The organism is Streptomyces sp. NPDC097129 (assembly GCF_055668065.1).
On the sequence record NZ_JBVOQE010000007.1, the window covers coordinates 338,615 to 429,402 of the forward strand.

The 90,788-nt window shown below is 72.2% G+C and carries 87 protein-coding genes and 1 riboswitch (1 of these 88 cut by a window edge); of the genes, 48 read left to right on the forward strand and 39 right to left on the reverse strand.

Features of this window, described 5'->3' with window-relative positions:
• Nucleotides 1–915, forward strand: partial view of a malate dehydrogenase gene (locus tag AC0B9F_RS22205; protein ID WP_472005159.1) — the 3' portion only. It extends 75 nt beyond the left edge of the window; only the last 915 of its 990 coding nucleotides appear in the window; its start codon lies beyond the left edge, outside the window; its stop codon occupies nt 913–915.
• Between the two features lie 271 nt (nt 916–1,186).
• On the opposite strand, the gene AC0B9F_RS22210 is transcribed toward AC0B9F_RS22205, so the two are convergent.
• Nucleotides 1,187–2,089, reverse strand: a complete 903-nt coding sequence (locus tag AC0B9F_RS22210) for a GNAT family N-acetyltransferase (protein ID WP_472005161.1) — start codon at nt 2,087–2,089, stop codon at nt 1,187–1,189.
• Nucleotides 2,090–2,310: 221 nt separating this feature from the next.
• Here AC0B9F_RS22210 and AC0B9F_RS22215 point away from each other — a divergent pair, with 221 nt between their 5' ends.
• The 5 genes from AC0B9F_RS22215 to AC0B9F_RS22235 are packed head-to-tail and all read left to right on the forward strand — an operon-like array spanning nt 2,311 to nt 9,613.
• Nucleotides 2,311–3,837: an aldehyde dehydrogenase family protein gene (locus AC0B9F_RS22215; protein ID WP_472005163.1), complete on the forward strand. Its 1,527-nt coding sequence runs from the start codon at nt 2,311–2,313 to the stop codon at nt 3,835–3,837.
• A 41-nt stretch (nt 3,838–3,878) separates the two neighbouring features.
• The gene (locus tag AC0B9F_RS22220) at nt 3,879–5,420 is read left to right on the forward strand and encodes a GMC family oxidoreductase (protein ID WP_472005164.1); all 1,542 of its coding nucleotides are present in this window, start codon (nt 3,879–3,881) and stop codon (nt 5,418–5,420) included.
• Nucleotides 5,417–6,721 (forward strand): quaternary amine ABC transporter ATP-binding protein, encoded by a 1,305-nt coding sequence (locus AC0B9F_RS22225; RefSeq protein WP_472005166.1) that lies wholly within the window; start codon nt 5,417–5,419, stop codon nt 6,719–6,721. Before AC0B9F_RS22220 ends, AC0B9F_RS22225 begins: the two co-directional genes overlap by 4 nt.
• Nucleotides 6,721–8,655, forward strand: a complete 1,935-nt coding sequence (locus tag AC0B9F_RS22230) for an ABC transporter permease (RefSeq protein WP_472005168.1) — start codon at nt 6,721–6,723, stop codon at nt 8,653–8,655. The genes AC0B9F_RS22225 and AC0B9F_RS22230 overlap by 1 nt, the downstream gene beginning before the upstream one ends.
• A 1-nt stretch (nt 8,656) precedes the next feature.
• On the forward strand, nt 8,657–9,613 hold the full coding sequence (locus AC0B9F_RS22235) for an ABC transporter substrate-binding protein (RefSeq protein ID WP_472005171.1): 957 nt from the start codon (nt 8,657–8,659) through the stop codon (nt 9,611–9,613).
• Nucleotides 9,614–9,632: 19 nt separating this feature from the next.
• Here AC0B9F_RS22235 and AC0B9F_RS22240 read toward each other — a convergent pair whose 3' ends face one another.
• The 3 genes from AC0B9F_RS22240 to AC0B9F_RS22250 are packed head-to-tail and all read right to left on the reverse strand — an operon-like array spanning nt 9,633 to nt 11,328.
• Nucleotides 9,633–10,346, reverse strand: a complete 714-nt coding sequence (locus tag AC0B9F_RS22240) for an isocitrate lyase/PEP mutase family protein (protein WP_472005173.1) — start codon at nt 10,344–10,346, stop codon at nt 9,633–9,635.
• Between the two features lie 14 nt (nt 10,347–10,360).
• Nucleotides 10,361–10,807 carry a carboxymuconolactone decarboxylase family protein gene (locus tag AC0B9F_RS22245; RefSeq protein ID WP_472005176.1) on the reverse strand — a complete coding sequence of 149 codons (447 nt, stop codon included), beginning with the start codon at nt 10,805–10,807 and terminating at the stop codon, nt 10,361–10,363.
• Complete coding sequence (locus AC0B9F_RS22250) at nt 10,804–11,328, reverse strand: carboxymuconolactone decarboxylase family protein (RefSeq protein WP_472005177.1); 525 nt, start codon at nt 11,326–11,328, stop codon at nt 10,804–10,806. The genes AC0B9F_RS22245 and AC0B9F_RS22250 overlap by 4 nt, the downstream gene beginning before the upstream one ends.
• 47 nt (nt 11,329–11,375) lie before the next feature.
• On the opposite strand from AC0B9F_RS22250, the gene pdxR reads away from it, so the two are divergent.
• On the forward strand, nt 11,376–12,764 hold the full coding sequence (gene pdxR, locus AC0B9F_RS22255) for a MocR-like pyridoxine biosynthesis transcription factor PdxR (protein ID WP_472005179.1): 1,389 nt from the start codon (nt 11,376–11,378) through the stop codon (nt 12,762–12,764).
• A gap of 78 nt (nt 12,765–12,842) precedes the next feature.
• Here the strand turns inward: pdxR and AC0B9F_RS22260 are convergent, their stop codons facing one another.
• On the reverse strand, nt 12,843–13,676 hold the full coding sequence (locus AC0B9F_RS22260; RefSeq protein WP_472005337.1) for a hypothetical protein: 834 nt from the start codon (nt 13,674–13,676) through the stop codon (nt 12,843–12,845).
• Nucleotides 13,677–13,810: 134 nt separating this feature from the next.
• Here AC0B9F_RS22260 and AC0B9F_RS22265 point away from each other — a divergent pair, with 134 nt between their 5' ends.
• From AC0B9F_RS22265 to AC0B9F_RS22285, 5 genes are all read left to right on the forward strand, one after another.
• Complete coding sequence (locus tag AC0B9F_RS22265) at nt 13,811–14,161, forward strand: hypothetical protein (protein WP_472005180.1); 351 nt, start codon at nt 13,811–13,813, stop codon at nt 14,159–14,161.
• Nucleotides 14,162–14,164: 3 nt separating this feature from the next.
• Complete coding sequence (locus tag AC0B9F_RS22270) at nt 14,165–15,349, forward strand: glutathionylspermidine synthase family protein (RefSeq protein ID WP_472005184.1); 1,185 nt, start codon at nt 14,165–14,167, stop codon at nt 15,347–15,349.
• A gap of 49 nt (nt 15,350–15,398) precedes the next feature.
• A riboswitch (ZMP/ZTP riboswitch) is annotated at nt 15,399–15,487 on the forward strand.
• A 32-nt stretch (nt 15,488–15,519) separates the two neighbouring features.
• Nucleotides 15,520–16,968 carry a glycine hydroxymethyltransferase gene (locus AC0B9F_RS22275; protein ID WP_472005187.1) on the forward strand — a complete coding sequence of 483 codons (1,449 nt, stop codon included), beginning with the start codon at nt 15,520–15,522 and terminating at the stop codon, nt 16,966–16,968.
• Nucleotides 16,969–17,348: 380 nt separating this feature from the next.
• The gene (trpS, locus tag AC0B9F_RS22280; RefSeq protein WP_472005190.1) at nt 17,349–18,362 is read left to right on the forward strand and encodes a tryptophan--tRNA ligase; all 1,014 of its coding nucleotides are present in this window, start codon (nt 17,349–17,351) and stop codon (nt 18,360–18,362) included.
• A gap of 182 nt (nt 18,363–18,544) precedes the next feature.
• Nucleotides 18,545–19,117 (forward strand): 2'-5' RNA ligase family protein, encoded by a 573-nt coding sequence (locus tag AC0B9F_RS22285; RefSeq protein ID WP_472005192.1) that lies wholly within the window; start codon nt 18,545–18,547, stop codon nt 19,115–19,117.
• A gap of 25 nt (nt 19,118–19,142) precedes the next feature.
• Here AC0B9F_RS22285 and AC0B9F_RS22290 read toward each other — a convergent pair whose 3' ends face one another.
• Nucleotides 19,143–19,898 carry a decaprenylphospho-beta-D-erythro-pentofuranosid-2-ulose 2-reductase gene (locus tag AC0B9F_RS22290; protein ID WP_472005339.1) on the reverse strand — a complete coding sequence of 252 codons (756 nt, stop codon included), beginning with the start codon at nt 19,896–19,898 and terminating at the stop codon, nt 19,143–19,145.
• 71 nt (nt 19,899–19,969) lie between these two features.
• Nucleotides 19,970–21,322, reverse strand: coding sequence for an FAD-binding oxidoreductase (locus AC0B9F_RS22295; protein WP_472005194.1), 1,353 nt, complete (start codon nt 21,320–21,322; stop codon nt 19,970–19,972).
• A 123-nt stretch (nt 21,323–21,445) separates the two neighbouring features.
• Between AC0B9F_RS22295 and AC0B9F_RS22300 the strand changes: the two genes are divergently transcribed.
• Nucleotides 21,446–22,432 carry a YihY/virulence factor BrkB family protein gene (locus tag AC0B9F_RS22300; protein WP_472005197.1) on the forward strand — a complete coding sequence of 329 codons (987 nt, stop codon included), beginning with the start codon at nt 21,446–21,448 and terminating at the stop codon, nt 22,430–22,432.
• Here the strand turns inward: AC0B9F_RS22300 and AC0B9F_RS22305 are convergent.
• A complete protein-coding gene (locus tag AC0B9F_RS22305) occupies nt 22,398–23,666 on the reverse strand; it encodes a D-alanyl-D-alanine carboxypeptidase family protein (RefSeq protein ID WP_472005199.1) in 1,269 nt (422 codons plus the stop codon). The two genes, AC0B9F_RS22300 and AC0B9F_RS22305, sit on opposite strands and share 35 nt — an antisense overlap.
• Nucleotides 23,667–23,838: 172 nt before the next feature.
• Between AC0B9F_RS22305 and AC0B9F_RS22310 the strand changes: the two genes are divergently transcribed.
• From AC0B9F_RS22310 to AC0B9F_RS22320, 3 genes are all read left to right on the forward strand, one after another.
• Nucleotides 23,839–24,078, forward strand: a complete 240-nt coding sequence (locus AC0B9F_RS22310; RefSeq protein WP_472005201.1) for an SCO4848 family membrane protein — start codon at nt 23,839–23,841, stop codon at nt 24,076–24,078.
• A 41-nt stretch (nt 24,079–24,119) separates the two neighbouring features.
• A complete protein-coding gene (locus AC0B9F_RS22315) occupies nt 24,120–25,391 on the forward strand; it encodes a metallophosphoesterase (protein WP_472005202.1) in 1,272 nt (423 codons plus the stop codon).
• Nucleotides 25,392–25,559: 168 nt separating this feature from the next.
• Nucleotides 25,560–27,101, forward strand: coding sequence for an ABC transporter substrate-binding protein (locus tag AC0B9F_RS22320; RefSeq protein WP_472005204.1), 1,542 nt, complete (start codon nt 25,560–25,562; stop codon nt 27,099–27,101).
• A 37-nt stretch (nt 27,102–27,138) separates the two neighbouring features.
• Here the strand turns inward: AC0B9F_RS22320 and AC0B9F_RS22325 are convergent, their stop codons facing one another.
• The 9 genes from AC0B9F_RS22325 to AC0B9F_RS22365 form a co-directional block, all read right to left on the reverse strand.
• Nucleotides 27,139–27,891 carry a TetR family transcriptional regulator gene (locus AC0B9F_RS22325; RefSeq protein WP_472005205.1) on the reverse strand — a complete coding sequence of 251 codons (753 nt, stop codon included), beginning with the start codon at nt 27,889–27,891 and terminating at the stop codon, nt 27,139–27,141.
• Nucleotides 27,892–27,902: 11 nt separating this feature from the next.
• Nucleotides 27,903–28,382: a thiol-disulfide oxidoreductase DCC family protein gene (locus tag AC0B9F_RS22330; protein WP_472005206.1), complete on the reverse strand. Its 480-nt coding sequence runs from the start codon at nt 28,380–28,382 to the stop codon at nt 27,903–27,905.
• Between the two features lie 5 nt (nt 28,383–28,387).
• Nucleotides 28,388–28,795 (reverse strand): hypothetical protein, encoded by a 408-nt coding sequence (locus tag AC0B9F_RS22335; RefSeq protein ID WP_472005207.1) that lies wholly within the window; start codon nt 28,793–28,795, stop codon nt 28,388–28,390.
• Between the two features lie 85 nt (nt 28,796–28,880).
• On the reverse strand, nt 28,881–29,291 hold the full coding sequence (locus AC0B9F_RS22340) for a VOC family protein (RefSeq protein ID WP_472005209.1): 411 nt from the start codon (nt 29,289–29,291) through the stop codon (nt 28,881–28,883).
• A 125-nt stretch (nt 29,292–29,416) separates the two neighbouring features.
• Nucleotides 29,417–30,196 carry a succinate dehydrogenase iron-sulfur subunit gene (locus AC0B9F_RS22345; RefSeq protein WP_472005211.1) on the reverse strand — a complete coding sequence of 260 codons (780 nt, stop codon included), beginning with the start codon at nt 30,194–30,196 and terminating at the stop codon, nt 29,417–29,419.
• Nucleotides 30,196–31,950, reverse strand: coding sequence for a succinate dehydrogenase flavoprotein subunit (gene sdhA, locus AC0B9F_RS22350; protein WP_472005212.1), 1,755 nt, complete (start codon nt 31,948–31,950; stop codon nt 30,196–30,198). The genes AC0B9F_RS22345 and sdhA overlap by 1 nt, the downstream gene beginning before the upstream one ends.
• A gap of 19 nt (nt 31,951–31,969) precedes the next feature.
• Entirely contained in the window at nt 31,970–32,452 is a 483-nt protein-coding gene (locus AC0B9F_RS22355; protein ID WP_472005213.1) for a succinate dehydrogenase hydrophobic membrane anchor subunit, read from the reverse strand.
• A 5-nt stretch (nt 32,453–32,457) separates the two neighbouring features.
• The gene (gene sdhC, locus AC0B9F_RS22360) at nt 32,458–32,838 is read right to left on the reverse strand and encodes a succinate dehydrogenase, cytochrome b556 subunit (protein WP_472005215.1); all 381 of its coding nucleotides are present in this window, start codon (nt 32,836–32,838) and stop codon (nt 32,458–32,460) included.
• 220 nt (nt 32,839–33,058) lie between these two features.
• Nucleotides 33,059–33,667 carry a 2-oxo-4-hydroxy-4-carboxy-5-ureidoimidazoline decarboxylase gene (locus tag AC0B9F_RS22365; protein WP_472005217.1) on the reverse strand — a complete coding sequence of 203 codons (609 nt, stop codon included), beginning with the start codon at nt 33,665–33,667 and terminating at the stop codon, nt 33,059–33,061.
• A gap of 341 nt (nt 33,668–34,008) precedes the next feature.
• On the opposite strand from AC0B9F_RS22365, the gene AC0B9F_RS22370 reads away from it, so the two are divergent.
• The 8 genes from AC0B9F_RS22370 to AC0B9F_RS22405 all read left to right on the forward strand — a co-directional run bounded on the left by AC0B9F_RS22370 (nt 34,009) and on the right by AC0B9F_RS22405 (nt 41,452).
• Nucleotides 34,009–35,676 carry a beta-N-acetylhexosaminidase gene (locus AC0B9F_RS22370; protein WP_472005219.1) on the forward strand — a complete coding sequence of 556 codons (1,668 nt, stop codon included), beginning with the start codon at nt 34,009–34,011 and terminating at the stop codon, nt 35,674–35,676.
• Between the two features lie 177 nt (nt 35,677–35,853).
• Nucleotides 35,854–36,444, forward strand: coding sequence for a hypothetical protein (locus AC0B9F_RS22375; protein ID WP_472005221.1), 591 nt, complete (start codon nt 35,854–35,856; stop codon nt 36,442–36,444).
• Between the two features lie 143 nt (nt 36,445–36,587).
• A complete protein-coding gene (locus tag AC0B9F_RS22380) occupies nt 36,588–37,040 on the forward strand; it encodes a hypothetical protein (protein WP_472005223.1) in 453 nt (150 codons plus the stop codon).
• A 187-nt stretch (nt 37,041–37,227) separates the two neighbouring features.
• Complete coding sequence (locus AC0B9F_RS22385; RefSeq protein ID WP_472005224.1) at nt 37,228–37,620, forward strand: hypothetical protein; 393 nt, start codon at nt 37,228–37,230, stop codon at nt 37,618–37,620.
• Nucleotides 37,621–37,690: 70 nt separating this feature from the next.
• Entirely contained in the window at nt 37,691–38,320 is a 630-nt protein-coding gene (locus AC0B9F_RS22390) for an RNA polymerase sigma factor (protein ID WP_472005226.1), read from the forward strand.
• Nucleotides 38,321–38,398: 78 nt separating this feature from the next.
• The gene (locus tag AC0B9F_RS22395; protein ID WP_472005228.1) at nt 38,399–39,262 is read left to right on the forward strand and encodes a hypothetical protein; all 864 of its coding nucleotides are present in this window, start codon (nt 38,399–38,401) and stop codon (nt 39,260–39,262) included.
• 328 nt (nt 39,263–39,590) lie between these two features.
• Complete coding sequence (locus AC0B9F_RS22400) at nt 39,591–40,265, forward strand: RNA polymerase sigma factor (RefSeq protein WP_472005230.1); 675 nt, start codon at nt 39,591–39,593, stop codon at nt 40,263–40,265.
• Nucleotides 40,265–41,452, forward strand: coding sequence for a hypothetical protein (locus AC0B9F_RS22405; protein WP_472005231.1), 1,188 nt, complete (start codon nt 40,265–40,267; stop codon nt 41,450–41,452). Before AC0B9F_RS22400 ends, AC0B9F_RS22405 begins: the two co-directional genes overlap by 1 nt.
• 207 nt (nt 41,453–41,659) lie before the next feature.
• Here AC0B9F_RS22405 and AC0B9F_RS22410 read toward each other — a convergent pair whose 3' ends face one another.
• Nucleotides 41,660–42,526: a L,D-transpeptidase family protein gene (locus AC0B9F_RS22410; RefSeq protein ID WP_472005233.1), complete on the reverse strand. Its 867-nt coding sequence runs from the start codon at nt 42,524–42,526 to the stop codon at nt 41,660–41,662.
• A 213-nt stretch (nt 42,527–42,739) separates the two neighbouring features.
• Between AC0B9F_RS22410 and AC0B9F_RS22415 the strand changes: the two genes are divergently transcribed.
• Nucleotides 42,740–44,320, forward strand: coding sequence for an acyl-CoA mutase large subunit family protein (locus AC0B9F_RS22415; RefSeq protein WP_472005234.1), 1,581 nt, complete (start codon nt 42,740–42,742; stop codon nt 44,318–44,320).
• 57 nt (nt 44,321–44,377) lie between these two features.
• Nucleotides 44,378–45,037 carry a leucine efflux protein LeuE gene (leuE, locus tag AC0B9F_RS22420; RefSeq protein ID WP_472005236.1) on the forward strand — a complete coding sequence of 220 codons (660 nt, stop codon included), beginning with the start codon at nt 44,378–44,380 and terminating at the stop codon, nt 45,035–45,037.
• Nucleotides 45,038–45,084: 47 nt separating this feature from the next.
• Here leuE and AC0B9F_RS22425 read toward each other — a convergent pair whose 3' ends face one another.
• The 3 genes from AC0B9F_RS22425 to AC0B9F_RS22435 all read right to left on the reverse strand — a co-directional run bounded on the left by AC0B9F_RS22425 (nt 45,085) and on the right by AC0B9F_RS22435 (nt 48,781).
• Complete coding sequence (locus AC0B9F_RS22425; protein WP_472005341.1) at nt 45,085–46,185, reverse strand: acyltransferase family protein; 1,101 nt, start codon at nt 46,183–46,185, stop codon at nt 45,085–45,087.
• A gap of 263 nt (nt 46,186–46,448) precedes the next feature.
• Entirely contained in the window at nt 46,449–47,807 is a 1,359-nt protein-coding gene (locus AC0B9F_RS22430; RefSeq protein WP_472005237.1) for a polysialyltransferase family glycosyltransferase, read from the reverse strand.
• Complete coding sequence (locus tag AC0B9F_RS22435; protein WP_472005238.1) at nt 47,804–48,781, reverse strand: glycosyltransferase family 2 protein; 978 nt, start codon at nt 48,779–48,781, stop codon at nt 47,804–47,806. Before AC0B9F_RS22435 ends, AC0B9F_RS22430 begins: the two co-directional genes overlap by 4 nt.
• A 199-nt stretch (nt 48,782–48,980) precedes the next feature.
• On the opposite strand from AC0B9F_RS22435, the gene AC0B9F_RS22440 reads away from it, so the two are divergent.
• The 4 genes from AC0B9F_RS22440 to AC0B9F_RS22455 are packed head-to-tail and all read left to right on the forward strand — an operon-like array spanning nt 48,981 to nt 53,765.
• Entirely contained in the window at nt 48,981–50,315 is a 1,335-nt protein-coding gene (locus AC0B9F_RS22440; protein WP_472005239.1) for a DUF6716 putative glycosyltransferase, read from the forward strand.
• A 32-nt stretch (nt 50,316–50,347) separates the two neighbouring features.
• Nucleotides 50,348–51,688: a cytidylyltransferase domain-containing protein gene (locus tag AC0B9F_RS22445; RefSeq protein WP_472005241.1), complete on the forward strand. Its 1,341-nt coding sequence runs from the start codon at nt 50,348–50,350 to the stop codon at nt 51,686–51,688.
• A 14-nt stretch (nt 51,689–51,702) separates the two neighbouring features.
• Nucleotides 51,703–52,641: an N-acetylneuraminate synthase family protein gene (locus AC0B9F_RS22450; RefSeq protein ID WP_472005244.1), complete on the forward strand. Its 939-nt coding sequence runs from the start codon at nt 51,703–51,705 to the stop codon at nt 52,639–52,641.
• Nucleotides 52,642–52,688: 47 nt separating this feature from the next.
• The gene (locus AC0B9F_RS22455; RefSeq protein ID WP_472005343.1) at nt 52,689–53,765 is read left to right on the forward strand and encodes a hypothetical protein; all 1,077 of its coding nucleotides are present in this window, start codon (nt 52,689–52,691) and stop codon (nt 53,763–53,765) included.
• A gap of 42 nt (nt 53,766–53,807) precedes the next feature.
• Here the strand turns inward: AC0B9F_RS22455 and AC0B9F_RS22460 are convergent, their stop codons facing one another.
• Nucleotides 53,808–54,356, reverse strand: coding sequence for a class I SAM-dependent methyltransferase (locus AC0B9F_RS22460; protein WP_472005246.1), 549 nt, complete (start codon nt 54,354–54,356; stop codon nt 53,808–53,810).
• 307 nt (nt 54,357–54,663) lie between these two features.
• Here AC0B9F_RS22460 and AC0B9F_RS22465 point away from each other — a divergent pair, with 307 nt between their 5' ends.
• From AC0B9F_RS22465 to AC0B9F_RS22505, 9 genes are all read left to right on the forward strand, one after another.
• Nucleotides 54,664–55,905 carry a M20 family metallopeptidase gene (locus AC0B9F_RS22465; protein ID WP_472005345.1) on the forward strand — a complete coding sequence of 414 codons (1,242 nt, stop codon included), beginning with the start codon at nt 54,664–54,666 and terminating at the stop codon, nt 55,903–55,905.
• A gap of 499 nt (nt 55,906–56,404) precedes the next feature.
• A complete protein-coding gene (locus AC0B9F_RS22470) occupies nt 56,405–57,430 on the forward strand; it encodes a BMP family lipoprotein (RefSeq protein ID WP_472005248.1) in 1,026 nt (341 codons plus the stop codon).
• A 196-nt stretch (nt 57,431–57,626) separates the two neighbouring features.
• Nucleotides 57,627–58,670: a BMP family lipoprotein gene (locus AC0B9F_RS22475; RefSeq protein ID WP_472005249.1), complete on the forward strand. Its 1,044-nt coding sequence runs from the start codon at nt 57,627–57,629 to the stop codon at nt 58,668–58,670.
• A gap of 257 nt (nt 58,671–58,927) precedes the next feature.
• On the forward strand, nt 58,928–60,541 hold the full coding sequence (locus tag AC0B9F_RS22480) for an ABC transporter ATP-binding protein (protein ID WP_472005346.1): 1,614 nt from the start codon (nt 58,928–58,930) through the stop codon (nt 60,539–60,541).
• Nucleotides 60,538–61,659 carry an ABC transporter permease gene (locus tag AC0B9F_RS22485; RefSeq protein WP_472005251.1) on the forward strand — a complete coding sequence of 374 codons (1,122 nt, stop codon included), beginning with the start codon at nt 60,538–60,540 and terminating at the stop codon, nt 61,657–61,659. The genes AC0B9F_RS22480 and AC0B9F_RS22485 overlap by 4 nt, the downstream gene beginning before the upstream one ends.
• Nucleotides 61,659–62,921 carry an ABC transporter permease gene (locus AC0B9F_RS22490; protein ID WP_472005253.1) on the forward strand — a complete coding sequence of 421 codons (1,263 nt, stop codon included), beginning with the start codon at nt 61,659–61,661 and terminating at the stop codon, nt 62,919–62,921. The genes AC0B9F_RS22485 and AC0B9F_RS22490 overlap by 1 nt, the downstream gene beginning before the upstream one ends.
• On the forward strand, nt 62,918–63,325 hold the full coding sequence (locus tag AC0B9F_RS22495) for a cytidine deaminase (protein WP_472005255.1): 408 nt from the start codon (nt 62,918–62,920) through the stop codon (nt 63,323–63,325). Before AC0B9F_RS22490 ends, AC0B9F_RS22495 begins: the two co-directional genes overlap by 4 nt.
• Nucleotides 63,326–63,400: 75 nt before the next feature.
• On the forward strand, nt 63,401–64,678 hold the full coding sequence (locus tag AC0B9F_RS22500) for a thymidine phosphorylase (protein WP_472005257.1): 1,278 nt from the start codon (nt 63,401–63,403) through the stop codon (nt 64,676–64,678).
• 93 nt (nt 64,679–64,771) lie between these two features.
• Nucleotides 64,772–65,365, forward strand: a complete 594-nt coding sequence (locus AC0B9F_RS22505; RefSeq protein ID WP_472005259.1) for a Uma2 family endonuclease — start codon at nt 64,772–64,774, stop codon at nt 65,363–65,365.
• A gap of 6 nt (nt 65,366–65,371) precedes the next feature.
• On the opposite strand, the gene AC0B9F_RS22510 is transcribed toward AC0B9F_RS22505, so the two are convergent.
• Nucleotides 65,372–66,292, reverse strand: a complete 921-nt coding sequence (locus AC0B9F_RS22510; protein ID WP_472005261.1) for an AEC family transporter — start codon at nt 66,290–66,292, stop codon at nt 65,372–65,374.
• Nucleotides 66,293–66,427: 135 nt separating this feature from the next.
• On the opposite strand from AC0B9F_RS22510, the gene AC0B9F_RS22515 reads away from it, so the two are divergent.
• Nucleotides 66,428–66,814, forward strand: a complete 387-nt coding sequence (locus AC0B9F_RS22515; protein WP_472005263.1) for an STAS domain-containing protein — start codon at nt 66,428–66,430, stop codon at nt 66,812–66,814.
• On the opposite strand, the gene AC0B9F_RS22520 is transcribed toward AC0B9F_RS22515, so the two are convergent.
• Together AC0B9F_RS22520 and AC0B9F_RS22525 are read right to left on the reverse strand one after the other, a co-directional pair.
• Nucleotides 66,698–67,708 (reverse strand): sigma-70 family RNA polymerase sigma factor, encoded by a 1,011-nt coding sequence (locus AC0B9F_RS22520; RefSeq protein ID WP_472005265.1) that lies wholly within the window; start codon nt 67,706–67,708, stop codon nt 66,698–66,700. The genes AC0B9F_RS22515 and AC0B9F_RS22520 overlap by 117 nt on opposite strands.
• Nucleotides 67,709–67,837: 129 nt before the next feature.
• Complete coding sequence (locus AC0B9F_RS22525; protein WP_472005267.1) at nt 67,838–69,124, reverse strand: MFS transporter; 1,287 nt, start codon at nt 69,122–69,124, stop codon at nt 67,838–67,840.
• Between the two features lie 63 nt (nt 69,125–69,187).
• Here AC0B9F_RS22525 and AC0B9F_RS22530 point away from each other — a divergent pair, with 63 nt between their 5' ends.
• The gene (locus tag AC0B9F_RS22530; protein ID WP_472005268.1) at nt 69,188–70,138 is read left to right on the forward strand and encodes a LysR family transcriptional regulator; all 951 of its coding nucleotides are present in this window, start codon (nt 69,188–69,190) and stop codon (nt 70,136–70,138) included.
• A gap of 9 nt (nt 70,139–70,147) precedes the next feature.
• Here the strand turns inward: AC0B9F_RS22530 and AC0B9F_RS22535 are convergent, their stop codons facing one another.
• Nucleotides 70,148–70,909: a prolyl oligopeptidase family serine peptidase gene (locus tag AC0B9F_RS22535; RefSeq protein WP_472005270.1), complete on the reverse strand. Its 762-nt coding sequence runs from the start codon at nt 70,907–70,909 to the stop codon at nt 70,148–70,150.
• 113 nt (nt 70,910–71,022) lie between these two features.
• Here AC0B9F_RS22535 and AC0B9F_RS22540 point away from each other — a divergent pair, with 113 nt between their 5' ends.
• Together AC0B9F_RS22540 and AC0B9F_RS22545 are read left to right on the forward strand one after the other, a co-directional pair.
• Complete coding sequence (locus AC0B9F_RS22540) at nt 71,023–72,186, forward strand: adenosine deaminase (RefSeq protein WP_472005272.1); 1,164 nt, start codon at nt 71,023–71,025, stop codon at nt 72,184–72,186.
• Between the two features lie 136 nt (nt 72,187–72,322).
• Complete coding sequence (locus tag AC0B9F_RS22545) at nt 72,323–72,670, forward strand: ATP-binding protein (protein WP_472005274.1); 348 nt, start codon at nt 72,323–72,325, stop codon at nt 72,668–72,670.
• Between the two features lie 63 nt (nt 72,671–72,733).
• Here the strand turns inward: AC0B9F_RS22545 and AC0B9F_RS22550 are convergent, their stop codons facing one another.
• From AC0B9F_RS22550 to afsQ1, 5 genes are all read right to left on the reverse strand, one after another.
• Entirely contained in the window at nt 72,734–72,937 is a 204-nt protein-coding gene (locus tag AC0B9F_RS22550) for a PspC domain-containing protein (RefSeq protein ID WP_472005276.1), read from the reverse strand.
• Nucleotides 72,938–73,002: 65 nt separating this feature from the next.
• On the reverse strand, nt 73,003–73,575 hold the full coding sequence (locus AC0B9F_RS22555; RefSeq protein ID WP_472005278.1) for a VanZ family protein: 573 nt from the start codon (nt 73,573–73,575) through the stop codon (nt 73,003–73,005).
• Between the two features lie 116 nt (nt 73,576–73,691).
• Complete coding sequence (locus AC0B9F_RS22560) at nt 73,692–74,297, reverse strand: hypothetical protein (RefSeq protein WP_472005280.1); 606 nt, start codon at nt 74,295–74,297, stop codon at nt 73,692–73,694.
• Nucleotides 74,294–75,886 (reverse strand): ATP-binding protein, encoded by a 1,593-nt coding sequence (locus AC0B9F_RS22565; RefSeq protein ID WP_472005281.1) that lies wholly within the window; start codon nt 75,884–75,886, stop codon nt 74,294–74,296. Before AC0B9F_RS22565 ends, AC0B9F_RS22560 begins: the two co-directional genes overlap by 4 nt.
• Nucleotides 75,883–76,560: a two-component system response regulator AfsQ1 gene (gene afsQ1, locus AC0B9F_RS22570; RefSeq protein ID WP_472005283.1), complete on the reverse strand. Its 678-nt coding sequence runs from the start codon at nt 76,558–76,560 to the stop codon at nt 75,883–75,885. The genes AC0B9F_RS22565 and afsQ1 overlap by 4 nt, the downstream gene beginning before the upstream one ends.
• A gap of 238 nt (nt 76,561–76,798) precedes the next feature.
• Between afsQ1 and AC0B9F_RS22575 the strand changes: the two genes are divergently transcribed.
• Nucleotides 76,799–77,536, forward strand: a complete 738-nt coding sequence (locus AC0B9F_RS22575; protein ID WP_472005285.1) for a SigE family RNA polymerase sigma factor — start codon at nt 76,799–76,801, stop codon at nt 77,534–77,536.
• Between the two features lie 213 nt (nt 77,537–77,749).
• Here AC0B9F_RS22575 and AC0B9F_RS22580 read toward each other — a convergent pair whose 3' ends face one another.
• The gene (locus tag AC0B9F_RS22580; protein ID WP_472005287.1) at nt 77,750–78,385 is read right to left on the reverse strand and encodes a uridine kinase family protein; all 636 of its coding nucleotides are present in this window, start codon (nt 78,383–78,385) and stop codon (nt 77,750–77,752) included.
• Nucleotides 78,386–78,567: 182 nt separating this feature from the next.
• Here AC0B9F_RS22580 and AC0B9F_RS22585 point away from each other — a divergent pair, with 182 nt between their 5' ends.
• Nucleotides 78,568–79,014, forward strand: coding sequence for a hypothetical protein (locus AC0B9F_RS22585; protein WP_472005289.1), 447 nt, complete (start codon nt 78,568–78,570; stop codon nt 79,012–79,014).
• Between the two features lie 80 nt (nt 79,015–79,094).
• On the opposite strand, the gene AC0B9F_RS22590 is transcribed toward AC0B9F_RS22585, so the two are convergent.
• The 3 genes from AC0B9F_RS22590 to deoC are packed head-to-tail and all read right to left on the reverse strand — an operon-like array spanning nt 79,095 to nt 82,409.
• Nucleotides 79,095–79,985 carry an aldehyde dehydrogenase family protein gene (locus tag AC0B9F_RS22590; RefSeq protein ID WP_472005290.1) on the reverse strand — a complete coding sequence of 297 codons (891 nt, stop codon included), beginning with the start codon at nt 79,983–79,985 and terminating at the stop codon, nt 79,095–79,097.
• Nucleotides 79,978–81,414, reverse strand: coding sequence for an aldehyde dehydrogenase family protein (locus AC0B9F_RS22595; protein ID WP_472005291.1), 1,437 nt, complete (start codon nt 81,412–81,414; stop codon nt 79,978–79,980). The genes AC0B9F_RS22590 and AC0B9F_RS22595 overlap by 8 nt, the downstream gene beginning before the upstream one ends.
• 5 nt (nt 81,415–81,419) lie before the next feature.
• Nucleotides 81,420–82,409 carry a deoxyribose-phosphate aldolase gene (deoC, locus tag AC0B9F_RS22600; protein WP_472005347.1) on the reverse strand — a complete coding sequence of 330 codons (990 nt, stop codon included), beginning with the start codon at nt 82,407–82,409 and terminating at the stop codon, nt 81,420–81,422.
• A gap of 158 nt (nt 82,410–82,567) precedes the next feature.
• On the opposite strand from deoC, the gene AC0B9F_RS22605 reads away from it, so the two are divergent.
• The gene (locus AC0B9F_RS22605; protein ID WP_472005293.1) at nt 82,568–83,227 is read left to right on the forward strand and encodes a PH domain-containing protein; all 660 of its coding nucleotides are present in this window, start codon (nt 82,568–82,570) and stop codon (nt 83,225–83,227) included.
• A 986-nt stretch (nt 83,228–84,213) separates the two neighbouring features.
• Here AC0B9F_RS22605 and AC0B9F_RS22610 read toward each other — a convergent pair.
• The 3 genes from AC0B9F_RS22610 to AC0B9F_RS22620 form a co-directional block, all read right to left on the reverse strand.
• Nucleotides 84,214–85,845: a phospho-sugar mutase gene (locus tag AC0B9F_RS22610; protein ID WP_472005295.1), complete on the reverse strand. Its 1,632-nt coding sequence runs from the start codon at nt 85,843–85,845 to the stop codon at nt 84,214–84,216.
• A 33-nt stretch (nt 85,846–85,878) separates the two neighbouring features.
• A complete protein-coding gene (locus tag AC0B9F_RS22615) occupies nt 85,879–86,703 on the reverse strand; it encodes a purine-nucleoside phosphorylase (RefSeq protein WP_472005297.1) in 825 nt (274 codons plus the stop codon).
• Nucleotides 86,704–87,145: 442 nt separating this feature from the next.
• Nucleotides 87,146–87,583 carry a gamma-glutamylcyclotransferase family protein gene (locus AC0B9F_RS22620; protein WP_472005299.1) on the reverse strand — a complete coding sequence of 146 codons (438 nt, stop codon included), beginning with the start codon at nt 87,581–87,583 and terminating at the stop codon, nt 87,146–87,148.
• A gap of 84 nt (nt 87,584–87,667) precedes the next feature.
• Between AC0B9F_RS22620 and AC0B9F_RS22625 the strand changes: the two genes are divergently transcribed.
• On the forward strand, nt 87,668–89,134 hold the full coding sequence (locus AC0B9F_RS22625; RefSeq protein ID WP_472005301.1) for an NAD(P)H-quinone dehydrogenase: 1,467 nt from the start codon (nt 87,668–87,670) through the stop codon (nt 89,132–89,134).
• A gap of 237 nt (nt 89,135–89,371) precedes the next feature.
• A complete protein-coding gene (locus AC0B9F_RS22630) occupies nt 89,372–90,295 on the forward strand; it encodes a DeoR/GlpR family DNA-binding transcription regulator (RefSeq protein WP_472005303.1) in 924 nt (307 codons plus the stop codon).
• A 127-nt stretch (nt 90,296–90,422) separates the two neighbouring features.
• Here the strand turns inward: AC0B9F_RS22630 and AC0B9F_RS22635 are convergent.
• Nucleotides 90,423–90,788, reverse strand: a 366-nt coding sequence (locus AC0B9F_RS22635) for an acyl-CoA carboxylase biotin carboxyl carrier protein subunit (RefSeq protein ID WP_472005305.1), incomplete at its 5' end; no start/stop codon positions are given.

Genomic DNA, 90,788 nt, shown 5'->3' on the forward strand with positions numbered 1-90,788 from the left:
GCCTCCGGCCAGCTGCTCGGCGCGGACGTGCCGGTCAAGCTGCGTCTGCTGGAGATCACCCCGGCCCTGAAGGCCGCCGAGGGCACGGCCATGGAGCTGGACGACTGCGCGTTCCCGCTGCTGCAGGGCATCGACATCACCGACGACCCGAACGTCGCCTTCGACGGCACCAACGTCGCCCTCCTGGTCGGCGCCCGCCCCCGCACCAAGGGCATGGAGCGCGGCGACCTGCTGGAGGCCAACGGCGGCATCTTCAAGCCGCAGGGCCAGGCCATCAACGCCCACGCCGCGGACGACGTCAAGGTCCTGGTCGTCGGCAACCCGGCGAACACCAACGCGCTCATCGCGCAGGCCGCCGCCCCGGACGTCCCCGCCGAGCGTTTCACCGCGATGACCCGTCTGGACCACAACCGCGCGCTGACCCAGCTCGCGAAGAAGACCGGCACCACGGTCGCTGACATCAAGCGCCTGACCATCTGGGGCAACCACTCCGCCACCCAGTACCCGGACATCTTCCACGCCACGGTCGCCGGCAAGAACGCCGGCGAGGTCGTGAACGACGAGAAGTGGCTGGCCGAGGACTTCATCCCGACCGTCGCCAAGCGCGGCGCCGCCATCATCGAGGCCCGCGGCGCCTCCTCCGCGGCCTCCGCCGCCAACGCCGCCATCGACCACGTCCACTCCTGGGTCAACGGCACCGCCGAGGGCGACTGGGTCTCCATGGGCATCCCGTCGGACGGCTCCTACGGCGTCCCGGAGGGCCTGATCTCCTCCTTCCCGGTCACCTGCAAGGACGGCAAGTACGAGATCGTGCAGGGCCTGGAGATCAACGAGTTCTCCCGCGCCCGTATCGACGCCTCCGTCCAGGAGCTGGTGGAGGAGCGCGAGGCCGTCCGCGGTCTCGGCCTCATCTGAGCCCGGCCCGCCCGAGTAGATCTTCGGCGGCCGGTGCGCTACAGTTGATCACACACCGGCCGCCGGGGAATCCGGCGCCAGGCTGTGCGTTGGTGGTCCAAGGAAAGACGCCCCGCTTCCTGCGGGGAGATGCAGGTGCAAGGCCTGCCCGGCGCTCCGAATACGAGGCCCGTCCCGCGTGACGCGGGGCGGGCCTCGTCGCGTTGCCGGCGGCCTGCGTCGCTCGCTGCCCGCTGGCCGCCGCCCGCTCAGCCGGCCGTCCGCCGGTTCCTCAGCCGCTGTCCGTCAGCCGCTTCTCGAACCAGTGCCCGGCGTACACGTGCTCCGAGTACGCCGGGATCTCCCGGTAGCCGCCGGCCCGGTACATCGCCTGCGCCTCGCTGAGCACGGAGTGCGTGTCCAGTCGTACGACGGCGCAGCCGCGCCGCAGCGCCTCGGTCTCCAGGGTGTGCAGCAGCCGGCGGGCCAGACCCAGGCGGCGGGCGTCCGGGTGCACCCATACGTGCTTGATCTCCGCCACGCCCGGCTCCAGCCGCCGCAGCGCCCCGCAGCCGACGGGCCGCCCCTCCTCGTACGCCACGAAGAACGCGCCCGCCTCCCCGGAAACCTCCTCGGGGGTGACCAGGTCCGAGGCGTCGAAGCCCTCCGGGAAGCGCGCGTTGAGGTCGGCGGCGTAGGCGTCCAGGCACGCCCGGGCATCCGGCGAGGCGCCGTCGACCCGCTCCACGGTGAGCGCGGCCAGCCGCAGCAGGCGGTGGGCAGTGCCCAGAGCTTCGGTGAGCCGGTCGCGCTGCCCGGCCGTCAGCCCGTCCAGCAGGCCGGCCGCGAGGGCGTCCGCGCGGCGGTTCTGCTCCTTGATCTCCACGCGCCCTGCGGAGGTCAGCTCCACCGTGCGCACCCGGCTGTCGTCCGGGTGGGTGCGCAGCCGGACCAGTCCCTGGGCCTGGAGTGCTTTGACCATCCGGCTCAGATAACCCGCGTCGAGGCCGAGCCGCGCCCGCAGTTCCCGCAGTGGAACGCCGGCCCCCGCCTCGCCCACCTCGAACAGCAGGCGCGCCTGGCCGAGCGGGCGGTCCTGCCCGAGGTAGTGGTCGTCGAGGGCCCCGATCCGCCGGGTGTACACGCGGTTGAACCCGCGCAGGGCCGAGACGTGCTGCACCGACACTGGCTCCATGTCTTTGACTCTAGTCAAAGAATGGCCGGATGTCCCGGGTCGGCCCGAGATCGTTCCTTAAGCCTTTTGTCTGTTTATGTCCCTTACTTCCGTGAGGCAGCGCACTTTCGGCGATGGATTCCGCATGGGCGTCAGGGGTACGGGCATGCGCTCCCGGTCCCCGTGGGTGACACGGATGTGACTTACGGGCACCGAACAGGAACGGAAGGCAAGTACCGATCATGGCGGACCACATACAGCAGAACGCGGGGCGGACCCATCACGTGGGAGGGGAATGGCGGGGTTCCGTCTCGGGAGCCACGCGCGAGATTCTCGACCCCGCGGACGGCCGGCCGTTCGCCGTGGTCGCCGAGGGGGACGAGAAGGACGCCGACCTGGCCGTCGCCGCCGCCCGTGACGCCTTCGCCGGCGGACAGGGCGCCTGGCCGCGCACCCCCGTCGCCGAGCGCGCCGCGGTGCTGCGCCGCGTCGCCGACCTGCTCGTGCGCGACCGGGACCGGATCGGGCTGCTGGAGAGCCGGGACGCGGGCAAGACCGTCGAGGAGGGCCGTGTCGACGTCGACTGCGTCGCCGACGCCTTCCGCTACTTCGCCGACCTGGTGGCCGGGGAGGCGCCCGGCCGGGTCGTGGACGCCGGTACGCCCGACGTCCACAGCGTCGTCGTGCACGAGCCGGTCGGCGTGTGCGCGCTGATCACTCCCTGGAACTACCCTCTGCTCCAGGCCAGTTGGAAGATCGCGCCCGCCCTCGCGGCCGGCAACACCTTCGTGATCAAGCCCAGCGAGATCACCCCGCTCACCACGATCGCGCTCATGGACCTGCTCGCGGAGGCCGGACTGCCCGCCGGCGTGGCGAACCTCGTCACCGGCCCCGGCCACACCGTCGGCGCCCGCCTCGCCGAGCACCCCGACGTCGACCTGGTCTCCTTCACCGGCGGCCTCGCCAGCGGCACCAAGGTCGCCCAGGCCGCCGCCCCTGGCGTGAAGAAGGTCGCCCTCGAACTCGGCGGCAAGAACCCCAACGTCGTCTTCGCCGACGCCTGCGCCACCGACGAGGGCTTCGACACCGCCGTCGACCAGGCCCTGAACGCCGCGTTCATCCACAGCGGCCAGGTCTGCTCGGCCGGCGCCCGGCTGATCGTCGAGGAGTCCGTCGGGGACCGCTTCGTCACCGAACTCGTCCGGCGCGCCCAGCGGATCCGTCTCGGCCGGGGCACCGCCGACGGCGTCGAGTGCGGGCCCCTCGTCTCCGAGCAGCACCGCGCCAAGGTCGAGGCGTACGTCGCCTCCGCGCTCGAGGAGGGCGCCGTGCTGCGCTGCGGCGGCAAGCGGCCCGAACCGTGCGACACACGGCCCGCGTCGGGTTACTTCTACGAGCCGACCGTCCTCGACGCCTGCCACCGCGAGATGCGCGTCGTGCGCGAGGAGGTCTTCGGCCCGGTCCTCACCGTCGAGACCTTCCGCACCGAGGAGGAGGCCGTGGCGCTGGCCAACGACACCGAGTACGGCCTCGCCGGCGCCGTGTGGACCGCCGACGCCGGACGCGCCCGCCGGGTCGCCGGCCTGCTGCGCCACGGCACCGTCTGGATCAACGACTTCCACCCCTACCTGCCGCAGGCGGAGTGGGGCGGCTTCGGCAAGAGCGGCGTGGGCCGCGAACTCGGACCCGCCGGTCTCGCCGAGTACCGCGAGACCAAGCACGTCTACCAGAACCTCGCGCCGAAGCCCGTCCGCTGGTTCGCCGGCTGAGCCCCGCTTCTTCCCCGACAGCTTCCTGGAGCAGCACCCCCATGTCTGAGAACACCCCCCACGAACACGTCTACGACTACGTCGTCGTCGGCGGCGGCACCGCCGGCTCCGTCATCGCCTCCCGGCTGACCGAGAACCCCGGCACCACCGTCGCCGTCATCGAGGGCGGCCCCAGCGACGTCGGCCGCGACGACGTGCTCACCCTGCGCCGCTGGATGGGCCTGCTCGGCGGCGAACTCGACTACGACTACCCGACGGTGGAGCAGCCCCGCGGCAACTCCCACATCCGGCACAGCCGCGCCCGCGTGCTCGGCGGCTGCTCCTCGCACAACACCCTCATCTCCTTCAAGCCGCTGCCCTCCGACTGGGACGAGTGGGAGGACGCCGGCGCCAAGGGCTGGGGCGCGGTGCCGATGGAGGCGTACTACGCACGGCTGCTGAACAACATCGTCTCCGTCGACGAGAAGGACCGCAACGCGATCGCCCGCGACTTCGTCGACGCGGCGCAGAAGGCGCTGGACGTACCGCGCGTCGAGGGCTTCAACCGCAAGCCGTTCACCGACGGCGTCGGCTTCTTCGACCTCGCCTACCACCCCGAGAACAACAAGCGTTCCTCGGCGTCGGTGGCGTATCTGCACCCGGTGATGGACTCCCGGCCCAACCTGACGATCCTTCTGGAGACCTGGGCGCACAAGCTCCGGATCACCGACGGCCGCGCCGAGGGCGTGCACGTGCGCACCAAGGACGGCGAGGAGCTGCTGATCCGGGCCCGCGACGAGGTCGTGCTGTGCGCGGGCGCCGTCGACTCGCCGCGGCTGCTGCTGCACTCCGGCATCGGGCCCCGCAAGGACCTCGAAGCGCTCGGCATCCCCGTGGTGCGGGACCTGCCGGGCGTCGGCGAGAACCTGCTCGACCACCCCGAGTCGGTCATCGTCTGGGAGACCCACGGCCCCATCCCGGAGAACTCGGCGATGGACTCCGACGCCGGCCTGTTCGTGCGCCGCGACCCCGACCACGCGGGACCCGACCTGATGTTCCACTTCTACCAGATCCCGTTCACCGACAACCCGGAGCGACTGGGCTACCGGCGGCCGGAGTTCGGGGTGTCGATGACGCCGAACATCCCCAAGCCGAAGTCCCGCGGCCGGCTGTACCTGACCAGCCCCGACCCGGCTGTCAAGCCCGCCCTGGACTTCCGTTACTTCACCGACAAGGACGACTACGACGCCCGCACCCTCGTCGACGGCATCCGCATCGCCCGTGAGATCGCCGGGACCGAGCCGCTGGCCGGCTGGCTCAAGCGCGAGGTGTGCCCCGGCCCGGAGATCACCTCGGACGAGGAGCTGAGCGAGTACGCCCGCAAGGTCGCGCACACCGTCTACCACCCGGCCGGCACCTGCAAGATGGGCGCCGCCGACGACGAACTCGCCGTCGTCGACCCGGAGCTGAGGCTCCGCGGTGTGGACGGCATACGGATCGCCGACGCGTCCGTCTTCCCGACCATGACGGCCGTCAACCCGATGATCGGAGTGCTCATGGTCGGGGAGAAGGCCGCCGACCTGATCGGAGGTGAGGTGCGATGACCATGACCGTACCCACACGCAAGCCGCCCACCACGACCACCGGAGCCGACGCCCCCGTCTTCTCCGTCGACGGCCTGTGGAAGGTCTTCGGCCCCAAGGCCGACCGCGTCCCCGGCGATGCGGAACTGGCCGCGCTGGACGCCGCCGAGCTGCGCGAGCGCACCGGCTGCACCGCCGCCGTCCGGGACGTCTCCTTCGACGTGCGCAAGGGCGAGGTCTTCGTCGTCATGGGCCTGTCCGGCTCCGGCAAGTCCACGCTGGTGCGCTGTCTGACCCGGCTCATCGAGCCCACCGCCGGGACCATCGCCATTGACGGCGAGGACGTGCGCGCCATGGACCGCTCCCGGCTGCGCGAACTGCGCCGCCACCGCGCCGCGATGGTCTTCCAGCACTTCGGCCTGCTCCCGCACCGCACGGTCCTCGACAACGTGGCGTACGGCCTTCAGATCCAGGGCCTCGGCAGGTCCGAGCGCCGCGAGAAGGCCGCCGAGATCGTCGCCAAGGTCGGCCTGGAGGGCATGGAGCAGCGCCGCCCCGGCCAGCTCTCCGGCGGCCAGCGTCAGCGCGTGGGCCTGGCCCGGGCCCTCGCGGTCGACCCCGAGGTCCTGCTGTTCGACGAGCCGTTCAGCGCGCTCGACCCGCTGATCCGGCGGGACATGCAGGAGGAGGTCGTCCGGCTGCACCGCGACGAGGGCCGCACGATGGTCTTCATCACGCACGACCTCAGCGAGGCACTCAAGCTCGGCGACCGCATCGCCCTGATGCGTGACGGCCGTGTCGTCCAGCTCGGCACCCCCGAGGAGATCGTCGCCACCCCGGCCGACGACTATGTCCGCGAGTTCGTCCGCGACGTGCCGCGCGAGCAGGTCGTGACGGTGCGCAAGGCCATGCGGCCCGCGTCGGCCGACGAGGCCGGCAGCGGCCCGGCGGTCCGCCCGGACGCCACCGTCTCGGAGGCGATCGAGGCGGTGGCCCGGGCGGGCACCCCCGCCCGCGTGGTGGACCACGGCCGCTGCCTCGGAGTCGTCGACGCCGACGCCCTGCTCGGCGTGGTCGCGGGCGCCTCCCACACCGCCGCAGCCGGGGACGCCTCCGGCACGGCCGGGGATGCCTCCGGCACCGCCGCAGCCGCGGACGCCTCCGCCGGCGGAGACGCCTCCGTAGCCGCGGACGCCTCCGGCACCGTCGTAGACGGGGAAGCCGCCGTAGCCGCGGACGCTTCCATAGCGGAGGGCGCCGCCGCACCCGCCCAGCCCCGGACCGCGACCCCGCCCGCGGCCACCGGCACGGAGGGCGTCTGATGGCAACGGTCACCGCCACGCGCCCCCGCACCGCGCCCGCGTTCCTCACGCACCCCGCGGTCCGCAAGCTCGCCGTGCTCGCCGTTCTCGCGGCCGTCCTCGTCCCGCTGGCGACCAGCCACTGGCCCGGCACCGCCTGGCCGAGCGCGCTCACCGTCGACCTCACCCAGCCGCTCACCAAGGTCAGCGACTGGATCATCGACCACCGCGACAGCCACCCGCTGTTCCTGTACTTCTTCGGCTACGTCAGCAACGCGGTCGTCGTCTCCGTACGCGCCGTCTACCTGCTGCTCCTCGGGCTCGGCTGGGCCGGCGTGACCGCGCTGGGCGCGCTGGTGGCCTGGCGGGCCGCCGGGGCGCGGCTCGCGCTCGGCACGGCGGTGGCGTTCCTCGCCTGCGGGCTGCTCGGCATGTGGGTGCCGACCATGCAGACACTCGCCCTCATGGTCGTGGCCGTCGTCGCGTCCGTGCTGGTGGGCTCCCTGCTGGGGCTGGCCTCCGGGCTGTCGGACCGGCTGGACCGGGCGCTGCGTCCGGTGCTGGACACCATGCAGGTGCTGCCCGCCTTCGCCTACCTGCTGCCCGTCGTCCTGGTCTTCGGCATCGGCGTGCCCGCGGCCGTCCTCGCCACCGTCGTCTACGCCGCCCCGCCCATGGCCCGGCTGACCGCGCTCGGACTGCGCGGCGCCGACAAGGAGGTGCTGGAGGCCGTCGACTCGCTCGGCGCGAACGCCCGGCAGCGGCTGCTGACCGCGCGCATCCCGCTGGCCCGCAAGGAACTCCTGCTCGGCCTCAACCAGACGATCATGATGGCGCTGTCCATGGCCGTCATCGCGTCCGTGATCGGCGCCGGCGGTCTCGGTGACCGCGTCTACCAGGCGCTGGCCTCCGTCGACGTGGGCGCCGCCCTCGCCGCCGGCATCCCCATCGTGCTGCTCGCCGTCGTCCTGGACCGGGTGACCGGCGCGGCCGGCGCGGGCATGCCGCAGGTACGCCGCGTCGTGGCCGGCGGCGCGCTCGCCGCCGCGGTCGTCGTCGCGCTCGCCGGACGGCTGGCCGGCCGCCTCGACTGGCCCACGGGGTGGACCGTCGGCATCGCCGAGCCCGTCAACCGCGTCGTCGACTGGATGACCTCCCACCTGTACTCCGGCGTGCCCGTCGTCGGCGGCACCGCCGAGTGGGCCGCCCACTTCACCACCTGGGTGCTGGACCCGGTCCGCTCCACGCTGCTGTGGCTGCCGTGGTGGTCGGTGCTGCTGATCGTCGCCGCGCTGGCCTGGCTGATCGGCACCTGGCGCACCGCGCTGACCGCCGCCCTCGCCATGGCCGCGATCGGCGTGCTCGGCGTGTGGAAGCCGTCCATGGACACCCTGTCGCAGGTCCTCGCCGCTGTCGCGGTCACCCTCGTCATCGGCTTCGCCACCGCTGTCGCGGCCGCCCGCAGCGACCGCTTCGAGAAGCTGCTGCGCCCGGTGCTGGACGTCTTCCAGACGATGCCGCAGTTCGTGTACCTGATCCCGGTCGTCGCCCTGTTCGGCGTCGGCCGCGCCCCGGCCGTCGCCGCGGCCGTCGTCTACGCGCTGCCCGCCGTCGTCCGCATCACCACGCAGGGCCTGCGCCAGGTCGACCCGGCCGCACTGGAGTCGGCGCGCTCGCTCGGAGCCACCCCCGGCCAGCAGCTGCGCCAGGTGCAGCTGCCGCTCGCCCGGCCCGCGCTGCTGCTCGCCCTCAACCAGGGCGTGGTCCTGGTCCTCGCCGTCGTCATCATCGGCGGTCTGGTCGGCAGCGGCGCCCTCGGCTACAGCGTCGTCTTCGGTCTCGCCCAGGGCGATCTCGCCACCGGTCTGGTCGCCGGTCTCGCGATCGTCTGCCTCGGCCTGATGCTCGACCGGGTGACCCAGCCGACGGACCGCCGCGCGAGGAAGGGAGCCTGACATGCGACTCCGTACGACAGCCGCCGTCGCCGCGGCGGGTTCGCTGCTGCTGCTCACCGGCTGCGGCGCCGCCGACATGACCAAGCAGGCCTCGCCGTTCGCGAACGCCCGGGGCGCCAAGACCGTCACCCTGTCCGTGCAGTCCTGGGTGGGCGCGCAGTCCAACGTGGCCGTCGCCCAGTACCTGCTGGAGCACAAGCTCGGCTACCGCGTCGACACCGTCCAGGTCGACGAGGTGCCCGCCTGGGACGCGCTCAGCCAGGGCCGCGTCGACGCGATCCTGGAGGACTGGGGCCACCCCGACCAGGAGAAGCGCTACGTCGACGACAAGCACACCATCGCCCGCGCCGGCGGACTCGGCGTCACCGGGCACATCGGCTGGTTCGTGCCGACGTACCTCGCCGAGCAGCACCCCGACATCACCGACTGGCGCAACCTCAACAAGTACGCCTCGCTCTTCAAGACCGCCGAGAGCGGCGGCAAGGGCCAGCTGATGGACGGCTCCCCGTCGTACGTCACCAACGACAAGGCGCTGGTGAGCAACCTGAAGCTGAACTACCAGGTGGTGTTCGCCGGTTCCGAGGCGGCGCAGATCACCCAGATGAAGCAGTTCGCCAAGGAGAAGAAGCCGTTCCTGACCTACTGGTACGCCCCCCAGTGGCTGTTCAAGAGGGTGCCGATGACCGAGGTGAAGCTGCCGCCGTACAAGGAGGGCTGCGACGCGGACGCGGCGAAGGTCGCCTGCGCCTACCCGCACACCCCGCTGCAGAAGTACCTCAACGCGGACTTCGCGCACCGCGGCGGCAAGGCGGCGGCCTTCCTGAAGAAGTTCCGCTGGACGACCGAGGACCAGAACGAGGTCGCCCTGATGATCGCCGAGCAGAAGCTGTCGCCGGAGCAGGCGGCGAAGAAGTGGGTGGACAGCCACCCCTCCACGTGGAAGGCGTGGCTGTCCTGACGGCTGCGGCCCCCGAGGGCTAGAGCCCCTCGGCGATCTCCCGCAGCGCCTGCGCGGAGCGCCGCTGGAGCCCCGGCCCGAAGGTGATCCGGGTGGCCCCGCGCTCGCCCAGTTCGGCGGGCGCGGGGCCCTCGCCGGTCCGGGCGAGCATGTTGAGCGGTCCCTCGATCCCGGCCCGCAGCAGCGGCAGTACGCCGGCGGGGGCGAGGATCGGGTACACGCAGTCGGCGCCCGCGGCGACGTACAACGCGGCCCGCTCGACGGCTCGTTCGGGGTCGCGGTCGCCGTGGACGAAGGTGTCGATCCGGGCGTTGAGGAAGAGCCGCTCCCCCGCGGCGGCCCGTACCTCGGCCAGGAACCCGGCGTGCTCGTGCGGGTCCTTGAGCCGGCCGTCCGTGGAGTCCTCCAGGTTGCAGCCCACGGCGCCCGCCTCCAGCAGCCGCTCCACCAGTTCCTTCGGCGCGAGGCCGTAGCCGTCCTCGATGTCCGCCGACACCGGCACGTCCACCGCCCGCGCGATCCGGGCGACGGCCGCGAACATCTCGTCGGCCGGGGTGGCGCCGTCGTCGTACCCGAGGGACGCGGCGACGCCGGCGCTCGGGGTGGCGAGCGCCGGGAAGCCGGCCTCGGCGAGGACCCGCGCGCTCGCGGCGTCCCACGGGCCCGGCAGGACGAGCGGGTCGCCGGGGGTGCGGTGGTGGTGCAGGGCGCGGAAGGCGCCGGCCTTGTCCATGAGGGGCTCCTCGGTCACCATGCGGGGCCTTTCGGCGGGATACGGCGGCTGACCATCAGCCGGTTCCAGCTGTTGATGACCGCGATCAGGCCCAGCAGATGGGCGAGTTCGCGCTCGTCGAAGTGGGCGGCGGCCCGCTCGTACACCGCGTCCGGCACGAAGCCGTCGGTGAGCGCGGTCACCGCCTCGGTCAGCTCCAGCGCCGCCCGCTCACGGGCGCTGTACCGCTCGTCCGCCTCCCGCCAGGCGTTCAGCAGCTGGATCCGCTCGTCCGACTCGCCGTTCTTGCGGGCGAGCGTCAGATGCATGTCCAGGCAGAACGCGCACTGGTTGAGCTGCGAGGCGCGGATCATCACCAGCTCGGCGAGGACCGGGTCGCCCAGCCCCTGCTTGGCGGCGGCGCCGGCCTGCTGCAACGCGTCGCGGACCCCGGCGTCCAGCAGGGTCGTGCGGGCCGTCACGCGTGCTGCCCCGGGCGGTAGTGGCCCGGCGCCATCCGGCAGGTCACGCCGAACCGGTTCCAGGCGTTGATCACCGTGATCGCGGCGATCAGCTGCGCCAGCTCGGCCTCCTGGAAGAGCTTCGCGGCCCGCTCGTACACCTCGTCCGGCACGAAACCGTCGGTCAGCAGGGTGATCGCCTCGGTCAGCTCCAGCGCCGCCAGCTCCCTCTCGGTGTAGAAGTGCCGGGACTCCTCCCAGGCGCTGAGCTGCACGATCCGCTCCACACTCTCGCCGGCCGCGAGCGCGTCCTTGGTGTGCATGTCCAGACAGAAGGCGCAGTGGTTGAGCTGCGAGGTGCGGATCTTCACCAGCTCGGCCAGCTTGGGATCCAGGCCCTTACGGGCGGCGACATCCAGGCGGATCATGGCCTTGTACACGTCGGGCGCGTGCTCGGACCAGTTCAGCCGGGCCGGGGCCTCGGGGGCGTACACGGCCTTCTCGGTGGCGGTGGCTGCGGGCGTGGCGTTCTCAGTGTTCATGATCTCGACCCTAGGCGCGAAGCAGCCCAGGGGTATGGTCCATTCCCATGGCGGAATCCTGGGCCACTTTCGGCGTCGACCTGCATCTGGAACCGTCGGGTCCCGGCGTGCGCCGCGGCCTGACCGACGCGCTGCGCGAGGCCGTACGGGGCGGACGCCTCGCGCCCGGCACCCGGCTGCCGTCCTCCCGCTCGCTCGCCGCCGACCTCGGCATCGCCCGCAACACCGTCGCCGACGCCTACGCCGACCTCGTCGCCGAGGGCTGGCTCACCGCCCGGCAGGGCTCCGGCACCCACGTCGCCGAGCACGCCGCCGTGCCCCGCCCGCACGAGCACCCGGCGCCGCGCCACCGCGAGCCCGGCCGGCCCGCGCACAGCCTCATCCCCGGCGTGCCCGACCTCTCCACCTTCCCGCGCGCCGAGTGGCTCAAGGCGGCCCGCCGCGCCCTGGCCGCCGCACCCGACGACGTCCTCGGCTACGGCGACCCGCGCGGCCGCGTCGAACTGCGCACCGCGCTCGCCGGCTACCTCGCCCGCGCCCGCGGCGTTCGGGCCGACCCCGGCCGCATCGTCGTCTGCAACGGCTTCGCCGCCGGCCTGAAACTCCTCGCCGAGGTCCTGCACGGCCGCGGCCTGCCCAGCCTCACCGTCGAGTCGTACGGCCTCGACGCGCACTGGGACCTGCTGCACCGCACCGGCCTGCGCACCGTCCCGCTGCCCCACGACGACGCCGGCCCCCGCACCGACGCCCTCGGCGACAGCTCAGCGGTGCTGCTGAACCCCACCCACCAGTTCCCGCTCGGCGGGGCCCTGCCGCCCGAGCGCCGCGCCGCCGCCGTGGAGTGGGCGCGGCGCACCGGCGGACTGATCCTGGAGGACGACTACGACGGCGAGTTCCGCTACGACCGCCAGCCCGTCGGCGCGCTCCAGGACCTCGGCCCCGACCACGTCGTCTACCTCGGCACCGCCAGCAAGTCCCTCGCGCCCGGACTGCGCCTGGGCTGGATGGTGCTGCCCGAGTCCCTCCTGCCCGAGGTCCTCGACCACGGCGGCGGACGCTCGGTCGGCGTCCTCGACCAGCTCGCCCTGGCCGAGTTCATCACCTCCGGCGCCTACGACCGGCACATCCGCGCCGCCCGGCTGCGCTACCGGCGCCGCCGCGACGCCCTGGTCGCCGCGCTCGCCGCCCGCGCGCCGCAGGTCCGCGTCACCGGCATCGCGGCCGGTCTGCACGCCGTGCTGCGCCTGCCGCCCGGCACCGAACAGGCGGTGGTCCAGGCCGCGGCCTGGCAGGGCCTGGCCGTCACCGGCCTCGACTACTTCCGCCACCCGGCCACCGCCACCGCCCCCTTCGACGCCCTGGTCGTCGGCTACGGCACCCCCTCCGACCACACCTGGCCCCACACCCTGGACGCCCTGTGCCGGGCCATGCCCTGACCAGGACCGGCGCCCACTTCCGGGCACTCGTCGGACCACCGTGTAAGCCCCGTCGGCGAGCCGGAGGCAGGGCCTCGTTCACGTCTCCTCGGCGACGGTCTGCGGGGCCTCTCCGAAGCGGGCCAGGGCCAGCGCTCCGGCGACCGCCACCGCGAAGCCGAGGATGGCCAGCCATGCCAGGCCCTCGCGGGTGCGGTCGCCCAGCCAGACCACGCCGATGAGGGCCGGGCCGACCGTCTCGCCGATCACCATGCCGGCCGTGCTCGTCGTCACCGAACCCCGCTGCAGGGCCGACGTCAGCAGCAGGAACGCGGCGCCACCGCCGAGCAGCAGGGCATACGCCGCCGGATTCCGCAGCAGGTCGTACGGGGCGACCGAGTCGATCAGCCGTACCGTCACCTCCACCACACCGAAGCCGAAACCCGCCCCGAGCCCCAGCAGCAGCGCCCGCGTCCGCCCGGTCAGCCGGCCGCCCGCGAAACCCAGCAGCAGCACCGCGGCCGCCGTCGCGAGCATCGCCCAGTCCAGCCCCGCCGGTCCGCTGTCGTCGCCCTCCGTGCCCGAGGCCAGCCCCAGCATCGCCAGGCCCGCGCACACGACCCCCACCGCGGCCCACTCCACGCCGCTCAGCCGCGTCCCCAGCAGCCGCGCCGCGGCCACCGCCGTCACCGCCAGCGACGCGGCGAGGGCCGCGCCGACCGCGTAGATCGGCACCGAGCGCAGCGCCGCGATCTGCAGCAGGAAACCGACGCCGTCCAGCCCGAGGCCCGCCAGGTACCGCCACTGCCGCACCGCCCGCAGCAGCAGCGCCGCGTCCCCGCCGCGCCCCGGAGCGGCGGCCGCCCGCGCCGCGACCGCCTGCAACACCGTCGCCGTACCGAAGCAGACCGCCGCACCGAGCGCGCACACCATTCCAAAGAGCATTAAGCGACTGTAGGGGAGCGGGCAGGGGCCCTTGGACGCCGCCTCTCACCGGTCTCTAGGCTGACAGCCGGAAACGAGACATCCTTTCGACGGAGAAACAACCGCAACCACGGGGGAAAGACATGGCCGACGCACGGCGGCAACTGCGCTCCGGCACGGTGGTCCTCGGCGGGATGGGGCTGCTCGCGGCCGCCCTCACCGCCTGCTCCTCGGACCCGGACAAACGCTGCGTGGACCGCGACAGTTACAACGCCCTCAAGGGCTACAAGGTCGTCTCCGACAAGAACTGCAAGTCCGGCACGGGGACCGGCACTTGGTACTACGGCGGCAAGAAGAGCAGCGGCTGGGTCGACGGCGGCTCCTTCACCAAGCCCCGCAAGGGCGGCGGCGGTTCGGGCGGCAGCGGCGGCAGCCACGGCGACGGCGTCGACCGAGGCGGCTTCGGCGGCGGCAAGGGCAGCGGCGGCGGCTGACCCATGGAACGCCGTACCGTCGCACCCCGCCCCGGCTGGCAGCAGACCGTGGAGGCGCAGGGCCTGATCTACCCGCTCACCCGCTACCCCGACGACTCGCTGCGCCCCTACTGGGACGAGAGCGCCTACTACGTCTTCTCCCTCGACGAGGTCGAGGCACTGGAGGAGACCGTCGAGGAACTGCACCGCATGTGCCTGGCCGCCGCCGGCCACATCGTCGAGGAGGACCGCCTCGCCGACCTCGGCATCACCGACCCGCGCGTCGCCGATGCGGTCACCGAGGCCTGGCGCCGCCGCGCCGAACTGCCCTCCGTCTACGGCCGCTTCGACCTGCGCTACGACGGCACCGGCCCCGCCAAGCTGCTGGAGTACAACGCGGACACGCCCACCTCCCTGGTGGAGGCCGCGTCCCCGCAATGGTTCTGGATGCAGGACCGCTTCCCCGGCGCCGACCAGTGGAACTCCCTGCACGAACGTCTCGTCGCCGCCTGGCGCAAGCAGGCGAAGCTGCTGCCGCCGGGCAGCCCCCTGTACTTCGCGCACTCCGCCGCCGACGAACTCGGCGAGGACCTGATGACGGTCGCCTACCTCAAGGAGACCGCCGAGCAGGCCGGCCTGGACACCGACTGGATCTCCATGGAGGAGATCGGCTGGGACCCGCTGTCGGGCCGCTTCGTCGACAACCGGCTCCGTTTCATCCGCAGCGTCTTCAAGCTCTACCCCTGGGAGTGGCTCACCACCGACCGCTTCGCCGACCACGTCCTCGCCACCCTCGACAACGGCGGCGGCACCGGCTCCACCCTGTGGATCGAGCCCGCGTGGAAGATGCTGCTGAGCAACAAGGCGCTGCTGGCGATCCTGTGGGAGCTGTACCCCGGCCACCCCCACCTGCTCCCCGCCCACCTCGACGGCCCCCGCGAACTAGCCGACGGCCCCGGCTGGGTCGCCAAGCCGCTGCTCGGCCGCGAGGGCGACGGCGTCACGGTCCACGAACCGGGCACCGCACCCGCCCTGCGCGACGAACCCTGCTGCTACCAGCAGCTCGCCCCGCTCCCCGCCTTCGACGGCAACCACGTCGTCCTCGGCGCCTGGGTCGTCGAGGACGAGGCGGCCGGCCTCGGCATCCGCGAGTCCTCGGGCCTGATCACCGACGAGTACGCCCGCTTCCTGCCGCACGTGATCCTCTAGCCCGCATGGTGGACGGCCCGCAGGAGCGCCCGACGCGCCCGGTAGGCTGACAGCGGGCCGTGACTGGCGCGCTGGGATGGGACGGACCATCGGGGAGCGGCCCGGAATGACACAGTGCCGTGCGCCTGGGCCGTACCGTGAACGCTGAACGCCGACGTCCGGAGGTCCCCATGCCAGCCGAGCCTGTGTCCACCGAGTCCACCGCCTACCGCGCCGCCCTCGACGTGATCCGCGCCGTCGAGCCGCGCGTCGCCGACGCCATCGGCCAGGAAGTCGCCGACCAGCGCGAGATGCTCAAGCTGATCGCCTCCGAGAACTACGCCTCCCCGGCCACCCTGCTGGCGATGGGCAACTGGTTCAGCGACAAGTACGCCGAGGGCACCGTCGGCCGCCGCTTCTACGCCGGCTGCCGCAACGTCGACACCGTCGAGTCCCTCGCCGCCGAGCACGCCCGCGAACTGTTCGGCGCCCGGCACGCCTACGTCCAGCCGCACTCCGGCATCGACGCCAACCTGGTCGCCTTCTGGGCCGTCCTCGCCGACCGCGTCGAGGCGCCCTTCCTCCAGAAGACCGGCGCCCGCCAGGTCAACGACCTCAGCGACGCCGACTGGGCCGAGCTGCGCCAGGCCTTCGGCAACCAGCGCATGCTCGGCATGTCCCTGGACGCGGGCGGCCACCTCACGCACGGCTTCCGCCCGAACATCTCCGGAAAGATGTTCGACCAGCGTTCCTACGGCACCGACCCGGCCACCGGTCTCATCGACTACGAGGCCCTGCGCGCCCAGGCCCGCGAGTTCAAGCCGCTGATCATCGTCGCCGGCTACTCCGCGTACCCCCGCCTGGTGAACTTCCGGATCATGCGCGAGATCGCCGACGAGGTCGGCGCGACCCTCATGGTCGACATGGCGCACTTCGCCGGCCTGGTCGCGGGCAAGGTCCTCACCGGCGACTTCGACCCGGTCCCGCACGCCCAGATCGTCACCACCACCACGCACAAGTCGCTGCGCGGCCCGCGCGGCGGCATGGTCCTGTGCGACGACTCCCTCAAGGACCAGGTCGACCGCGGCTGCCCGATGGTCCTCGGCGGCCCGCTGCCGCACGTCATGGCCGCCAAGGCCGTCGCCCTCGCCGAGGCCCGGCAGCCCGCGTTCCAGGACTATGCCCAGCGGATCGTCGACAACTCCCGCGCGCTCGCCGAGGGCCTGATGCGCCGCGGCGCCACCCTGGTCACGGGCGGCACGGACAACCACCTCAACCTGATCGACGTCGCCGGCTCCTACGGCCTCACCGGCCGCCAGGCCGAGCAGGCCCTGCTCGACTCCGGCATCGTCACCAACCGCAACGCGATCCCGGCCGACCCCAACGGCGCCTGGTACACCTCCGGCATCCGCATCGGCACCCCGGCGCTGACCACCCGCGGCCTCGGCACCGCGGAGATGGACGAGGTGGCCGCCCTGATCGACCGCGTCCTGACGGCCACCGAGCCCGGCACCACCAAGTCCGGCGCCCCCTCCAAGGCGGCCCACGTCCTGGACGCGAAGATCTCCGAAGAAATCGCCCACCGCGCCACCGACCTCGTGTCCGGCTTCCCCCTCTACCCGGAAATCGACCTGGGCTGACCCTCCGGCCCCCTCCCCGACGCCGTTGCACCCGCGCGCGGCGGGGAGGGGACGGGGTGGGGGGTGTCCGCCCGCAGCGTCCGGCACCGGGCAACGGCACAGGCCCGGAAACGGGCGGCCGGACCGAGGACGGACACCCCCCCCCACCCCGGCCCCGCCTCATAGACAGGCCGTAGGCGCGACAGCAACCGGCCACCGGAGGGCAACGGGCCGCCGCAGGCATATAAGGGGCGCGGGGCTGTGTCGATATGCGGCTCCGCCGCGTGGGCGCGACCAGCCACAACGAAAGCCGCAGACGAACCACGACCCAGCGCCGCAGGCAAACGCACTCCCACCCAGCCCGTTCCCCTCCGCCCCGCCCGCTCTGCGAGAATAGGACCATGGCCTCTGATCGACCCCGCGTGCTGTCCGGCATCCAGCCCACCGCCGGCTCGTTCCACCTCGGCAACTACCTCGGCGCCGTGCGCCAGTGGGTGGCCCTCCAGGAGTCCCACGACGCGTTCTACATGGTCGTGGACCTGCACGCGATCACGGTCCCGCAGGACCCGGCGGACCTGCGCGCCAACACCCGCCTCGCCGCCGCCCAGCTCCTCGCCGCCGGCCTGGACCCGGACCGCTGCACCCTCTTCGTGCAGAGCCACGTGCCCGAGCACGCCCAGCTCGCCTGGGTCATGAACTGCCTCACCGGCTTCGGCGAGGCCTCCCGCATGACCCAGTTCAAGGACAAGTCCGCCAAGCAGGGCGCCGACCGCGCCTCCGTCGGCCTGTTCACGTACCCGGTCCTCCAGGTCGCGGACATCCTGCTGTACCAGGCGAACGAGGTGCCGGTCGGTGAGGACCAGCGCCAGCACATCGAGCTGACCCGCGACCTCGCCGAGCGCTTCAACGGCCGCTTCGGCGAGACCTTCACCGTGCCGACGCCGTACATCCTCAAGGAGACGGCGAAGATCTACGACCTCCAGGACCCGTCGATCAAGATGAGCAAGTCGGCGTCCACGCCGAAGGGCCTCATCAACCTCCTCGACGAGCCGAAGACGACGGCGAAGAAGGTCAAGAGCGCGGTCACCGACACCGACACCGTCATCCGCTTCGACCCGGAGAACAAGCCGGGCGTCAGCAATCTCCTCAGCATCTATTCGACCCTCACCGGCGCGGGTGTCACCGAGCTGGAGGAGAAGTACGACGGCAAGGGCTACGGCGCGCTCAAGACGGACCTCGCCGAGGTCATGGTCGAGTTCGTGACGCCGTTCCGGGAGCGCACCCGGAGTTACCTCGACGACCCGGAGACGCTGGACTCGATCCTCGCCAAGGGCGCGGAGAAGGCGCGCGCCGTGGCCGCGGAGACGCTGGCCCAGGCGTACGACAAGGTCGGATTCCTGCCGGCCAAGCACTGACCCGGCCGGCGCGGACACCACAGCGGAGACGGTACGGCGGCTCACCCTGCGCGGTGAGCCGTACAGCACACGTCCGCACCCGCCCAAACCGCGGCGGCAGCCGTAGAGTCGATAACCGATGGCTGCCGCGGCAGCCACCCCTGCCCCGGACCCGCCGGGGCGGCACGACGACAGGAGACGACGTGGGGACCGTAACGATCGGCGTGTCGATCGCGGTCCCGGAGCCTCACGGCAGCCTGCTCCAACAGCTGCGCACGGGCTTCGGTGACGCCGCCGCCCACGGCATCCCCACGCACGTCACCCTGCTGCCGCCGACCGAGGTCGACGAGGCCGCCCTGCCGGACGTCACGGCCCATCTGACCCGGGTCGCCGCGGCCGGCCGCCCCTTCCCGATGCGCCTGAGGGGCACCGGCACCTTCCGTCCGCTGTCCCCGGTCGTGTACGTCAAGGTCGTCGAGGGCGCCCAGGAGTGCACCCGGCTCCAGCAGCAGGTCCGGGACTCCTCCGGTCCCGTCGAGCGGGAGCTGCAGTTCCCCTACCACCCCCACGTCACGGTGGCGCACGGCATCGACGACGCCGCCATGGACCGCGCCTACGCGGAACTCGGCGACTACGCGGCCGACTGGTCCTGCACCGGCTTCGCCCTGTACGAGCAGGGCGCCGACGGCGTGTGGCGCAAGCTGCGCGAGTTCACCTTCGGCGGCGCGGTGGTCCCGCCCCAGGCGGGCAGCGTCGAACAGGGCTCCCTGCGCTAGAGGGCGTCCGCCGAGGCAGCGTCTCCTAGAGCGGCAGCCTGCGGAACACCCCCCGCGGCAGGTGCCGCAGCGCCGCCATCACCACGCGTAGCGCGCCCGGCACCCACACCGTCTCCGAGCGGCGGCGCAGGCCCAGTTCGATGGCGGCGGCGACCGCCTCCGGCGTCGTCACGAGCGGTGTCTCCTCCCGCCCGTCCGTCTCCGGCGTCCGCACACTTCCCGGGCGTACGACCATGACGTGCACGCCGGTGCCGTGCAGCGCGTCGCCGAGGCCCTGCGCGAAGGCGTCCAGGCCGGCCTTGCTGGAGCCGTAGATGAAGTCGGAGCGGCGGGCCCGCTCGCCGGCGACGGAGGACAGCACGACGAGCGAGCCGTGGCCCTGGGTCTGCAGGGCGCGGGCGCTGACCAGGCCCGCGCTGAGGGCGCCGGTGTAGTTGGTCTGCGCGACGCGCACCGCGGCGGACGGCTCACGTTCGTCGCGTGCCTGGTCACCGGGCACCCCGAAGGCGAGCAGCACCACATCGATGTCGCCCTCCGCGAACACCTTGCCGAGGGCGGTCTCGTGGGCCTCGGGGTCGAGCGCGTCGAAGGCGACGGTGCGCACGTCGGCGCCGAGGGCGCGCAGGCTCTCGGCGGCCCGCTCCAGGCCGGGGGAGGGGCGGCCGGCCAGCCACACCGTGCGGGTGCGGCGGGCGATCAGCCGGCGCGCGGTGGCCAGCGCGATCTCGGACGTGCCGCCGAGGACGAGCAGGGACTGGGGAAGACCGAAGGCGTCCTTCACGAATGACTCCTGGGTGTCACGGGCGGCGTCCCGGATGTCACGGGTGGCCTCCCGGGTGGCGCGGGCGGTGGTCACAGGCCGAGGCGGCGGGCGAGGTCCGACGTGAAGACCCCGTCCGGGTCCAGCTCCGCGCGCAGCCGGCGGAAGCCGGCCAGGTGCGGGTACATCGTGGTGAGCAGGTCCGGGCGCAGCCGGGCGTCCTTGGCGAGGCAGACCCGGCCGCCCGCCGCGGCGACCTCCTCGTCCAGGCCGTCGAGGAGGGCGGCGAGGCCGGGCAGGTGCGCCGGGAGGTCCAGGGCGAGGCTCCAGCCGGGCGCCGGGAAGGACAGCCAGCCGGGGCCGGCCTCGCCGAAGCGCTTCAGCACGGCCGGGAAGGACGGGCAGCGGTGCTCGCCGAGGCGGCGCACGATACGGCGCAGGGCGTCCTCCGCGCCGTACCCGATGACGCACTGGTACTGCACGAGCCCGCCGCGGCCGTAGAGGCGGTTCCAGTGCGGCATGCCGTCCAGGGGGTGGAAGAAGGCGGGGAGCGGTCGCAGTTCGGTACGCGTGCGTGGCGCCGTGCGGTGCCGGAGTTCGCCGGCCAGCGCGGCGGTGGTGCGGCCGAGCAGTCCCGTGGGGAGGACTTCGGGCGGGGCGGGCAGCCGGCGGGGGCGCAGGGCCAGCGGTTCGCGCCACGCGCGCGTGCCCGGGCGCAGGGCGGCCGCCGGCGCGTGGTCGGCGTGGGTGACGACGCCCCGGCCGGCGGCCGCGCCACGGGCGAGCAGGTCGATCCGGGCGGAGGCGTGGCGGTGGCGCCGGGCGGCGTTCGCCAGGCGGGCCATCACGTCGTCGAGGTCACGCGCGCGTTCGGTGCCGACCGACATCAGCGCCGTCTCGACCGGGAGCAGCCGGAGCGTGGCGGTGAGGATCACGCCGGTCAGGCCGAGGCCGCCGGTGGTCGCGTCGAACAGCGGCGTGCCGTGGCCGACGGTGTGCACCGAGCCGTCGGCGGTGAGGAGTTCGAAGGACAGCACATGCTGGGAGAAGGCGCCCGCCACGGGATGGTCGCTGCCGTGCACGTCGCCGGCGATCGCCCCGCCGACCGTCACCTGACGGGTGCCGGGGACCACCGGGACGAACCAGCCGAGCGGCAGCAGCACCTGCGTCAGCCGGTGCAGGGAGACGCCCGCGTCGCACAGCACGGTCCCGTCGTCGGCGTCCACGACATGGATGCGGTCCAGGCCCGTCATGTCGAACACGCAGCCGCCGGCGTTCTGCGCCGCGTCCCCGTACGCCCGGCCCAGCCCGCGCGCGATGCCGCCGCGCGCCCCGCAGTCCTGGACGGCGGCCACGGCCTCCGCGTAGTCGCGGGGGCGGATCAGCCGGGCGGCGGTGGGGGCGGTGCGGCCCCACCCGGTGACGGACACGGTGTCGGTTGCCATGAAAAGACGCTATCGACACGATATGCGGCATTGGTTTACTAACATTCCGACTCTGCACGAAACGGGTGATAAGTGAGACAACGGTCGTGCATCACCGGGCCTCAGCGCGGGGAGATCACGACCATGGACTGGCTGACTGGACTCCCCGTCATCGGACCGCCCCTCAAGCGGCTGATGATGACGCACGCATGGCGCTCGTACGAGCGGCTGGACCACGTGAAGTGGACCCGGCTGGCCGCCGCGATGACCTTCGTCAGCTTCGTCTCGCTCTTCCCGCTGCTCACCGTCGCCGCCGCGGTCGCCGCCGCCACCCTCGGCGCCGACCAGCAGAAGACCCTCGAGGACAAGATCGCCCAGCAGGTCCCCGGCATCTCCGACCAGCTCGACATCAAGGGCCTGGTGGACAACGCCGGCACCGTCGGTCTCATCGCCGGCGCCGTGCTGCTGTTCACCGGCATCAACTGGGTCGGTCAGATGCGGGACTGTCTGCGGGCGGTGTGGGAGCTGCCGGACAGCGAGGAGAACCCGCTGCTGAGCAAGGCGAAGGACGCCGGCATCCTGCTCGGTTTCGGCGGCGCGGTGCTCGTCACGCTCGCCGCGTCCACCGTCGCCTCCGCCGCCGTCGGCTGGACCGCCCACCAGGCCGGCCTCGACGAGCACGGCTGGGGCAGCGCCCTGCTGCGCGTCGCCGCGTTCGCCGTCGCCGTCCTCGCCGACTTCCTCCTGCTGCTGTACGTGCTGACCCTGCTGCCCGGCGTGGAGCCCACGCGCCACCGTCTGGTGGTCGCCGCCCTGCTCGGCGCGGTCGGCTTCGAACTGCTCAAGCTGCTGCTCAGCGGCTATATCCAGGGCGTCGCCGCGAAGAGCATGTACGGCGCGTTCGGCGTCCCCGTCGCCCTGCTGCTGTGGATCAACTTCACCTGCAAGCTGCTGCTGTACTGCGCCGCCTGGACGGCGACGGGCAGCAAGGAGGAGGAGGGCATCGACGCCGACGACGAGGGCGTGGGCGTGGGCGTCGACGAGGAGGGTGTCGGCGCCGACGGCGAGGAGGACGTCAGCGCCGATGAGCGGGACGTCAGCGCCGACGCCCCACCGGCCAACGGCGGTTGACGACGAACGCGCCGCCGCCCAGCAGCACCAGCACCCCGCCGGCGATGCCGAGCGCGATCCCCATGCCGCCGGAGCCGCTCGCGGTCGCGGCGCTCGCCGCCACCTTGCCGCCCGCGACCCCGCCCGACGCGGTGCCGCCCGCCGTACCGGAGGAGGCCGTCGCGCCGGGCTGGGCGTCGCCGCCCACGCTCCTGGGCGCCACCAGCTCACCCACCGGCCGCACCTTGCCGGCCGCCTGGAAGCCCCAGTCGAACAGCCGCGCGGTCTCCTTGTAGACCTCGTTGTGCTCGCTCTTGTCCGGGTGCATCACCGTGACGAGCAGCACATGCCCGCCCCGCTCGGCGACGCCGGTGAAGGTGGCGCCCGCGTTGGTGGTGTTGCCGTTCTTCACGCCCGCGATGCCCTGGTAGACGGGGACATCGTGGTCGGTGCCGCTCAGCAGGCGGTTGGTGTTCTGGATCTCGAAGGGCTGACGGACCGTTTTGCCCGACTTGTCCTTCTTTGTCTCGCCGGGGAACTCGGCCCTCACCGTCGAGCAGTACTCGCGGAAGTCCTTCTTCTGCAGTCCGGAACGGGCGAACAGCGTCAGGTCGTAGGCCGAGGAGACCTGCCCGGGCGCGTCGTAGCCGTCCGGGCTGACCACGTGCGTGTCGAGCGCCTGGAGTTCCTCGGCGTGCTGGTTCATCTCCTTCACGGTGGTCTCCACGCCGCCGTTCATCGACGACAGTACGTGCACCGCGTCGTTGCCGGAGCGCAGGAAGACGCCGAGCCACAGGTCGTGGACCGTGTAGGTCTCGTTCTCCTTTATCCCGACCAGGCTGGAGCCGGCGCCCATGCCCGCCAGGTCGGCCGCCACCACCTTGTGCTGCGTGGAGGCGGGGAACTTCGGCAGCACCGTGTCCGCGAACAGCATCTTCATCGTGCTCGCCGGCGCCAGCCGCCAGTGCGCGTTGTGCGCGGCCAGCACCTCACCGGACTCGGCGTCGGCGACGACCCAGGAGCGCGCGGTGACGTCCTTGGGCAGCACCGGCACCCCGGCGGCCAGGTTGACCTGGGTCCCTGGCCGGCCGAGTTGCGCGCCGCCCACCTGGGACATGGACGCGGGGGGCGTGGCCGACGGGCTGGGCGGGGGAGCCGGGGCCGCGAGGGCCGCCGGCGCGGTCAGCGCGAGGGACAACAGGGTCGCGGAGGTGACCAGCAGGGATCGCCTGCCGGTCCTGCGGGGAGCGGGCACGACGCAGAACGTACCTCCCGCACCCGCCGAAGTCCCGCCCCGCCCCCCACCCCGGACGCGGAACCGGACAGCCGGCGGCGATACTGAGTCCATGCAGTGCCCTTCCGGGGGACAGTCCCCGGACCCCCGGCCGACCGCGGGCACCCGGCGCTGAGAGGAAAGGTCCGTCGCTGTGAAGCTCAGCCGCCCGGTCTCCTGGTTCCTGCTCGCCTTCGGGGTGTGGAGCTGGGTCATCTGGGTCACTTTCGTCAAAAATCTCATCCAGGACAGCAGCGGGCTCGCCTTCGACGGCGGTCGTCCCACGGCGTACTTCTGGGTGCACCTGCTGCTCGCGGTCGTTTCCTCCGTATTGGGGACGGCCATCGGGGTCATCGGGTTGCGTGGAGTGCGCGCACTGCGCCGCACGTCATAGCCGGCCGGCCGGAACCGGACACCAACGGGGGACACGACACGGTGGTCATCGTCTTCGCGCTCGTGGCGCTGCTCGCGCTGGCCGTCGTCGTGTCGGCCAACTGGTACGTGTGGCGGCGCCTGGTCCGCGACACGACCGCGGGCCCCGGCCGCACCCGCCGCGTCGGCGCGGCGCTGATCGGGGCCGGCTGGGCGCTGGCCGTCGGCGCGCTCGTCGCCGAACGCGCGGGCACCCCCTTCTGGCTCCAGCGCGTCCTCGCCTGGCCGGGCTTCCTGTGGCTGGCCCTGTCGGTCTACCTGCTGCTGGCCGTCCTCGCGGGCGAGCTGCTGCGGCCGCTGCTCCTGCGGCTGCCGCGGCGCCACCGGCGCGCCGGGGCAGCCGCAGCGCGACCGGAACACGTCCCCGCGGGCGCGCCCCCCGAGCCCCCCGCGCCCGCTGAGCCCCCCGCGCCCGCTGAGCCGCCGCAGCGGCCCGCGCCCGCCGCCGGCCCCTCCCGCCGCCTTCTCGTCTCCCGCGCCGTCGCCGGAGCGGCGGCCGCCGCGGCCGTCGGCACCGTCGGATACGGCACCTACGGCGTGCTGCGCGGCCCGAGCGTGAAGCGCGTCACGGTGCCGCTCGCCAAACTGCCGCGCGCCGCGCACGGTTACCGGATCGCCGTGGTCAGCGACATCCACCTCGGCCCGATCCTGGGCCGCGGCTTCGCCCAGAAGGTCGTCGACACGGTCAACGCCACCCAGCCCGACCTGATCGCGGTCGTCGGCGACCTCGTCGACGGCAGCGTCAAGGACCTCGGCCCGGCCGCGGCGCCGCTCGCCCGGTTCAGGGCCCGGCACGGCGCGTACTTCGTCACCGGCAACCACGAGTACTTCTCCGGCGCCGAGAGCTGGATCGAGGAGGTCCGGCGGCTCGGCATGCACCCCCTGGAGAACGCCCGCACCGAGATGCCGTGGTTCGACCTCGCCGGCGTCAACGACGTGCAGGGCGAGAGCGAGGGGCACGGCCCGGACTTCACCCGCGCGCTCGGCGGCCGGGACACCACGCGCGCGTGCGTGCTGCTCGCCCACCAGCCGGTGCAGATCCACGAGGCCGTCCGGCACGGCGTCGACCTCCAGCTCTCCGGCCACACCCACGGCGGCCAGCTCTGGCCCGGCAACCTCATCGCGGCCGCCGCCAACCCGACGGTGGCCGGCCTGGAGCGCTACGGCGACACCCAGCTGTACGTCAGCCGCGGCGCCGGCGCCTGGGGCCCGCCGACCCGCGTCGGCGCCCCCTCGGACATCACGGTGATCGAACTGGCCTCACGGCAGGCCTGAGCGAACCTTCACGAGTCAACCAAATCCTCTTCCCCTGCATGAAACTCCTGTGATTAATTGAGCCGCGCGCCACTAATAGGGGAGTGGCCGCCACTTGGGGGAGTGGCACTGCACAGGGGGCCCGGATCGGGCCCGTGGGAGGGCAACACGACCATGCGGTCACCTCGCATGCGCGTTCTGGCGGTCGTACTCGTCCTGGCGGCCGTCGGTGTGGTCGGCTGGCAGCTGCTGCCGTCACAGGGCAACAAGAACAAGACGATCGTGGTCGGCACGACGGACACCATCACGTCGCTCGACCCGGCCGGCGCCTACGACGCCGGCTCCTGGGCTCTGTTCAGCAACGTCTTCCAGTCGTTGCTGACCTATGAGCCCGGCGGTACGCAGCCCGTGCCGGACGCGGCCAGGAGCTGCGCCTTCGTCGCGGGCAGCCTGCGCACCTACCGCTGCGAACTGCGGGACGACCTGACGTTCCCCAGCGGCCGCGAGGTCAGTGCGAAGGACGTGAAGTTCTCCTTCGACCGCATCAAGAAGATCAACTCCGATGTCGGTCCGGGGTCCTTGCTGTCCACGCTCGCCTCGGTGGACGCACAGGGCCGCACGGTCACCTTCCATCTGTCCACCCCGGACGCCACGTTCCCGTTCAAGGTGGCCACCGGCGCCGGTTCCATCGTCGACGCCGAGCAGTACCCGGCCGACGCGCTGCGCGAAGGCACCGCCGCCGACGGCACGGGGCCGTACCAGCTGGCGTCGTACACCAAGGGCGGCAAGGCCGTCCTGAAGCCCAACTCCCGCTACCGGGGCGCCATCAAGAGCACCGGTGCGCCCATCGAGCTGCGCTACTACAAGGACCCGACGGCGCTGCAGGGCGCCTGGAAGGCCAAGCAGGTCGACGTGGCCACCCGCCAGCTGCCGCCGGACGTCCTCGCCGGGCTCAACGCCAGCGACCCCGGCCAGCGCGTCTTCGAGGCCGACAGCTCCGAGACCCGCAACCTGTACTTCAACACCCACAAGGGCTCCCCGCTGCACGACGCGCGCGTGCGGCGGGCCGTGGCCTGGCTGGTCGACCGCGAGCAGCTCGCCGGCGACGTCTACGACGGCACGGTCGAGCCGCTGTACTCGATGATCCCGACCGGCATCATCGGCCACACCGCGTCGTTCTTCGACACCTATCCCAAGCAGAACACCGCCCGGGCGCGGGAGCTGCTCACCGAGGCCGGCGTCAGCCTGCCGGTCCGCTTCACCTACGGCTACGGCATCGGCAGCGGCGCCGCCGAGCAGGAGGCGAAGGAGCTCAAGCGGCAACTGGAGGCGAGCGGCCTGTTCCAGGTCGACGTCAAGGGCTATGAGTGGACCGACTTCCAGAAGCACTGGGCGACCGGCAAGCTCGACGCGTACGCCGTCGGCTGGGTCGCCGACTACCCCGACCCGGACACCTTCACGGGCCCGCTCGTCGGCACCGACTCCACGATGAACACGGGCTACAGCGACAAGACGGTCGACGCGCTGATCCGTTCCTCGCAGCAGTACGCCGACCGCAGCCGCTCCGCCGTGGACTTCCGCCGGCTCCAGGGCCGCATCGCCGACGACGTCCCGGTGATCCCGCTGTGGCAGAGCAAGGAGTACGTGGTCACGAAGGTGGACGTCAGCGGCGGCCAGTACCTCTCCGACGGCAACGGCGTGTTCCGGCTGTGGCAGCTGACCTGGATCTGACGGGAATCCGACGAGAGGCCGGCGAGGGCCGGGCCGGTCACCGGGCCCGGTCCTCGCCTCCCGGCGCCGGCAGCATCTTCGTCATGCCCGGCAGGAAGTCCGTGAACAGCTCGTGGACCTCGCGCACCAGCGGTCGCAGCACCCGGAAACGGGCCAGTGAGACGCCCCGCGCGGTGATGCGCGCGCCCCGCTCGGCGAGCCGGTAGCTGCGCTCGCGGCCCGGGGTCCGGTCGAAGATCCAGTACAGGACGAGCCCCATCTGCGCGAGCCACATCAACTCGGGCAGGGCGTCCTGCAGTTCCTCGGGCACCTTGGTCTTCTTCGCCCCGCGCAGCACCTCCCGGTGGACGCTGATCGCCTCCTCGCGCGCGTGCTCCGACTCCTGCGAGAAGGGGCTGAGCGGGCTGTCCGGGTCGGCGGCGTTCTTGAAGAACTGCACCGCGAACTCGTGGTACGGCGCCGCCACGTCCAGCCAGGTCCTCAGCACGCCCGCGAGCCGCGCCTCGAAGTCGCTCTCGCGCTCCAGGACGCCGCGGACCGCCGCCTGGTGCTCGGCGGCGATCCGGTCGTAGAAGCCCTGGATCAGGTGCTCCTTGCCGGCGAAGTAGTAGTAGGCGTTGCCGACGGAGACACCGGCCTCCTGGGCGATGGCCCGCATGGTGGTCTTGTCGTAGCCCCGCTCCTGGAACAGCCGCATCGCCGTCTCCAGGATCAGCGCACGGGTCTGTTCCGATTTCTCGGACTTCGGGGTCGCGGGGCCCTCATGCGGGCTGTCGTTCTTGGCGGGCACGACACCAGAGCCTAGTCAGTGGCGCAGGCGCCGTCGTCACAGCCGGGTGGGTTGCGGGGCCGGCCGGTCCCGGACGCGTACGACCATCCGTCGCGCCCGGGGTGCACCCGCCCACCCCGTCCGTCCTGCCGGCCCCGCCACTTGGCGGCGGCGAGCACGGCGCCCCGGGCGAGTCTCGCGCCCGCCGGGGTGCTGAGCCGGTGGGCGAGGGGGCGGTGCTCGCTCAGGGCCCACAGGACGACGATCCAGGCGGCGGTGTCCCGGTAGACCTGGCCGCCGTCGCCGACGACGGTGACCTCCTCCAGGGTGGCCCGGTGGTCGAGGTCCGGGAAGCGCCGCCGGGCCTCGTCCGACCCGGCGGGGACCAGCTCCAGCGGCACCAGCTGCGGCTGCCGCGCCAGCCAGTCCCGCAGGAAGGTGCACAGGGCGCACTGGGCGTCGTACAGGACGGTGAGCCCGCACACGGCCGGCGCGCCTGGCGTGGCGCTCATGACGCTCATGCCCCCGTGCTCGGCGCCACCCAGCCCTGCGGCTGCACCGGCGGCACCTGCTCGCGCTCCAGCACGCCGCGGCGGCGGATCCGGTTGAGGACGTACACGTTGCCCAGGTGCATCACGCCGAGCACGAGCAGGACCACGCCGAGCTTGGTGGACAGGGCCTCGAAGATGCCGCGGGTGTCCTCGATGGTGTCGTCGCCGCTCAGATAGAGGGCGACGAAGCCGAGGTTGACGAGGTAGAAGCCGACGACCAGGAGGTGGTTGACGGCGTCGGCGAGCTTGTCGTTGCCGTGCAGGACGTCGGCCAGGAAGACCCTCCCGTTGCGGCTGAGGGTCCGGGCCACCCAGACGGTCAGCCCGATGCTGACGACCAGGTAGATGACGTAGGCGATGACGGTGCGGTCCATGCCCCACCCCTTCTTGAACGCGTTCAAAACGCTGGCGGGACTGACTGTAGACCTGTTTTTGAACGTGTTCAACTTCGGGTCGGACTCAGTCCCGGCGCGCCAGCTCCGGCCGCTTGGAGTAGTCCGTGAACCCGATGACGTTGCCCCAGGGGTCGGCGATCTCGACGGTCCACCCGGTGGCCACGGCGAAGGGCATCTCCAGCGGCGCGATCCCGGCCGCGACGAGCCGCAGCGCGGCGAGCCGGGCGTCGGGCACCTCCACCCACACCCGCGGGGTGGGCCACGCGGGCGAGCGGTAGCCCAGCGCGTCCTCCTGCCGCAGCAGGACGCCCGGCGTCTCCCCGCCGACCTTCAGCACCGCGATCCCCGCCTCGTCCAGCCGGAACCCGACGACGAACCCGGCCCGCTCGTAGAACCCCACGGCCTCACCGAGATCCCCGACGGGCAACAGCACGTTGTCGAACCCGAGCAGCTCGTACGACTCGTCGTCTGACATACGGTCAGAATAGGTGCAGATCGGTACGTACCGGGTGATTGGCGGCGCGATGTCTCACCCACACGAAAGGGCCCCGCCCCCGGTGGTGACACCGGACGCGGGGCCCTTCTCGCGGGTTCGCAGGCTCAGAAGCGGCGCGTGATCAGCGCCCTCTTCACTTCCTGGATCGCCTTGGTGACCTCGATGCCTCGCGGGCAGGCGTCCGTGCAGTTGAACGTCGTACGGCAACGCCAGACGCCGTCCTTGTCGTTCAGGATCTCCAGGCGCTGCTCGCCGGCCTCGTCACGCGAGTCGAAGATGAAGCGGTGCGCGTTGACGATGGCCGCCGGGCCGAAGTACTGGCCGTCGTTCCAGAAGACCGGGCAGGACGACGTGCACGCGGCGCACAGGATGCACTTCGTGGTGTCGTCGAAGCGCTCGCGGTCCTCGGCGGACTGCAGACGCTCACGCGTCGGCTCGTTGGTGTCCTTCGTGATCAGGAAGGGCATCACGTCCCGGTACGCCTGGAAGAACGGCTCCATGTCGACCACGAGGTCCTTCAGGACCGTCAGGCCCTTGATGGGCTCGACCGTGATCGGCTTCTGCGGGTTGATGTCCTTGATCAGCGTCTTGCACGCGAGGCGGTTCTTGCCGTTGATCCGCATCGCGTCGGAGCCGCAGATGCCGTGGGCGCAGGAGCGGCGGAAGGTCAGCGTGCCGTCCAGGTCCCACTTGATCTTGTGGAGGGCGTCGAGGACACGCTCCTTGGGGTCGATCTCCAGCTGGAAATCTTCCCAGGCCGCCTCGGCCGAGACCTCCGGGTTGAACCGGCGGACCCGGAGGGTGACCGTGATGTAGGGGGAGTCGGCGAAACCGGGCTCGGGTCGGCCGGCCGCTTCGTCCTTGTCCAGAACAGGGGTAGCCATCAGTACTTACGCTCCATCGGCTGGTAGCGGGTCTGGACGACCGGCTTGTAGTCGAGACGGATGGACTCGGTCCCGTCGGCGCCGACCTCGCGGTACGCCATGGTGTGGCGCATGAAGTTGACGTCGTCGCGGTTCGGGTAGTCCTCGCGGTAGTGACCACCGCGGGACTCCTTGCGGGCCAGCGCGGACACGGCCATGACCTCGGCCAGGTCGAGCAGGTTGCCCAGCTCGACGGCCTCCAGCAGGTCCGTGTTGAACCGCTTGCCCTTGTCCTGGATCGCCACGTTCTTGTAGCGCTCACGCAGCTCGGCGATCTTCTCGACGGCCGTCTTGATCGTCTGCTCGGTGCGGAACACCATGACGTTGGCGTCCATGGTCTCCTGCAGCTCGCGCCGCAGCTCCGCCACCCGCTCGGTCCCCGTCGAGCTGCGCAGACGCTCGATCTGCTCCACGACGAGGGTCTCCGGGGCCTCGGGCAGCTCGACGAAGTCCGCCTTCTGCGCGTACTCCGCGGCGGCGATGCCCGCGCGCTTGCCGAAGACGTTGATGTCCAGCAGGGAGTTCGTGCCCAGACGGTTCGCGCCGTGCACGGACACGCAGGCCACCTCGCCGGCGGCGTACAGGCCGGGGACGACGGTGGTGTTGTCCGCCAGGACCTCACCCTCGACGTTCGTCGGGATGCCGCCCATGGCGTAGTGCGCGGTCGGCTGGATCGGGATCGGGTCCGTGTACGGCTCGATACCGAGGTAGGTGCGCGCGAACTCCGTGATGTCGGGCAGCTTCGCGTCCAGCTGCTCCGGCGGGAGGTGCGTCAGGTCCAGGTAGACGTGGTCGCCCTCGGGACCGCAGCCGCGGCCCTCACGGATCTCCGTGTAGATCGAGCGCGAGACGACGTCACGGGAGGCGAGGTCCTTCATGACGGGCGCGTACTTCTCCATGAAGCGCTCGCCGTCCTTGTTGCGCAGGATGCCGCCCTCACCGCGGGCACCCTCGGTGAGCAGGATGCCCATGCGCCAGATGCCGGTCGGGTGGAACTGGAAGAACTCCATGTCCTCCAGCGGGATGCCCCGGCGGTACACCGCGGCCTGGCCGTCGCCGGTCAGGGTGTGCGCGTTGGACGTCACCTTGAAGAACTTGCCGCAGCCGCCGGAGGCGTAGATCACGGACTTCGCCTGGAAGATGTGGATCTCACCGGTGGCCAGCTCGTACGCCACGACACCGGCCGAGCGCTTGACGCCGTCGACCTCGGTGATCAGCTGGTCCAGGACGTAGAACTCGTTGAAGAACTCCACGCCCTCCTTGACGCAGTTCTGGTACAGCGTCTGGAGGATCATGTGGCCGGTGCGGTCGGCCGCGTAGCAGGAGCGGCGGACCGGCGCCTCGCCGTGGTTACGGCTGTGACCGCCGAAGCGGCGCTGGTCGATGGTGCCGTTCGGGGTCCGGTTGAACGGCAGGCCCATCTTCTCCAGGTCGAGGACGGAGTCGATGGCCTCCTTCGCCAGGATCTCGGCGGCGTCCTGGTCGACCAGGTAGTCACCGCCCTTGACCGTGTCGAAGGTGTGCCACTCCCAGTTGTCCTCCTCCACGTTCGCCAGCGCGGCGGCCATGCCGCCCTGCGCGGCGCCCGTGTGGGAGCGGGTCGGGTAGAGCTTCGTCAGGACGGCCGTGCGGCTGCGCTTGGTCGCCTCGATGGCGGCCCGCATACCGGCGCCACCGGCGCCGACGATGACGGTGTCGTACTTGTGGATCTTCATGATTCTCGCAGCCCCGTGCCTAGCGGATGTTCGGGTCGAAGGTGAAGATCACCAGCGTGCCCAGCAGGATGGTGAACACCGTGGCGGTGTAGAGCAGGCCCTTGAGCCACAGACGGGTGTTCGCGCGCTCCGCGTAGTCGTTGATGACCGTGCGCAGGCCGTTCGCGCCGTGGAGCATCGCCAGCCACAGCATCAGCAGGTCCCAGACCTGCCAGAACGGCGAGGCCCAGCGGCCGGCCACGAAGGCGAAACCGATCTTGGACACGCCGCCGTCCAGCACGAGCTGGATCAGCAGGTGGCCGAGGACCAGGACGACCAGCACGACGCCGGACAGGCGCATGAAGAGCCAGGCCGCCATCTCGAAGTTGCCCCGGGTCGACTTCGGGGTCTTCTTGGTGCGCTTGCGCGGGGCTTCGATGAAGGGCGCCGGGTTGTCGACGGAGTAGACGGCTCCGCCCTCGACCGGGCCGATACCCGAAGCGGTGGATTCAGTGGTGGACATGCGCGTCAGCTCCCGAACACAACACGAGCGGCGTGGCCGAGGACGGGGTAGATCGCCCCGAGCATCAGCACGACCCAGATGCCCACGACGGTCCAGAGCATCTGCTTCTGGTAGCGCGGGCCCTTGGACCAGAAGTCGACGGCGATGACGCGGAGGCCGTTGAGCGCGTGGAAGAGGATGGCCGCGACGAGGCCGTACTCAAGGCAGGCGACGATCGGCGTCTTGTAGGTGGATACGACCTTGTCGTAGTCCTCAGGAGAGACACGGACGAGAGCGGTGTCCAGCACATGAACGAACAGGAAGAAGAAGATGAGGACGCCGGTGACTCGATGAGCCACCCAGGACCACATTCCTTCCCGGCCGCGGTACAGCGTTCCAGCCGGCACGGAAATTTCCTCCGGGAGCGGGGGTTGGGGCCGCGCCGGCTTCGGTGTCGGTCGGGCCCGGCCGGGTACGGTCCACCGGCCCCCAGCATCGTAGCGACGCGCTGGCGCTGGGCCTCGCCGGGGTCCCTCGGTGTGATCAAAGTGGCACTCAAAGAGGTACGGGTGGGCTAGTGAGGCCACTGAGGTGGGCGGTTTATGCCCATTTGCCGGGTGCGGGTCGTCAGTGGCTGCTCGCGCAGTTCCCCGCGCCCCTGAGGGTGTCGCGCAAACGTTCCCTTGCCAGGCGCCGGAGCTCCTCTGCCGCCACCACCCGCTCCTCCTCCGGGTCGTTCGCCAATCGTGACCGGATGGCTTCCAGAACGTGATCCAGCGTCTCCTGCGGCGGGACCCCGTCCAGACAGATGGCGAACGTGTGTCCGAATCTGGCCTCGTAGGCCGCGTGCGCCGCGGTCAGGGCCGTATGGGCCGCTCCATAGGTGTCGTCCGGGAGCGGCGGCAGGGTCTCCGCGGTCAGCGCCTCCGCCAGATCGGCGGGAGCGAGGTCGTAGGCGGCCTCGTCGGACGCGGCCAGCAGCGCGTCCAGCGTGGGATACGGGCGGTGGTCGGCGATCCGGCGCGCCCAGCGCAGGCTGCGCAGGCAGCCCAGCAGGGCGCGCACCGCCTGGTCGGCGGGCGCGTCGTTGAAGTCCTCCAGACCGGCTGGCGGCCGCGGGACGCGCGGCTGCTCGGGCAGTGTCGGTATGGCGACTCGGCCGGGGAGACGGGGAAGACGGTGCGCGGGCAGCGTGAGTCCTCGGCGTGGGTGATGTGTGGGTCGGCAGGGGATCATGTGAGAGATGTGACACCACGTTATCCAGAGCGGTCACGCCGTGTCCGACGGATGCCCGGATTTCACCCGCACGGGAGAGTTTCGGGCTCTGTGGTGGACACACCGGGAGGCCTAGGGTCTGTCGTTTGGATCACGCTGGCTGTGAGGTGCGGTGCCTTTCAGCCGACCCGAGCGGGGTCTGGCGTGCAGCTGCAAGGCGGAGGAGGGCGCCAACGCGGTGGGGGTCCCCCCTGCTCGAAGAGCTTGGGGGAGTGCGTGCCAGACCCCGCGACGCCGGCGTGATCCAAACGACAGGGCCTAGTGGACAGGACGAGCGGCGCGCCGAGTCGTACGTTGGCCGAGTGAGCCAGCACAAGCGAAAGCACAGCAGGCACATCAGGCACAGGCGGCTCGTCGTCGCGGCGGCGATCGCCGGGACCGTCGCGCTCGGCGTGGGCGTCGGCGTGTGGGCCTCGGCGGGCGGCGGCGGTTCCTCCGGCGCCGGGACGGCCCAGCCGCGGCCCTCCGAGGCCGGGGCCGTCGCGTCACCCGGGCGGACGACGCCCGGCACACCGTCCGCCGCACCCAGCCCCACGCGCTCCTATCCGCTGTCCACCGCCCCGCGCACCATCCCCGCGGTGCGGGCGCACACCCCGGCGCACGGCCCCGGCTGGCGCCCCGCGCACGGCGCCCGGGTCGTGGTCAGCGACCCGGAGCTGACCGACGAGGGCAAGCTGATCGCCGGCGAGCTGGGGCTCGCCTACGCCGGACAGCGCGACGACGTGCGCGCCGGGGACGTACGCCTGGCCCTCAGCGGCGGCGAGGGCGGCAACCCGGAGTCGTACACCATGACCGTGCGCGGCGGGCGGGTGGTGATCAGCGGGCCCGGTGAGGCGGGCGTGTTCTACGGCACCCGGACGCTGAAGCAGGAGGTGCGCGGCGCCGGCGGCGCACCGGAGGGCGTGGTGCGGGACGAGCCGGCGAAGCCGGTGCGCGGGTTCATGCTGGACATCGCGCGCAAGCCGTACACCGCCGGCTGGATCGAGGACCGCATCCGCGAACTCGGCGATCTGAAGTTCAACGAGCTGGGGCTGCACTTCTCCGACGACCAGGGCTTCCGGATCGAGTCCAGCAGCCACCCGGAGATCGTCTCCAAGGACCACCTCACCAAGGCGCAGGTCAAGGACATCGTCCGGCTCGCCGACAGCCGGCACATCACGATCGTGCCGGAGATCGACTCGCCGGGGCACCTCGGGGCCGTCATCGCCGCCCACCCCGACCTGAAGCTGGTCAGCGCGCGCGGCACCGTGGCGCGCGGCGCCGTCGACATCTCCAAGGACGCGGCCGCCCGGATCGTCGACGACCTGCTCGACGAGTTCGCCGGCGTCTTCCCCGGTGACAAGTGGAACCTCGGCGGCGACGAGTACCAGGCGCTGATGGCGTCGAACCCCGCGGCGAGCTACCCGCAGCTCGCGGCCGCCGCCCGCCAGGCCTTCGGGCCCTCCGGCACCATCGCCGACCTCGCCACCGGCTGGCTCAACGACCGCGCCGACACCGTCCGCGCCCACGACCGCACCCTGCGCGCGTGGAACGACGGCTTCTACCAGGGCACGTCCGTCAAGCCCGCCGCGGATCTGCAGGTGGCGTACTGGACCGGCAAGGAGATCGGCGCCCGGCAGCCGGTGGACTATCTCAGCGCCGGCCGCAAGATGATCAACTACAACGACGCGTTCCTCTACTACGTCCTCGGGCAGCCGAACCAGTTCTTCTACCCGACCGGGCAGCGGATCTACGAGCAGTGGACCCCGCGGGTGCTGCGCGACACCCAGGCGGTGCCCGCCCGCTACGACGGGCAGATCCTCGGCGGCTCCTTCGCGGTCTGGGGCGACTTCCCGAACGCCCAGACCCAGAACCAGGTCGCGGCGGGCATCCGGATGCCGCTGCGGGCGACGGTGCAGAAGCTCTGGGACCCGGGCAAGCCGGCTCTTTCCTGGACGGAGTTCAAGTCCCTCGCCGCCAAGCTCGGCTGACCCGTTCCCCGTACCGGGCCCGGTGGGCCGCAGCCCTCGGAGGTAATGGCCGAAAACCTCTTCTCCCCCTCCTCGACCGGCCCGGTGTGGTACCCCTGTGACACTGCGCGGCCGTCGCACGCAGTAAGGGGAAGTACGGGCTCCGTAAGGGATGGCGCCCCGTCGAGGGAGGCGTGGATGAGCCTGGTGGACCTCATCTCACAGGCTGACGAACGCGGACTCGCCGCGAGCGGATTGGCTTGTTTGGACCGGTGCCTGCCCCTGCTGGGCGGCGACGACGAGACGCTGCGGCCGCTGTGGGGCAATCTCGCGGACCCCGCTGCCGACGCCGGCGGCGCCTGGGGCGATCTGCTCGACGCGGCACGCGGCAAGCTCGCGCTGCCCGCCGGTGACTCGGGCGGCACCGGTGACTCGGGTGAATCCGGTGACGAGGCGACCCTGCTGGCCCAGCGGATGCTGGCCGCCGCCCCCGACGAGCGGTTCGCCCCGCAGGTGCGGGTGTGGGCGGACGCCTGCTCGGTCGCGTCGCTGCAGATCCACCGGCTGCTCGACCCCGCCGAGGACGCCTCCGGCGTCGACGCGCGCCGCCGGGGCCGTACCGACGGCATCTCCCCGCTGGTCGCCGCCGAGCTGCGCCGCCAGGTCACCGTCCTCGAAGTCCTCGCCGAACACGGCACGTCCGGGCTGCGCCGGGCCCTGGACGTCTCCACCGAGGGACGCCGGGTGCTGCGCGCGGTGGTCTCACGCCGCTCCCGCGGACGGATCTGAACCCCGCCGCGGCGCCTTGAAACCCGCATCGCTGCGCGGGTCCTGTGACCGTCGTGCGGGGGCGCTGGGGCGGACTCGCACCGGTTCGCCGAACACCCCGGAAACCCCGTGACACCGCGGCGGCCCGGCGCGCTCTTGGGTACGTGACGACTGTTACCTCGCAGTACACGACCTGGCACCAGCGGACGCCCGGGCAGAACGGCAGACCGCAGGCCGCCGCCAAACCCGCGCGCTGGGCGGCCGACGTGGTGGCCACCATGCGCGAGGGCGCCCGCCTCCACCTCGACTACTCGGCGCAGAGCCTGTGGCGCGTCGACCGGGTGATCGAGGAGATACGGCGCGAGGGCGCCCCCGAAGCCGCCGTGGCGACCGTGCTGCGCGGCTTCGGCGCCTACGCCGGTGAGGTGATCGTCCGCCAGACGGGCGCCGAGTGGTGGGCGAGCGGCGGCGACCACTGGGTGCGCACCCCCAGCGGCAAGCTGTGGGACCCGGTCGACGAAGCCCACCGCGTCTACGCCGGCCACGGCTCCCTGCGCCTGCTGTGCCGGGACGCGACGGCTGCCGACCAGCCCCCACCGCGGCAGACGGAGGGATGACGCGCGAGCGGCCCTGAGGTCGTACGCGCGTGCCCGGCTCCGCTGTGGTGACGGACACCCGTGAGGCCTGTGATGCCGAAGGCCCCGCATCCGCTGGGTAGTCGGGGGAGCCGTGGGGTTCCTCCCGGGACCGAGCGAGGGGGAACCCATGGACGCCGCCGCCGAAGGCAGGCCGTGCGCACGACAGATGCGACCGCACGCGGCGGCCTTCGTCGCCCGCGCGGGCGCCCGCCACCGGCTGCCGCTCGACTACTCCGTGCGCAGCCTGCGCGTCGCCGACTTCATCGTCGACGGCCTGCGCAAGGGCGGCGCGGAACGCGAGCGGGTGGCCGGCACGCTGTTCGGGCTCGGCGCCTATGTCGGCGAGGTCCTCGTGCGCCGGGCGGGCGCCGCGTGGGTGGATCTCGACGCAGACCAGCGCGGCTGCTTCGGGCAGACGGTCGGGGTGCGCATGCCCGACGGCCGGGTCTGGAACCCGCTCGGCAAGGTCCTCAACCGCTTCTCGGCGGGCGCCCCCGAGGACTCGCTGCAGACCTTCTACCTCACCCTGCACGGCAGGGCCCGGCGGGCACCGGTCTGACGTGCTGTGACACTTCTGTGAGCCGCGACGCTGATCACCGTGGAGACGTGGACGACGAACGAGGGCGGTCTTGGGCCACGGAGGTAAACCCCGGCGCGCGCAGGCGTACGACGGGGAGCTGGGCGCGGCGGTCGCGCGGGCCCAGGACGGTGACGAGGCTGCCTTCGCCGTCGCGTACCGGATCGTGCAGCCCGGTCTGCTCGGCTATCTGCGCGGCCTGGTGGGGGAGGAGGCCGAGGACGTCGCCTCCGACGCCTGGCTGGAGATAGCCCGCGATCTCGGGCGGTTCCAGGGCGACGGTGCGGGCTTTCGCGGCTGGACGGCCACCATCGCCCGGCACCGGGCGCTGGACCATCTGCGCCGCCGGCGCTCCCGGCCCCGGCCGGCGGGGCTGGAGGCGGAGGTCCTCGAGCTGCCCGGGCCGCACAGCACGCACGACGAGGCGCTGGAGTCGCTGTCCACCGAGCAGACCCTCGCCCTGGTGCGCGGACTGCCCCCCGACCAGGCCGAGGCGGTGCTGCTGCGGGTCGTCGTCGGGCTCGACGGCCCCGCGACGGCGCGGGTCCTCGGCAAGCGCCCCGGCGCGGTCCGCACGGCCGCCCACCGGGGGCTGCGGAGGCTCGCCCGGCAGCTCGGCGTGGCGGCCGGCGACGAAGGTGTGACGGATGAGGCTCCCCGGACGCTGGGGGAGTCGAAATGAACGGTGGCGGCGGCAGGCCGTCCACCCCACAGCACGGGCCCGGCCCAGCGGGCCGGCCGGAGAGGGACGGACACGGACATGGGTGACACGCACAGGGGCGGCGAGCCGCACACTCGCCGGCACACCCACCCTGGCGCCCCCGCGTCCGCCCCCCACGCCTTCGACGACTTCCCGGCAGCGGCCGGTGACATCGCGCCGCCGGCCGGCGAGCGCCCCGCCGGCCCCGGGGACCGCCTCGCGCTGGAGGACCTGCTGGCCGCCGCGATCCTGGGCGGCGAGGTGGATCCCGACGCCGAGCAGCGTGCCGTGGCCGCGTTCCGTGCCGCTCGGGACTCCGGGGTCCACCGGGCCCCTGCCCGGCGGCGTGACGACTGGCGCCCCCGCGCCCGGCGGTCCCGGCGCTCGCTGAAGGCCGCTCTGTCCGTGCTGGCGGCCAGTCTCACCCTCGGCGGTGTCGCCTTCGCGGCGATCGGCACCCCCGGTTCCTCCTCCGGCGGCCCCGACCGCCCGGACGCCGACCGGCCCGTCTCCCGGCCCGCGACCAGCGCCCACGGCGGCCACACGGCGGACACGTCTGCCGGTACGGCGCCCGGGGCCTCCGCCGGCCCGCCCCGCACCGGACCACCCGGACGCCCCGGCCGGCCCGGGACGGCCCAGGACACCGAGGCCCACTGCCGCGCCTGGGAACACGTCCGCGGCAACGGCAAGGCCCTCGACGCCACCGCCTGGCAGCGGCTCGTCGCGGCCGCGGGCGGCGCGGACCGGGTCGAGGCGTACTGCGCCGGGCAGCGCGCGCACCCGGGCGCGAGCCCGGCCGCCCGCCCCACCACCTCGGGCCGGCCCGCCCAGCCAGGCCACGGCGCGCGGCACAGCGGTCAGCCGGACGCGCACGGCACCCAGCCGCACGACGGGGCCGGGAAGACGCAGGAAGCGAAGAAATAGGCCACGCGGGAGCAGGCGGACGCCCGCCGTCACCGGTGTGCCGTGTGCCGCCAAGGCAACGGCCGGGGCCGCCACCCCCCACAGGAGAGGCCCCGGCCGTCGCGCGGCACGGGCCGCGCGGCGGCCCGTACTTTCTACAGCGCCGAGCGTGCGTTTTCTGTCACACCCCGTCGGCATCCGTGCGCGTCACGAGATGGTTGCATCCCGGACCGACGTGGACGAGCAGTGGTTTAACGCCGTAACGTGCCTTTCGCGCCGGACCGCGGGGGGCCCGGACCACCGCAACCACCTGCGGTCTTGAACCGCGACCATCGATCGAGGAACCAGGGTGCTGGGGGACGACGCGGAGCTGACGGCCGCGGTGCGGGCGGCGCAGGGCGGGGACGAGACCGCGTTCCGAACCGTGTACCGCACCGTGCATCCGCGGCTGCTCGGATACGTCAGGACGCTCGTCGGCGACCTGGAAGCGGAAGACGTCGCCTCCGAGGCGTGGCTGCAGATCGCCCGCGACCTGGAGCGGTTCGAGGGGGACGCCGACCGCTTCCGAGGCTGGGCCGCGCGGATCGCGCGCAACCGGGCGCTGGACCACATCCGCATGCGGGGCCGCCGCCCCGCCGTCGGCGGTGACGAGACCGAGCTGACCGGCCGCCCCGCGGAGTCCGACACCGCCGGTGAGGCCATGGAGGCGCTGGCCACCAACCGCACCCTGTCCCTCATCGCCCGGCTGCCGCAGGACCAGGCCGAGGCGGTCGTGCTGCGCGTGGTCGTCGGCCTCGACGCCAAGACCGCGGCCCAGACCCTCGGCAAGCGGCCGGGGGCCGTGCGCACCGCCGCACACCGCGGCCTGAAGAAGCTCGCCGAACTCCTCGGGGAGCGCCCGGACGCCGATCCGGAATCGGCGGGCGCGCTCGACGCACTGCCGCACCAGAGAGAACCGCGCGCCCGCGCGGTGACGTCCGCCGGTGTGACGCAACGATGGGCGCGGACGCAGAAGGACATGTGATGGCCGACGAGCAGTACAGGTGGCTGGACCGCGAGACGGCGGAGCGTCTGCTGCGCGGCGAGCCGCTGGAGGCCGTCGCCGCCGACGCCCGCGAGCAGGCCGAACGGCTCACCCGGGCCCTCGGCGCGCTGTCCGCCGTACCGGAGAAGGCCGACACCGAACTCTCGGGTGAGACCGCGGCCCTGGCCGCCTTCCGCGCGGCGCGCACCGCGCACACCGGCGCCGGTGCGCGCGCCGCCCGCGCCCCGGACAACGGTGTCGTCCGGATCGGCGCCGGTGGCCCGGCCGGCGGCCGCTCCCGCTGGGGACGCCCGCTGCGGCTGGCGCTGTGCGCCGTCGTGGCCGCCGGGACGGTCGGCGGCGTCGCGGTCGCGGCCGGCACCGGGGTGCTCCCGGCGTTCGGCGGAGCCGAGCCCGAACCCCGCGTGTCGGTGTCGGCCGACGCCACCGGCGAACGCCCGCTGGACCCGCCGTCGCCGGACGGGCCCGGGACGGCCTCCTCCGGCGGCACCTCGGGCGGCGGCGACCGTGACGCCGCGGGCCGCCACGACTCCGCCGACGCCGGCGGCGCGGACACCTTGCGTCAACGGATCACCGAGGCCTGCCAGGACCTGCGGGGCGGCCGCGACCTGGACGGCGACCGGCGGCGCGCCCTGGAGACGGCGGCGGGCGGCGCCCCGCGCGTGGGCACGTACTGCAGGACGGTCCTCGCCGCTCCCGGCGCCGGGCAGGACGGGGCGGGCAGGACGCAGGGCGGCGGCACCCGCGGCACCACCGGTGCGGGCAAGGGCGCGGCTTCCGGCAAGAGCGGCAAGAACGGCAAGAGCGACAAAGACGGCAAGGGCGGCAAGAACGGCGGCGGTGGCGCCGCGGCGGGCGGCACGGGCAGCGCCGACAAGGGCGGCAAGGGTGCCGGGGGTCAGAACGGCGGCCAGAGCGGGGACCAGGGCGGCGGCAAGGGTGGCGGCAAGGGTGCCGGCAAGGGCGGTGACGACGACGGCCACGGCAGATCCGGCGGTCATGGTCACGGTCACGGCCCGTCGGGCGGTCACGGCCAGGGGCACGGAGGCTCCGGCAACCCGAAAGGCTCCGGCGGCTCCGCCGGCTCGAAGGGCGGCTCGACGGGCGGCTCGAAGGGCTCCGGCCGCTCCGCCGGTGCGAAAGTGACCTCGCCACACACCCCCTGACCTGCGGTTATGTAAACAGCAGAAAATTTCTCGCGCAGGGTGTGACGTTTTTGACCGCAGCGGCGCAGTAATGAGTGAGCCGACTGGTCATCGGCCGTCGCACTGAGCCGGGGTTCCCCCCGTACCCACGGCTCGTGCACCTGGCGCGGGCGGGGCACGTTCCCCCGGTCCCGCCCGCGCCCCATCTCTCTCCCCCGCCCCGCGGCGTCACCAGTACACGACGACCTTGTCGCCGGTGCGGACCTGCGCGAAGAGCGCCGCGATCGCCGTCTCGTCCCGGACGTTGACGCACCCGTGCGAGCCGCCGGCGTAACCCCGGGCGGCGAAGTCGTAGGAGTAGTGCACCGCCTGCCCGCCGCTGAAGAACATCGCGTACGGCATCGGCGAGTCGTACAGCGTCGACACGTGGTGCCGGGACTTCCAGTAGACGTGGAAGACGCCCTCCCGGGTCGGCGTGTACTGCGCGCCGAAGCGCACCGGCATCGTCGACAGTGTCCGCCCGTCGATCATCCAGCGCAGCGTGCGGCTGGACTTGCTGATGCACAGCACCCGTCCGGTCAGGCAGCGCGGGTCCGGCGCGGCGGCCGGCTGACCGCCCATCAGGTACAGCTCCCACTTGCCGGGTTCGTGCGTCATCCGCAGCAGCCGCTGCCAGGTCACCGTGTCGACCCGGCCGGTCCGCGGCAGCCCGCGTTTGCCCTGGAAGCCCTTGACGGCATGCTCGGTGAGGTCGTCGTAGCCGCCGGTCGGGCCGTCGAACAGCCACGCCACCTGCCGCAGCCGCGCCTGGAGTTCGCGCACGTCCCGGCCGCTGTCGCCGGGGGCGAGCAGCACCCGCGGCGCGGCGCTCGGCTTGGAGTCGGAGGAATCGGAGGAATCGGAGGAGCCGGACGAGTCCGGGAAGCCGGACGAGCCGCCGGAGGAGTGCGCCGACGGCCCACGGGACGGCGAGGACGTACCGGGCACGTCGACGTGGACCGGCGAGCGCTGCCCGCCGCCCGCGCCCTGCACGGTGCAGCCGCCGAGCGTCACGACCGCCCCCACGACCGCCCCCGCGGTGACCGATCTGATCATGCCCCTGATACGCATCGTGGACCCCCGCCGTCTCAACGCTCCGGGTTGCTGTCCTTCAGATGCTTTCCAGGCGTGACGCCTCGCGAACGGCGCGGCATCGTTGTGAGCAAGGTCCCAGCGTGGGGCACTCCACCCGGCGCACGGCCGTCGCTACAGTCCGTGGCGAGGGTTGGTTTCTACTGGCGAGTAACAGATGTAGTGCGGAGGCACACCATGGCACGCGAGTCGGAGTCCGGACTGCCCATCGAGCCGGTGTACGGGCCGGGGGCGCTGGAGTCCTGGGATCCGGTGGAGAAGCTGGGTGAGCCGGGCGCGTATCCGTTCACGCGGGGTGTGTATCCGTCGATGTACACGGGCCGGCCGTGGACGATGCGCCAGTACGCGGGTTTCGGTACGGCGGTGGAGTCCAACGCCCGTTACAAGCAGCTGATCGCGAACGGGACGATGGGCCTGTCGGTCGCCTTCGACCTGCCCACGCAGATGGGCCATGACTCGGATGCGCCGATCGCGCACGGTGAGGTCGGCAAGGTGGGGGTGGCGATCGACTCGGTGGACGACATGCGGGTGCTGTTCGGGGGGATTCCGCTGGACAAGGTGTCGACGTCGATGACGATCAACGCGCCGGCGGCCCTGCTGCTGCTGATGTACCAGCTGGTGGGAGAGGAGCAGGGCGTCAGCGCCGACCAGCTGACCGGCACGATCCAGAACGATGTGCTGAAGGAGTACATCGCGCGGGGGACGTACATCTTCCCGCCGAAGCCGTCGCTGCGGCTGATCGCGGACATCTTCAAGTACTGCAAGGCCGAGATCCCGAAGTGGAACACGATCTCGATCTCCGGCTACCACATGGCCGAGGCCGGCGCGTCCCCCGCGCAGGAGATCGCGTTCACCCTCGCCGACGGCATCGAGTACGTGCGCACGGCGGTCGCGGCGGGCATGGATGTCGACGACTTCGCGCCGCGCCTGTCGTTCTTCTTCGTCGCCCGCACGACGATCCTGGAGGAGGTCGCCAAGTTCCGTGCCGCGCGCCGTATTTGGGCGCGGGTGATGCGGGAGGAGTTCGGGGCGAGGAACCCGAAGTCGATGATGCTGCGCTTCCACACGCAGACGGCCGGGGTGCAGCTGACGGCGCAGCAGCCGGAGGTGAACCTGGTGCGGGTGGCGGTGCAGGGCCTCGGGGCGGTTCTGGGTGGTACGCAGTCGCTGCACACGAACTCCTTCGACGAGGCGATCGCGCTGCCGACCGACAAGAGCGCGCGGCTGGCGCTGCGTACGCAGCAGGTGCTGGCCTACGAGACGGATGTGACCGCGACCGTGGACCCGTTCGCGGGCTCGTATGTCATCGAGAGGATGACGGACGAGGTGGAGGCGGCGGCGCTGGAGCTGATGGGCAAGGTCGAGGATCTCGGCGGGGCGGTCACGGCGATCGAGCATGGTTTCCAGAAGGGCGAGATCGAGCGCAACGCGTACCGCATCGCCCAGGAGACCGACAGCGGTGAGCGGGTCGTGGTCGGCGTCAACCGCTTCCAGCTCGACGAGGAAGAGCCGTACGAGCCGCTGCGCGTCGACCCGGCCATCGAGGCCCAGCAGGCCGAACGCCTCGCCAAGCTGCGCGCCGAGCGCGACCAGGCGGCAGTGGACGCGGCGCTGGCGGCCCTGAAGAAGGCGGCGGAGGGCGAGGACAACGTCCTCTACCCCATGAAGGACGCCCTGCGCGCCCGCGCGACGGTCGGCGAGGTGTGCAACGCGCTCCGCGAGGTGTGGGGGACGTACGTGCCGTCGGACGCGTTCTGATCGGTCAGTCCGGATACCGAAGCCGGAGTGTCGTACCCCCGTGCGACACTCCTTTCCATGTTCGGCGTCATCGACCTCCCCACCTACCTGGCCGGCCTCGTCCTGATCGTGCTGCTGCCCGGCCCCAACTCGCTCTACGTGCTGTCCGTCGCCGCCCGCCGGGGCATCCGTACCGGCTACAAGGCGGCGGCCGGCGTGTTCACCGGGGACACGGTCCTGATGACGCTCGCGGCGCTCGGCGCGGCCTCCGTGCTGACTACGACGCCGCTGCTGTTCCTGGTGGTGAAGTACACCGGCGCCGTGTACCTGGCGTGGATGGCGTACGGCATGCTGCGCTCGGCCCGGGCGATGTGGAAGGCGCGCGGTGAGCGGCCGGCGGCCGTCGCAGCGGCGTCCGCCGGGCAGGCGGCCGACGACGAGCACCCCTACCGCCGGGCCCTGGTGGTGTCGCTGTTCAACCCGAAGGCGATCCTGTTCCTGATCTCCTTCTTCGTGCAGTTCGTCGACCCGCACTACGCCTACCCGGCGCTGTCCTTCGTGGTCCTCGGAGCCCTCCTGCAGACGGCCAGCTTCCTCTACCTGTCGCTGCTGATATTCGGCGGCACCCGCCTCGCCGACGCCTTCCGCCGCCGCAAGCGCCTGGCGGCCGGGGCCACCTCGGCGGCGGGGGCACTGTTCCTCGGGTTCGCCCTCAAGCTGTCCCTGGCCAGCGCCTAGGCGTCGGCCCGCCGGCGCTTAGCCGTCAGCCCGCCGGCGCGTAGCCGTCAGCCCGAACCCGCCGGACGGTTCAGCAGCGCCCTCAGCTTCGGGGTGAAGCGTTCCTCCACCAGTTTGTTCATCAGCCACGCCAGCGCCAGCATGATCGCCACGGTGAGCAGGAACGTGCCGTAGGACGGGATGCCGAGGCCGCGGTGGAGGGCCTGGATGACCGGCCAGCCCAGGTGCTCGTGGACCAGGTAGAACGGGTACGTCAGCGCGCCCGCGACCGTCAGCCAGCGCCAGTCCGCCCGGTTCAGCCAGCCCAGCGCGATCGCGGCGACGGCCAGGAAGCCGAACGTGACGACCAGGATGACGCCGTAGGCGCTGCGGTAGGAGAACATGTCCGGCGTCACCGGGTGCCACAGGCTGCGCACCGCGACCTGCTGACCGATCAGCCAGTTGACCGCCGTGATGCCCCAGGCGTACGGGTCGCGGCGGTCGCGGTGCACCAGGTACAGGCCCATGCCGCCGATGAAGAACGGTGCGTAGTCCGGCATCACCACGGCGTCCAGCACCGGCTGGTTCAGCCCGCCCGCGATCGCCGCAGCCAGCGTCCAGCAGGCGCAGAACATGATCACGCGGCGGCGGGTGGCGCCGGGCAGTACGACGCACAGCGCGAACAGGGCGTAGAAGCGGACCTCCGCCCACAGCGTCCAGCACACCCCGAGCACCCGGTGGGCGCCGAGCGGCATCTGCAGCATGGTGAAGTTCACCAGCGTCTCGCTCGCCGACACCGTCTTGTACGTCAGGACCGGCAGCGCCATCACCGCCGTCACCAGCACCAGCGCCACCCAGTAGGCGGGCAGCAGCCGGGAGGCCCGGGAGGCGAAGAACGAGCGCAGGGGACGGCCCCAGCCGCTCATGCAGATGACGAAACCGCTGATGACGAAGAAGATCTGCACGCCCAGGCAGCCGTAGGCGAACAGGGTGTGCAGCGTCGGGAACTGGTAGCGCGGGGAGCTGCCCCAGGCCTTGGTGACCTCGCCGCCCCGGCCGCCGTAGTGGTAGGCCGCCACCATCAGCGCGGCGACCAGGCGCAGCCCGTCCAGGGCGCGCAGCCGCACCGTCCGGCGCGTGGACGGCGGCTGCGGAATGGTGGTGCGCACCGCCGGGCCGGCCGCGGCGCTCCCCAGGGTGTCCGCGGGCGTGTCGATCACAGGGACCTCTCATCGAAGCTCGTCAACTCAACGGGACGCTAACGGGGCCCACCGGCCGCCTCGAGCTCTCGCGGCGACCTTTCGCCCGGCCGTCCGCGAGAGTTCATCCAGCCGTCGCCGGCCACCGTTCAGCCGTCGCCGGCCACTGTTCAGCCGTCGCCGGCCACCGTTCAGCCGTCACCGGCCACTGTTCAGCCGTCGCCGGCCACCGTTCAGCCGTCGCCCCGGCGGACCACCCGCCGCCGCAGCGTCCGCGCGCGCCGCGCCATCCGGCGCACCGTCGCGTTGCGCGGGATGAACGCCAGTTGCGCCGGCACCCCGCCGGGCAGACCCAGCGACGTCAGGCGGCGGCGCTTGAAGTACCGCCAGGTGTGCGGGTTCAGCCGCCGGCTCAGATACCGCTCGGCGGCCGGACGCAGCTCGGGGTAGATCTTCGACTGCATCGCGTAGCCGACCGCCCGCAGCAGGTCCGTGAGGGCGTCCACGTCCATGCCGCGGCGCTGTTCGCGCACGGCGTCGCCGTCCGCCAGGTCGGGCAGCAGCGCGTCGGCGATGGTGACCGGCACCCGGTTGCTGTTCTCGTACGGCGTCAGCCGCTCCAGCAGCAGCCCGGTGCCGGTGCGGGCGACCGGCAGGCCGTACAGCGCCGACGCGGTCAGCAGCGCGGTGGAGAAGCAGCCGACGACCAGCGCCGGACGCATCCGCTGGTACACCACCTCGGCCAGCACGGGCGTGTCCAGCACGGTCAGTTCGGCGCCCAGGCGCTCCGCCTCCCGCTCCAGCGCCCGCGACCAGCGGGCCGGGGCCGAGGGGTGCGGCTTGAACACCACACGGGTGTGGCCGAGCCCGACCACCCCGCGCAGCATCCGCACATGGAGGTCCTCCTCCTCCTCGCCGGTGAGGATGTCCAGCGCGGACAGGTACTGCCCGAGCAGCAGCGCCGCCTCCTCGACCACCGGCAGCTCCTCGCCGGTACCGCCGAGTTCGCCGAGCACCTTGAGGAAGGCGTCCGTCGGCACGATCTCGGGTGCCACGCCGAACTCGGTGAGCAGCAGCGGCGTCAGTCCCGGCACCAGGTCCAGGTGCAGCACCCGCCGCACCCGGGTGCCCACCAGCGGGTCGATCTTGAAGCGGGTCGGGCCGTAGGACATCAGCCCGTCCGCGTACACGTCGACGGGCGCGCCCCCGAAGATCTGGCAGATCGCCAGCGCCGGATTGACCTGGAGGGACTCCACCGCCAGCTCGACGCGGTCGTCCCCCAGGTCCCACAGCATCCGCAGATAGCGCTCCCAGAGGATCTGGTCGTCCGGACGCGGGGCCCAGCCCCCCGGGTGGAAGGGGGAGATGGCCTCGTTCCACGACAGCACGCCGTCGAAGCGGTCCCGCAGGTGCGCGAAGGCGGGCGAGGCGTCGAAGGGCTCGCTCAGCTCCGGTGTCGCGCTGTTGTTGCTGACCAGCAGCAGCAGCCGGTCGGCCGGACCGAAGCAGTCGGCGTCGAGCGCGGCGGCCAGCGTGGCGGCGCCGTACAGGGTGGACGCGCAGAAGATCCGGGTGGTGCGGCGGTCGCTCATGCCACGGCCTCCGAGGCCGTCGTGGGCCTGCGGCGCAGTCGGCGCAGCTGGGTGGCGCGGTCGAGGTCCATGGAGTCCAGGGTGTCGTTGAGCAGGTCCTGCGGCATCCGGCGCAGGGCGGCGGCGCTCAGGGAACGGAGACGGCGGGCCACCGGCGCCTCGAACTTCTCGATGGTGGCCAGGTGGTGGCTGATGATGGCGCAGTAGGTGCGCACGGCCTTGGGCAGGAAGAGGTCCGCGTCCGGGTCCTCGGCGGTCTCCAGCAGCACCCGGTCGAAGGAGCGGATGAAGTCCAGCTGCCGGGTGTCGCCGATCTGCGTCAGCGACGACGTGACACCCCGCCGGTAGAAGATGCCGAACACGCTCGGCACCGCGAAGGACTTCGCCTTGCGGTGCAGCCGCCAGATCCACGGCCGGTCCTCGGCGGTGCGCAGATCCTCCGGGAAGTGCAGCAGCCCCTCGTCGACCAGCCGCCGGTGGTAGGCGCCGGCCCAGGAGTAGGGGTAGTCCACCGGGGTGGAGCGCTCCGCCGGAAGGATCACCGCGCGCGGGTCGGCGACGGTGTCACGCGGCCCGAACGGCACCCGGTACAGGGTGCGCTGACTTCCGGTGAACCGCACGTGGTCGGTGCGGACGAAATCGCAGCCCAATGACTCGATGGAATCGACCAATTGCGCGAAATAACCGGGAGCGGCGTAGTCGTCTCCGTCCATGAACGTCAGATACTCGCCCCGGGCCGCGTCGATTCCGGTGTTGCGTGCGGCGGACACCCCTTTCTCGGTGCGCCGGATCAGCACCGCACCGGGAAGTTCACGCTCGGCGCGTTCGAGGATTTCCTTCGTGCCGTCCGTCGAACAGTCGTCGATCAGGATGAACTCGAAGTCGTCCCGGGCGTTGGCGCGCAGGGACCGGACGGCGGCCGGGGCGTATTGCCGCACGTTGTAAAAGGGCACGATGACGGAGAGCTTGGCCACGCGGATGACGTTAAGGCGCGGTTCCGGCCCGCGTCTTTGCCGTCGGTTTGCCGAGGGGTGAACGACGTGTGGCCAAGTCGTGAATCCAGCCCGACCCGGCCCCCTTCACGTGCCGATTCGCCGTACGGCGACATGCTGTTAACCGTTTGTTGCGTTCCGGTTGGGCCGGACCTCGGAATGCCTTTCTAGCGTCTTCGGCGTGCCAGTCAGTGCAACGAACGCCCTGCGAGTAGCCGTTCTCGCGGATTCCGACACCCGGTGGAAATGGGGTGCGCTCACCGCGCGCCGCCTGCTCCCCGAGGCTGCGGAAGTCCGCCTCGACGGCTACCTCCTGCGGGGCCGCGCCACCCCCACCGCCCGCCAGCTCCAGGAAGTCGGCGTCCGAGCGGACTCCCTGCGCGAGGTGAGTGCCGTTCAGTTCCTCAGCGAGATGCGCGACATGCGCGACCTGCGCGAGGAGTCGTACGACGTGGTCGTGCTGGCGCTCGTCGGCGGCGGGGTGCAGGCGATGCTGCACGGGCTGAAGCGGGCCTGGGAGGGCCGCGCCGAGCGGCCCGTCGTGGTCACCGGCTATGTCGGCGTCGTCTACGAGAAGCTCGCCGACGGCCTGCTGCTGCGGCACGGCGCCGACCTCGTCCTCGCCAACTCCCGCCAGGACGCCGAGCGTTTCCGCGCGGTGTACGAGGGCGTGGGCGCCGATGCCGCCGCGGTCACCGAGGTGGCCCTGCCGTTCCTCGGCGGCGCCCCCTACACCGGCGAACACACGCCGTACACCGTGGTGTTCGCCGCCCAGCCGTCCGTACCGGAGACCCGCAAGGACCGCGCCTACCTCCTCGACCGCCTCATCCGGCACGCCCGCCTGCACCCCGAGCGCGAGGTGCTGCTCAAGCTGCGCTCCCGGCCCGGCGAGCACACCACGCACCTGGAGGAGCTGCCCTACCAGAAGCTGGCGCAGAAGGCGGGCCCGCTGCCGCCCAACCTGCGCCTGGTGTACGGCAACATGGGCGAGGTCCTCGACCGCACCGACCTGCTGGTGACGGTGAGTTCCACCGCGGCCCTGGAGTCGCTGCACCGCCGTGTCCCCACCGCCGTGCTCACCGACCTCGGGGTGCGCGAGGTCCTCGGCAACCATCACTTCACCGGCTCCGGCTGCCTGGCCTCCTGGGACCAGCTCGACGCCGGGCACCGGCCCGAGCCCGACCCCGCGTGGGTGGCCCGCCAGGGCGTCGCCGCCGACGACTCGTACGAGGGCGCCTTCGACGCCGCCCGCGAGCGGATCGCCAAGCTGCTCGCCCAGCCCGGCGGACTGCCGCCCCTCACGCCGTACTACACGCGCGAGACCGCCCCCGGATACCTGCCCGGCATCCTCGCCCGCCACCACCTCGACCCCGACGGCAGCCCGCTGCCGGGCGCCCCCGCCGCCGGCAAGGAACCCGGGCCCGTCCGGCAGATCGTGCGCCGGGCCGCGCGCGGCGCCTACCGGCACGGCGTGCAGCGCGTCGCGCCCGCCATCCGCCGGATGGGAGAGCTGTGAGCCCGCTCCGAGGAGTCCAAGGAGAAGACCCCATGTCCGACACCCCGGCGCCGCGCCGTGTGCTCGCCGTGATCCCCGCGCGCGGAGGCTCCAAGGGCGTCCCCGCGAAGAACCTCGCCCCCGTCGGCGGTGTCCCGCTGGTCGCCCGCGCCGTGCGCGAGTGCCGCGCCGCCCGGCTGGTCACCGACGTCGTCGTCTCCACCGACGACCAGGCCATCGCCGCCGCCGCCCGCGAGGCCGGCGCCGACGTCGTGCTGCGGCCCGCCGCCATCGCCGGCGACACCGCCACCTCCGAGGCCGCGGTCCTGCACGCCCTGGACGCGCACGAGACGCTGCACGGCGCCCCCGTGGACGTGGTGCTCCTCGTGCAGTGCACCAGCCCGTTCCTCCTGCGGGAGGACGTCGATGGGGTGGCCGCCGCGATCGTCGAGCAGGGCGCCGACACCGCCGTCACCGTGGCCCCCTTCCACGGGTTCGTCTGGCGCGACGACCCGGCACAGGAGCCGGAGGGCGGATTCGGAGCCCAGGGCGGCGGTTTCGGAGCCCAGGGCGGCGGCTTCGGCGTCAACCACGACAAGTCCTTCCGCCCGCGCCGCCAGGACCGCCCCCAGGACCTGCTGGAGACCGGCGCCGCCTACGCCATGGACGCGGCCGGCTTCCGCACCCACCGGCACCGCTTCTTCGGCCGCACCGAACTCGTGCGCACCGACCCCGCGCGCGTGCTGGAGATCGACGACCCGCACGACCTCGCCCGGGCCCGCGCGCTCGCGCCCCTCTTCGACGCCGGCCGGCCCGGCGCGCTCCCCACCCACGACGACATCGACGCGGTCGTCCTCGACTTCGACGGCACCCAGACCGACGACCGGGTGCTGATCGACTCCGAGGGGCGGGAGTTCGTCTCCGTGCACCGCGGCGACGGACTCGGCATCGCGGCCCTGCGCGACAGCGGCCTGAAGATGCTGATCCTGTCCACGGAACGCAACCCGGTCGTCGCCGCCCGGGCCCGCAAGCTGCGGCTGCCGGTGCTGCACGGCATCGACCGCAAGGACCTCGCGCTCAAGCAGTGGTGCGAGGAGGCGGGCATCGCGCCGGAGCGCGTGCTCTACGTCGGCAACGACGTCAACGACCTGCCCTGCTTCGGCCTCGTCGGCTGGCCCGTGGCGGTCGCGAGCGCCCACGACGTCGTCCGCGGCGCCGCCCGCGCGGTCACCACCGTCCCCGGTGGCGACGGCGCGATCCGGGAGATCGCCGGCTGGCTCCTCGGCCCCTCCCTCGACGCCCTCCCCAAGAGCACCAAGAGCCCCAAGAGCCCCAAGATCCCCGAGTCCCCCGACGCCCCCAAATCCCCCCAGCTCCCCCAGCTCCCCAAGTAAGGACACCCCCTGTCATGAGCACCAACTCCCGTCTGCGCACGTTCCGCTCGCGCGAGGTCGGCCCCGGCCGTCCCGTCTACATCTGCGGTGAGATCGGCATCAACCACAACGGTGAGCTGGAGAACGCCTTCAAGCTGATCGACGCGGCCGTCGAGGCCGGCTGCGACGCCGTGAAGTTCCAGAAGCGCACCCCCGAGATCTGCACCCCGCGCGACCAGTGGGACATCGAGCGGGACACGCCGTGGGGCCGGATGACGTACATCGACTACCGCCACCGCGTGGAGTTCGGCGAGGACGAGTACCGGCAGATCGACGAGTACTGCCGCACCCGGGGCATCGACTGGTTCGCCTCCCCGTGGGACACCGAGGCCGTCGCCTTCCTGGAGAAGTTCGACGTCCCCGCCCACAAGGTGGCCTCCGCCTCCCTCACCGACGACGAACTGCTGCGCGCCCTGCGTGCCACCGGCAAGACGGTCATCCTGTCCACCGGCATGTCGACCCCGAAGCAGATCCGCCACGCCGTCGAGGTCCTGGGCAGCGACAACATCGTCATGTGCCACGCCACCTCCACCTACCCGGCGAAGGCCGACGAGCTGAACCTCCGCGTGATCAACACGCTGGAGAAGGAGTACCCGAACGTCCCGATCGGCTACTCCGGCCACGAGACCGGCCTGCAGACCACCCTCGCCGCCGTCGCCCTCGGCGCCTGCTTCGTCGAGCGGCACATCACCCTCGACCGCGCCATGTGGGGCTCCGACCAGGCCGCCTCCGTCGAACCGCAGGGCCTCACCCGCCTCGTCCGCGACATCCGCACCATCGAGGACGCCCTCGGCGACGGCGTGAAGAAGGTCTACGACTCCGAGCTGGCCCCGATGAAGAAGCTGCGCCGTGTCACCGGCGTCGTCGCCGAGGCGGAGATCGCGGCGGCGGCGGGCGAGCCGGTCGGGGTGTGAGCGGTCCGAGAAGCGCCGACAGTGCCTTAGGGGACGGACCCGTGTCGATGAACCCACGCGCCGGTGAGCCCGGCACCACCCTCGCTTTCGTGGAGAGCCCGGTACAGCTCCTCAACGTCCTGGAGTGGGCCCACGCCCACGGCATCCGGCCGCTGCAGGAGCCCGGCGCGGGGTTCACCCTCGTCGTCCTGTCCCCGACCGACCCGATGACCCGGGGCCAGCTGCGGCGCATGGCCGACCTGGCCCGCGACGAGGGACACACCGTCCGCTGGGAGGAGGCCCGCGGCGGCCCCACGGCCCCCTTCCAGACGGTCGGCTCTCTCGCGGGACGGCTGCGGCGGGCGGACCGGATCGTCATGGGCGACCCGTTCTCCCGGTACGTCCAGCTGCTCCTGACCATCACCCGCGCCCGTGACCTGGTCGTCGTCGACGACGGCACGGCCACGATGGAGTTCGTCGCCCAGCTCGCGCGCGGCGAACGGCTCGTGCGCTGGCACCGCAAGGGCGGCCGGCGCGGCCCGCGCGACCTGGTGTTCGCGCCGGTGTCCGCCGTCGCCCGGCGCCGCCTGACGCCCGGCGGTGAACAGCGGGTGGAGGTCTTCTCCTCCATGCCCATCGAGGCCCCCGACGGCGTGACCGTCACCGCGAACGACTTCGCCTGGACCCGCGCCCGCTTCGGTCCGCCCCGCATCACCAAGGGCGCCGACCTGGTGGGTACGTCCCTGGTGGAGACCGGTGTCGTGGACGGCGAGCGCTACCTCGACGCCGTGCGCACCCTGGCCAAGACGCACGGCGCCACCCGCTACTTCGCCCACCGGCGCGAGAGCGCGGAGAAGCTGCACCGGCTGGCCGTCGAGACCGGGCTGGAGATCGTCCGCCCCGAGCTGCCGCTGGAGCTGATCGCCCGCCGGGGGCCTGTCGGCCGGACGATTCTGAGCTTCCCGTCGACGGTCGTGCACACCCTGCCGCTGGCCCTCGCCGGCACCGACGTCCAGGTCGCGGTGTGCGACATCGACCCCGACTGGCTCACGCGTACGGCCTCGCCGCGCGCCCAGGGGTTCCTGTCGGGGGTGACGGGGACGGCTCGGGGGGTGCGCAGGCTGACGGAGATGAGCATCGCCTAGGCGCGCGTCCTCAGGCGGGGAGAACCCGGGGGCGGGTGGGGGTCACCCCGGCTTGGCGGCCAGGACGAACGCCGCGCGGCGCTTCTCCTGGTCGAGCGGCTCGCGCACCACACGGGCCCTGAGCACCAGCCCCGCCTCGGACAGCACCGCGGCCACCGCCTCGGGGGTGCGCCAGTAGTAGTCGAGGGCGATCTCCTGCCCGAACCGCTCGGACACGTGCAGGTGCTGCGTCCCGTCCACCGCCGGGTCCGCCGCCTGGAACGACAGCAGCAGCTGCCCGCCCGGCGCCAGCACCCGGCGGAACTCGGCGAACACCGCCGGCAGGTGCTCGTCCGGCACGTGGATGACCGAGTACAGCGCCACCAGCCCGCCGAGCGCGTCCAGCCGGGCCGTGACATGCCCCGGGCCGCTGCCGACGTCCGCGACGGGCTCCGGCCCGTTCGCCCTGACCTGCTCGGCGAACGCCGCGAGCAGGGCCCGCTCCAGCGGGCGGTCGCTCAGGATGTCCGGGAACGCCTCGGCGAAGGCCGGCGCGATGGCGTCGTACGCGGCACGGGTACCGGTCAGGAACGCGGCGGAGGAGTCGGTCACGACGGGACCCTACGGCGTCTTCCGGCGCTCGGGCGGGGTGATCCGGGAACCGGGTTGCGTCCCGATAGACGAACACCGGCCGCGTGGTCTGCGCGCGGCGTGGTATCCGTGGAAAAGAGGTGAAAAGAGTACGGGACGGATGCTCGGCCCAAGATCGACCCGGTCGTGAGTCGGGCGAGTTTACCCGTCCACGACGACCACTATGCGTCGAGCGGCCAGATTTTCTTCCCCTAACGGGTTGAACTTTTGTTGATCGCGGGTCAGTTGGCCGCCCCGGCGCCCTACCCTTCAGAGGGTGAAGCAACTGATGTCGCCACAGTCCGAGGCCGATCCGTCCGGGGCCGCCGTGCTCCCCGGCACGCTCCCCGAGCAGCTGCGCGCAGAGCTCGTCGCCTTCCGCCGCGACCTGCACATGCACCCCGAGCTCGGCAATCAGGAGTTCCGCACCACCGCGGCGATCAAGGCCCGCCTGGAAACGGCCGGCCTCCACCCGCGCGTGCTCCCCAGCGGAACCGGCCTGATCTGCGACATCGGCGCTCCCGAGGACGCCGCGTACGACGGCCCGGGCGTGCTCGCCCTGCGCGCCGACATCGACGCGCTGCCCATCCCCGACATGAAGGCCGACTGCCCGTACCGGTCGACCGTGCCCGACCGCGCCCACGCCTGCGGCCACGACGTCCACACCACCGTCGTCCTCGGCACCGGGCTGGTCCTCGCCGAGCTGCACCGGCAGGGGCGGCTGCCGCGTCCCGTGCGGCTGATCTTCCAGCCCGCCGAGGAGGTGCTGCCCGGCGGCGCCGCCGACGTGATCGCCTCCGGCGCGCTGAAGGGGGTCGGCCGTATCCTCGCCGTGCACTGCGACCCGCGGGTCGACGCGGGCCGGGTCGGGCTGCGGGCCGGTGCGATCACCTCCGCCTGCGACCGGCTGGAGATCTCGCTCGACGGCCCCGGCGGTCACACGGCGCGTCCGCACCTGACCACCGACCTGGTCACCGCCGCGGCACGGGTGATCACCGACGTGCCCGCGCTCGTCGGGCGGCGCATCGACACCCGTAGCGGGCTGGCCGTGACCTGGGGCCGGATCGAGTCCGGCCACGCGCCGAACGTCATCCCGCAACATGCCGAGCTGGCCGGGACCGTGCGGTGCCTGGACATCGAGGCGTGGCGGCAGGCGGCGGACATGGTCGTCGCCGCGATCGACGAGGTGGCGAACCTGCACGGGGCGAAGTCGGAGATCAATTACGTGCGCGGTGTGCCGCCGGTCGTCAACGACCCGGCGGTCACCGAACTGCTGCGCGAGGCGATGACCGCGCGGCGGGGGCTGGAGTCGGTGGAGTCCACGGAGCAGTCCCTGGGCGGCGAGGACTTCTCCTGGTACCTGGAGCACGTGCCGGGCGCGATGGCCCGGCTGGGGGTGCGGACGCCGGGGGAGCGGACGGTGCGGGACCTGCACCAAGGGGACTTCGACGCGGACGAGTCTGCGATCACGGTGGGGGTGGAGTTGTTCACGGCGGCGGCGTTGCTGGACGCGGTCGGCCGTACGGCGTGAGGACGGCGTGAGGTTGGGGGGCCGTCTCTCGGGTGCGGCTTGCGTTGTGGCTGGTCGCGCCCACGCGGCGGAGCCGCATATCGACACAGCCCCGCGCCCCTTTTGTGCCTGCGGCGGCCCGTTGCGGTTGCGTCGTGGCGTGCGTCGCGCCTACCGGCGGTTTATAGGTCGGGGCCGGGGTGGGGGGTGTCCGTCCTCGGTCCGGCCGCCCGTTTCCGAGGAGGGCGCCGTTGCCCGGTGCCGGCCGCTGCGGGCGGACACCCCCCACCCCGGCCCCTTCCCGCCGTACGCGGGTGCGGCGACGCGGTGGCGCGCGTTGGTGCCGCGCGGCGGCACGAAACGGTAACGCCCGGGGCAACAGCGTTCCACCGGTTCTCTACGCGCGTTACTGTGCGCCGAAATCGCCTTGGGGATGCGGTCCCGTGAACGGTGCCGTGGGGATGAAGGGGTGCTCGACGTGCGTCTGAAATCTCGGAGGACCAGGTTCTCCCAAGCCGCGGTGTCCGTCGCGGTCATCGCTCTCGCGGCCGCCGGGTGCGGCGAGTCCAGTTCGTCCTCCAGCAGCACCGACACCTCCGGGAAGTACTCCGGCAAGGGCATCGGGCTCGCGTACGACATCGGAGGCAAGGGCGACCAGTCGTTCAACGACGCCGCCTTCTCCGGTTTCCAGAAGGCCGAGCAGGAGTTCAAGATCGGCGGCCGGGACGTCGAGCCGAGCGACAACGAGTCCAGCGCCGACAAGGTGCAGCGGCTTGAGCAGCTCGCCAAGGCCGGGTACAACCCGATCATCGGCGTCGGCTTCGTCTACGCGCCGGCGGTCAAGGAGGTCGCCGCGAAGTATCCGAAGACGACCTTCGGGATCATCGACGACGACACCGTGCAGGCGAAGAACGTCGCCGACCTCGTGTTCCACGAGGAGCAGTCGTCGTATCTCGCCGGGGTCGCCGCCGCGAAGGCCACCAAGAAGAACCACATCGGTTTCATCGGCGGCGTGGACATTCCGCTGATCCACAAGTTCGAGGCCGGGTTCACACAGGGCGCCAGGTCCGTGAGCCCCGGTATCAAGATCGAGTCGCAGTATCTGACGCAGACCGCCCAGGAAGGCGGGTTCTCCAGCCCCGACAAGGGCGAGGACGCCGCCAACGGGCAGATCGAGGCCGGGGCCGACGTGGTGTACCACGCCGCAGGGCTGTCCGGGCAGGGCGTGATCAAGGCCGCCGCACAGCACAAGGTGTGGGCGATCGGCGTCGACTCCGACCAGTACCGGCAGAGCGCGCTCGGCCAGTACAAGGACTGGATCCTCGGCTCCGCGCTGAAGAACGTCGGCGGCGCCGTCTACGACCTCGCCAAGTCCGTGTACCAGGGCAAGCCGCTCAGCGGCACGGTGCGTGGGTCCCTCGCCAACGACGGTGTGGGATTCGCCGGCTCCAACCCGAAGTACCAGGCCATGAAGGACGTCGTCGCGGCCGTCGACAAGGCCAGGCAGGACATCGTGAACGGGAAGGTCACCGTGAACACGAAGTAGGCCCTTAGGGTTCCTTCCTGCAGATACGCCCCTTGCTTCCCGCAAGGGGCGTTTCGCTGTCCGTAATCTGGGGCGCCACTGTGGCCACAGCTCGATAACGGACCGGACAGAAGGGTTTTTCCGTCTGGTCTACGCGCGTTACGCTGCGGCGGAACCAGCGCCTGGTACGGGCGCTTGCACAAAGGAGTCTCGTTCCATGCGCCGGGTGTCCCGAATCGCGGTTGCGGGTGTAGCTACCGCAGCTCTCGCTGTCACCGTTTCCGCCTGCGGAAGCTCCTCAAGCTCCTCCTCGGGCAGCAAGAAGGACCTGGGCCTCGCCCTGGCCTACGACGTCGGCGGCAAGGGCGACCAGTCCTTCAACGACGCCGCCACCGCCGGCCTGGAGAAGGCCGACAAGGAGTTCGGCTACAAGTCCGCGGCCGTCGAGCCGCAGGACGGTGAGTCCGACGCGGACAAGGTGCAGCGCCTGGAGACCCTCGCCAAGCAGGGCTACAACCCTGTCATCGGCGTCGGTTTCGCCTACGCGCCGGCCGTGAAGGAAGCCGCCGCCAAGTTCCCGAAGACCACCTTCGGCATCGTCGACGACAACACCATCAAGGCGCCCAACGTCGCCGACCTCGTCTTCCACGAGGAGCAGGCTTCCTACCTCGCCGGTGTCGTCGCCGCCAAGGCCACCAAGTCCAACACCGTCGGCTTCGTCGGCGGCGTGGACGTCCCGCTGATCCACAAGTTCGAGGCCGGCTTCAAGCAGGGCGTCGCCGACACCAAGAAGGGCGTCACGGTCCGGTCGCAGTACCTGACCCAGACGGCCCAGGAGGGCGGCTTCTCCAGCCCCGACAAGGGTGAGGACGCGGCCAACGGCCAGATCGAGGCCGGCGCCGACGTCGTCTACGCCGCCGCCGGTCTGTCCGGCCAGGGCGTCATCAAGTCGGCCGCCGCGCACAAGATCTGGGCCATCGGCGTCGACTCGGACCAGTACAAGCAGGACGCGCTGGCCAAGTACAAGGACTCCATCCTCACCTCCGCGATGAAGGACGTCGCCGGTGCGGTGTACAACCTGGCCAAGTCGGTGCACGACGGCAAGCCGCAGACCGGTGAGATCCGCGCCAGCCTCGCGACCGGCGGTGTGAGCCTCGCCGACTCCAACCCGGCCTACAAGAGCAACGCCGACATCCAGGCCGCCGTGAAGAAGGCCGAGGAAGGCATCAAGAACGGCACCATCAAGGTGAAGACCTCCTGACCATCCCGGTCACAGGCCTTGGCCACGGCAACGCCGCAATGGCAGCGTTACGGCCACGCAACGGGGCGCGGAGAGGATGGCTCACCGTGCCCCGTTCGCGCGGCAGAATGCTCGGCACCGATCGGGGACTTGCAAAAAGCCGATCACAGCCGAGCACTATTTAAAGCAGGGGCGCTACGCGCGTAGAGCGGCCCCTTTCCTGAGGAGAGTGCGCCATCGACGCGACCAGCAGCCCTCCGCTCACCGCTTCGTCGACCATCGCGGTAGAGCTGGCGGGGATCACCAAGCGATTCCCCGGTGTCGTCGCCAACCACGACATCCACCTGACCGTGCGCAAGGGCACCGTCCACGCCCTGGTCGGCGAGAACGGCGCCGGCAAGTCGACCCTGATGAAGATCCTCTACGGCATGCAGAAGCCGGACGAGGGCACCATCACCATCGACGGCGAGCAGGTCAGCTTCTCCAGCCCCGCCGACGCCATCGTCCGCGGCATCGGCATGGTCCACCAGCACTTCATGCTGGCCGACAACCTCACCGTGCTGGAGAACGTGGCGCTGGGCAGCGAGAAGCTGTACGGCATCGGCGCCGGCGCCCGCAAGAAGATCAAGGAGATCTCCGACCGGTACGGCCTGGGTATCCGCCCCGACGAACTGGTCGAGAACCTCGGCGTGGCCGACCGCCAGCGCGTGGAGATCCTCAAGGTCCTCTACCGCGGCGCCAAGACCCTCATCCTCGACGAGCCGACCGCCGTGCTCGTCCCGCAGGAGGTCGACGCCCTGTTCGCCAACCTGCGCGAGCTGAAGTCCGAGGGCCTGTCCGTCATCTTCATCTCCCACAAGCTGGGCGAGGTGCTGTCGGTGGCGGACGACATCACCGTCATCCGCCGCGGCACCACCGTGGGCACGGCCGTCCCCTCGCAGACCACCCCGCGCCAGCTCGCCGAGATGATGGTCGGCAGCGAGCTGCCCACGCCGGAGACCGCCGAGTCCACCGTCACGGACCGGCCGGTGATCGAGGTGCGGGGCCTGACGGTCTACTCGTCGGGCATGGTGTCGCTCGGCGAGTCGTCTGCGAGCCTCCTCATGGACGAGGTGCAGCGCGGCGAGGTCAAGAAGGCCCTCGACGACGTCACCTTCACCATCCACGCCGGCGAGGTCATGGGCATCGCCGGTGTCGAGGGCAACGGCCAGACCGAGCTGATCGACGCGCTCATCGGCACCAAGCACGCCGACACGGGCACGATCCGCTTCCTCGGCGAGGACGTCACCGGCTGGGCCACCCGCAAGCGCCGCGAGTCCGGCGTCGGTTACATCCCCGAGGACCGCCACCGCCAGGGCCTGCTCCTGGAGGCCCCGCTGTGGGAGAACCGCATCCTCGGCCACGTCACCGAGAAGCCCAACGCCAAGGGCTTCTGGCTGGACCCCAAGGGCGCCCAGGACGACACCCGCCGCATCGTCGAGGAGTACGACGTCCGCACCCCCGGCATCGACGTCACCGCCGCCTCCCTGTCCGGCGGCAACCAGCAGAAGCTGATCGTCGGCCGTGAGATGAGCCACGACCCGAAGTTCCTGATCGCCGCCCACCCCACCCGCGGTGTGGACGTCGGCGCCCAGGCGCAGATCTGGGACCGCATCCGCGAGGCCCGCCGCGAGGGCCTGGCGGTGCTGCTGATCTCCGCCGACCTGGACGAGCTGATCGGTCTGTCGGACACCCTGCGTGTGATCTACAACGGCAGGCTGGTCGCCGACGCCGACCCGGCCACCATCACCCCCGAGGAGCTGGGCTCGGCCATGACCGGTGCCGCCAGCGGCCACCTGGAGCACGACGAGATCGGCGGCGACGCCGCCGCCCCGGAGGACGAGGCCCGATGAAGAAGTTCGACAAGGACCGCGTGCTCGTCGCGGTGGCCGGACCGGTCATCGCGCTCGTCCTCGCGATCGCCCTGACGTCGGTGGTCCTGGTCGCCTCCGGCAAGAACCCGTTCGAGCCGTACCGGCTGATGCTGGAGCAGATCGGCTACTCCGACATCCAGGTGCTGATCCTCAACCAGGCGTCGCTGTACTACATCGCGGCGCTCGCGGTCGCCCTCGGCTTCCGCATGAACCTGTTCAACATCGGCGTCGACGGGCAGTACCGCCTCGCCGCCATGATGACCGCCGTCGTCGGCGCGAAGGTCGCCCTGCCGAACTTCCTCGAGGTGCCGCTGCTGCTGCTGGTCGCGATCCTCACCGGCTCCCTGTGGGCCGGCATCGCGGGTGTCCTCAAGGTCACCCGGGGCGTCAGCGAGGTCGTCGCGACGATCATGCTGAACTCCATCGCCACCGCCCTCATCGGCTACCTCACCCTCACCGACGTGTGGGGCCGGCAGGTCGGCAACAACATGACGACCGGGATCATGCACGAGTCCGGCTGGATCCCCGGCATCAACCTGGGCTCCGACGTCGGAGAGATCTACGGCCTGGTCTTCCTCGCCCTGCTGCTGGGCATCCTGTACTGGCTCGTCCTGAACCGCACCCGCTTCGGCTTCGACCTGCGCGCCACCGGCGCCTCCGAGACCGCCGCCGCGGCCTCCGGCGTCGACGCCAAGCGCATGGTGCTCGTCTCCATGCTGATCTCCGGCGGTGTGGCCGGCCTGTCCGGTCTGCCGCTGCTGCTCGGCGACGCCCACACCTACAGCCTGAGCTTCCCGGCGGGCCTCGGCTTCACCGCCATCGGCATCGCCCTGCTCGGCCGCAACCACCCCGGCGGCATCGCGTTCGCCGCGCTGCTGTGGGCCTTCCTCGACAAGGCGTCCCCCGCACTCGACTACGCGACCCCGGTGGCGTACGAGAAGGAGATCGCCACGATCATGCAGGGCCTGATCGTCTTCGCGGTCGTCATCTCCTACGAGGCCGTACGGCAGTGGGGCCTGCGCCGCCAGCAGAAGCGGGTCGGCGCCGAGCTCGCCGCCGCCGCTCAGAACACCCAGAACAAGGAGGTGGCGGCCTGATGTCCACCGCGACCATCGCCAAGCCGCAGGCGAAGAAGCCCGGCCGGGGCGGCCGCCGCATGTCGCTCCCGGTGCTGCTGCTGGTCATCGCCGGCGTGCTGGTCCTGACCTCGGCCGTCCGCCTGATCACCGACGCCGACGGCATCACCTCCACCGGCCAGATGTCCACGGCGCTGCGCCTGGCCGTGCCGATCGGCCTCGCCGGCCTCGGCGGCCTGTGGGCCGAGCGCGCGGGCGTCGTCAACATCGGCCTCGAGGGCATGATGATCCTCGGCACCTGGTTCGGTGCCTGGGCCGGCTACCAGTGGGGCCCGTGGACCGGTGTCGCCTTCGGCATCATCGGCGGCGCGCTCGGCGGCATCCTGCACGCCATCGCCACCGTCACCTTCAACGTCAACCACATCGTCTCCGGTGTGGCGCTGAACATCCTGGCCCTCGGCACCACCCGGTATCTGTCGAAGTTCACCTTCGAGGGGGTCCCGCAGGGCTCCTCCAAGCAGTCCCCGCCGATCGACTCGCTGGGCACCTTCTCCATCCCAGGTCTGTCCAGCGCGCTGGACACCCTCAACGGCAAGCACTGGTTCCTGATCTCCGACATCGCCGGCCTGCTCGGTGGTCTGATCACCGACCTGTCCCCGCTGACCGTGATCGCGGTGGCGCTGGTCCCGGCGACCTGGTGGGTGCTGTGGCGCACCTCCTTCGGCCTGCGGCTGCGCTCCTGCGGCGAGAACCCGGTCGCCGCCGAGTCCCTCGGCGTCAACGTCTACAAGTACAAGTACATCGCGGTGATCATCTCCGGCGGCTTCGCCGGCCTCGGCGGCGCGTTCCTGTCGATCGTCGCCTCCAACGTCTACCTGGACGGCCAGACCGCCGGACGCGGTTACATCGGCCTCGCGGCGATGATCTTCGGCAACTGGATGCCGGGCGGCCTGGCCCTCGGCGCGGGCCTGTTCGGCTACACCGACAGCCTCAACCTGCGCGGCGGCACCACCAACGTGCACGCGCTGATCCTGCTGCTGGCGATCCTGCTCGTGGCCGGGGCGGTCTACCAGGCGTGGAGGAAGAAGTACGTCCCCGCCGCGATCACCCTCGTCATCTCCGCGCTGATGTTCGCCTGGTACGCCGGCACGGACGACGTGCCCAAGCAGGTCGTGACGGCCACGCCGTACATCGTCACCCTGCTCGTGCTCTCGCTGTCCGCGCAGAAGCTGCGCATGCCGAAGGCGGACGGTCTGCCGTACCGCAAGGGGCAGGGCAAGTGACTCCGCCCGGCGCGGCCGGCGTCGACTGGGAGGCGCTGCGCGCCGTGGCCCGCGAGGCGATGACCCGCGCGTACGCCCCCTACTCGGGCTACCCGGTCGGGGTCGCCGCCCTCGTCGACGACGGCCGCACGGTCTCCGGCTGCAACGTGGAGAACGCCTCCTACGGCATCGGCCTGTGCGCCGAGTGCGGGCTGGTCTCGGAGCTGGCCCGCACCGGCGGCGGCCGGCTGACGCACTTCACGTGCGTGGACGGCCGGGGCGACATCCTCGTGCCGTGCGGCCGCTGCCGCCAGCTGCTGTACGAGTTCGGCGGTCCGGACCTGCTGCTGGAGACCCCGGAGGGCGTCCTGCCGCTGTCCCGGATGCTTCCCCAGGCCTTCGGCCCGGACCACCTCACCCGGTAACTCCCGCGCGGCCTCTCCGAGTCGGCTCGGAGGGGCCGCGCATTTCTTGAACGTCTCGGAAGGAACGCCATGGCCATGGACGCCATCTCCGTCATCCGCACCAAGCGCGACCGCGGTGAACTCAGCGACGAGCAGATCGACTGGGTCATCGACGCGTACACGCGCGGCGAGGTCGCCGACGAGCAGATGTCCGCGCTCGCGATGGCCATCCTGCTCAACGGCATGGACCGCCGGGAGATCGCCCGCTGGACCGCGGCGATGATCGCCTCCGGCGAGCGCATGGACTTCTCCTCCCTCACCCGCCCGACCGCCGACAAGCACTCCACGGGCGGTGTCGGCGACAAGATCACCCTGCCCCTCGCCCCGCTGGTCGCCGCGTGCGGCGCCGCCGTCCCGCAGCTGTCCGGCCGCGGCCTCGGCCACACCGGCGGCACGCTGGACAAGCTGGAGTCCGTCCCCGGCTGGCGCGCCCTGCTGTCCAACGAGGAGATGCTGCGTGTCCTCGACGAGGTCGGCGCGGTGATCTGCGCGGCCGGCGACGGCCTGGCGCCCGCCGACAAGAAGCTGTACGCGCTGCGGGACGTGACCGGCACGGTCGAGGCGATCCCGCTGATCGCGTCCTCGATCATGTCGAAGAAGATCGCCGAGGGCACGGGCAGCCTGGTCCTGGACGTGAAGGTCGGCTCCGGCGCCTTCATGAAGACGATCGAGGACGCCCGTGAACTGGCCACCACGATGGTCGGCCTGGGCACCGACCACGGCGTGAAGACCGTCGCCCTGCTGACGGACATGTCCACCCCGCTCGGCCTGACCGCGGGCAACGCCCTGGAGGTCAGGGAGTCCCTGGAGGTCCTGGCGGGCGGCGGCCCCGCGGACGTGGTGGAGCTGACGCTCGCCCTGGCCCGCGAGATGCTCGACGCGGCCGGTGTGCACGGCACGGACCCGGCGAAGGCGCTGGCCGACGGCTCCGCGATGGACGCCTGGCGCCGCATGATCGCGGCCCAGGGCGGCGACCCGGACGCGAAGCTGCCGGTGGCCCGCGAGCAGCATGTGATCAAGGCGCCGTCGTCGGGCGTCCTGACCCGCCTGGACGCCTACGACATCGGTGTCGCCGCCTGGCGCCTGGGCGCGGGCCGTGCCCGCAAGGAGGACCCGGTCCAGGCGGGGGCGGGCGTGGAGATGCACGCCAAACCCGGCGACACGGTGACCGAGGGCCAGCCGCTCCTCACCCTCCACACGGACACCCCGGACCGCTTCGACTACGCCCTCCAGGCGGTCGACGGCTCCTACGACATCGCGGCCGCGGGCACGGAGTTCACCGCGTCGCCGGTGGTGCTGGAACGTATCGCCTGACCAGGCGTTTCCTCGTTCGGGTGAACGGGACCGGTGGACCCCTGCCGGTCCCGTTCGGCATGCTGGACTCGGGACGACCGATTGGAGACCGCCATGGGCGCACTCGCCGCCGAGTCCGGGACCCCTGAGGGCGCCGACTGGGACGAGGTCGTCCGTGTCTGGGAGGAGACGGACGCTCCCGAGGGCAGCAAGGTGGAGATCATCGAAGGGATCGTCACCGTGTCGCCTCCGCCGTCCGAAGAACACAACGACACTGCTGAACTGCTGCATGAGCTCCTGTACGGCGCACGTCCTCCCGGCTGCGATTGGGGCGTCTACCAGACGCTCGGCCTCACATGTCCCGAGACGGGCAGCCTCTTCGTGCCCGACCTGTGTGTGGTGCCCAGGGCCGCTCTGCGCCGCGGAACCCGCGTGCATGCCGGGGAAGCCGAACTCGTCGTCGAGATCACGTCCAAGAGCAACGCGAACCACGATCGCATCAAGAAGGCCCACGGATACGCCGTGGCCGGCGTGCCCCTCTACCTTCTCCTGGACGCATGGCACTCGGGGCGTCCCACGGCGACGCTCTACGGGGAACCGGACAGCGGCGCCTACCGGGTCCTGGCATCGGTGGAGTACGGCGAGGAGCTGACGCTGCCCGCACCGTTCAAGCTCGTTCTCGACACCGGTGTCTTCCCGCTCAGCTGACCCCGGTCACCCCAGCACCGCCGCCACCGCCACCAGTACCGGTACCGAGGCCACCGTCGACAGCAGGATCGACTCGCGGGCCAGGGACTCCGCGACGCGGTAGCGGCTGGCGTAGGTGAAGAGGTTCTGCGCGGCCGGGAGGGCGGAGGTCACCACCACGTCCAGCAGGGCCGCGCCGTGCAGGCCGAAGACGGCCCGCGCCAGCACCCAGGCCACCAGCGGCTGGCCCACCGACTTCAGCGCCACCGACAGCAGCACCGGCAGCCGGTCCCGGCCCCGGCCCGGCGCCGCGCTGCCGTACAGGGAGATGCCGAAGGCGAGCAGCGACGCCGGGACCGACATGTTGCCGATCAGCTTGAGCGGGTCCATGACCGGGCCGGGGACGTGCACGCCGGCCGCCGACACCAGGACCCCGGCCAGGGAGCCCACCGCGACCGGATTGCGCAGCGGTGTCAGCAGCCGCTGCCACAGCGGTCCCTTCTCGCCGCGCCCCGACAGGTCCAGCACCGCCAGGGCGAGCGGGGTGACCAGGATCAGCTGGAAGAGCATCACGGGGGCGACGAGCGAGGCGTCGCCGAGGACGTACACGGCGATCGGAATGCCGAGGTTGCCGGAGTTGACGTAACCGGCGCACAGGGCGCCGATCGTGGTGCGGCCCACGCCCCAGCGGCGCAGCATTCCCACCGCCACGAAGACGCCCACGACGGCCGCCGTGCTCAGCGCCGTCACCAGCAGCCGGCTGGAGAAGACCACCGACAGGTCGGCCCGCGCGAGCGTGGTGAACAGCAGCGCCGGGGTCGCCACATGGAAGGCGAGCGCGGTCAGTACGTCACGGCCCTGCTCCCCGAGCGAGCCGAGCCGCCCCAGCACATACCCCACACCGATGACGACCGCGATCACCGCGAACCCGCTCAGCACCCCCTGCACAGCGCCTCCTCGGCGAGCGGGGGAACGCCGGACATCGGTGGTGGTGCTGGCTCACAGGGCATGGCGATCACCCTGCTCGGCGCGGCCGAGCCGGGTCAATGTGATCCTCGCCGGCATCCCCCGGCGCCCGCCCCGATGAGTTCCGCACACCCGCGCGGTCTACCGCACGTGGATGCCATGACACCGCCCGTGCTCGCGCTGCCCGGCCCCGTCTCCCGCGACGAGGTGGCGGGGCTGTGCGACGACGTGCGGACGCTGCTGGAGACCGGCGGGGCCGGCGTCGTCGTCTGCGACGTCGGCGGCCTGGGACCGCCGGGCCTCACCGCCGTCGACCTGCTGGCGCGGCTCCAGCTCACCGCGCGCCGGGCCGGCGGCCGGATACGCCTGCGCGACCCGGCCCCCGCGCTAACCGCCCTGCTGGACCTCGTCGGCCTGCGCTTCGAGCTGGAGGGGCAGCCCGAACAGCGGGAACCAGCGCTGTACGTCCAGGAAGCAGTGGAACCCGGTGATCCGCCCCTCTGAGATCTCCAGCGCCTGCACGGCCCACGCGGAGAAGCCGCCCGTCTCCTCCGGCTTGTAGTGCGCGAATCCGGGCAGGCCGTTGACCTGGACGGGCAGCAGCCGGGAGTTCGCGCAGGACGCGCCCAGCGTGGTCATGAAGCCGGTGATGTCCGCCGGGCCGGTCAGCCACAGGTCGAACGGCGGCATCGTCATGATCGCGTCCTCGTGCAGCAACGCCGTCAGCGCGGCCATGTCGTAGCCCTCGAAGGCCTGCACATAGCGCTCCAGGAGCTTGCGCTGCTCCTCGTCCAGCGGGTCCGACACCGCCGCCCCGGCGCCCGGCTCAGGCTGCTCCGCGAGCGTCGCGCGGGCCCGCTGCAGCGCGCTGTTCACCGACGCCACCGACGTCTCGAGCAGCTCGGCGACCTCGCTCGCCCGCCAGGCGAGCACCTCCCGCAGGATCAGCACCGCACGCTGCTTGGGCGGCAGCTTCTGCAGGGCCGCCATGAACGCCAGCCGCACCGACTCCTTGGCGACCGCCGCCTCCGCCGGGTCCTCGACCGTCGGCAGCACCCGCGCGTCCGGCATCGGCTCCAGCCAGGTGTTCTCGGGGCGCGGCGAGAGCGCCGCCTGCGCCAGCGGCGTCGACTCCGTCAGATCCATCGGCCGCGCCCGCTTGTTGCCGGCGGTCAGCATGTCCAGGCAGACGTTCGTCGCGATCCGGTACAGCCACGAGCGCAGACTGGAACGGCCCTCGAACTTGTCGTAGCTGCGCCAGGCGCGGACCATCGTGTCCTGCACCGCGTCCTCGGCCTCGAAGGACGAGCCGAGCATCCGGTAGCAGTACCCCGTCAGCTCGACCCGGTGCTTCTCCAGCCTGACGTCCAGATCCGCCGTCGCCGTGCCGTCACCCATCGTCCACCCACCCCTGTGGCCGTGTCCCTGTCCGCCGCGTCGTCGCAACCGGACACTTCGGAAGCTACCGCAGCCCACTGACAATGGCCTCCGGAGTGGACAAAGAGGCAGGTCAGGAGGGGGGTGCGATCAGTGCGCCGGCACCGGTTCGCGGCGGGCCGCCACCCGCGCCGCCCGGGTACCGAGCAGCGTGATCGTCACGACGCCCAGCACCGCCAGCAGGCCCACGCCCACCGTCCCGGCCCAGCCGCCCGAGTGGAACGCCATGGCGCCGACCGTGCTGCCGACGCTGGAGCCGACGTAGTACGCCGACTGGTACAGCGCCGACGCCTGCGCCCGTCCCCGCTCGGCCGTCTTGCTGACCGCCGAGGACGCCACCGCGTGGCCCGCGAAGAAGCCCGCCGTGATCAGCACCAGGCCCAGCAGCACCAGCGGCAGGGAAGGAGCCAGCGACAGCAGCAGACCCGCCGCCGTCGTGCCGCCGCCCAGGTACAGCGCGCCCCGCCGGCCCAGCCGCCCGACCAGCCGGCCCGCCGTGGACGCCGACACCGTGCCCACCAGGTACACCAGGAAGATCGAACCGATGACGCCCTGCGGCAGCGAGAACGGCGCCCCGGTCAGCCGGTAGCCGATCACCGTGTACACACCGCCGAAGACGGTCATGAACAGCGCGCCGATCGCGTACAGCCGCCGCAGCAGGGGGTTCGCCAGATGGCCGCGGACCGTGGAAGCCAGCACCCGCGGCCGCAGCGACCCCGGCGTGAAGTGCCTCGGCGCGGGCAGCAGCAGCCGGAACGCCACCGCGCACCCCACCGCGATCACCCCGATCACGGCCACCGCGGTGCGCCAGCCCCACTCCTGCGCGACCCAGCCGGTGATCACCCGGCCGCTCATCCCGCCGACGCTGTTGCCCGCCACGAACAGCCCGATCGCGGTGACCAGCGCCCGCGGCGTGACCTCCTCCGCGAGATACGCCTGCGCCGACGCGGGCAGCCCGGCCAGCGCCGCGCCCTGCAGCGCCCGCAGCACCACCAGCGCCCCGATCGACGGCGCGAAGGGCACCAGCAGTCCGAGGGTCACCGCCACCGCCAGCGAGCCGGTCATCACCGTACGGCGGCCGTAGCGCTCCGACAGCGCGCTCATCGGCAGCACGAAGAGCGCCAGACCGCCCGTCGCGGCCGCCACCGTCCAGCTCGCCTCGCTCGCCGCGACCCCGAAGTCACCGGAGATCAGCGGCAGCAGCGCCTGCGTGGAGTACAGCAGGGCGAACGTCGCGACGCCCGCGAGGAAGAGGGCGAGGCTCATCCGGCGGTAGCCGGGGCCGCCCGGGGTCATCCGGGAGCCGGGAGCGGCGGGGGAGGGGACACGAGCAGCGGCGCCCACGGTGGTGAGCGCCCCGGTACTGGCGGGAGTCATGCCACGACCGTAGGGACGAGCGCACTCATCCGTCCAATGCATGGAAACGCCATAATCGTTCCCATGGTGCATCAGCGAAGGTCACAGACGCGTCTGTCACCGTCCAGTGACACAGAAGACATGGCGCTGTCGCTCGCGCCCCGCCTGGCGTACTTCACCGCGGTCGCCCGCACCGAGCACGTCACCCGCGCCGCCCACGAACTGAACGTCCCCCAGTCGACCCTCTCGCGCGCGATGGCCCGCCTGGAAGCGGACCTCGGCGTCGACCTGTTCGCCCGCCACGGCCGCACCGTCTCGCTCACGCCCGCCGGCCGCACGTTCCTCGCCTCGGCCGAGCGCGCCCTCGGCGAGATCCGCCGCGCCGCCGACGAGGTCCGCGCCGACGCCGACCCGGCCACCGGCAAGGTCGCCTTCGGCTTCCTGCACACCATGGGCGCCGAGACCGTACCCGGCCTCATCCACGCCTTCCGCGCCGACCACCCCGGCGTCCGCTTCAGCCTGATCCAGAACTACGGCGAGGCCATGCTGGAGCGCCTGCGCGCCGGCGACCTCGACCTCTGCCTGACCTCACCCGTCCCCGACGCCCCCGACCTGGTCGCCCGCCGCCTGGACGAACAGAAGCTGCGCCTCGTCGTCCCCCTCGACCACCGCCTGGCCTCGCGCCGCCGCATCCGTCTCGCCGAGGCCGCCGACGAAGCGTTCGTCACCCTGGAACCCGGCTACGGCCTGCGCCGCATCACCGACGACCTGTGCCGCGAGGCGGGCTTCAAGCCCAGGATCGCCTTCGAGGGCGAGGAGGCCGAAACCCTGCGCGGCCTGGTGGCGGCGGGCCTGGGAGTGGCCCTCCTGCCCCCACCGGCGTTCCCCCGCCCGGGAGTCGCCGAACTGACGGTCACGGCCCCGAGGGCGGCACGGGAAATCGGCGTCGCCTGGCTCAACGGCCACCCCGACACACCCCCGGTGGCCGCCTTCAAGAAGTTCCTCTTGTCGAGAAGGGGCAATCTGCTCCCCTGACCGGCGACGCTACCGCCGTAACGTCGCCCCGAACCCGGAAGCCAACGGCATCCGCAACCCCAACGGCGGCGGAGCCTCCAACGCGTCGCGCACCGGCCGCGCGAACCCCCACCCGAACACCGCCCCCATCACGAAGTCGGCGGCCAGCGCCACCACCTCGTCCCGGTAGGCACGCAATCCGTGCCCGTCCCCGTGCACCTCGAACCGGCACACCTCCCGGTTGGACTTCTTCGCCCGCGCGGCGAGCCGGAACGACAGCTCCGGGTCCGTGCGCTGGTCGTTGGTGCCGTGCACGATCAGCACCCGGCGCCCCGCGAGCTGTTTCACCGGTTCGGGCGGCGCCGCCACGTCGTCCTCCGGCAGCCAAGGGGCCAGCGCCAGCACGGAGTTGACGGCCTCGTGACCACCCGCCCGCAGCGCCGCCCGCCCGCCCATGCCGATACCGGCGAGGCACACGGGAACGTCACCGTAGCGCCGTACCGCCTCGTCGGCGGCCCACGCGGCGTCGCCCGCGAGATGGGCGTCGCTGCCGTTCCAGCCGCGGCAGCGGTAGTGCACGACGTGGACGGCCAGCCCCTCGTCCCGGCCCGTGCGCACGAGGGTGCGGCCCAACGCCCGTACGGAGGCCGCCGCGAGCAGCGGCGAGGGTCTGCGCGTGGAGACCTCGTCACCGTTCGGGAGCAGCAGCACCACGCCGCTCACCGCCGTCGGTTCCGGACCGAGCGCCCGCCCCAGCCGGGCCGTACGAGCCGGCGTCACTTCGTGTGCCATGGCAGAACAGTCTCAGAAGCGCGGGTGTACGCCACCCTTCCTCGCGGTCACCGTTACATATCGGCGGCGATGTACATCGCGCTCTCTACGCGCGTAGGCGTTACAGTGCGGAAATGACGAGCCAGACCATCCAGAAGGGCAGAATTCCGACGCCGGAGCAGATCCGCCGGGCGCCCAAGGTTCTGCTGCACGACCATCTCGACGGCGGTCTGCGCCCCGCCACCGTCGTCGAACTCGCCCGGGACACGGGCTACTCCCAGCTTCCCGAGACCGACCCGGGCAAGCTCGGCCTGTGGTTCTGGGAAGCCGCCGACTCCGGTTCGCTGGAGCGGTACCTGGAGACCTTCTCGCACACCGTCGGCGTGATGCAGACCCGCGAGTCGCTGGTGCGGGTCGCCCGCGAGTGCGCCGAGGACCTCGCGGAGGACGGCGTCGTCTACGCCGAGGTGCGCTACGCCCCCGAGCAGCATCTGGAGGGCGGGCTCACGCTGGAGGAGGTCGTCGAGGCCGTCAACGAGGGCTTCCGGGAAGGCGAGCGGCTCGCCCGGGAGAACGGCCGGCGCATCCGCGTCGGCGCGCTGCTCACCGCGATGCGGCACGCCGCGCGCGCCCTGGAGATCGCCGAACTCGCCAACCGCTACCGCGACCTGGGCGTCGTCGGCTTCGACATCGCGGGCGCGGAGGCCGGTTACCCGCCCACCCGGCACCTGGACGCCTTCGAGTATCTGAAGCGGGAGAACAACCACTTCACGATCCACGCCGGCGAGGCGTTCGGACTGCCGTCCATCTGGCAGGCGTTGCAGTGGTGCGGCGCCGACCGGCTCGGGCACGGGGTGCGGATCATCGACGACATCGAGGTCGAGGACGACGGCACGGTCACCCTCGGGCGGCTCGCCTCCTACGTCCGCGACAAGCGCATCCCGCTGGAGCTGTGCCCCAGCTCCAACCTCCAGACCGGGGCGGCGGCGTCGTACGCCGAGCACCCCATCGGGCTGCTGCGGCGGCTCCACTTCCGGGCGACCGTCAACACGGACAACCGGCTGATGTCACACACCAGCATGAGCCGGGAGTTCGAGCACCTGGTCGAGGCGTTCGGTTATTCGCTCGACGACCTCCAGTGGTTCTCCGTCAATGCGATGAAATCAGCGTTCATTCCTTTCGACGAACGACTCGCGATGATCAACGACGTGATCAAGCCCGGCTATGCGGAGCTGAAATCCGAATGGCTGTTTCAGCAGACCGCCTCGACCAGCGGTTCTGTTCCCTCGGAAGACTGAGCCGCGGCATGACGGGCTGTGACATGCGGACGGGTGTTCACCATCCGTCCGCATTTCGATGTTTGCGGCCGGAGGCGTCCCGTGTTTACGGTCGTGGACCGCTCAATCCCCCGTCTCCATTCGAGGACGCATTTTCATGAAGCAGTCTGCTGCCAAGACCCTCGGTGTCGCCGCCCTCGGTGCCGCCTTCGCCGCTGCGGGCGCCGGCGCCGCGAACGCCGCCCCCGCCCTCCCGGACGCCTCCCAGGCGCTCGGCGGTCTGACCCAGACGCTGCCGGCGGAGAACGTCGCCAAGGCGCTGCCGGGCGCCGGTCAGGCGCTGGCCCAGGGGCCGGGCGCGGCCGGTGCGGGCCTGGCCGCCGCGCAGCCGGTCGTCGGCAAGGTGCTCGCCGACGGACCCGCGAAGCCCGTCACCGGGCTGCTCGGCGGGCTGCCGGTGCAGGGCCTGGGCACCAGCGGCCTGAACGGTCTCCCGCTGGGCTGACCCCCACGCCTACGCCGACGGGGCGCACCCCTGTTCCAGGGTGTGCGCCCCGTCGGCGTGCGTTCACCAGGCGGCCGTGCGGGCCTTGTCCTCGGACGGCAGGAGGATCCACAGGGCGATGTACAGGAGGAACTGCGGGCCCGGCAGCAGACACGACAGCAGGAAGATCACCCGCATCGTGGTCGCGGAGGTCCCGAAGCGCCGAGCCAGTCCGGCGCACACGCCGGCGATCATACGGCCGTGGGTGGGGCGGGTCAGGGCGGTCATGGTCGGCTCCTTCGCGAGCTGTCGTCGTGAGGCCACCGGACCGGCCGCCTCATCCGACATCCACGCTACGGGGACGAAGGGGGCGCAACGTCGCTCCACGGTGCGATCCCGACCCTGGGAATCGTCGGGGTACGACCCTGAGCCGGCTCCTCCTGGGGCAGGGGCGAGCGCCTGGCCCGGCGGCGCAGGCAGGCCCGGCCGGCGGGCACGACGAGCAGGTGGGCGACGGCCACACCGGTCGTGTTCAGCAGCACCGCGTCCACGTCGGCGACCTGCCCGGGCACCCCGGTCTGCAGCAGCTCGACGCCCAGCGACAGCAGCGCCCCCGCGACCGTGGTGCGCAGCAGGGAAGCGAACGGTGAGGCGTCCAGCCGGCCGTGCGCCAGCGGCAGCAGCACACCCAGCGGCGCGAGCAGCGCGAGCCCCGTGCCCAGCCGGCGCACCGCGAACGCCCCGCCCTGCGCCAGGTCGGCGCGGATCCCGGCGAACGGATGCAGATTGGCCGGCATCACCCAGGGAACGTCCAGCGGCCGCAGCGTGAACCAGGCGACGAACGCGAGGTGGGCGACGAGGAGGACACCTCCTGCCACACGGACGCGAGACGCGGCGCTGCCGCCGATGGAGCCATGACGCTGCACGCACCCCTAGACGCACCCCCCGGCAGGATCGGTTCCGCACTCCCCGCCCCCACGGGCATGAGGCGTCGGACACACCGGCCGCCGGCCGGGACCGCCCCCGGGCCTTCGCTGGGGCGTCAGGTCTCCGTGACCTCGGTCGACGGGGGTTCCTTCGTGCCCGGGCGGGAGCGGACCGCGCCGGTGCAGGCGTAGCGGCGCAGGGGCTCGCCCCGGGGGCCGCCCAGGATGACCGAGCCGTCGCCCTCGGCCGCCGCCGAGTCGGAGAAGGTGCACACGATCTGCGCGAGGGAGTACGACGTGAGGGCGCCCGGGGACGTGCTCAGCCGCAGCGCGTCCTCGGGGTCGCGCGGGCCGGGCCCGGAGACCGTCATGCCACCGCGCACGTCGGTGGAGTACCCGGCCTCCCGCTCCGCCGCCGACGGCGTCTCGGCCAGCTGGTCCAGCAGCCCCTGCGCCACCAGCACCCGCCGCTTGGAGTCCGCCGCACCCTCCGGCACGCGCACCACCCGGTCCACGGCCACCAGCGACGAACCGCACAGCAGGAAGACCTGCACCGGCAGCCCGCGCGAGGTCTGCGTGGACAGCTCCGGCTCGGCCAGCGAGCAGCGCACCCGGGAGGGCGCCGCCCCGAAGTCCGTCGGCACCTGCGTCGCCCGGATGCCGCACCCGGCCGCCAGCACGGCGAGCAGCGGTACGGCCAGCAGCCGTCGAGCCCTGGTCATCGGTCGTCCCCCTCCTGCTCGCGGCGCCTGTTCTCCCCGGCCCGCTCACGGCTCTGCTCCTCCTGCCGGGCCAGCTCCGAGGCGTCCCGCGGCAGCCGCAGCGTGAACACCGCGCCGCCCTCCTCGGAGTTGGCCGCGGTGATCTCGCCGCCGTGGATGTGGGCGTTCTCCCGCGCGATGGACAGACCGAGCCCGCTGCCCTCCGAACGCGGCCGTGACGCGCTGGCCTTGTAGAACCGGTCGAACACGTGCGGCAGGACCTCCTCGGGGATGCCGGGTCCGTGGTCGCGCACCTGGATGACGACCTCGCTCTCCGTCTCCCGCACCGACACCCGGACCGGCGACCCGCCGTGCTTGAGCGCGTTGCCGATGAGGTTCGCCAGGATCACGTCGAGGCGGCGCGGATCGAGCCGGGCGTGGATGCCGCGCGCGGCGTCCAGGTCGACGGCGTCCAGCCAGGCACGCGCGTCGATGCAGGCGGTGATCTGGTCGGCGACGTCGACGTCGTCCAGCACCAGCCGGGCCGTACCGGCGTCGAAGCGGGTGACCTCCATGAGGTTCTCGACCAGGTTGTTCAGGCGCCGCGTCTCGCTGACCACCAGCCGCACCGCGGGCTCGACCATCGGGTCGATGCCGCCGGTCTCGGCCTCCAGCTCCTCCTCCAGCACCTCGGTGACGGCGGTGATCGCGGTCAGCGGGGTACGCAGCTCATGGCTCATGTCCGCCACGAACCGCCGCGACGCCTCGTCCCGCGCCGCCATGTCCGCGACCCGCTTCTCCAGTGCCGCGGCCGCCTTGTTGAACGTCCGGGACAGATCGGCGAGTTCGTCGGTGCCCGACACCCGCAGCCGGGTGTCCAGCTTCCCCTCGCCCAGCCGCCGCGCGGCCACCCCGAGCCGCTGCACCGGCTTCAGCACGGTCGTCGCGGCGGCCTGCGCGAGCAGCGCCGCGCCGATCAGCGCCAGACCGGTGGCGATCCCCAGCGACCAGGCCAGCGAGTTGAGGTCCTTCGCCTCCGGCTCCAGCGACTTGAGCATGTACCCGGTCGGCCCGCCGCCGATCACCCGCGTCCCGGCGACCAGATACGGGGTGCCGTCCTCGACGATCCGCTGCCAGTACAGGTGGTACGGGGACTTGTTGGCGGAGGTGAGCTTCTGCTGCCGGTCCACCGCCGTCCGCAGCGACTTCGGCACCTCGTCCAGGGAGAAGCCGTTCAGGGCGCCGGAATTGCCGTACACCGTCCTGCCGCCCGCGTCCGTGGCCACCAGCAGCACGCTGAAGCGCTGGCTGCTGTTCGCCATCTGCCCTGCGGTGTGCTGCAGTTCGTCCTGGCTGGGGTGCGCCGGCAGCGCGCCCGCCCGGTTCTGCATCTCCTGCTGGAAGTCGCGCAGCGCCGCGTCCTGGGCGCGGGTGAGGACGGCTTCCCGGTTCAGCCAGTACGCGATGCCCGACGCGGACACGGCGGCGGTCAGCGCGACCAGCGCGAACACCACGACCAGCCGCAGGCGCAGGCTGGTGAAGCGCAGCCGGGACAGAACTCCCTTGCGATCCGCGCTCTCGGCGCGGGCCCCCTCGTGCTCGTTCGTCACTGAGGCGGATCCAGGCGGTAGCCGACACCACGCACGGTACGGATCAGCGTCGGGGACGAGGGCACGTCCTCCACCTTGGCGCGCAGGCGCTGGACACACGCGTCCACCAGCCGCGAGTCACCGAGGTAGTCGTGCTCCCACACCAGCCGCAGCAGCTGCTGCCGCGACAGCGCCTGCCCCGGCCGCCGGCTCAGCTCCAGCAGCAGCCGCAGCTCGGTCGGCGTCAGCTGCAGATCCTCGCCGTTCTTCGTCACCGTCATCGCCGAACGGTCGATGACGATGCTGCCGAAGGTCGCCGAGTCCGTCGACTCCCGCTCGCCGCGCCGCAGCACGGCCCGGATCCGCGCGTCGAGGACCCGCCCCTGCACCGGCTTGACGACATAGTCGTCCGCGCCGGACTCCAGACCGACCACGACGTCGATGTCGTCGTTGCGCGCGGTCAGCAGAATGATCGGCAACTGGTCCGTGCGCCGGATGCGCCGGCACACCTCGAAACCGTCGATGCCGGGCAGCATCACATCCAGCACGATCAGATCCGGGCGCTGCTCGCGCAGCAGCTTCAGACCGTCCTCACCGCTGGCAGCAGTCGCCACCCGGTGTCCCTGGCGCGTCAGTGAGAGCTCCAGGGCCGTGCGGATGGCGTCGTCGTCCTCGATCAGCAACAGGGAAGGCACGGGCTCATTCTGGCCCATGGAGGCGGCGTTGTTCACCTGTGGGTTGTGCAGAAGCGGCGAGGGCGGCATCCGGAGCTGTGCACGATCTTCGCTGTGACGGCCCGGTACCCCTGTGACACGTCTGTGACAGTCGGCGGACACGGCGATGAAAGTGCAGGGGCAAGCTTTTCGGCATCGGGCAGGGCACCAGCGCCCGAACCAGTTCGAAGACCGGAAAGTCCACGACGGGGGGCGCGAGATGAACACGCTGCACAGCACCAGCACCAGCGCAGTGGTCACGCGTCTGCACGACGTGCACCGGAGTCAGGAGAAGTCCGGTGTTGTGAGCGGGCGGGGGTGCGCTCGCGGCACCGGGCGTCAGCACACCGCGATCATGACGGTGGTTGACGGTTTCCCGGGGGAAACACACGGGGGAAGCGCGTACGGGGAGGACCCGGGGGAGCGGACGTCCCTGTCGGAGGCGGAGTTCACCGCCTACGTCCAGGAGCGCCGCGCCTCCCTGTACGCCACCGCCTACCACCTCACCGGCGACCGCTTCGAGGCCGAGGACCTGCTGCAGAGCGCGCTGTTCTCGACGTACCGGGCGTGGGACCGGATCACCGACAAGGCCGCGGTCGGGGGCTACCTCCGCCGCACCATGACGAACCTGCACATCAGCGCGTGGCGCCGCCGCAAGCTGAACGAGTACCCGACCGAGGAGCTGCCGGAGACGCCCGGCGACACGGACGCGATGCGCGGCACCGAGCTGCGCGCGGTCCTGTGGCAGGCGCTCGCCCGGCTGCCGGAACTCCAGCGCACCATGCTGGTCCTGCGCTACTACGAGGGCCGCACGGACCCGGAGATCGCGGAGATCCTCGACATCAGTGTGGGCACGGTGAAGTCCAGCATCTGGCGCTCGCTGCGCCGGCTGCGCGAGGACGAGGTCCTCAGCTTCGGCCGTGACCAGGAGGACGCCTTCGGGGAGCTTGTCGCCTGAAGGACCACGGGGGAACCCACGGGGGAGCCACGGGGGTGGCTCGGTCCGGGGGGACCGACGGGGGAACTCCACGGGGGACGTGGAGACACGGGGGAAACAGGGGATCACGGGGGATCCACGGGGGAAACAGGAGCGGGACTGGGGGGCCGGGGGGTCCATCCAGTCCCGCTCCTGCGTGTGCCCGGCCGGTCGCGCGTACCGCGGGCCCGGACCTTACGCCGCCGACCTCGCCCGGACCTGGCGTCCGGCCGCCGCTGCCGCGAGCCGGCCGAGGGCCTCGTCGAGGTCACAGCGGTGGGCGCCCAGCGCCGTCTGGCGGGCGATGATCGAGCGTTCGGCGCGCATCAGCCGCCAGCCGCGCCGCAGCAGGAACGGCACCGACTTGCGGCCCTCCTTCAGATCCCGGGCGAACCGCCGGCGGAACGTGGTGAGCGCGCCCCGGCTCAGGCACAGCGCGTCCGCCAGCAGGCCCAACTCCCGGCACCGCTCGACGATCTCGGCGGCGAAGATGCCCTCCGCGATGAACAGCGGGGTGCGGCCGATGCTCAGCGTGTCCGCGCCCGTGCGGGCGCTCAGCGCGATGTCGTACACCGGCACCCGGGTCGAACCGGTGGCGCACAGCTCGGCGATCGCGGCGACGGCGACCTCGGCGTCCCAGGAGAGCGGGTGGTCCCAGTCGATGTCGGAGCTGCCCTCCACCAGCGGGAGTGTCGGGTCGTCGCCCTCCTTGTAGAAGTCGTCCAGGCGCAGAACCGGCAGCCCGGAACGGGCGGCGACGAGGGACTTGCCCGAGCCCGAGGGGCCGCACAGCAGTACGACACGGGCGGGGGAGGGGCGATGAATGCTCACGGAACACCAGTTTGACGCATGGTGTCCCTCCTGCCGACCCCGCGGGTCGCCTTTGGAGCGCGCATCACACCTCAACTACGCTTCGCGTCGACGCGATTACGCACCGCATGCGTCGCGTGGCAGGATCTGGCAGGAACTCGCAGCAGGACACAGCTTCAACGCAGCAGAAGGTGGCACCGGCGATGGCGCGACACGACTTCCCTCAGACCTCGACCGGCCGTCGTGCCCTGGTCGCCCTGGCGACCGTGGGCGCGGCGATGGCCGCCGGGACGGCGACCGCCTCCGCGGACGTCCTCACCCCGGCGACCGGCCCGGGCTCCCCGCTCCTGGAGGTGCCGCACCGGGCCTCCTCCCTCGGCAAGGTCGACCCGCAGTCCGGCCTCACGGCGCTGACCGGCTCGGTCGGTTACGTCACCGGACCGGTCGCCGGCCTGAAGCCCAACCCCCTCGCCGGGACGGGTGTCGACCCGCTCGACAACGGCGCCGGCACCCAGGTCGCCGACTTCAAGCCGGTGGCCACGCAGGCGCTCACCGCCCCCCTGGCGCAGGCCAAGTCGGTCGGCAGCCTGCCGGTCGTCGGCCAGGTCACGGGCCTGCTCGGCGGGGTGCAGGGCGGCCCGCTGGGCTGACCCGCGTTCGCCGTACGCGTGCGAGAGCCGCGTCGCCCCCGGACGGAGGGGCGGCGCGGCTCTCGCGTGGGGGGTGGCGGTCAGTAGGACGAGCCGGACGCGCCCAGCGACCCGGTCGGGTGCCAGACCGTCTTCGTCTCCAGGAACGCCGTCATGCGGTCGGTGCCCGGCGTCGCGAAATAATCCACAGGCTGTGGACGCAGGACGCGCTTGAGGTTGTCCGCCGCCGCGATCTCCAGTTCCTTCGCCAGCTCCTCGCCGGCGCCCGCGAGGTCGATCGCGTTGACGTCCTGGTGCGCGGCCAGCGGCCCCGCGATCTCCGCCGTGGCGCCGGACAGGACGTTGACGACACCGCCGGGCACGTCGGAGGTGGCCAGCACCTCGGCGAGGGACAGCGCGGGCAGCGGAGCCTTCTCGGAGGCGACGACCACGGCCGTGTTGCCGGTGGCGATCACGGGCGCGAGCACCGAGACCAGGCCCAGGAAGGACGACTCCTGCGGCGCCACCACGGCGACCACGCCGGTCGGCTCCGGGGAGGAGAGGTTGAAGTACGGGCCCGCGACCGGGTTGGCGCCGCCGATCACCTGGGCGATCTTGTCGGTCCAGCCCGCGTACCAGACCCAGCGGTCGATGGTGGCGTCCACGACCGCGGCCGCCTTCGACTTCGACAGGCCCTCCGCGTCCGCCACCTCGCGCACGAACTGGTCCCGGCGGCCCTCCAGCATCTCCGCGACGCGGTACAGCACCTGGCCGCGGTTGTAGGCGGTCGCGCCGGACCAGCCGCCGAACGCCTTGCGCGCGGCCACGACCGCGTCACGGGCGTCCTTGCGGGAGGACTGCGGGGCGTTCGCCAGCCACTTGCCCTTGGAGTCGCTCACCTCGTACACCCGGCCGCTCTCGGAACGCGGGAACTTCCCGCCCACGTACAGCTTGTAGGTCTTGAAGACGGAAAGCCGCTGCTCATCAGACATCGAGGTACGCCTCCAGGCCGTGGCGGCCGCCCTCGCGGCCGAAGCCCGACTCCTTGTAGCCGCCGAAGGGCGACGCCGGGTCGAACTTGTTGAACGTGTTGGACCAGACGACACCGGCGCGCAGCTTGTTCGCGACGGCGAGGATCCGCGACCCCTTCTCGGTCCAGATGCCCGCGGACAGCCCGTACGGCGTGTTGTTCGCCTTGGCGACCGCCTCGTCCGGGGTGCGGAAGGTGAGGACCGACAGCACCGGGCCGAAGATCTCGTCACGGGCGACGGTGTGCGCCTGCGTGACGTTGGTGAAGAGGGTCGGCGCGAACCAGTAGCCGCTCTCGGGCAGTTCGCAGGCCGGGGACCAGCGCTCGGCGCCCTCGGCCTCGCCCCGCTCGACGAGGGTGGTGATCCGGGAGAGCTGCTCGGCGGAGTTGATCGCGCCGATGTCGGTGTTCTTGTCCAGCGGGTCGCCGAGGCGCAGCGTGGACAGCCGGCGCTTGAGGGAGTCCAGCAGCTCGTCCTGGACCGACTCCTGCACCAGCAGACGGCTGCCGGCGCAGCACACCTGGCCCTGGTTGAAGAAGATGCCGTTGACGATGCCCTCGACGGCCTGGTCGAGGGGGGCGTCGTCGAAGACGATGTTGGCGCCCTTGCCGCCCAGTTCGAGGGTGAGCTTCTTGCGCGTGCCCGCGACCGTCCGGGCGATCTGCTTGCCGACGGCCGTGGAGCCGGTGAAGGCGACCTTGTTCACGTCGGGGTGCGCGACGAGCGCGGCGCCCGCGTCGCCGTAACCGGGAAGGATGTTCACGACACCCTTGGGCAGGCCCGCCTGGCGGCAGATGTCCGCGAAGAACAGGGCGGACAGCGGGGTCGTCTCGGCCGGCTTCAGCACGACGGTGTTGCCGGTGGCCAGCGCCGGGGCGATCTTCCACGCCAGCATCAGCAGCGGGAAGTTCCAGGGGATGACCTGGCCGGCGACGCCCAGCGGACGCGGATTCGCACCGAAGCCGGCATGGCCGAGCTTGTCGGCCCAGCCCGCGTAGTAGAAGAAGTGCGCGGCGACCAGCGGGAGGTCGGCGTCGCGGGTCTCCCTGATCGGCTTGCCGTTGTCCAGGGTCTCCAGGACGGCCAGCTCGCGGCTGCGCTCCTGGACGATCCGGGCGATGCGGAAGAGGTACTTGGCGCGCTCGGAGCCGGGCAGCGCCGACCACTTCTCGAACGCCTTGCGGGCGGCCTTCACCGCGCGGTCGACGTCCGCCTCGCCGGCCTGGGCGACCTCGGAGAGGACCTCCTCCGTCGACGGGCTGACCGTCTTGAAGACCTTGCCGTCGGCCGCGTCGGCGAACTCGCCGTCGATGAACAGGCCGTAGGAGGGGGCGATGTCGACGACCGAGCGCGACTCGGGCGCGGGGGCGTACTCGAACACGGATGCCATGGGGATCAGTCCACCGTCACGTAGTCGGGGCCGGAGTAGCGGCCCGTGGCCAGCTTCTGGCGCTGCATCAGCAGGTCGTTCAGCAGCGAGGAGGCGCCGAAGCGGAACCAGTGGTTGTCCAGCCAGTCCTCGCCTGCCGTCTCGTTGACCAGGACCAGGAACTTGATCGCGTCCTTGCTGGTCCTGATCCCGCCGGCGGGCTTCACGCCGACCTGGACGCCGGTCTGCGCCCGGAAGTCGCGCACGGCCTCCAGCATCAGCAGCGTGTTGGCGGGGGTGGCGTTGACGGCGACCTTGCCGGTGGAGGTCTTGATGAAGTCGGCGCCGGCGAGCATGCCCAGCCAGCTGGCGCGGCGGATGTTGTCGTACGTCGACAGCTCGCCCGTCTCGAAGATGACCTTCAGGCGGGCCGACGTCCCGCAGGCCTCCTTCACGGCCACGATCTCGTCGTACACCTTGAGGTACTTGCCGGCGAGGAACGCGCCACGGTCGATGACCATGTCGATCTCGTCGGCGCCCGCGGCGACGGCGTCCCTCACGTCGGCGAGCTTCACCTCCAGGGCGGCGCGGCCGGCCGGGAAGGCGGTGGCGACGGAGGCGACCTTGACGCCGGAGCCGGCGACGGCCTCCTTGGCGACGGCCACCATGTCGGGGTAGACGCAGACCGCGGCCGTGGTGGGGGCCGTCCGGTCGGTCGGGTCGGGCAGGACCGCCTTGGCGCCGAGCGCCCGGACCTTGCCCGGGGTGTCCGCGCCTTCCAGCGTCGTCAGGTCGACCATCGAGATGGCGAGGTCGATGGCGTACGCCTTCGCGGTGGTCTTGATGGAACGGGTGCCGAGAGACGCGGCGCGCGCCTCCAGGCCGACCGCGTCGACGCCGGGCAGCCCGTGCAGGAAGCGGCGCAGCGTGCTGTCGGACGCGGTGACATCCGAGACGGGGGTCCCGACCACGCGTTCAGCAGTGGGGGACTGTGCTGTGGGTGCGGTAGTGGGCATGCTCACCAGACGAGCATATCTACGCGCGTAGCGGATGTATAGCCCGCCAGGTTGCGGGGGTGGCACGGCGGCCAGGACGACACGCTCACCGAGGTGAGCCCGGGCACCCGGCGTACCGCTTACGGGGTCCGACGGCGGTGTCGGGCACAATCGGGGCCATGACCACCCCGGAGCACCCGTCACCAGCGCCGCAGCCGCAGGCCCCCGACGCCAAGGACCGCACCCACCGGTCGTCCGCCGGCATCGCCTCCGGCGTGATGCTGCTGGCCCTCGCCGGCTGGCTCGGCATCGACGCGATCGTGGTCGGGCACGGCCGCACGCCCTGGCTGGCGCTGGCCGGGCTGCTGCTGGTGGTGCCGCTGGTGGTGGCGTTCACCCTCCGCCCGGCGATCTTCGTGGGCGACGACCGGCTGCGCGTGCGCAACCCGCTGCGGGTGATCGTCCTGCCGTGGGGCACGGTGGGGGCCCTGCGCTCGGGCTACTCCAACGAGGTCGTCACCGTCTCCGGCACCAAGTACCAGCTGTGGGCCCTGCCGGTCTCGCTGCGGGCCCGCAAGCGCGCGTCACGGCAGCAGGCGCGGGCGGCGGCGTCCGGCCAGGAGGGCGGCCTGCTCGGTACGCCGGGCAGGGGCGCGGCGCGGACCGAGCCGCCACGCGCGCAGACCGACAAGGCGATGGACGACCTGAAGCAGCTCCGCGACGACCGCTGCACCGCGGAGTCCGCCCAGGGCGAGGTCACGGTCCGCTGGGCCTACGAGGTGATCGCCCCCGCCCTGGCAGGAGCGGTACTCCTGGCGATCCTGGCGTCCCTCGGCTGAGCCGCGCCCGGGGCGCCCCCGACGCCCCGGACGCCGCGGCCGCCGCGGCGGCCGCCTCGGGCAGCCGCGGCGGCCCTCGAACCACCGTCGGTGGTCCGACGCCGCCGAGGGCTCCGCGCCGGCTGGGCCCGGGGCGCCGGCCCGGGCCCCGAACTCCGGCGGCCCGGCCCTGCGTCCGCCGGGCGCCGGGCGCGCCCGGTTGGGGGCCCCGCGCGCGCCGGACACCGGGCTCGCGCCGGGCGCCGCTGCGTCCGCCGGGCCCTCGTACGCCACCCGTGACGCCGGTGCGGCGGGCGGCGCGAGCGGGCTCCGGCACTCCTGCTTCCGCCGGGGCCCCGAACGCGGCACGCTCGCGTCTCAGATCCCCGCGGCCACGGACAGGGTGCGCTTCAGCGCGTCCAGCAGCGGCGCCGCTGCGTCCGTCAGGCCCTCGTACGTCCCCCGTGACGCCCGGTGCGCCAGCCCGGGCCCCGAACTCCGGCGGGCCCGCCCCGCGTCCGCCGGGCCCCTGGCGCGCCGCTTGGGGGCTCGGCGCCCGCCGGGCCCTAGTACGCCCGCCGTGACGCCGGTGCGCCGCGGGGCGCCGAGGGTTCCCGCGTCGGCTGGGCCCCGGGGCCCCCGCCAGGGCTCCGAACTCCGGCGGGCCGGCCCCACGTGCGCCGGACCCCGGGGGCGCCTGCTTGGGGGCTCCGCGCCCGCCGGGCCCTCGTACGCCCCCGCGGCGCCGAGCGTGCTCCAGCACTCCCATGTCCGCCGGGGCCCCGAACGCGGCACGCTCGCGTCTCAGATCCCCGCAGCCACGGACAGGTCGCGCTTCAGCGCGTCCAGCAGCGGCGCCGCTGCGTCCGCCAGGCCCTCGTACGCCCCCCGCGGCGCAGGTGCGGCGCGCGGCATCGAGCGTGCTCCGGCACCCCCGTGTCCGCCGGGGCCCTGAACGCGCGCTGGGGTGCCCCCCGAAGGGGACACCCCAGCGGCACGCTCGCGTTTCAGATCCCCGCGGCTGCGGACAGGTCGCGCTTCAGTGCGGCCAGCAGGTCCGTTGCCCGGGCGCGGGCCGGCGGCAGGGCGGCGCGGTCCTGGACCGGGACGACGACCTCCAGGTAGCACTTCAGCTTGGGCTCCGTGCCGCTCGGGCGGACGATCACACGGGCGCCCCGCAGGGTGTACCGCAGGCCGTCCGTCGGCGGCAGCTTCTCCGTGCCCCGGGTGAGGTCCTCCGCGTTCACCACCGGCAGGCCGGCCAGCTCCGTCGGCGGCTGCTCGCGCAGACGGCGCATGGCCTCCGCGATCAGGGAGAGGTCCTCGACCCGCACCGACAGCTGGTCCGTGGCGTGCAGGCCGTGCTCCACCGCGAGGTCGTCCAGCAGGTCGAGCAGGGTGCGGCCCCGCTCCTTCAGCTCCGACGCCAGCTCGGTGATCAGCAGCGCGGCCGTGATGCCGTCCTTGTCGCGCACGCCGTCGGGGTCGACGCAGTAGCCGAGGGCCTCCTCGTAGCCGTACCGCAGGCCGTCGACGCGGGCGATCCACTTGAAGCCGGTCAGGGTCTCCTCGTGCGGCAGGCCCGCCTGCTCGGCGATCCGGCCGAGCAGGGAGGAGGAGACGATCGACTCGGCGAACGTGCCGCGCGCGCCGCGGCGGACGAGGTGCGCGGCGAGCAGTGCGCCGACCTCGTCGCCGCGCAGCATCCGCCAGTCCTCGCCGTCGCGGACGGCCACGGCGCAGCGGTCGGCGTCCGGGTCGTTGGCGATGACCAGGTCGGGGCCGGTCTCGCGGGCCTTGGCGAACGCCAGGTCCATCGCGCCGGGCTCCTCCGGGTTGGGGAAGGCCACGGTCGGGAACTCCGGGTCGGGCTCCGCCTGCTCGGCGACCAGCACCGGCTCCGGGAAGCCGGCGCGGGCGAACGCGGCCAGCAGGACGTCACGGCCGACGCCGTGCATCGCCGTGTAGACCGTCCGCGCGGTGCGCGCCGAGTCCGCGGCCAGGACCGCGTCCGTACGGGCCAGGTAGGCCTGAAGGACCGCGTCGTCCAGGACGTCCCAGCCCTCGGTCGGGCGGTCGACCGTCGTCAGACTGCCGATCGCGGCGATCTCCGCGGCGATCTCGGCGTCCGCGGGCGGCACGATCTGGGAGCCGTCGCCCAGGTACACCTTGTAGCCGTTGTCGCGGGGCGGGTTGTGGCTGGCCGTGACCTCCACGCCGGCGACCGCGCCGAGGTGCCGTATGGCGAAGGCGAGGACGGGCGTGGGCAGCGGCCGCGGGAGCACCGCCGCGCGCAGACCGGCGCCCACCATCACGGCGGCCGTGTCGCGGGCGAAGTCGGCGGACTTGTGGCGGGCGTCGTAGCCGACGACCACCAGGCCGCCCGCCTGGCCGTTCTTCTTCAGGTACGACGCGAGGCCCGCCGCCGCACGGATGACGACCGTGCGGTTCATGCGCATCGGCCCGGCGCCCAGCTCCCCGCGCAGCCCGGCGGTGCCGAACTGCAGGGTGCCGGAGAAACGGGCGGTCAGCTCCTTGACGTCCTCGGCGTCGATCAGCCGGGCGAGTTCCTCACGGGTGTCCGCGTCGGGGTCCTCGGCCAGCCACGCCTTGGCCCGGGCGATGACTTCGTCGTGCACGGTGGGGTTCAGCCTCTCGTCGTCGTGTGGGTTTTACAGACGGTCCAGCACCTGCGCCAGCAGGGAGCCCATGCGGGTGGCGCTGTCGCGGCCGGCCTGCAGGACCTCCTCGTGGTTCAGCGGCTCGCCCGTCATGCCGGCGGCGAGGTTGGTGACCAGGGAGATGCCGAGCACCTCGGCGCCCGCCTCACGCGCGGCGATGGCCTCGAGCACGGTGGACATGCCGACCAGGTCCGCGCCGATGACGCGGGCCATGCGGATCTCGGCCGGGGTCTCGTAGTGCGGGCCGGGGAACTGGGCGTAGACGCCCTCCTCCAGCGTGGCGTCGACCTCCTTGCACAGCGCGCGCAGCCGCGGCGAGTACAGGTCGGTCAGGTCGACGAAGTTGGCGCCGACGATGGGGGAGGTGGCGGTGAGGTTGATGTGGTCGCTGATCAGCACCGGCTGACCCGGACGCATGCCCTCGCGCAGACCGCCGCAGCCGTTGGTCAGCACGATGGTCTTGGCGCCGGCGGCGACGGCGGTGCGCACACCGTGGGAGACGGCGGCGACGCCGCGGCCCTCGTAGTAGTGCGTACGGCCGAGGAAGACCAGGGCGCGCTTGGTGCCGATGCGGTACGAGCGGATCTTGCCGCCGTGGCCCTCGACCGCCGGGGGCGGGAAGCCGGGGAGCTCGGTGACCTGGAACTCGGCCTCGGGGGCGCCCAGGGCGTCGACGGCCGGAGCCCAGCCGGAGCCCATCACGAGGGCGACGTCGTGGGTCTCGGCGCCGGTCAGTTCGCGCAGGCGCGCGGCAGCGGCGTCGGCGGCGGCGTACGGGTCGCCCTGGATGTCGTCCGGAAGAAGAGATGCGTTCACGGGGTCGAGGGTAGCCGAGCTTCGCCTACGCGCGTAGATGTCAGAGCCGACGGCATGGGGATCGTTGTCTTGTCGTTTCCGACGAGGGCCTCCGGCTCAGCGGGGAGAGGGCAGGTAGGGCCGCCGGCCCGCAGCCGCCGACGGCGGGGAGGGGACGGGGTGGGGGGTGTCCGCCCGCAGCGTCCGGCATCGGGCAACGGCGCCCCTCGTCGGAAGCGGGCGGCCGGACCGAGGACGGACACCCCCCACCCCGGCCCCGACTCAGAAACCGGCCGCAGGCGCGACAGCAACCGGCCACCGGACCGCAACGGGCCGCCGCAGGCATCAAAGGGGCGCGGGGCTGCATTCGATTTGCGGCTCCGCCGTGTGGGCGCGACCAGCCACCACGCAACCCGCACCCGACACACGACCCCCTAAGCCGGCCCAGCGACCCGCGGAGCGCTCAGCACGGCCGTTTCCGCAGCTCCATCACGTAGTCGTGCGGCGCGCCCGCCGATTCCGCCGCGTCGGCGATGTCGCCCAGGTAGCGGGCCGAGGGCAGGCCGCCCTCGTAGGCGTTCAGGGCGTAGGTCCAGGCGCGCTCCTCACCCTCCAGGGTGTCGACGCGGACGCGCGTGCGGCGGTAGATGTCCAGGCCGACGCCCTCCCAGCGGTCCAGGGAGGCCTCGTCCATCGGGGCGACGTCGTACAGCGCGACGAAGACCTGCGACAGCGGGTCCTCCACGATCGTCGCCAGCGCGCCCTCCCAGCCCAGCTGCTCCCCGCCGAACGTGAGCCGCCAGCCGCTCAGCCAGCCCGTCGCGCGCAGCGGCGAGTGCGGGGCGCGGCGGGACATCAGCCGCGCGTCGAGGTGGGCGGCGTACGCGGCGTAGAGCGACATGCACGAAGGGTACGGCAGTGACGTGTGCGTCACTGCGGTAACGGACGGGCCCCGAGGCGGTGGCACCTTGAAGCGTGCGGGACAATGGGATACGTGACTCGGATCGTGATCATCGGTGGCGGACCCGGCGGATACGAAGCGGCCCTGGTGGCCGCGCAACTCGGTGCGGAGGTGACCGTCGTCGACAGCGACGGTCTGGGCGGGGCGTCGGTGCTCACCGACTGCGTACCGTCCAAGACCCTCATCGCCACGGCCGAGGTGATGACGACCTTCGACTCCTCCTACGAGGAGCTCGGCATCATCGTCGCCGACGACACCCCGCCGCTGGAGCAGGCGGCCCGGGTGGTCGGCGTGGACCTCGGCAAGGTCAACCGGCGTGTGAAGCGCCTCGCGCTCGCCCAGTCGCACGACATCACCGCCTCCGTCACGCGGGCCGGCGCCCGGGTCATGCGCGGCCGTGGCCGTCTGGAGGGCATGCAGGCCCTCGACGGCTCCCGCAAGGTCGTCGTCACCGCTGCTGGGGGTACCCCCTCTGGGGGAGGCACCGAGGAGACGCTCACCGCCGACGCCGTACTGATCGCCACCGGCGGTCACCCGCGTGAGCTGCCCGACGCCCAGCCGGACGGCGAGCGCATCCTGAACTGGACGCAGGTCTACGACCTCACCGAGCTGCCCGAGGAGCTCATCGTGGTCGGCTCCGGCGTCACCGGCGCCGAGTTCGCGGGCGCCTACCAGGCCCTCGGCTCCCGGGTCACCCTCGTCTCCTCCCGCGACCGCGTGCTGCCCGGCGAGGACCCGGACGCCGCCGCCGTCCTGGAGGACGTCTTCCGCCGCCGCGGCATGAACGTCATGGCCCGCTCCCGCGCCGCCGCCGCCAAGCGGGTCGGCGACCGGGTCGAGGTCACCCTCGCCGACGGCCGCGTCATCACCGGCAGCCACTGCCTGATGGCGGTCGGCGCGATCCCGAACAGCGCGGGCCTGGGCCTGGAGGAGGCCGGCGTCAAGCTGCGCGAGTCCGGGCACATCTGGACCGACAAGGTCTCCCGCACCACCGCCCCCGGTGTGTACGCCGCCGGTGACGTGACCGGCGTGTTCGCGCTGGCGTCCGTCGCCGCGATGCAGGGCCGTATCGCCATGTACCACTTCCTGGGCGACGCGGTGGCCCCGCTGAACCTGAAGACGGTGTCCTCCAACGTCTTCACGGACCCGGAGATCGCCACCGTCGGCTACACCCAGGCCGACGTCGACGGCGGCAAGATCGACGCCCGGGCCGTCAAGCTCCCGCTCCTGCGCAACCCGCGCGCCAAGATGCAGGGCATCCGGGACGGCTTCGTCAAGATCTTCTGCCGCCCGGGCACCGGCATCGTCGTCGGCGGTGTGGTCGTGGCGCCGCGCGCATCGGAACTGATCCACCCCATCTCGATCGCGGTCGACAACAATCTGACGGTCGAACAGATCGCGAACGCGTTCACCGTGTACCCGTCCCTGTCGGGCTCGATCGCCGAGGTCGCCCGGCAACTGCACACCCGCAAGACGGCGGGCGAGGTCTGACGGACCGGCCCGGCTCCCCGCCCCCGCCGGGGAGCCGTCGCCGCTGGTCACGGGGGATCACGCCCGCTGCTCACGGTGCGTCGTCGAGCATGCGTGCGGCATAGGCGGCGGGACTAGGCCCCTATACCACTTCCCGTCACACCATGCGAACAACTTCCGTTATTCGGCGCATACTGCTGAAAGCAGACGGTCGCCCGCGTTACTGTCAGTTTCGTGTTCGCTGCAGAACGTCGCCAATTGATCCTCGAAATGGTGCGGGCCAACGGGGCCGTGTCGCTCCGTGAGCTCGCCCGCGTCGTCCAGACCTCCGAAGTGACCGTACGGCGGGACGTGCGGGCACTGGAGGCAGAAGGACTCCTCGACCGCCGGCACGGCGGTGCGGTGCTGCCGGGCGGGTTCACCCGCGAGTCCGGCTTCCCGCAGAAGTCCCATGTCGCGACCGCCGAGAAGACGGCCATCGCCGACCTCGCCGCCACCTTCGTGGAGGAGGGCGAGGCCATCGTGGTCGGAGCCGGCACCACGACCCAGGAGCTGGCCCGCCGGCTCGCCCGCATCCCGGGGCTGACGGTGGTCACCAACTCCCTGCTGGTCGCCCAGGCGCTGGCGCACGCCAACCGCGTGGAGGTCGTGATGACCGGCGGCACGCTCAGAGGCTCCAACTACGCCCTGGTCGGCAGCGGCGCCGAACAGTCCCTCCAGGGGTTGCGCGTCTCCCGCGCCTTCCTCTCAGGCAGCGGCCTGACCGCCGAACGCGGGCTGTCCACGTCCAACATGCTCTCGGCGTCCGTCGACCGGGCGCTCGTGCAGGCCGCCGCCGAGGTCGTCGTCCTCGCCGACCACACCAAGCTCGGCACCGACACGATGTTCCAGACGGTCCCCACCGACGTCATCACCCGCCTGGTCACCGACGAGCCACCGGCCCACGACGACCGCGCCCAGACCGAACTCCAGGCCCTCGCCGACCAGGGGGTGCAGATCGCCGTGGCCGGGGCGACGGGAAGCCAGGGGGGTGACCCGGTCCCGGCGCGCCAGCAGCGCCGGGACGTCCCCCTGCCGAACCCCCGCCGCGGCCACCTCCCCGGCATCCGCCCCACGGGCGTCCTCACCGACCAGCCCCAGCAGCCCGAACGCAACCGCGTGGCGGACATGCGACGGCGCTGACCCCGCGGGGAACGCCCGGCTCTCCCCGCCGACCGGCTGGAACGACGGCGGCCCGCATACGACGAAGCGCCTGGCGGACCGAGAGGCTCGGTCCGCCAGGCGCTTCGCTGTTCGTCGCGTGTGCGGGTCAGTCCGTGATCTCGCAGATGGCGGCGCCGGAGGTGAGGGAGGCGCCGACCTCGGCGGTGAGGCCCTTGATGGTGCCGGACTTGTGGGCGTTGAGGGGCTGTTCCATCTTCATGGCTTCCAGGACGACGACGAGGTCGCCTTCCTTGACTTCCTGGCCTTCTTCGACGGCGATCTTGACGATGGTGCCCTGCATGGGGGAGGCGAGGGTGTCGCCGGAGGCGACGGGGCCGGACTTCTTCGCGGCGCGGCGCTTGGGCTTGGCGCCGGCGGCGAGGCCGGTGCGGGCCAGGGACATGCCGAGGCTGGAGGGCAGGGAGACTTCCAGGCGCTTGCCGCCGACCTCGACGACGACGGTTTCACGGCC

Bases quoted from the DNA above. Each gene is read 5' to 3' on its own strand.
- AC0B9F_RS22230 (WP_472005168.1), top strand. From the start codon at position 6,721: ATGGCAACGGTCACCGCCACGCGCCCCCGCACCGCGCCCGCGTTCCTC.
- AC0B9F_RS22530 (WP_472005268.1), top strand. From the start codon at position 69,188: ATGGTGCATCAGCGAAGGTCACAGACGCGTCTGTCACCGTCCAGTGAC.
- AC0B9F_RS22330 (WP_472005206.1), bottom strand. From the start codon at position 28,382: ATGAGCGCCACGCCAGGCGCGCCGGCCGTGTGCGGGCTCACCGTCCTG.
- AC0B9F_RS22355 (WP_472005213.1), bottom strand. From the start codon at position 32,452: ATGTCCACCACTGAATCCACCGCTTCGGGTATCGGCCCGGTCGAGGGC.
- AC0B9F_RS22295 (WP_472005194.1), bottom strand. From the start codon at position 21,322: ATGGCAACCGACACCGTGTCCGTCACCGGGTGGGGCCGCACCGCCCCC.
- AC0B9F_RS22490 (WP_472005253.1), top strand. From the start codon at position 61,659: ATGTCCACCGCGACCATCGCCAAGCCGCAGGCGAAGAAGCCCGGCCGG.
- AC0B9F_RS22575 (WP_472005285.1), top strand. From the start codon at position 76,799: ATGAACACGCTGCACAGCACCAGCACCAGCGCAGTGGTCACGCGTCTG.
- AC0B9F_RS22500 (WP_472005257.1), top strand. From the start codon at position 63,401: ATGGACGCCATCTCCGTCATCCGCACCAAGCGCGACCGCGGTGAACTC.
- AC0B9F_RS22445 (WP_472005241.1), top strand. From the start codon at position 50,348: ATGTCCGACACCCCGGCGCCGCGCCGTGTGCTCGCCGTGATCCCCGCG.
- AC0B9F_RS22535 (WP_472005270.1), bottom strand. From the start codon at position 70,909: ATGGCACACGAAGTGACGCCGGCTCGTACGGCCCGGCTGGGGCGGGCG.
- AC0B9F_RS22270 (WP_472005184.1), top strand. From the start codon at position 14,165: ATGGAACGCCGTACCGTCGCACCCCGCCCCGGCTGGCAGCAGACCGTG.
- AC0B9F_RS22620 (WP_472005299.1), bottom strand. From the start codon at position 87,583: ATGTCGCTCTACGCCGCGTACGCCGCCCACCTCGACGCGCGGCTGATG.
- AC0B9F_RS22265 (WP_472005180.1), top strand. From the start codon at position 13,811: ATGGCCGACGCACGGCGGCAACTGCGCTCCGGCACGGTGGTCCTCGGC.
- AC0B9F_RS22240 (WP_472005173.1), bottom strand. From the start codon at position 10,346: ATGGACAAGGCCGGCGCCTTCCGCGCCCTGCACCACCACCGCACCCCC.
- AC0B9F_RS22415 (WP_472005234.1), top strand. From the start codon at position 42,740: ATGGCACGCGAGTCGGAGTCCGGACTGCCCATCGAGCCGGTGTACGGG.
- AC0B9F_RS22250 (WP_472005177.1), bottom strand. From the start codon at position 11,328: ATGAACACTGAGAACGCCACGCCCGCAGCCACCGCCACCGAGAAGGCC.
- AC0B9F_RS22540 (WP_472005272.1), top strand. From the start codon at position 71,023: ATGACGAGCCAGACCATCCAGAAGGGCAGAATTCCGACGCCGGAGCAG.
- AC0B9F_RS22550 (WP_472005276.1), bottom strand. From the start codon at position 72,937: ATGACCGCCCTGACCCGCCCCACCCACGGCCGTATGATCGCCGGCGTG.
- AC0B9F_RS22320 (WP_472005204.1), top strand. From the start codon at position 25,560: ATGCGCGTTCTGGCGGTCGTACTCGTCCTGGCGGCCGTCGGTGTGGTC.
- AC0B9F_RS22340 (WP_472005209.1), bottom strand. From the start codon at position 29,291: ATGTCAGACGACGAGTCGTACGAGCTGCTCGGGTTCGACAACGTGCTG.
- AC0B9F_RS22430 (WP_472005237.1), bottom strand. From the start codon at position 47,807: ATGAGCGACCGCCGCACCACCCGGATCTTCTGCGCGTCCACCCTGTAC.
- AC0B9F_RS22515 (WP_472005263.1), top strand. From the start codon at position 66,428: ATGAGTTCCGCACACCCGCGCGGTCTACCGCACGTGGATGCCATGACA.
- AC0B9F_RS22335 (WP_472005207.1), bottom strand. From the start codon at position 28,795: ATGGACCGCACCGTCATCGCCTACGTCATCTACCTGGTCGTCAGCATC.
- AC0B9F_RS22365 (WP_472005217.1), bottom strand. From the start codon at position 33,667: ATGATCCCCTGCCGACCCACACATCACCCACGCCGAGGACTCACGCTG.
- AC0B9F_RS22465 (WP_472005345.1), top strand. From the start codon at position 54,664: ATGTCGCCACAGTCCGAGGCCGATCCGTCCGGGGCCGCCGTGCTCCCC.
- AC0B9F_RS22275 (WP_472005187.1), top strand. From the start codon at position 15,520: ATGCCAGCCGAGCCTGTGTCCACCGAGTCCACCGCCTACCGCGCCGCC.
- AC0B9F_RS22595 (WP_472005291.1), bottom strand. From the start codon at position 81,414: ATGGCATCCGTGTTCGAGTACGCCCCCGCGCCCGAGTCGCGCTCGGTC.
- AC0B9F_RS22505 (WP_472005259.1), top strand. From the start codon at position 64,772: ATGGGCGCACTCGCCGCCGAGTCCGGGACCCCTGAGGGCGCCGACTGG.
- AC0B9F_RS22455 (WP_472005343.1), top strand. From the start codon at position 52,689: ATGAACCCACGCGCCGGTGAGCCCGGCACCACCCTCGCTTTCGTGGAG.
- AC0B9F_RS22450 (WP_472005244.1), top strand. From the start codon at position 51,703: ATGAGCACCAACTCCCGTCTGCGCACGTTCCGCTCGCGCGAGGTCGGC.
- AC0B9F_RS22300 (WP_472005197.1), top strand. From the start codon at position 21,446: ATGGACTGGCTGACTGGACTCCCCGTCATCGGACCGCCCCTCAAGCGG.
- AC0B9F_RS22605 (WP_472005293.1), top strand. From the start codon at position 82,568: ATGACCACCCCGGAGCACCCGTCACCAGCGCCGCAGCCGCAGGCCCCC.
- trpS (WP_472005190.1), top strand. From the start codon at position 17,349: ATGGCCTCTGATCGACCCCGCGTGCTGTCCGGCATCCAGCCCACCGCC.
- AC0B9F_RS22225 (WP_472005166.1), top strand. From the start codon at position 5,417: ATGACCATGACCGTACCCACACGCAAGCCGCCCACCACGACCACCGGA.
- AC0B9F_RS22345 (WP_472005211.1), bottom strand. From the start codon at position 30,196: ATGGCTACCCCTGTTCTGGACAAGGACGAAGCGGCCGGCCGACCCGAG.
- pdxR (WP_472005179.1), top strand. From the start codon at position 11,376: ATGGCGGAATCCTGGGCCACTTTCGGCGTCGACCTGCATCTGGAACCG.
- AC0B9F_RS22220 (WP_472005164.1), top strand. From the start codon at position 3,879: ATGTCTGAGAACACCCCCCACGAACACGTCTACGACTACGTCGTCGTC.
- sdhA (WP_472005212.1), bottom strand. From the start codon at position 31,950: ATGAAGATCCACAAGTACGACACCGTCATCGTCGGCGCCGGTGGCGCC.
- AC0B9F_RS22210 (WP_472005161.1), bottom strand. From the start codon at position 2,089: ATGGAGCCAGTGTCGGTGCAGCACGTCTCGGCCCTGCGCGGGTTCAAC.
- AC0B9F_RS22385 (WP_472005224.1), top strand. From the start codon at position 37,228: ATGCGACCGCACGCGGCGGCCTTCGTCGCCCGCGCGGGCGCCCGCCAC.
- AC0B9F_RS22590 (WP_472005290.1), bottom strand. From the start codon at position 79,985: ATGTCTGATGAGCAGCGGCTTTCCGTCTTCAAGACCTACAAGCTGTAC.
- AC0B9F_RS22585 (WP_472005289.1), top strand. From the start codon at position 78,568: ATGGCGCGACACGACTTCCCTCAGACCTCGACCGGCCGTCGTGCCCTG.
- AC0B9F_RS22260 (WP_472005337.1), bottom strand. From the start codon at position 13,676: ATGGTGTGCGCGCTCGGTGCGGCGGTCTGCTTCGGTACGGCGACGGTG.
- AC0B9F_RS22525 (WP_472005267.1), bottom strand. From the start codon at position 69,124: ATGACTCCCGCCAGTACCGGGGCGCTCACCACCGTGGGCGCCGCTGCT.
- AC0B9F_RS22395 (WP_472005228.1), top strand. From the start codon at position 38,399: ATGGGTGACACGCACAGGGGCGGCGAGCCGCACACTCGCCGGCACACC.
- AC0B9F_RS22215 (WP_472005163.1), top strand. From the start codon at position 2,311: ATGGCGGACCACATACAGCAGAACGCGGGGCGGACCCATCACGTGGGA.
- deoC (WP_472005347.1), bottom strand. From the start codon at position 82,409: ATGCCCACTACCGCACCCACAGCACAGTCCCCCACTGCTGAACGCGTG.
- AC0B9F_RS22545 (WP_472005274.1), top strand. From the start codon at position 72,323: ATGAAGCAGTCTGCTGCCAAGACCCTCGGTGTCGCCGCCCTCGGTGCC.
- AC0B9F_RS22410 (WP_472005233.1), bottom strand. From the start codon at position 42,526: ATGATCAGATCGGTCACCGCGGGGGCGGTCGTGGGGGCGGTCGTGACG.
- AC0B9F_RS22560 (WP_472005280.1), bottom strand. From the start codon at position 74,297: ATGACCAGGGCTCGACGGCTGCTGGCCGTACCGCTGCTCGCCGTGCTG.
- AC0B9F_RS22405 (WP_472005231.1), top strand. From the start codon at position 40,265: ATGGCCGACGAGCAGTACAGGTGGCTGGACCGCGAGACGGCGGAGCGT.
- AC0B9F_RS22625 (WP_472005301.1), top strand. From the start codon at position 87,668: ATGGGATACGTGACTCGGATCGTGATCATCGGTGGCGGACCCGGCGGA.
- leuE (WP_472005236.1), top strand. From the start codon at position 44,378: ATGTTCGGCGTCATCGACCTCCCCACCTACCTGGCCGGCCTCGTCCTG.
- AC0B9F_RS22375 (WP_472005221.1), top strand. From the start codon at position 35,854: ATGAGCCTGGTGGACCTCATCTCACAGGCTGACGAACGCGGACTCGCC.
- AC0B9F_RS22475 (WP_472005249.1), top strand. From the start codon at position 57,627: ATGCGCCGGGTGTCCCGAATCGCGGTTGCGGGTGTAGCTACCGCAGCT.
- AC0B9F_RS22485 (WP_472005251.1), top strand. From the start codon at position 60,538: ATGAAGAAGTTCGACAAGGACCGCGTGCTCGTCGCGGTGGCCGGACCG.
- AC0B9F_RS22520 (WP_472005265.1), bottom strand. From the start codon at position 67,708: ATGGGTGACGGCACGGCGACGGCGGATCTGGACGTCAGGCTGGAGAAG.
- AC0B9F_RS22235 (WP_472005171.1), top strand. From the start codon at position 8,657: ATGCGACTCCGTACGACAGCCGCCGTCGCCGCGGCGGGTTCGCTGCTG.